The 110,947-nt window shown below is 63.2% G+C and carries 118 protein-coding genes and 1 pseudogene (1 of these 119 only partly in view); 80 read left to right on the forward strand and 39 right to left on the reverse strand.

Annotated elements, in window-relative coordinates; genetic code table 11:
* The 8 genes from GWG65_RS09525 to GWG65_RS09560 all read left to right on the forward strand — a co-directional run.
* Positions 1-872 carry the 3' portion of an ABC transporter substrate-binding protein gene (locus GWG65_RS09525; protein ID WP_275195233.1) on the forward strand. 196 nt of this gene lie to the left of the window's left edge, so the window shows 872 of its 1,068 coding nt (coding positions 197-1,068); its start codon lies beyond the left edge, outside the window; its stop codon occupies positions 870-872.
* Positions 873-889: 17 nt separating this feature from the next.
* A complete protein-coding gene (locus GWG65_RS09530) occupies positions 890-1,732 on the forward strand; it encodes an amidohydrolase family protein (protein WP_275195235.1) in 843 nt (280 codons plus the stop codon).
* Between the two features lie 44 nt (positions 1,733-1,776).
* Positions 1,777-2,838, forward strand: a complete 1,062-nt coding sequence (locus GWG65_RS09535; RefSeq protein WP_275195236.1) for an ABC transporter substrate-binding protein — start codon at positions 1,777-1,779, stop codon at positions 2,836-2,838.
* Positions 2,838-3,545 (forward strand): SDR family NAD(P)-dependent oxidoreductase, encoded by a 708-nt coding sequence (locus GWG65_RS09540; protein ID WP_275195238.1) that lies wholly within the window; start codon positions 2,838-2,840, stop codon positions 3,543-3,545. The genes GWG65_RS09535 and GWG65_RS09540 overlap by 1 nt, the downstream gene beginning before the upstream one ends.
* Positions 3,546-3,585: 40 nt before the next feature.
* Positions 3,586-4,383: an SDR family oxidoreductase gene (locus GWG65_RS09545; protein WP_275195240.1), complete on the forward strand. Its 798-nt coding sequence runs from the start codon at positions 3,586-3,588 to the stop codon at positions 4,381-4,383.
* A 560-nt stretch (positions 4,384-4,943) separates the two neighbouring features.
* Positions 4,944-6,056, forward strand: coding sequence for an extracellular solute-binding protein (locus tag GWG65_RS09550; protein WP_275195242.1), 1,113 nt, complete (start codon positions 4,944-4,946; stop codon positions 6,054-6,056).
* Between the two features lie 75 nt (positions 6,057-6,131).
* Positions 6,132-7,778, forward strand: a complete 1,647-nt coding sequence (locus GWG65_RS09555) for an iron ABC transporter permease (protein WP_275195243.1) — start codon at positions 6,132-6,134, stop codon at positions 7,776-7,778.
* A gap of 5 nt (positions 7,779-7,783) precedes the next feature.
* The gene (locus tag GWG65_RS09560) at positions 7,784-8,959 is read left to right on the forward strand and encodes an ABC transporter ATP-binding protein (protein ID WP_275195244.1); all 1,176 of its coding nucleotides are present in this window, start codon (positions 7,784-7,786) and stop codon (positions 8,957-8,959) included.
* Positions 8,960-9,219: 260 nt separating this feature from the next.
* On the opposite strand, the gene GWG65_RS09565 is transcribed toward GWG65_RS09560, so the two are convergent.
* On the reverse strand, positions 9,220-9,987 hold the full coding sequence (locus GWG65_RS09565; RefSeq protein ID WP_275195245.1) for a FadR/GntR family transcriptional regulator: 768 nt from the start codon (positions 9,985-9,987) through the stop codon (positions 9,220-9,222).
* Positions 9,988-10,171: 184 nt separating this feature from the next.
* On the opposite strand from GWG65_RS09565, the gene GWG65_RS09570 reads away from it, so the two are divergent.
* From GWG65_RS09570 to GWG65_RS09580, 3 genes are read left to right on the forward strand one after another with little or no spacing between them, the layout of a single operon-like run.
* Positions 10,172-11,722 carry an altronate dehydratase family protein gene (locus tag GWG65_RS09570; protein WP_275195248.1) on the forward strand — a complete coding sequence of 517 codons (1,551 nt, stop codon included), beginning with the start codon at positions 10,172-10,174 and terminating at the stop codon, positions 11,720-11,722.
* A gap of 43 nt (positions 11,723-11,765) precedes the next feature.
* Positions 11,766-12,731, forward strand: a complete 966-nt coding sequence (locus tag GWG65_RS09575; protein ID WP_275195249.1) for a tripartite tricarboxylate transporter substrate binding protein — start codon at positions 11,766-11,768, stop codon at positions 12,729-12,731.
* 42 nt (positions 12,732-12,773) lie between these two features.
* The gene (locus GWG65_RS09580; protein WP_275195250.1) at positions 12,774-13,391 is read left to right on the forward strand and encodes a glutathione S-transferase family protein; all 618 of its coding nucleotides are present in this window, start codon (positions 12,774-12,776) and stop codon (positions 13,389-13,391) included.
* Here the strand turns inward: GWG65_RS09580 and GWG65_RS09585 are convergent.
* A complete protein-coding gene (locus GWG65_RS09585; protein ID WP_275195251.1) occupies positions 13,320-13,595 on the reverse strand; it encodes a TetR family transcriptional regulator in 276 nt (91 codons plus the stop codon). The genes GWG65_RS09580 and GWG65_RS09585 overlap by 72 nt on opposite strands.
* A gap of 1,259 nt (positions 13,596-14,854) precedes the next feature.
* Here GWG65_RS09585 and GWG65_RS09590 point away from each other — a divergent pair.
* The 4 genes from GWG65_RS09590 to GWG65_RS09605 all read left to right on the forward strand — a co-directional run bounded on the left by GWG65_RS09590 (position 14,855) and on the right by GWG65_RS09605 (position 18,241).
* The gene (locus GWG65_RS09590) at positions 14,855-16,045 is read left to right on the forward strand and encodes an NADH-quinone oxidoreductase subunit D (protein ID WP_275195252.1); all 1,191 of its coding nucleotides are present in this window, start codon (positions 14,855-14,857) and stop codon (positions 16,043-16,045) included.
* Positions 16,046-16,066: 21 nt separating this feature from the next.
* Positions 16,067-16,204 (forward strand): hypothetical protein, encoded by a 138-nt coding sequence (locus GWG65_RS09595; protein WP_275195253.1) that lies wholly within the window; start codon positions 16,067-16,069, stop codon positions 16,202-16,204.
* Positions 16,205-16,348: 144 nt separating this feature from the next.
* Positions 16,349-17,560, forward strand: a complete 1,212-nt coding sequence (locus GWG65_RS09600; protein ID WP_275195255.1) for a trypsin-like peptidase domain-containing protein — start codon at positions 16,349-16,351, stop codon at positions 17,558-17,560.
* A 54-nt stretch (positions 17,561-17,614) separates the two neighbouring features.
* Positions 17,615-18,241: a YbhB/YbcL family Raf kinase inhibitor-like protein gene (locus tag GWG65_RS09605; protein ID WP_342760635.1), complete on the forward strand. Its 627-nt coding sequence runs from the start codon at positions 17,615-17,617 to the stop codon at positions 18,239-18,241.
* 98 nt (positions 18,242-18,339) lie between these two features.
* Here GWG65_RS09605 and GWG65_RS09610 read toward each other — a convergent pair whose 3' ends face one another.
* Positions 18,340-18,654 carry a DUF4167 domain-containing protein gene (locus tag GWG65_RS09610; protein ID WP_275195256.1) on the reverse strand — a complete coding sequence of 105 codons (315 nt, stop codon included), beginning with the start codon at positions 18,652-18,654 and terminating at the stop codon, positions 18,340-18,342.
* Positions 18,655-18,961: 307 nt separating this feature from the next.
* Between GWG65_RS09610 and GWG65_RS09615 the strand changes: the two genes are divergently transcribed.
* The 3 genes from GWG65_RS09615 (at position 18,962) to GWG65_RS09625 (ending at position 21,205) form a co-directional block, all read left to right on the forward strand.
* Positions 18,962-19,753 (forward strand): nucleotidyltransferase family protein, encoded by a 792-nt coding sequence (locus GWG65_RS09615; protein WP_275195521.1) that lies wholly within the window; start codon positions 18,962-18,964, stop codon positions 19,751-19,753.
* A gap of 4 nt (positions 19,754-19,757) precedes the next feature.
* Positions 19,758-20,480 (forward strand): metallophosphoesterase, encoded by a 723-nt coding sequence (locus GWG65_RS09620; RefSeq protein WP_275195257.1) that lies wholly within the window; start codon positions 19,758-19,760, stop codon positions 20,478-20,480.
* Positions 20,481-20,644: 164 nt separating this feature from the next.
* On the forward strand, positions 20,645-21,205 hold the full coding sequence (locus GWG65_RS09625) for an NADH-quinone oxidoreductase subunit B (RefSeq protein ID WP_275195523.1): 561 nt from the start codon (positions 20,645-20,647) through the stop codon (positions 21,203-21,205).
* A 41-nt stretch (positions 21,206-21,246) separates the two neighbouring features.
* Here the strand turns inward: GWG65_RS09625 and GWG65_RS09630 are convergent, their stop codons facing one another.
* On the reverse strand, positions 21,247-21,720 hold the full coding sequence (locus GWG65_RS09630) for a hypothetical protein (RefSeq protein WP_275195258.1): 474 nt from the start codon (positions 21,718-21,720) through the stop codon (positions 21,247-21,249).
* A gap of 240 nt (positions 21,721-21,960) precedes the next feature.
* On the opposite strand from GWG65_RS09630, the gene GWG65_RS09635 reads away from it, so the two are divergent.
* On the forward strand, positions 21,961-22,413 hold the full coding sequence (locus GWG65_RS09635) for a DUF2267 domain-containing protein (RefSeq protein ID WP_275195259.1): 453 nt from the start codon (positions 21,961-21,963) through the stop codon (positions 22,411-22,413).
* A 247-nt stretch (positions 22,414-22,660) separates the two neighbouring features.
* Here the strand turns inward: GWG65_RS09635 and GWG65_RS09640 are convergent, their stop codons facing one another.
* A complete protein-coding gene (locus tag GWG65_RS09640) occupies positions 22,661-22,957 on the reverse strand; it encodes a hypothetical protein (protein WP_275195260.1) in 297 nt (98 codons plus the stop codon).
* Positions 22,958-23,172: 215 nt separating this feature from the next.
* Here GWG65_RS09640 and GWG65_RS09645 point away from each other — a divergent pair, with 215 nt between their 5' ends.
* Positions 23,173-23,373, forward strand: coding sequence for a hypothetical protein (locus GWG65_RS09645; RefSeq protein WP_275195261.1), 201 nt, complete (start codon positions 23,173-23,175; stop codon positions 23,371-23,373).
* Entirely contained in the window at positions 23,373-24,326 is a 954-nt protein-coding gene (gene prs, locus GWG65_RS09650; protein ID WP_275195263.1) for a ribose-phosphate diphosphokinase, read from the forward strand. Before GWG65_RS09645 ends, prs begins: the two co-directional genes overlap by 1 nt.
* Before the next feature lie 38 nt (positions 24,327-24,364).
* On the opposite strand, the gene GWG65_RS09655 is transcribed toward prs, so the two are convergent.
* The 3 genes from GWG65_RS09655 to GWG65_RS40430 all read right to left on the reverse strand — a co-directional run bounded on the left by GWG65_RS09655 (position 24,365) and on the right by GWG65_RS40430 (position 26,602).
* Complete coding sequence (locus GWG65_RS09655) at positions 24,365-24,532, reverse strand: hypothetical protein (protein ID WP_275195264.1); 168 nt, start codon at positions 24,530-24,532, stop codon at positions 24,365-24,367.
* Positions 24,533-24,658: 126 nt separating this feature from the next.
* The gene (locus GWG65_RS09660; RefSeq protein ID WP_275195265.1) at positions 24,659-25,099 is read right to left on the reverse strand and encodes a CBS domain-containing protein; all 441 of its coding nucleotides are present in this window, start codon (positions 25,097-25,099) and stop codon (positions 24,659-24,661) included.
* Positions 25,100-25,273: 174 nt separating this feature from the next.
* Entirely contained in the window at positions 25,274-26,602 is a 1,329-nt protein-coding gene (locus GWG65_RS40430; RefSeq protein WP_342760636.1) for a phosphoribosyltransferase family protein, read from the reverse strand.
* A 68-nt stretch (positions 26,603-26,670) separates the two neighbouring features.
* Here GWG65_RS40430 and GWG65_RS09675 point away from each other — a divergent pair, with 68 nt between their 5' ends.
* The 3 genes from GWG65_RS09675 (at position 26,671) to GWG65_RS09685 (ending at position 27,997) form a co-directional block, all read left to right on the forward strand.
* Entirely contained in the window at positions 26,671-26,832 is a 162-nt protein-coding gene (locus GWG65_RS09675; protein ID WP_275195267.1) for a hypothetical protein, read from the forward strand.
* 390 nt (positions 26,833-27,222) lie between these two features.
* Positions 27,223-27,558, forward strand: coding sequence for a hypothetical protein (locus GWG65_RS09680; RefSeq protein WP_275195268.1), 336 nt, complete (start codon positions 27,223-27,225; stop codon positions 27,556-27,558).
* 205 nt (positions 27,559-27,763) lie between these two features.
* Positions 27,764-27,997: a hypothetical protein gene (locus GWG65_RS09685; protein WP_148737979.1), complete on the forward strand. Its 234-nt coding sequence runs from the start codon at positions 27,764-27,766 to the stop codon at positions 27,995-27,997.
* A gap of 291 nt (positions 27,998-28,288) precedes the next feature.
* Here the strand turns inward: GWG65_RS09685 and GWG65_RS09690 are convergent, their stop codons facing one another.
* Genes GWG65_RS09690 through dctP form a run of 5 tightly spaced genes read right to left on the reverse strand, consistent with a single transcriptional unit; the run spans position 28,289 to position 34,161 of the window.
* Complete coding sequence (locus GWG65_RS09690) at positions 28,289-29,812, reverse strand: malonyl-CoA synthase (RefSeq protein ID WP_275195270.1); 1,524 nt, start codon at positions 29,810-29,812, stop codon at positions 28,289-28,291.
* On the reverse strand, positions 29,809-31,218 hold the full coding sequence (locus GWG65_RS09695) for a malonyl-CoA decarboxylase (RefSeq protein WP_275195271.1): 1,410 nt from the start codon (positions 31,216-31,218) through the stop codon (positions 29,809-29,811). The genes GWG65_RS09690 and GWG65_RS09695 overlap by 4 nt, the downstream gene beginning before the upstream one ends.
* 17 nt (positions 31,219-31,235) lie before the next feature.
* A complete protein-coding gene (locus tag GWG65_RS09700; RefSeq protein WP_275195273.1) occupies positions 31,236-32,591 on the reverse strand; it encodes a TRAP transporter large permease in 1,356 nt (451 codons plus the stop codon).
* Positions 32,588-33,145, reverse strand: coding sequence for a TRAP transporter small permease (locus tag GWG65_RS09705; protein WP_275195275.1), 558 nt, complete (start codon positions 33,143-33,145; stop codon positions 32,588-32,590). Before GWG65_RS09705 ends, GWG65_RS09700 begins: the two co-directional genes overlap by 4 nt.
* A complete protein-coding gene (gene dctP, locus GWG65_RS09710) occupies positions 33,142-34,161 on the reverse strand; it encodes a TRAP transporter substrate-binding protein DctP (RefSeq protein ID WP_275195277.1) in 1,020 nt (339 codons plus the stop codon). The genes GWG65_RS09705 and dctP overlap by 4 nt, the downstream gene beginning before the upstream one ends.
* 122 nt (positions 34,162-34,283) lie before the next feature.
* Here dctP and GWG65_RS09715 point away from each other — a divergent pair, with 122 nt between their 5' ends.
* A complete protein-coding gene (locus GWG65_RS09715; RefSeq protein WP_148737647.1) occupies positions 34,284-34,967 on the forward strand; it encodes a GntR family transcriptional regulator in 684 nt (227 codons plus the stop codon).
* A 323-nt stretch (positions 34,968-35,290) separates the two neighbouring features.
* On the opposite strand, the gene GWG65_RS09720 is transcribed toward GWG65_RS09715, so the two are convergent.
* Entirely contained in the window at positions 35,291-35,548 is a 258-nt protein-coding gene (locus GWG65_RS09720; RefSeq protein ID WP_275195279.1) for a hypothetical protein, read from the reverse strand.
* A 293-nt stretch (positions 35,549-35,841) separates the two neighbouring features.
* Here GWG65_RS09720 and GWG65_RS09725 point away from each other — a divergent pair, with 293 nt between their 5' ends.
* The gene (locus tag GWG65_RS09725; protein ID WP_148737641.1) at positions 35,842-36,216 is read left to right on the forward strand and encodes a hypothetical protein; all 375 of its coding nucleotides are present in this window, start codon (positions 35,842-35,844) and stop codon (positions 36,214-36,216) included.
* Here the strand turns inward: GWG65_RS09725 and GWG65_RS09730 are convergent.
* Positions 36,203-37,468 (reverse strand): polysaccharide deacetylase family protein, encoded by a 1,266-nt coding sequence (locus tag GWG65_RS09730; RefSeq protein ID WP_275195281.1) that lies wholly within the window; start codon positions 37,466-37,468, stop codon positions 36,203-36,205. The genes GWG65_RS09725 and GWG65_RS09730 overlap by 14 nt on opposite strands.
* Before the next feature lie 178 nt (positions 37,469-37,646).
* Positions 37,647-38,420 (reverse strand): polysaccharide deacetylase family protein, encoded by a 774-nt coding sequence (locus GWG65_RS09735; RefSeq protein ID WP_275195525.1) that lies wholly within the window; start codon positions 38,418-38,420, stop codon positions 37,647-37,649.
* A 116-nt stretch (positions 38,421-38,536) separates the two neighbouring features.
* Between GWG65_RS09735 and mgtE the strand changes: the two genes are divergently transcribed.
* From mgtE to GWG65_RS09755, 4 genes are all read left to right on the forward strand, one after another.
* Positions 38,537-39,958, forward strand: coding sequence for a magnesium transporter (gene mgtE / locus GWG65_RS09740; RefSeq protein WP_275195283.1), 1,422 nt, complete (start codon positions 38,537-38,539; stop codon positions 39,956-39,958).
* 172 nt (positions 39,959-40,130) lie between these two features.
* A complete protein-coding gene (locus GWG65_RS09745; RefSeq protein WP_275195284.1) occupies positions 40,131-40,433 on the forward strand; it encodes a helix-turn-helix domain-containing protein in 303 nt (100 codons plus the stop codon).
* Positions 40,434-40,554: 121 nt separating this feature from the next.
* Entirely contained in the window at positions 40,555-41,373 is an 819-nt protein-coding gene (locus tag GWG65_RS09750; protein ID WP_275195285.1) for an aldo/keto reductase, read from the forward strand.
* 49 nt (positions 41,374-41,422) lie between these two features.
* On the forward strand, positions 41,423-42,343 hold the full coding sequence (locus tag GWG65_RS09755; RefSeq protein WP_275195286.1) for a hypothetical protein: 921 nt from the start codon (positions 41,423-41,425) through the stop codon (positions 42,341-42,343).
* Positions 42,344-42,428: 85 nt separating this feature from the next.
* Here the strand turns inward: GWG65_RS09755 and GWG65_RS09760 are convergent, their stop codons facing one another.
* The 3 genes from GWG65_RS09760 to GWG65_RS09770 all read right to left on the reverse strand — a co-directional run bounded on the left by GWG65_RS09760 (position 42,429) and on the right by GWG65_RS09770 (position 46,648).
* Positions 42,429-43,013 carry a hypothetical protein gene (locus GWG65_RS09760; RefSeq protein WP_275195287.1) on the reverse strand — a complete coding sequence of 195 codons (585 nt, stop codon included), beginning with the start codon at positions 43,011-43,013 and terminating at the stop codon, positions 42,429-42,431.
* Between the two features lie 90 nt (positions 43,014-43,103).
* A complete protein-coding gene (locus GWG65_RS09765) occupies positions 43,104-45,926 on the reverse strand; it encodes an RHS repeat-associated core domain-containing protein (RefSeq protein ID WP_275195288.1) in 2,823 nt (940 codons plus the stop codon).
* Complete coding sequence (locus tag GWG65_RS09770) at positions 45,923-46,648, reverse strand: DUF599 domain-containing protein (RefSeq protein WP_275195290.1); 726 nt, start codon at positions 46,646-46,648, stop codon at positions 45,923-45,925. Before GWG65_RS09770 ends, GWG65_RS09765 begins: the two co-directional genes overlap by 4 nt.
* A 123-nt stretch (positions 46,649-46,771) precedes the next feature.
* On the opposite strand from GWG65_RS09770, the gene GWG65_RS09775 reads away from it, so the two are divergent.
* The 4 genes from GWG65_RS09775 (at position 46,772) to GWG65_RS09790 (ending at position 49,450) form a co-directional block, all read left to right on the forward strand.
* On the forward strand, positions 46,772-47,434 hold the full coding sequence (locus tag GWG65_RS09775) for a glutathione S-transferase family protein (protein ID WP_275195292.1): 663 nt from the start codon (positions 46,772-46,774) through the stop codon (positions 47,432-47,434).
* Between the two features lie 285 nt (positions 47,435-47,719).
* Positions 47,720-47,923: a hypothetical protein gene (locus tag GWG65_RS09780; protein WP_275195293.1), complete on the forward strand. Its 204-nt coding sequence runs from the start codon at positions 47,720-47,722 to the stop codon at positions 47,921-47,923.
* Between the two features lie 57 nt (positions 47,924-47,980).
* Positions 47,981-48,967 (forward strand): hypothetical protein, encoded by a 987-nt coding sequence (locus tag GWG65_RS09785; RefSeq protein ID WP_275195294.1) that lies wholly within the window; start codon positions 47,981-47,983, stop codon positions 48,965-48,967.
* A gap of 42 nt (positions 48,968-49,009) precedes the next feature.
* Positions 49,010-49,450, forward strand: coding sequence for a DUF1489 domain-containing protein (locus GWG65_RS09790; RefSeq protein ID WP_275195296.1), 441 nt, complete (start codon positions 49,010-49,012; stop codon positions 49,448-49,450).
* On the opposite strand, the gene panC is transcribed toward GWG65_RS09790, so the two are convergent.
* The gene (gene panC, locus GWG65_RS09795; protein WP_275195297.1) at positions 49,447-50,298 is read right to left on the reverse strand and encodes a pantoate--beta-alanine ligase; all 852 of its coding nucleotides are present in this window, start codon (positions 50,296-50,298) and stop codon (positions 49,447-49,449) included. The genes GWG65_RS09790 and panC overlap by 4 nt on opposite strands.
* A gap of 285 nt (positions 50,299-50,583) precedes the next feature.
* Between panC and GWG65_RS09800 the strand changes: the two genes are divergently transcribed.
* The 4 genes from GWG65_RS09800 to GWG65_RS09815 all read left to right on the forward strand — a co-directional run bounded on the left by GWG65_RS09800 (position 50,584) and on the right by GWG65_RS09815 (position 54,374).
* On the forward strand, positions 50,584-51,507 hold the full coding sequence (locus GWG65_RS09800) for a division plane positioning ATPase MipZ (protein ID WP_275195298.1): 924 nt from the start codon (positions 50,584-50,586) through the stop codon (positions 51,505-51,507).
* A gap of 344 nt (positions 51,508-51,851) precedes the next feature.
* Positions 51,852-52,712, forward strand: a complete 861-nt coding sequence (locus GWG65_RS09805; protein ID WP_275195299.1) for an alpha/beta fold hydrolase — start codon at positions 51,852-51,854, stop codon at positions 52,710-52,712.
* Positions 52,713-52,837: 125 nt separating this feature from the next.
* Positions 52,838-53,587, forward strand: a complete 750-nt coding sequence (locus GWG65_RS09810) for a VWA domain-containing protein (protein ID WP_275195300.1) — start codon at positions 52,838-52,840, stop codon at positions 53,585-53,587.
* 64 nt (positions 53,588-53,651) lie between these two features.
* Complete coding sequence (locus GWG65_RS09815; protein ID WP_275195302.1) at positions 53,652-54,374, forward strand: DnaJ domain-containing protein; 723 nt, start codon at positions 53,652-53,654, stop codon at positions 54,372-54,374.
* A gap of 225 nt (positions 54,375-54,599) precedes the next feature.
* On the opposite strand, the gene GWG65_RS09820 is transcribed toward GWG65_RS09815, so the two are convergent.
* Positions 54,600-56,447, reverse strand: a complete 1,848-nt coding sequence (locus GWG65_RS09820; RefSeq protein WP_275195303.1) for a serine hydrolase — start codon at positions 56,445-56,447, stop codon at positions 54,600-54,602.
* Positions 56,448-56,834: 387 nt separating this feature from the next.
* Between GWG65_RS09820 and GWG65_RS09825 the strand changes: the two genes are divergently transcribed.
* From GWG65_RS09825 to clpA, 3 genes are all read left to right on the forward strand, one after another.
* A complete protein-coding gene (locus GWG65_RS09825) occupies positions 56,835-57,173 on the forward strand; it encodes a phasin family protein (protein ID WP_275195305.1) in 339 nt (112 codons plus the stop codon).
* 665 nt (positions 57,174-57,838) lie between these two features.
* Positions 57,839-58,171 carry an ATP-dependent Clp protease adapter ClpS gene (gene clpS / locus GWG65_RS09830; RefSeq protein WP_187435651.1) on the forward strand — a complete coding sequence of 111 codons (333 nt, stop codon included), beginning with the start codon at positions 57,839-57,841 and terminating at the stop codon, positions 58,169-58,171.
* Positions 58,172-58,446: 275 nt separating this feature from the next.
* The gene (gene clpA, locus GWG65_RS09835; RefSeq protein WP_275195308.1) at positions 58,447-60,852 is read left to right on the forward strand and encodes an ATP-dependent Clp protease ATP-binding subunit ClpA; all 2,406 of its coding nucleotides are present in this window, start codon (positions 58,447-58,449) and stop codon (positions 60,850-60,852) included.
* Positions 60,853-61,021: 169 nt separating this feature from the next.
* Here clpA and GWG65_RS09840 read toward each other — a convergent pair whose 3' ends face one another.
* The 3 genes from GWG65_RS09840 to GWG65_RS09850 all read right to left on the reverse strand — a co-directional run bounded on the left by GWG65_RS09840 (position 61,022) and on the right by GWG65_RS09850 (position 64,693).
* On the reverse strand, positions 61,022-62,443 hold the full coding sequence (locus tag GWG65_RS09840; protein WP_275195527.1) for an MFS transporter: 1,422 nt from the start codon (positions 62,441-62,443) through the stop codon (positions 61,022-61,024).
* A 197-nt stretch (positions 62,444-62,640) separates the two neighbouring features.
* Positions 62,641-63,666 (reverse strand): aldo/keto reductase, encoded by a 1,026-nt coding sequence (locus GWG65_RS09845; protein WP_275195309.1) that lies wholly within the window; start codon positions 63,664-63,666, stop codon positions 62,641-62,643.
* Positions 63,667-63,787: 121 nt separating this feature from the next.
* On the reverse strand, positions 63,788-64,693 hold the full coding sequence (locus tag GWG65_RS09850; protein WP_275195310.1) for a LysR substrate-binding domain-containing protein: 906 nt from the start codon (positions 64,691-64,693) through the stop codon (positions 63,788-63,790).
* 232 nt (positions 64,694-64,925) lie between these two features.
* Between GWG65_RS09850 and GWG65_RS09855 the strand changes: the two genes are divergently transcribed.
* Both GWG65_RS09855 and GWG65_RS09860 read left to right on the forward strand, forming a co-directional pair.
* Entirely contained in the window at positions 64,926-66,248 is a 1,323-nt protein-coding gene (locus GWG65_RS09855) for an aspartate aminotransferase family protein (RefSeq protein ID WP_275195312.1), read from the forward strand.
* Positions 66,249-66,267: 19 nt separating this feature from the next.
* Positions 66,268-67,170: an amino acid ABC transporter substrate-binding protein gene (locus GWG65_RS09860; RefSeq protein ID WP_275195314.1), complete on the forward strand. Its 903-nt coding sequence runs from the start codon at positions 66,268-66,270 to the stop codon at positions 67,168-67,170.
* Here GWG65_RS09860 and GWG65_RS09865 read toward each other — a convergent pair.
* Positions 67,167-67,400 (reverse strand): hypothetical protein, encoded by a 234-nt coding sequence (locus GWG65_RS09865; RefSeq protein WP_275195315.1) that lies wholly within the window; start codon positions 67,398-67,400, stop codon positions 67,167-67,169. The two genes, GWG65_RS09860 and GWG65_RS09865, sit on opposite strands and share 4 nt — an antisense overlap.
* A gap of 119 nt (positions 67,401-67,519) precedes the next feature.
* On the reverse strand, positions 67,520-68,476 hold the full coding sequence (locus GWG65_RS09870; RefSeq protein WP_275195317.1) for a helix-turn-helix domain-containing protein: 957 nt from the start codon (positions 68,474-68,476) through the stop codon (positions 67,520-67,522).
* A gap of 209 nt (positions 68,477-68,685) precedes the next feature.
* On the opposite strand from GWG65_RS09870, the gene GWG65_RS09875 reads away from it, so the two are divergent.
* Together GWG65_RS09875 and GWG65_RS09880 are read left to right on the forward strand one after the other, a co-directional pair.
* Complete coding sequence (locus tag GWG65_RS09875) at positions 68,686-69,702, forward strand: carbon-nitrogen hydrolase family protein (protein ID WP_275195318.1); 1,017 nt, start codon at positions 68,686-68,688, stop codon at positions 69,700-69,702.
* A gap of 20 nt (positions 69,703-69,722) precedes the next feature.
* Entirely contained in the window at positions 69,723-70,763 is a 1,041-nt protein-coding gene (locus GWG65_RS09880) for a phenylacetaldoxime dehydratase family protein (protein ID WP_275195320.1), read from the forward strand.
* A 3-nt stretch (positions 70,764-70,766) separates the two neighbouring features.
* Here the strand turns inward: GWG65_RS09880 and GWG65_RS09885 are convergent, their stop codons facing one another.
* Positions 70,767-71,405, reverse strand: a complete 639-nt coding sequence (locus GWG65_RS09885; protein WP_275195321.1) for an HAD family hydrolase — start codon at positions 71,403-71,405, stop codon at positions 70,767-70,769.
* A gap of 323 nt (positions 71,406-71,728) precedes the next feature.
* Between GWG65_RS09885 and GWG65_RS09890 the strand changes: the two genes are divergently transcribed.
* From GWG65_RS09890 to GWG65_RS09905, 4 genes are all read left to right on the forward strand, one after another.
* Entirely contained in the window at positions 71,729-71,926 is a 198-nt protein-coding gene (locus GWG65_RS09890) for a hypothetical protein (protein ID WP_275195323.1), read from the forward strand.
* A gap of 107 nt (positions 71,927-72,033) precedes the next feature.
* A complete protein-coding gene (locus GWG65_RS09895) occupies positions 72,034-72,312 on the forward strand; it encodes a hypothetical protein (RefSeq protein ID WP_275195324.1) in 279 nt (92 codons plus the stop codon).
* A 127-nt stretch (positions 72,313-72,439) separates the two neighbouring features.
* Positions 72,440-72,682, forward strand: coding sequence for a hypothetical protein (locus GWG65_RS09900; protein ID WP_275195326.1), 243 nt, complete (start codon positions 72,440-72,442; stop codon positions 72,680-72,682).
* A 36-nt stretch (positions 72,683-72,718) separates the two neighbouring features.
* On the forward strand, positions 72,719-72,919 hold the full coding sequence (locus GWG65_RS09905; protein ID WP_342760637.1) for a hypothetical protein: 201 nt from the start codon (positions 72,719-72,721) through the stop codon (positions 72,917-72,919).
* Between the two features lie 22 nt (positions 72,920-72,941).
* Here GWG65_RS09905 and GWG65_RS09910 read toward each other — a convergent pair whose 3' ends face one another.
* Entirely contained in the window at positions 72,942-73,976 is a 1,035-nt protein-coding gene (locus GWG65_RS09910; protein WP_275195329.1) for a TRAP transporter substrate-binding protein, read from the reverse strand.
* Positions 73,977-73,995: 19 nt separating this feature from the next.
* On the opposite strand from GWG65_RS09910, the gene GWG65_RS09915 reads away from it, so the two are divergent.
* The 4 genes and pseudogenes from GWG65_RS09915 (at position 73,996) to tsaA (ending at position 76,327) form a co-directional block, all read left to right on the forward strand.
* Positions 73,996-75,021, forward strand: coding sequence for a lytic transglycosylase domain-containing protein (locus GWG65_RS09915; protein WP_275195331.1), 1,026 nt, complete (start codon positions 73,996-73,998; stop codon positions 75,019-75,021).
* Between the two features lie 129 nt (positions 75,022-75,150).
* On the forward strand, positions 75,151-75,705 hold the full coding sequence (locus GWG65_RS09920; protein WP_275195333.1) for a hypothetical protein: 555 nt from the start codon (positions 75,151-75,153) through the stop codon (positions 75,703-75,705).
* Positions 75,706-75,738: 33 nt separating this feature from the next.
* A pseudogene (locus GWG65_RS09925) lies at positions 75,739-75,813 on the forward strand (AzlD domain-containing protein); the annotation flags it as partial.
* A gap of 31 nt (positions 75,814-75,844) precedes the next feature.
* Positions 75,845-76,327: a tRNA (N6-threonylcarbamoyladenosine(37)-N6)-methyltransferase TrmO gene (gene tsaA, locus GWG65_RS09930; protein ID WP_275195334.1), complete on the forward strand. Its 483-nt coding sequence runs from the start codon at positions 75,845-75,847 to the stop codon at positions 76,325-76,327.
* A gap of 155 nt (positions 76,328-76,482) precedes the next feature.
* On the opposite strand, the gene GWG65_RS09935 is transcribed toward tsaA, so the two are convergent.
* The 4 genes from GWG65_RS09935 to GWG65_RS09950 all read right to left on the reverse strand — a co-directional run bounded on the left by GWG65_RS09935 (position 76,483) and on the right by GWG65_RS09950 (position 79,639).
* Positions 76,483-76,911, reverse strand: a complete 429-nt coding sequence (locus GWG65_RS09935; protein ID WP_275195335.1) for an HIT domain-containing protein — start codon at positions 76,909-76,911, stop codon at positions 76,483-76,485.
* A gap of 52 nt (positions 76,912-76,963) precedes the next feature.
* Positions 76,964-78,220 (reverse strand): GNAT family N-acetyltransferase, encoded by a 1,257-nt coding sequence (locus tag GWG65_RS09940; protein ID WP_275195336.1) that lies wholly within the window; start codon positions 78,218-78,220, stop codon positions 76,964-76,966.
* A gap of 188 nt (positions 78,221-78,408) precedes the next feature.
* Positions 78,409-79,155 carry a glycerophosphodiester phosphodiesterase gene (locus GWG65_RS09945; RefSeq protein WP_275195338.1) on the reverse strand — a complete coding sequence of 249 codons (747 nt, stop codon included), beginning with the start codon at positions 79,153-79,155 and terminating at the stop codon, positions 78,409-78,411.
* A gap of 16 nt (positions 79,156-79,171) precedes the next feature.
* Positions 79,172-79,639: a RidA family protein gene (locus GWG65_RS09950; RefSeq protein WP_275195339.1), complete on the reverse strand. Its 468-nt coding sequence runs from the start codon at positions 79,637-79,639 to the stop codon at positions 79,172-79,174.
* A gap of 256 nt (positions 79,640-79,895) precedes the next feature.
* Between GWG65_RS09950 and GWG65_RS09955 the strand changes: the two genes are divergently transcribed.
* From GWG65_RS09955 to GWG65_RS10000, 10 genes are all read left to right on the forward strand, one after another.
* Positions 79,896-80,744 (forward strand): cell envelope integrity EipB family protein, encoded by an 849-nt coding sequence (locus GWG65_RS09955; protein WP_275195340.1) that lies wholly within the window; start codon positions 79,896-79,898, stop codon positions 80,742-80,744.
* A gap of 234 nt (positions 80,745-80,978) precedes the next feature.
* The gene (locus tag GWG65_RS09960; protein ID WP_275195341.1) at positions 80,979-82,643 is read left to right on the forward strand and encodes an acetolactate synthase large subunit; all 1,665 of its coding nucleotides are present in this window, start codon (positions 80,979-80,981) and stop codon (positions 82,641-82,643) included.
* A gap of 182 nt (positions 82,644-82,825) precedes the next feature.
* The gene (locus GWG65_RS09965; protein ID WP_275195343.1) at positions 82,826-83,173 is read left to right on the forward strand and encodes a Lin0512 family protein; all 348 of its coding nucleotides are present in this window, start codon (positions 82,826-82,828) and stop codon (positions 83,171-83,173) included.
* A 4-nt stretch (positions 83,174-83,177) separates the two neighbouring features.
* The gene (locus GWG65_RS09970) at positions 83,178-83,870 is read left to right on the forward strand and encodes a GNAT family N-acetyltransferase (RefSeq protein WP_275195344.1); all 693 of its coding nucleotides are present in this window, start codon (positions 83,178-83,180) and stop codon (positions 83,868-83,870) included.
* Between the two features lie 70 nt (positions 83,871-83,940).
* Positions 83,941-85,125, forward strand: coding sequence for a serine hydrolase domain-containing protein (locus GWG65_RS09975; RefSeq protein ID WP_275195345.1), 1,185 nt, complete (start codon positions 83,941-83,943; stop codon positions 85,123-85,125).
* A gap of 95 nt (positions 85,126-85,220) precedes the next feature.
* Entirely contained in the window at positions 85,221-85,430 is a 210-nt protein-coding gene (locus tag GWG65_RS09980) for a DUF2892 domain-containing protein (RefSeq protein ID WP_275195346.1), read from the forward strand.
* Complete coding sequence (locus GWG65_RS09985) at positions 85,427-85,948, forward strand: sigma-70 family RNA polymerase sigma factor (RefSeq protein WP_275195347.1); 522 nt, start codon at positions 85,427-85,429, stop codon at positions 85,946-85,948. The genes GWG65_RS09980 and GWG65_RS09985 overlap by 4 nt, the downstream gene beginning before the upstream one ends.
* Positions 85,949-85,950: 2 nt before the next feature.
* Positions 85,951-86,310, forward strand: coding sequence for a carboxymuconolactone decarboxylase family protein (locus GWG65_RS09990; protein ID WP_275195348.1), 360 nt, complete (start codon positions 85,951-85,953; stop codon positions 86,308-86,310).
* 18 nt (positions 86,311-86,328) lie between these two features.
* Positions 86,329-86,994 carry a DUF429 domain-containing protein gene (locus GWG65_RS09995; RefSeq protein ID WP_275195349.1) on the forward strand — a complete coding sequence of 222 codons (666 nt, stop codon included), beginning with the start codon at positions 86,329-86,331 and terminating at the stop codon, positions 86,992-86,994.
* Between the two features lie 359 nt (positions 86,995-87,353).
* Complete coding sequence (locus GWG65_RS10000) at positions 87,354-88,058, forward strand: glutathione S-transferase N-terminal domain-containing protein (protein WP_275195350.1); 705 nt, start codon at positions 87,354-87,356, stop codon at positions 88,056-88,058.
* Here GWG65_RS10000 and GWG65_RS10005 read toward each other — a convergent pair whose 3' ends face one another.
* The 3 genes from GWG65_RS10005 to GWG65_RS10015 all read right to left on the reverse strand — a co-directional run bounded on the left by GWG65_RS10005 (position 88,059) and on the right by GWG65_RS10015 (position 90,050).
* On the reverse strand, positions 88,059-88,841 hold the full coding sequence (locus GWG65_RS10005; RefSeq protein ID WP_275195351.1) for a sulfite exporter TauE/SafE family protein: 783 nt from the start codon (positions 88,839-88,841) through the stop codon (positions 88,059-88,061). It lies immediately after the preceding gene.
* Positions 88,842-88,844: 3 nt separating this feature from the next.
* Positions 88,845-89,477 (reverse strand): TetR/AcrR family transcriptional regulator, encoded by a 633-nt coding sequence (locus tag GWG65_RS10010; RefSeq protein ID WP_275195352.1) that lies wholly within the window; start codon positions 89,475-89,477, stop codon positions 88,845-88,847.
* A gap of 201 nt (positions 89,478-89,678) precedes the next feature.
* A complete protein-coding gene (locus GWG65_RS10015; protein ID WP_275195353.1) occupies positions 89,679-90,050 on the reverse strand; it encodes a tRNA-binding protein in 372 nt (123 codons plus the stop codon).
* 109 nt (positions 90,051-90,159) lie between these two features.
* Here GWG65_RS10015 and GWG65_RS10020 point away from each other — a divergent pair, with 109 nt between their 5' ends.
* Positions 90,160-90,513: an ArsC family reductase gene (locus GWG65_RS10020; protein WP_275195355.1), complete on the forward strand. Its 354-nt coding sequence runs from the start codon at positions 90,160-90,162 to the stop codon at positions 90,511-90,513.
* Between the two features lie 30 nt (positions 90,514-90,543).
* Here GWG65_RS10020 and GWG65_RS10025 read toward each other — a convergent pair whose 3' ends face one another.
* Positions 90,544-91,224, reverse strand: coding sequence for a hypothetical protein (locus GWG65_RS10025; protein ID WP_275195356.1), 681 nt, complete (start codon positions 91,222-91,224; stop codon positions 90,544-90,546).
* A 318-nt stretch (positions 91,225-91,542) separates the two neighbouring features.
* Here GWG65_RS10025 and GWG65_RS10030 point away from each other — a divergent pair, with 318 nt between their 5' ends.
* The 7 genes from GWG65_RS10030 to GWG65_RS10060 all read left to right on the forward strand — a co-directional run bounded on the left by GWG65_RS10030 (position 91,543) and on the right by GWG65_RS10060 (position 98,119).
* On the forward strand, positions 91,543-92,298 hold the full coding sequence (locus GWG65_RS10030) for an ABC transporter ATP-binding protein (protein WP_275195528.1): 756 nt from the start codon (positions 91,543-91,545) through the stop codon (positions 92,296-92,298).
* On the forward strand, positions 92,291-93,037 hold the full coding sequence (locus GWG65_RS10035) for an ABC transporter ATP-binding protein (RefSeq protein WP_275195357.1): 747 nt from the start codon (positions 92,291-92,293) through the stop codon (positions 93,035-93,037). The genes GWG65_RS10030 and GWG65_RS10035 overlap by 8 nt, the downstream gene beginning before the upstream one ends.
* Before the next feature lie 51 nt (positions 93,038-93,088).
* Positions 93,089-94,312: an ABC transporter substrate-binding protein gene (locus GWG65_RS10040; protein ID WP_275195359.1), complete on the forward strand. Its 1,224-nt coding sequence runs from the start codon at positions 93,089-93,091 to the stop codon at positions 94,310-94,312.
* Between the two features lie 60 nt (positions 94,313-94,372).
* Positions 94,373-95,242: a branched-chain amino acid ABC transporter permease gene (locus GWG65_RS10045; protein ID WP_148745061.1), complete on the forward strand. Its 870-nt coding sequence runs from the start codon at positions 94,373-94,375 to the stop codon at positions 95,240-95,242.
* Position 95,243: 1 nt separating this feature from the next.
* Positions 95,244-96,212, forward strand: a complete 969-nt coding sequence (locus tag GWG65_RS10050) for a branched-chain amino acid ABC transporter permease (RefSeq protein WP_275195361.1) — start codon at positions 95,244-95,246, stop codon at positions 96,210-96,212.
* A gap of 156 nt (positions 96,213-96,368) precedes the next feature.
* Positions 96,369-97,013: a DUF47 domain-containing protein gene (locus tag GWG65_RS10055; RefSeq protein ID WP_148745066.1), complete on the forward strand. Its 645-nt coding sequence runs from the start codon at positions 96,369-96,371 to the stop codon at positions 97,011-97,013.
* A gap of 98 nt (positions 97,014-97,111) precedes the next feature.
* Positions 97,112-98,119, forward strand: coding sequence for an inorganic phosphate transporter (locus GWG65_RS10060; RefSeq protein ID WP_275195362.1), 1,008 nt, complete (start codon positions 97,112-97,114; stop codon positions 98,117-98,119).
* Here GWG65_RS10060 and sugE read toward each other — a convergent pair.
* Complete coding sequence (sugE, locus tag GWG65_RS10065) at positions 98,112-98,420, reverse strand: quaternary ammonium compound efflux SMR transporter SugE (protein WP_275195364.1); 309 nt, start codon at positions 98,418-98,420, stop codon at positions 98,112-98,114. The genes GWG65_RS10060 and sugE overlap by 8 nt on opposite strands.
* 156 nt (positions 98,421-98,576) lie before the next feature.
* On the opposite strand from sugE, the gene GWG65_RS10070 reads away from it, so the two are divergent.
* The 9 genes from GWG65_RS10070 (at position 98,577) to GWG65_RS10110 (ending at position 108,537) form a co-directional block, all read left to right on the forward strand.
* Positions 98,577-100,196, forward strand: coding sequence for a peptide chain release factor 3 (locus GWG65_RS10070; RefSeq protein WP_275195365.1), 1,620 nt, complete (start codon positions 98,577-98,579; stop codon positions 100,194-100,196).
* A 57-nt stretch (positions 100,197-100,253) separates the two neighbouring features.
* The gene (locus GWG65_RS10075; RefSeq protein ID WP_275195367.1) at positions 100,254-101,231 is read left to right on the forward strand and encodes an ABC transporter substrate-binding protein; all 978 of its coding nucleotides are present in this window, start codon (positions 100,254-100,256) and stop codon (positions 101,229-101,231) included.
* Between the two features lie 165 nt (positions 101,232-101,396).
* The gene (locus tag GWG65_RS10080) at positions 101,397-101,975 is read left to right on the forward strand and encodes a hypothetical protein (protein WP_275195529.1); all 579 of its coding nucleotides are present in this window, start codon (positions 101,397-101,399) and stop codon (positions 101,973-101,975) included.
* Positions 101,976-102,195: 220 nt separating this feature from the next.
* Positions 102,196-102,780 (forward strand): NnrU family protein, encoded by a 585-nt coding sequence (locus GWG65_RS10085; protein ID WP_275195368.1) that lies wholly within the window; start codon positions 102,196-102,198, stop codon positions 102,778-102,780.
* Positions 102,781-102,856: 76 nt separating this feature from the next.
* A complete protein-coding gene (locus tag GWG65_RS10090; RefSeq protein ID WP_275195369.1) occupies positions 102,857-104,452 on the forward strand; it encodes a class I adenylate-forming enzyme family protein in 1,596 nt (531 codons plus the stop codon).
* A 172-nt stretch (positions 104,453-104,624) separates the two neighbouring features.
* Entirely contained in the window at positions 104,625-105,278 is a 654-nt protein-coding gene (gene pilO2, locus GWG65_RS10095; RefSeq protein WP_275195371.1) for a type 4b pilus protein PilO2, read from the forward strand.
* A 30-nt stretch (positions 105,279-105,308) separates the two neighbouring features.
* Positions 105,309-105,851, forward strand: a complete 543-nt coding sequence (locus GWG65_RS10100) for a hypothetical protein (RefSeq protein WP_275195372.1) — start codon at positions 105,309-105,311, stop codon at positions 105,849-105,851.
* Between the two features lie 50 nt (positions 105,852-105,901).
* Positions 105,902-107,284, forward strand: a complete 1,383-nt coding sequence (gene der / locus GWG65_RS10105; RefSeq protein WP_148745083.1) for a ribosome biogenesis GTPase Der — start codon at positions 105,902-105,904, stop codon at positions 107,282-107,284.
* On the forward strand, positions 107,281-108,537 hold the full coding sequence (locus tag GWG65_RS10110; protein ID WP_275195374.1) for a TCR/Tet family MFS transporter: 1,257 nt from the start codon (positions 107,281-107,283) through the stop codon (positions 108,535-108,537). Before der ends, GWG65_RS10110 begins: the two co-directional genes overlap by 4 nt.
* Positions 108,538-108,678: 141 nt before the next feature.
* Here GWG65_RS10110 and GWG65_RS10115 read toward each other — a convergent pair whose 3' ends face one another.
* Complete coding sequence (locus GWG65_RS10115; RefSeq protein ID WP_275195375.1) at positions 108,679-109,902, reverse strand: ABC transporter substrate-binding protein; 1,224 nt, start codon at positions 109,900-109,902, stop codon at positions 108,679-108,681.
* A 213-nt stretch (positions 109,903-110,115) separates the two neighbouring features.
* Positions 110,116-110,856: an SDR family NAD(P)-dependent oxidoreductase gene (locus GWG65_RS10120; RefSeq protein WP_275195376.1), complete on the reverse strand. Its 741-nt coding sequence runs from the start codon at positions 110,854-110,856 to the stop codon at positions 110,116-110,118.
* Positions 110,857-110,947: the final 91 nt, after the last annotated feature.

The raw sequence follows: 110,947 nt of genomic DNA on the forward strand, positions 1-110,947 counted from the left end.
AGTTCCTGATGGTGGGCGGCGTCTCGAACGCGCAAGTCGCCGTCGAGAAAGGCGATGTCGACATCGCGACCGGCGTGCCGTCCTTCGCCCTACCCATCCTGGCGCGCGGCGATTGGGGGAAGGCTACCCACTTCTACCAGTATACCTATTCCTACAAGTGGGACGTGGCGGTGAAACCGGATTCGACCCTCAAGAGCTATGAGGAGCTCAAGGGCAAGAATATTGGCGTCTCGGACTTCGCCGGCACCGAATTCCCAGTAACGAAGAACGTCCTGCGCAATCTCGGCATCGACCCCGAGCGCGACGTGAAATGGACTGCGGTCGGTAGCGGCGTTGCGGCTGGCGTTGCGCTCCAGCGCGGCGCCATCGACGCACTTGCCTATTACGACACCGGCTTTGGACAGATCGAGGGAGCCGGCATCGACTTCAGGCTGCTGCCGCTGCCCAAGGATCTGCCGATGGTCGGTGGACAGTTCCTGATGGCGTTGCGCGATCGCTTCGCCAAGGATCGCGAACTGCTGATCGGCTATGGCAGATCGGTGGCGAAGGCATCCGTTTTTCTCGCAGCCAGCCCCCGTGCCGGTGCGCGTGCCTTTCTGAAGATGTATCCGGAAGCGGCCCCGCGCGGCTCCAGCGAGGAGGATGCGGTCAAGTCCGTGCTGGTCGCGACCGCGCGGCGCATCAAGCTCTACGAGCCGCCCTATCAGGGTGCCAAGCTAGGCAGCATCAATCCGGAGGAGTTCCGGATCGAGGCGCAGATGAACGCCATGAAGATTGCCTCTTTTGACGGCTTTTACTCAAACGAGCTGATCGATGAGATCAATCGCTTCGATCGCGACGAGATCAAACGGCAGGCGCGGTCCTACGCATGAGCATAGGAGCGACAAAGATGGATATGGCGACAGCGCGGCGTATCGATGCGCAGGCAGCCGCCGGCATTTGCGACACGCATTTCCACGTCTTCGGTCCCTATGATCGCTTCCCACTGCCGCGCGACGCTTCCTATCGGCCGAAGGAGGCGACTGTGGCGGCATATCGCGACGTCACCAGTCGGCTCGGTATCGACCGCATGGTGGTCGTCCAGGGCGGCTGCTATGGCGTCGACAACCAAGCGATGCTCGCCGCCGTGCAGAGCCTCGGCCCGGATCGCGCCTCCGGAATTGCCGTCATCGACGAGGCCACGAGCGTCGCAGATCTCCGCCGGCTTGATGAAGGCGGCGTGCGCGGCATTCGGATCAACGCCATATCGGACAAGGGTATCGACGCCGATGCTATCCGGGCCCGTGCGAACATGATTGCAGAGTTGGGCTGGCACATCCAGTTCCACGCGCGCGCCGACCAGATCGTGCAGCATGCGGCTCTGCTTCGCGATCTGCCTGTCGATGTGGTGATCGACCATTGCGGCCGGATCGATCCGCGCGAAGGTGAGGACCAAGAGGCCATGCGTGCGATGTTGGATCTGCTCGAGACGGGGCGAGGCTGGATCAAGCTCATCAGCTACCGATCGCTGCCGCCTGGCGGCAGGGGCGACGAGATGGTGCCGTTCTTGCGGCGCTTTGCTGCGGCCGCGCCGGAACGCTGCCTCTGGGGTACGGACTGGCCTCATCCCCTGCTGGACAGTGAGCCGGATACCGGCGCGCTGCTCGATGAGTTCGCTGGCGTTTTCGATAGCGAGCCCCTTCGCGGGGCAATTCTCAGCAAGAATGCTGGGCAACTTTATGGATTCCAATAACGGCCCGTAGTCCAGAGCATAATTAGAACGAAGGGAGAGAAACGATGGCTACACGCAGAGAATGGCTTCTGGCGAGCGGCGCCTTCGCCGCGGCGCTGACGATCGGCTCGCGCTCGGGTTTCGCGCAGGGAGCCAAGACCCTCAAGGTCGGTTTCGGGCAGAAGGCGATCAGTCCCAATCTCATCAACCTGCTGATCGGCGAGACGCTCGGCTATAACGCCGCCGAAGGCTTCAAGGTCCAGGGCATGGCACTGGGCGGCAACAACAACGTCCAGGTCGCAACCGACAAGGGCGACGTCGATGTCGGCGTTGGCGTCCCATCGACCGCGCTGCCGATCCTGTCAAAGGGCGAATGGGGCAGCGCCGTCAATTTCTACGAATACACTTATCCCTACAAATGGGATATCGCCATCAAGAAGGGCGCAGGCACGAAAAGCTATGCCGAGCTCAGAGGCAAGAATATCGGCGTTTCGGACTTTGCCGGAACAGAATACCCGGTCACTCGCAACGTTCTGCGCAGCCTCGGTCTCGATCCCGACCGGGACGTGAAATGGACCGCGGTGGGCAATGGCATCCCCGCCGGCGTAGCGCTGGATCGTGGCGCCATCGACGCGCTTGCCTATTACGACACCGGGTTCGGGCAGATCGAGGCGGCCGGCATGGCGATCGAGATGCTGCCCCGCCCGGAGAAGCTGCCGATGATCGGTGGCCAGTTCCTGATGGCGCAGCGCGCGCGCATCGAGGCCGATCGTGCCCTCTTCGTCGGCTATGGCCGCTCGGTCGCGAAGGCATCCGTTTTTCTGCTCGCCAACCCCTCGGCCGGCGCCCAGGCCTTCCTCAAAATGTATCCCGAGACGGCCCCGCGCGGCTCCACTGCGGAACAGGCGGTCAAATCGGTGCTCGAGGCGATCAGCCGGCGCATCAAGCTCTACGAGCCGCCCTATCAGGGCGCAAAGATGGGAAGCATCCGGGAAGAGGAGTTCGCCACAGAAGCGCAGATGAACGGCTGGGACATCAAGGACTTCACGAAAATATACACCAACGACCTGATCGACGAGATTAATAAGTTCGACGTCGAGCAGATCCGGGCGCAGGCTCGTTCCTGATGAGCACCGTCATCACATCGCAGGACGGGCGCGCCAGACGTGCGCTCGTGACCGGTGTGAGTTCCGGCATTGGCGAGGCGATCGCGAAGCGGTTGCTCGCCGAGGGCTGGAACGTGGTTGGCTTCAGCCGCAGCAAGCCCGCCTTCGCAGCGGAAGGGCTGATCCACAAGGAGGTCGATCTCTCCGATCGAGAGGCGCTCGCCGCAGCGTTGAAGAAGCTTGAGTCGCTCGACGCCATCGTCCATGCAGCCGGCATCCTGCGCGTGGGGCACCTTGGAGAGCTCGATCCGGAAAACGCGCACGAGATGTGGCGGCTGCATGTCGACGCGGCCGAGCAGATCGTCGAAGCGCTGGTACCCTCGCTTCCCGACGGCGCCCGCATCGTGCTGCTCGGCAGCCGGACGGCTGGCGGCTCTCCCGGGCGCGCGCAATATGCGGCGACTAAGGCTGCTGTGGTCGGAATGGCGCGTTCCTTCGCGATCGAGCTTGCACCACGCCAGATCACAGTGAACGTCGTGGCGCCCGGTGCGACCGACACGCCGATGCTGAGAGACCCGCGTCGCGCATCGGTCGCGCCGAAGATGCCGCCGATCGGCCGTCTGGTAAGGCCGGAGGAAATCGCTGCGACTACGTCTTTTCTGCTTTCCGAAGGCGCTGGTAGCATCACAGGCCAGCAGATCATCGTCTGCGGCGGTGCCTCGCTTTGAGCTCGCTGCCCATTTGTAGACCGGTCCCGTTGGTATCCGCATGACTGAGCCGAAATTCCGCAACAAATCCGTCTGCGTCACCGGAGGAGCCCGGGGCCTGGGCGCCGTCATCGCGCGGCGCTTTGCGATCGCGGGTGCTCACGTACATGTCGCCGACCTGCTTGACGAGGAGATTCAAGCGCTGGGCCGCAGCCTGCGCGACGAAGGTCTCTTGGCGACGGCGCATCGGCTCGACGTCGCCGACGAAGCCGATTGGGAGAGGCTCGTGGCCGCCATCGACGCGGCCGGCACCGGGCTCGACGTGCTGGTCAACAACGCGGGGATCATCATCCGCAAGCCGCTGATGCAAACGTCGAAATCCGAATGGGACAAGGTGATGAACGTCAATGTCGCCGGCATCTTTTTGGGGATGAAACATTGCCGCTCGCTGCTGGCTGAAGCAGCGCCTTCTGCGATCGTCAACGTCTCGTCGACCGCTGGTATCATAGCTCATGGCGACCCTTCCTATACTGCCAGCAAATGGGCCGTTCGCGGCCTGACAAAATCGGCGGCGCTCGAGTTCAGCGCCGACCGGATCAGGGTCAATTCCGTCCACCCGGCGATAATCGCTACGCCGCTCACGTTCGCTGCGCCGGAAGGCCACATGGACGCTAATCGCGCGATGATCCCGATGGGTCGGGAAGCCCGTCCCGACGAGATCGCCAATATCGTCCTGTTCTTGGCGTCGGACCATGCGTCGTTCATGACCGGCAGCGAGGTGACGGCAGATGGCGGACTAACAACGGGGGGTGTCGCGCATGCCCGGAAAAGATTGCAGACGGAAATCCAACAGCGTTGATCCTACTCGCGTGCCTGCAAGAAGACCTCATAGCATCGCCTTGATGGCGCCGGTACGGCGGCTACAGGATGAGAGTCGCACCGCAGGATTCGATGGCGGTGCGAATAGCAGCACCCTTATGGGCCGGCAGATTGTCCATCACCACGATGTCGCCAAGCCGGGCTGCGCATCACGCGCAGGACGTAGAGGGCAGCTTGCTGTTGACCGGAAGTACCCCGCGGTGATCATCTTGTAGATCTGTGCGGAGAGCTGCTCGGCCAGCCGCGGTGGCTGCCGCCGCAGAGCACGCGCAGCGACGAGGAGGAGGGCGGAGCCATTCGAGCGTCTTCTATGGAAGCTGGCCTCAGGCTCGAGTCTAACTTAATAACTTGACTGACAACTTTACGTCTAAGTATGATCAATCGTCATTGAAGGAGCGGTATGCAATGCAGCCTGCTGAAAGCGCTTGTTCGATGCGCGACGCAGATGATTGCGGGCTGCAGTAGGCAATCGACTGGGACGAACGCGCTTTTCTTCTTCCACTTGCGCCACTCTCGATACGCACTCCTGGAGGATTACCGATGTCCGATTCCAAAACGACCAAACCGATCACGCGGCGCGCCTCGCTGCAGGCGGGACTGGCGGTAGCGGCGCTCCCCTTCTCAGGCATCTTCGCCAGCTACGCTGCGGCGCAGGCAAAACCCGCGACGAAAGTGCTCGATTTCACGACGACTGCCGACGTCACGAAGGCGGAGCAGGAAGGCGAGTTCCTCTTCTACACCCACGATAGCGAGCCGGCGGGCGCCAGCGTCGTCGAAGCTTTCGCGAAGGACTTTCCGAAGATCAAGGGCAAGTACCTTCGCGCGCAGAACGGTGCGCTGTTCACCAAGGTGCTGGCCGAGCGCTCCGCGGGACGTTACGTCGTCGATGTAATCCAGTTCTCGGAGCCCGCAACCGCGCTCGATTTCCAGAAGCGCGGCGGGTACATGCGGCACGTGTCGCCGCAATCCGAGTTCTATGCGGCGGAGTATCTATCCAATCCGGTCGGCGATTTCTTCTGCCCCGGCGTGACGTTCGCCGGCATCTGCTACAACACTGACAAGGTGAAGCCTGAGGAAGTGCCGAAGAACTGGAAGGATCTGCTCGACCCTCGCTGGCAGAACGCGATGAGCGTCAAGCAGTCAACATCGGGGCTGCAATTCGTTCAGTGGTTTGAGCTGAAGAAGCTGTACGGCGACGGCTATTGGAAGGAGTTCGCGAAGCTGAAGCCGCGCGGCTTCGATTCGCGCGCGCAGTTGTTCGACCGGCTGGCCAAAGGCGATGACAAGATCTGTGGCCTCGCTGAGCTCGCGGGCTACCTGCTGCAGAAGGAAAAGGGCGCGCACATCGCATTTATCACGCCGCCCGACGGCCTGCCGGCCAGCACGCTGTGGAACGGCGTCGTCGACAAGGCGCCGCATCCGGAAGCCGCGAAGCTGTTCGTCGACTGGCTGATGTCGCCGCGCGGCCAGAATCACTACCAGACGAACCCGTTCTTCTACTATGGCTCGGTGCGCAAGGACGCGCCGCCGATGCCCGGCGGCACGCGCCTTCGCGATTTCAAGCTGCTCGCGCCGACCGCGGCGGAGATGCCGGCCTACATGGCGGCGCAGGAATCTTTCACCAAGGAATGGAACGCGATGCTCGGGCTGTAGGCCGTGCCCTTGTCCACTGCGATTGCAGCACTGGCTTCGCGGCCGCACCGGGCTATCTCGACGCAGATGGTCGCCATGACGATGGTGATCGTCGTGGTGGCCATTTTTGTTCTCTACCCGGTGTTCTATCTGCTGCAGGCGGCATTCGACGTCGGTCCGGCGGAAGTCCGCCCGCCGGCCGCGTATGGGTTCGACAACTTCTCAGCGCTCGGGAAGTACTGGGAGATCATGCTCAACACGCTGGTCGTTACCTTTGCGGCGACGATCATGGCCCTGACTTTCGGCTTCCTGACGGCATGGATTCTGACCCGGACCAACGTGCCATTTCAGCGCACCCTCGAGCAGCTGATGGCCGTGCCGTACTACGTTACGCCGCTGCTCGGCGCGCTCGCGTGGAACTTCCTCGGTGCACCCGAGAGCGGCTTCATCAACCAGGTCTGGCGCGCAGGCGGAGGACAGGGGGCGCTGATTGACATCACGTCGGCCGTTGGCATCGCTTGGGTGATGGCGCTGTTCGAAGGCTCGGTCGCGTTCGTGATGATCGGTGCGGTGATGAAGTCGATGGACCCGGCACTCGAGGAAGCGTCCCAGATGTCGGGCGCGGGCCGTTGGCGCGCGATGCTGCGGATCACGCTGCCGCTGGTCGCGCCGGGCGTTCTCGGCGCGGCGATCTTCGTTTTCGCCGAGATGCTCGGTTCGTTCTCGGCGGCGCTCGTGCTCGGCACGCCGGCCCGTTTCTATGTCATCACCACTGCGATCTACCAGTTTGTCTCGCAGTATCCGCCGCGCCTGCCCCTGGCTGCCGCGCTCGGCGTATCGCTGTTCGCCGTGATGTTCGGGATGCTGTACCTATACCGCCGCATCACCGCCAATCGCAGCTTCGTGACGATCAGCGGCAAGGCCTTCCGCCCGCGCGCGATCGACATGGGGTGGCTGCGCTGGGTGCTGTTCGCTGTCTGCGCCGGGTATGTCTTCCTCTCTGTCCTGCTGCCGATCGCGACACTGGTCTTCGCGTCGTTTCAGAAGTTGGCCGTGGCCTGGCCTGCTGCCGATAACTTCACGCTCGACAATTACCGGACGGCGCTGTCGCTCAACGCTGTTCGCTCCGCGCTGTCGAACAGCCTCTTCCTAGGCTTGCTGACGGCAACGATCGGCGTCGTGCTGACCGGCCTGCTGGCATGGATCATTCAGCGCAGCCGGCTGCCCGGACGTGGCGTGCTCGAATACATCGTGATGTTTCCGCAAGCGGTACCGCGATTGGTGTTCGCGTTCGGCATGATGTGGGCGTGGCTGGCGTTTCCGATCCCGATCTACGGCACGTTCTGGATCCTGCTCATCGCGTACCTGACAGTGTTCCTGCCGCTCGGCGTCCGCACGATCTCGGGCGTCATCATGCAGCTTGACAAGAGTCTGGAGGAATGCGGACAGGTATGCGGCGCGTCATGGAGCTTCCGGGTGCGCACCATCGTCGCGCCGCTGCTGTGGCCCGGGATCCTGGCGGCATGGCTGCTGATCTTCGTGGCGAGCGTGCGCGAGTTGGGCGCGTCGATCCTTCTGATGGGGCCGGATTCCAAAGTCATGACGCCGGCCATCGCCGAAGCATTCTTCTCAACCAGCTCGGAGCTGACCGCCGCAATGGCGCTGATCCAGACCGTTGTCGTTGCCGCCGCGATGGTGGTTTTCACCTTGATGACGCGCCGCGCCGCGGTGCATGGAGCGTGACCTCGATGGCCGATAGCGACCGCGCGCCAGAAATCGAAGTCGAGGACCTCGTGATCCGCTATGGCGCGGTGGCGGCTGTCGGACCAGTCAACTTCAGCGTCACCCAGGGCGAGCAGTTGACGCTGCTCGGACCCTCGGGCTGCGGGAAAACGACGACATTGCGCGCGATCGCCGGGCTCGAGCGGCCGACTGCCGGCGCGATCCGCATCCGCGGCGACACCGTGTTCGACGCTTCACGCCGCATCAATATGCCGGCCGAGCGTCGCGGCCTGTCGATGGTGTTCCAGTCGTACGCGATCTGGCCGCACATGACGGTGTTCGAGAACGTCGCCTACGGACTTCGCGTTCGCAATGCGAGCGCTGCCGAGATCGACGAGAAGGTGCGGCACGCGCTCGATCTCGTGAAGATGGGTGCCTATGCGAGCCGCAACGCATCGCAGCTTTCCGGCGGCCAACAGCAGCGCGTCGCCGTCGCTCGTGCGTGCGCGTTCTCGCCGAAGGTGCTGCTGTTTGACGAGCCGCTGTCGAACCTCGACGCGAAGCTACGCGCGCAGATGCGCATCGAGCTGCGTGAACTGCAGCATCGGCTCGGGGTGACGTCGGTGTATGTGACGCACGATCTCGAAGAGGCGCTTGCGATGTCGGATCGGATCATCGTCATGCGCGGCGGCCACATCGAGCAAGCGGGACCGGCAGCCGATATCTACAACTACCCGCGTACCGCGTTTGTCGCCGATTTCGTCGGCTCGGCGAACCTGATCTCTGGCCGGCTGCGAGCCGACCTGGCCCGTGACGGACTGATCGCGCTCGAAGCCGACGCCGGTCGCATCCTGTACGGCGAGGCGCGCGGCCGCGAGGCCGGGCCGACGCCGACGATGTCGGTGCGCACGGTGCATCTGCAATTGAATGCGACGCAGCCGGCTGCCTCGATCAATGTCTGGCCGGTGCGGGTGCGACGCACCGTGTTTCTAGGCGACCTGACGCAGGTGCACGTCGAGTGGGGCGGCCGTGAGCTCGTCGTCCGGCAGACCGCCTCGACAGCACCGGCCGAAGGATCGACCGCGTATCTATCGATCGATCCTGCCCGCTGCGTTCTGCTGGAAGCCGACGCTGCAACCGAGGCGGAACAGGCGCCGCCGCCACCGACACCCCCGATAGTGGCCGACCTGCCGATCGAGTAGCGTGCGCGGCGATGGCGCTGCCCGAGCTCCCGGCACGCGTTTGCGCTGCTGATCGGCAGACCAAAAAAAGCGTGTCGATCAGCCGCGTTTTTTAGGCGACGACGCCTTGCGTGACGATGCCCTTGTGCTGGAGTGCGATCGACTACTAAACAAAGCCCACGCGCTCTCTAGGCGGGCTCCAGTCAGGCGGTCGTGCCACTCCAATGTGCTGCGGGTCCCATCGCCGGCACCGCTTCACGTCCAAACGGGATGGTTTGATTTCAAGTAGCGACTGTGTCGGCCAGGGTGCGGCTCTTGGAATTGGCGATGTGCTGGCGCATCGCCTGCCGGGCGCGGTCGGGGTCTTCTTCTAAGATGGCGCGGTAGATCTGCACGTGCTCGTCCTGCACCATGCGTAGCCGCGCATGGGTGCTGCTCAAAGCCAAGCTGCGCATCACGCGCATGAAGTCGAAGATCTGCGTCGACAGGGCCTGCAGGCAGTTGGCGAAAAGATCGTTGCGGCAGGCGACAGCCACGGCTTGGTGGAACCGCAAGTCGGCCGCGTGGCCGATCTGGCGCGTCTCGATGGCTTGAGCCAGTTCGTCCAGCGCGGACCGCATTTCTTCCAGGTCTTCATCGGTTCGTCTGCTGGCCGCGAGGTAGGCTGCGTCGCCTTCGATGGCGCTGCGCAGCTCCATGCAGCGCAGCAGTTCGGGCAGCCCGCCGATGGGCGCCAGTTTGAACAACTCCGCGTCGCGGCGCAGCCGCACAAACGAGCCTGCACCGCGCTGGGTTTCGACCACGCCATCCGCGTGCAGCCGCGACATCGCTTCGCGCACGACCGGACGCGACACGCCGAAGGCCTCGCACAGCTCCGCCTCCGAAGGCAGCTTGCTGTTGACCGGGAAGTGCCCCGCGGTGATCAGCTTGTAGATCTGCGTGTAGAGCTGCTCGGCCAGCCGCGGCGCTCGCGTCGCCTTGGCTCCCAGCAACTGGCTGCCACCACGCAGCAAGCGCAGCGATGAGGAGGAGGAGGGGGGCAGAGCCATTCGAGCGTCTTCTATGGGAAGCACCCAGTTGTCAACTTAATAACTTGACTGACAACTTTACATCTAAGTAAGATCCGTCGACAAGTGATGCAGCAGCGCCGCCGCGGGATCCTCGCTGGCCGCTTCGGCACACCACAAGAGTTCGGCACCTTCTGACCCTGGCCGCATCTCCCCAGGAGAAATCATGAGTCAAGACAGCCCCAAGGCCGTCCTCGTCTACAACCCCGTGATCCGCATGCACCCGGCGGACAACCTCGTCGTAGCGCGCGTCGACCTTCCGCCCGGCGTGCCGATCGACGACGGCGGCCTGGTCTTGCTGCACGCGGTCAACGCGGGCAACAAGATCGCCTCGCGAGCCATCGCCAAGGGCGAGCCCATCCTCAAGTACGGCACCACCATCGGCTTTGCCATCACCGACATCGCGCCTGGCGAGCCTATCGGTGCCGACCGCATCGAGTACCGTGAGTTCGACCGCGACTACGCGTTCTGCAAGGCCTACCAGCCGTCCGCGCTGTTGGCCGAACCCGAGCGCGCCACCTTCATGGGCTTCGTGCGCGAGGACGGCCGCGTGGCCACGCGCAACTACGTGGGGCTGGTCGCCACCGTCAACTGTTCAGCCACCGTCATCCGCAAGATCGCCGAGTGGTTCACGCCCGAGCGGCTGGCCGACTATCCCAACGTCGATGGCGTCGTGGCATTCGCGCACAGTACCGGCTGCGGCATGGAACAGACCGGCGAGCCGATCGAACTTCTGCGCCGCACGATCGGCGGCTACATCAAGCACCCCAACATCGGCGCTGCGCTGGTGGTTGGCCTGGGCTGCGAGCGCAACCAGGCCACGCAGCTGCTGGCCTCGCAGGGGCTGCAGGAGAGTGACAGCCTGCGCGTGCTGACCATGCAGCAGGTCGGTGGCACGCGTGCGACCATCGAAGCTGGCATCGAGGCCGTGCGGCAGATGCTGCCTATTTGCAACCGAGCCACGCGCCAGCGCGTGCCGGCCAGCCACCTCAAGGTGGGCCTGCAGTGCGGCGGCTCTGACACCTTCTCGTCGATCACCGCCAACCCGGCGCTGGGCCGCGCGGTGGAGACACTGACGCGCCACGGCGGCACCGCCATCCTGTCGGAGACGCCCGAGATATACGGCGTGGAGCACACGCTGACGCGCCGTGCGGCAACGCCCGATGTGGCGCAGAAACTGGTCGATCGCATTCAGTGGTGGAAGCGCTACTCCGAAGGCCGAGACGTGCAGATCAACGGCAAGGTCGCTCCGGGCAACGAGGCTGGCGGCCTGGCCAACATCTTCGAGAAGTCGCTGGGCTCGGCCATGAAGGGCGGCACCGGACCGCTGATGGAGGTCTACAAATACGCCGAGCCAGTCACGGCCAGCGGCCTCGTGTTCATGGACACACCGGGCTACGACCCGGTCTCCGCCACCGGGCAGATCGCCGGCGGCGCCAACCTGATCTGCTTCACTACCGGCCGCGGCTCGATGTTCGGCGCCAAACCGGCCCCATCGATCAAGCTGGCCACCAACTCGCCGATGTACGCGCGCCTGTCCGAGGACATGGACATTAATTGCGGCGAGATACTGGACGGCACGGCAGACATCGAGACCATGGGCCAGCGCATTTTCGAACTGATGCTGGCCATTGCTTCCGGCGAGGAGAGCAAGAGCGAAAGCCTGGGCCTGGGCGACAACGAGTTTGTGCCCTGGCAAATCGGCATCACCGGCTGACGGCCCGACTACCACCACCCATTCTCGCGACGGAGACAAGGCCATGATCAAGACCACATCCGTATTGGGCCTTGCCATGTTGCTGTTCGCCAGCGCGTTCGCCGCCTCGGCGCAGAGCGCGCGACCGCTCGTCCGCCTGGTCGTGCCGTTCAATCCCGGTGGCGGATCCGACCTGTTCGCGCGCGTGATCGCGCCCGGCCTGTCCGAGGCCCTCAACCAGACCGTGATCGTGGACAACCGCGCCGGCGCCGGCGGCGTGATCGGCGCCGACTATGTGGCCAAATCGGCACCGGACGGGCGCACGTTCCTGGTGTCCGACTCTGCTGCCTACACAGTGAGCCCGTCGCTCTACCCCGCCTTGCCTTACGCGGCCAAGGACCTGATCCCGGTAGTGGACCTTGCGCGCTTTGCCAACGTGCTGATCGTGCCGGCCAATTCGCGCTTCAACTCGCTGGACGACGTGCTCAAGGCTGCGCGCAAGGATCCCGGCAAGCTGACCATCGCGTCGGCCGGCCACGGCAGCAGCCCCCATCTAACGGCCGAGAAGTTCCAGGCCGAGGCGAAGATCAAGCTCATCCACGTACCGTACAAGGGCAGCGGGCCGGCCATCGCCGACACCATCAGCGGCCAAGTCGATATGGTGTTCAGCGGCCTGCCCAGCATCTCCGAGTATCTGAGGTCCGGCACGGTGAAGGCGCTGGCGATCGCCTCGCTGCAGCGTTCGCCGTTCGCGCCGGAGGTGCCGACCATGTCGGAGGCCGGCGTGCCGGGCTTTGAATCGATCATCTCACAGGGCCTGTTTGCGCCGGCCGGCACCCCGGACGACATCGTGGTCAAGGTCAATGCCACGGTGAACCAGATCATGGGCGGCAAGGAGATGGCGGCCCGCGCAGAGCAGCTCAAGGTCGAGCCGCGCGCCTACACCTCCGCCGAGTACAATGCCTGGCTGTCGGATCAGGCAGTAGCTTGGGCAAAGCTGATCAAAGATGCGGGCATCAAGGTCGAGTGATGGCCGCAGGCGAAGTACACATCCAGAGGAACTGGCGGCAGCATGATTGATGTGTACGCATGGGGGACCACGAACGGTCTCCGCGCGACGCTCGCGATGGCCGAGTGCGGGCTCGCGCACCGGGTGCTCCCGGTCGACCTAAGCCGGAAGGCACACAAGACGCCGGAGTATTTGGCGATCAACCCTGCCGGCCAGATCCCGACCATCATCGACCATGGCGCGCCGGGAGGCCCGCGAGTGCTGGCGCAATCGGGCGCAATCGTGCTGTACGCATGCAACAAGGCCGGCCGCCACATTCCGAAGGACGAGGCGACCCTCTACACGGCGATGCAATGGTACATGCAGGCCGCCACCGACATCGGCGGCGCCAGCGCCGGCCTGCAGCAGGTGGCGGTGGTCGCGCCCGAGAAGGTGCAGAGCACGGTCGACTTGTTCGAGCAGCGCTTCATTCGCTACTTCGGCTACGTGGACCAGCAGCTGCAGGGCCACGATTTCCTTGCCGGCGACTTCTCGTTCGCCGACATCATGCTGTATCCCAACTACGTGCTGCGCCGCACGCTGATCGAGCGATTGGCCGATCTGCCCCGCCTACGCGCCTGGGCCAAGCGCATCGCGCGGCGGCCCGGTGTGCAAGCGGGCATGCAGTTGCTGGAAGCGTGAGATGAACGGCGCCGAATTACTGGTGCGCACGCTGTCGCCCTGCGGCGTGTCGACCTGCTTGGCCACCAGCGCCGGTGCGGATTGGCCGAGACAGCCGAACTGCTCGTAGATCGTCCTTGGATTGCTGCCGGCCTTCTTGACGATGCGGGTGATGCGGCCGCCGGCGTAACCGTGAGTTGCGAACTCGGCCGTTGCTGCCCGCACTCCGAAATGGCTCCCGCGTCGTGGAGGACCGAAATAGCCCAACCGCGTAGCGTCCTGACCGCTAGCCGCCTTTCCTTAAACATCAGCATTATTCGCTCGACCGAGACGAATCCTCGTCTCCCGCCGTCGTTCCGGCCGGTTAACACAGAGCAGGGTTTCGAAATTGCCGGCGAGCGCGACGGTCGCTGATGAGCCTCTCATCAGGTCAGCACGCGCGGAGGTGGATTTTGGGATGATCTCAAAGCGCCATCCCTTCAAAGGCATTTTTGAGCTGGAAATGCACCTTATGCTTTGATGAACCTCGACAAGTCATTGAAATTACAACAAATGCGACCGCCCTCCGAGCGCACCAATGGTATAGGTCGTTGACGCGAAAGAAGATTTCGCGATCCTTCAACGTTGTCACTCCGGGTTCGATCAAGACCGACGCCTGCGAGCGGCTTTGCGTAGATCGGCAACCGCCTGGCGCCAAACGTCGCCGTTGCGTCCACCGAAGCGGCGGACGTAGGCCGGGTGGAAGGTGATGCGGAGCGGGTAGCCTTCAAATTGGAGCTTTGCCTTGCGCGTTAAGCGGATCGATTGCGATTCGCCAAACAGGCGAGACGCGGTGCTGCCAAGAGCAACGATCACGCCTGGCCTAGAACGCCGGATGTCACTTAGCACTGCTGCTCCATAATGATCGACTTCCTCAATTGTTGGGCTGCGGTTACGTGGCCTCCGGTCTTTGGAATACGCGATCGGTCGGAAAGGGATGGCGTTTGCCAAACGCACCTGTTGGGGCGCGATCCCGGCCTCCTTTAGCATCTCGCGCAATGCCCTACCGGCCGGCCCGACAAAGGGCCTACCCTGCGCGACTTCCTCGGCGCCAGGTGCTTCGCCAACCACGTATAGCCGCGGTCGTCGGAACGGGCCCTCAGGTGCGACGCGACGATGATCGAGATGTGTCCTGGCGACGCTTGCCTTAGCCATCGGTTCCTGCGTCTGGTTTAGCCTGACTATGCAAAGTTCAGGCTCTATCAACCGCCATCCCGTCACTGATTTCCAAAAAGCGCGCGGCATATCACGTCTCGCCTGGCGGTCGCCGGGGGCGTTAGGAACAACCAATGCCTGGAGATGTTTGGCGCTTCGCGGGTCGGATAGTGCGGGCCCGTCGGCCCGGGCCTGTTGTGCCGACAGCCTTTGCGCCCGCCAAGGGTCCGGACAGCCGCATGAGTTCGGCGATCGGCTGAGCTGCCGGCGCACAAACCTTGAGTTCGCCCATGGAACAAGGCGGCCTTCGCAATTTCACCATTAATTTCGGACCGCAGCATCCAGCGGCCCATGGTGTGCTTCGGCTGGTATTGGAACTTGACGGTGAGGTGGTCCGGCGGGTCGATCCTCATATTGGGCTGCTTCACCGTGGAACCGAAAAGTTGATTGAAAACAAGACCTATCTGCAGGCGATCGGGTATTTCGACCGCCTCGACTATGTCGCACCGATGAACCAGGAGCATGCGTTCTGCCTCGCAGCGGAGCGATTGCTTGGCCTCGAAGTGCCGCGTCGCGGCCAACTGATCCGCGTGCTGTTCTGCGAAATCGGACGCCTGCTTTCGCATCTTCTCAACATCACGACCCAAGCTATGGATGTCGGTGCCCTCACGCCGCCGCTGTGGGGATTTGAAGAGCGTGAGAAACTCATGGTGTTTTACGAACGAGCGTCCGGCGCGCGCATGCACGCAAATTACTTCCGGATCGGCGGCGTGCATCAGGATCTTCACCCGAAGCTGATTGACGACATTGAAGCCTTTTGTGATCCGTTCCTTCGCGTAGTGGACGACCTGGATCGGCTGTTGACGCCAAACCGCATCTTCAAGCAGCGCAATGTGGACGTCGGGAAAGTGACGCTGAAGGAAGCTTGGGAGTGGGGCTTTTCCGGCGTCATGGTGCGTGGTTCCGGCGCTGCTTGGGACCTGCGCAAGGCGCAGCCCTATGAGTGCTACCCGGAAATGGAATTCGACATTCCGATCGGCAAAAATGGTGACTGCTACGACCGTTATCTGATCCGCATGGAAGAAATGCGCCAGTCGGTGCGCATCATGCGACAGTGCATCACAAAGCTGCGCGCTTCCGACGGACAGGGGCCGGTTGCGGTGCAGGACAATAAGGTCTTTCCCCCGCGGCGCGGCGAGATGAAGCGCTCGATGGAGGCGCTGATCCATCACTTCAAGCTTTATACAGAAGGGTTTCGCGTGCCGGCCGGCGAGGTCTATGTGGCAGTGGAAGCCCCCAAGGGCGAGTTCGGCGTCTACCTGGTCTCCGATGGCACGAACCAACCCTATAAGTGCAAGATCCGCGCCCCCTCGTTCGCGCACCTGCAGGCGATGGATTTGCTCAGCCGCGGCCATTTGTTGGCGGACGTCTCGGCAATCATCGGTTCGCTGGACATCGTGTTTGGTGAAATCGATCGATGAAATTGCGAATGGGAGGCCGCCATGCAGCAGATCCGGATCGACGTCCCGCCAATTATCTTTCCAATTGCAATCGTCGAGCCCGAACCCGAAAAGCGGCCCGAGAATGGAGTGGAACTAGCCTTCAGACAGATCGTTGCGTTCACGATTGCCGAGGGATGATTGCAGGGAGCGCCGAACGCTCCATAAAAGCGCCGACGCCCATAAACGATCGATATCCACGCACGCGTAAGCTTGTACGCAACAATACTGCGGTTCGAGCAGAAGCCGCAATCAAAGCCGGCAAGCAGTGGAAGGAAAGCGGAAATGACTCATACAAAACGACCTTTCAGCTGCCGTCGGGCGTCCATGATTGGCGGCGCGATCGCGTCCACGATCTTGTCGGTTGCGACTAGCGAGCGGGCACTGGCCATCAATCCCGCACAACAGGCCCTATCAGGTGGCGTGTCTGTGAACTTCATACGCCGGATTGCGGACCGTGGGAGCAATGTTGGACCGGGTAACTTCGCAGATCTCGCCGAAAAAGTCGTACCGGCCGTGGTAGCGGTCAGCTCCAAAGCTCCGACGTCCAATTTCTTGCCCGATCAATCGTTCGAATTCGGTCAGCCCGACGAGGAATCGCCGCCGGGTGCCCGTGATCACGGTACCGCTCCAAAAGCGACACGCACGGTCGCGATTGGATCTGGCTTTTTCATCTCTCCTGACGGTTATGCCGTAACCAACAGTCACATCGTGGAAGCCAGTGATACGGCGGAGATCCGTACCAATGACAAGAAGACCTATTCCGCGAAAGTGGTGGGAATGGATTCTTTGAGCGACATCGCTTTGATCAAGGTCGACGGTCGCAACGACTTCAGCTACGTGCAACTCGCCGATCAACCGCCGCGCGCCGGCGACTGGGTTCTGACCGCCGGCAATACGTTCGGGCTCGGAGGCTCGGTCACGGCCGGCATTGTTTCGGCGCGCGAACGCAACATCGAGACTGGTTCTGCGCAGGAATTCATCCAGATCGATGCGCCGATCAACCAGGGCGATTCTGGCGGCCCGACCTTTGACACAAGCGGCAAAGTCATCGGCGTCAACAGCATGATCATTTCGCCTTCCGGCGGCTCAGTAGGCGTTGCGTTTGCGATTCCCGCCGAGACCGTTAAGACGGTGATACCGCAACTGAAAGACAAGGGCACGGTAACGCGCGGGTGGATGGGCGTTGAGGTTCAATCGGTCACTGCGGAGCTTGCTGACAGCCTGGGCGGAAGCGATCTCCACGGCGCGATCGTGACAGGCGTTCAAGAGAATGGTCCCGCGGCGAAGGCAGGATTAAGGACCGGGGACGTGATTACGTCGGTGAATGGTGAGCAAATCAGGAACGCGAGTGAATTGACCAGGAAGGTCCATGCGACGGCGCCGGGCTCTCGGATTCAGATTGCTAGGCTTAGACAAGGACAAGTGAACTCATTGAGCGTGACCGTGGGTCAGCTGTCCAATGAACCCAACGTCTTCCCGAGCATCCCAAGATAGCGGGATTGCAGTCCGCAGCCACTCACATGGTCCGCGCGGTCCAATAGCGAAGGAATGCCCGCCGCGAGCCGAGGTGGCAAGCAGGGGAAGTGCTTCGCCGCGCAAGTGATCGACGGCGCAAATATCAAGCGGTGCAAATATCAAGCGGTGCAAATATCAGGCGGTGCAAGTATCAGGAGAACGCAGATGACGTTCAGCTTGAAAAGCCCGGCATTCGGCGATGGCGGCCGAATTCCCGCGAAATACACGCCGGATGAAGACGACCTGTCACCTCCGCTGGAGTGGTCGGATCCGCCGGTGGGAACCAAAAGCTTTGCCCTCGTTGTTGAGGATCCGGACGCGCCATCCGGCACTTTTCATCATTGGGGTCTTTACAACATCATGGGCGAACGCACGTTGCTGCCGGAGGGAATCGGCCACGGCGCCAAGACCAATGCCAAGACCGACGCCAAGACCAAAACGGAGAGGCTCGGAAAAGGCATCAATGATTTCGGCGAGCCGCGATACCACGGGCCCGCCCCGCCGAAGGGACACGGAACCCATCACTACCACTTCAAGCTGGCGGCGCTGGATGTCGAGGCGCTTTCGCGGGCTCCCGAGATGTCCGTTGCCGATATCTGGAAGTCGGCTGAAAAGCACATGCTCGGGCAGGCCGAACTCATCGGCATCTATAGTCGGTGACGCAAACAGCGGCGGTTCACGAGAGCGCCTACGACAGCGATCCAGCATAGCTGTGACCCGCAGCAGCTCGCGCGGTTGCTCGTGGCAAACGCCAACCACTACGAGCGGCCACCAGAAGATGCGGCCGCGCCATCCTCGCGCATTAATCGCAGATAGTGATCGGCGTGTTGAAAGTAATTCTCTGCAGCAATCCGGTCACCCTTCAAGGCTTCGGCGCGGGCTAGCGCCAGATAGCGTTCGTAGTGTCTTTGTGCATTTCGGGACGAACTGGTCTCGACGCTGTTGCGTGCGTGCTTGGCTTTCCGCATTTGGGGTTTGCGAGGCATTTTGATGTTGAGGCGCGGCTCAGCCGCCACCCCCCTGCGTTCAGAAGCTATCATATCCATCCATAAGTCGCCCAGCGCAAGCCGCACGACGCTCTTCTAAAGGTGATTGGGTGCAGTCGTGGATTTTGGGGCGATCGAACATCACGATCGCTAAAGCGTGCCCTAGCGAGGGCCGAAGCGATCCAAATCAACTGCTAAAGCCGATATAGGAAACTGGGCCGACGAATTCAAGCTGCGTCCAGCTCGAGGGACCGCTCCATTACGCGCCGCATCCCGGCGACCAAAGTGACGAGGGCAATGGCGACCTCGGCGACCGCGGAACTTTGCATGGTCTATTTGATTGTCCAACGGGGTAGCCTCATGGCCGAAGCCGATGAGCTTCGAGTGAACCTTGATGGTGAAGGAAATCAGGCCAGTCACCGGATCTATTGAGACGGTCGACGCAGCCGCCGAGCCGATTGTCCCGTCGGCCAGCGCCGAGGTATTTTACGCTCGGGCCTTGCGCGAGCTCGCGAAGCTCGATCTTCCGTTTCTGTTGGCGGGCACGTATGCGCTCAGCGCCTATACCGGCGTGGCGCGCGCGACCAAAGATCTCGATATCGTGTGCAAGCCGGCCGACTATCCCCGTGTGCTCAACCACTTTCGGGACCTCGGATACACTGTCGCAGTCGAGGACGAACGCTGGCTCGGCAAAGTCTTCCAGGACGAGCACTTCTTCGATGTGATCTTCGCGTTTTGGCATGGCATGGCTCCCGTCGCCGATCAGTGGTTCGAATCCGCGCCGCACATCGAGGTGTTCGGCACGCGGATGCGCATCATCGCGCCGACCGAGTTGATCTGGTCCAAGGCCTTCGTCCAGCTGCGGCACCGTTACGACGGCGCGGATATCGCGCATCTCATTCTCAAGCAGCACGATCGGATCGACTGGCGGCGTCTGCTTGCCTACATGGAGTTGCATTGGGAGGTGCTTCTGGCACATCTGCTCAACTTCCGCTGGGCCTATCCGAGCGAGCGCGACTGCGTGCCGCGCTGGCTCATGGAGGAACTGGTCGCCCGCTTGAAGGCACAATTCGAGCTTCCTCCTCCGCGCGTGAGGATATGTCGGGGGCGCCTGTTTTCGCAGGTCGACTATGAGCCGGCCGTCCAGGAGTGGGGGTTTGTCGACGCAGACGAGGATAGTGAGTAGCGCGATGTCCGAAAGTCACGACAATCTCACTTTCGCCGCCATCGGCGATCTCCATGTGAAGGAGGATCGAACGTTGTCTTTCCGGGAGCTCTTTGCCGAGCTATCGACCAAGGCCAAGGTACTCGTCCTTTGCGGCGACCTCACTGACCTCGGTAAGCCGACGGAAGCGGAATTGCTGGCGGAGGATTTGCGCGCCTGCTCCATTCCCGTTGTCGGCGTGCTCGGAAATCACGACTACGAGTCCGGACAGACTGAAGACATAAGGCGCATTTTGAAGGGTGCCGGGATGCACCTGCTAGATGGCCAGTCGTACGAAATCGACGGCGTCGCCTTTGTCGGGGTAAAGGGCTTCATCGGTGGATTTGGCCGCCGCATGCTTGCTTCGTTCGGCGAGGCCGTCGTCAAGAGCGTGGTCGCCGAAGCCGTCAGTGAAGCGACGCGCCTTGAAAATGCCATGCGCACCGTGGCGAGCAAGCAGGCTGTCGTCGTTCTTCACTATGCGCCCATTCTCGATACGGTTGAGGGTGAGCCCCTGGAAATTCTTCCGTTCCTCGGCTCGTCACGTCTCGGCGAGACAATCGATCGATTTAAGGTGAGTGCGGTGGTGCACGGCCATGCTCACCAGGGCCGTTATGAAGGCCGCACGCCCGGAGGCGCGCGGGTCTACAACGTGGCCCGATCGATCGAGAAGCCCTCGGGCCGACCTTATGCCTTGCTTGAAGTCTGAACGGGGCGCTTGGAGTCATAACTGAGGTCCAAACTGAGGTCCAAGTATTGCGGCAATGCGGGAGACGGAGGCAGGGCCCTCGTGTTCGCGTGAAATATCGCGCACGAAACGAACGGTGTTACTTGCCCGCGCGTTGGGTGAACGGAGCCATACAGGAGAGGGGCATGGACCGTCCGTTGATCGTGCCCGCCGGCAGAGGGTTCCTGGACCCGGGAACCGGCAAACCAATAAGCGATGAGTTTTTCGGCGCTGTCAGGGGTGATCTCGCCGACAAGGGCTTCTTCGTCACCGCGGCCGATGACCTCATCACCTGGGCGCGAAGCGGCTCATTGATGTGGATGACGTTTGGGCTCGCCTGCTGCGCGATCGAAATGATGCAAATGGCGATGCCGCACTATGACGCAGAGCGCTTCGGATTTGCGCCGCGTGCCAGCCCAAGGCAGTCGGATGTCATGATCGTGGCCGGCACGTTGTGCAACAAAATGGCGCCTGCGCTGCGCAAGATCTATGACCAGATGCCGGAACCTCGATATGTGATCTCGATGGGATCATGCGCCAATGGAGGAGGGTACTATCACTATTCCTATTCGGTGACCCGCGGATGCGACCGCATTGTTCCCGTAGATATCTACGTCCCCGGTTGTCCTCCGACTGCAGAGGCGCTCCTTTACGGCGTGATGCTCCTGCAAAAGAAGATCCGCCGGACCGGAACAATCGAGCGTTGAGCTCGAGCTGTTAGATGCGAGCGGAAACCAGATGGCTGCGCTCAGCTCAAATCAAATACGATACCCAGCGCAATGAGGCCGAGCGCCACCGCCGCGAGGGGCAACAACATGTCGATTGCAGCGTCACTGTTCTTGAGCCTGCTTTGCCAGACTTGGGTCGACCCCTTCATCCATTTCCGAAAGCCCCTGTTGGTCCTCAGCGTCGGTGGTCGGGCCTGAGCTGCGCGCCATGTCCTCCAAAGAAGGTAGGGAAGGAACACCGCAACGAGCAGCAGCACGCTCACCATAGCGAGGGGAAGTTCGATATCGCTTCGCCGATCGAAGGCCACCCAGGCTGCTATGACGAAAAGAGCCACAAATCCGATTGCAGCTTTGTAGACTAACGGATGGAATTCCGAGCGGGTTTCCAGCGAGTGTTCGCGGCGCTGCGCGAGATGCTCATTCATTTCCGTTCCCCAGTTCAATCGTGAGAACAGATGCCCGCCGGCGCAATGGCGCATGGGCATGTATGTCAATGGAATGCATCGTGCAGAGGTTTCATGAAAGATGGCTGGCCTCGTTAAAGATGAGTAATGAACCCTCGCACTGATGGAACTGACCGGGCGGCAATTGTGTCGGACTCACTCGGGTCCGCGCGAGGACGTGAAGAACTCCACCAGCGTTACCGCACGCGGTATCATTCGCCCAACAATCGAGAACCGATGATCGCGGACGACGTTGTCCGTCTAGCTGCCGTTAAGCCAAAGGAATCTATCATGAGTGCGACAGGTCTCGATGTATTCGACAGAACGATCCACCTCACAAACAGTTGGCTGGATGAGATGATGACGACGTTGCCGCATGACAAGCAGCTTGCATGGCATGCTTTGGGAACGGTGCTTCGAACCATTCGTGATCGGATCCCGGTCAATCTTGCCGCACACCTGGGTGCCCAACTTCCGTTGCTGGTCCGTGGGCTCTACTACGATCAGTGGCGGCCGAGCGAAGTCCCGAAAGACTGGCGTTCCGCTGCCGAGTTTCTCGGGATCATTTCGGCAGAATTGAGTTCGTTGCGGCCAATCGGCGCAGGCGATGCCGCGCAAGCAACGTTCCGGGTCTTGAATCATCATCTTGACCCTAATCAGGTCGAGAAGGTCCGCCATGCGTTGCCTGAAGAGGTGCGGGCTCTCTGGGTAGTCGGTCATCAGCAAGGACGATCTGCTGCCTGATCGGAACGATATTATTCGGTGAATGTGCTTTGACCGACTGCTGCAGCGCCACCTTACGAAAGGTGACAGCGCTGCCGGCGGCGATGCGCTCTGATCCGAGCGGCATTGTTTTTGGCTGCTCAGCGCTCCGGCATCCGAGGCATCCGAGCGGATTGATCTCCGGCGAGAAGTTCCCGCAGGTAGCGGCCCGCCGAGTTCTCAAGTCTGGCTCGGCGGCGCCGGTCCGTTGAATGGCCGCATCAGGCCACTACCAGTCTGGGCCGATTCCAAAGCTGAAGCCCGGCCCATGAACACCGATACCTGGTCGGTGATAGTAGCCGCGATCGTAGTAATCATATCTCCGCGGTCCGTAATAGTAGTCGTCTCCAATAATCACGCGGCGATCGCCTCTGGTGTGCCAGCATCGGCCGGTGTCATCACAAACGAGCCGTGCCTGATGAAGCAGAGGCGAACCGTCTCCGAGTTGAACTTCATCAGCAGCATAGGCGCTCGATGTGATGAGCGCACCCGCGCCGGCGAGCAGTATCAGGATCAGCTTTCTCATGTCTGTCTCCTCTGACTGCAAGCCCCAACCGACGAACGCCTCAGCCAAATCCCCGTTCCAATGAATTGACGCTTGGCTTGGCCAACTCTTCGCAAGGATTGCCTCGTCCAGGGATCGGATCTTGCCATGGATGGTTATCCTTCGCGTCTTACGGCAGACGCCAAGACGCGAGCCACGGGTCGAAGAAGTGCTTTGAGGTTCCGTGGTGGAACATCTTGCAACGGTTGGTGCAGATGCTTGAAACGCAGAATACGACGCATTCGCGTGCAAATGAGGGTACCCGAAGCTATCCAGCCGAGAAGGCGCGGCAGGGCGAGATCATCCTGCGCAAGCCGTGGATGCGTCTGGTTTTCATTGCCGGACTTGTGGGATGCGTACTTCTGGTACTGGGGATTCGCATCGCAGCGGGGCTCTGATGCATGCGCCGGTGATCTTCGCTTGGGAGGACAGCCGTCCCGAAGCGGAAGGAATCGCCGGATGCCTGGGCACCAGCCTGGCGGAACATGAAGAAAGGGCATTTGAGGACGGCGAGCGCAAGATGAGGCCGCTGGCAGACACACGCGGGCGGGATGCACTCATTATCCAGTCGTTATATGACGGGCCATCGCGCGGCGTGCACGACAAGCTCTGCGATGTCTTACTCTTCGCGGGCACTCTGAAGGATTCCGGGGCGGCGCGCGTGATCTTGATCGCGCCCTATCTTTGCTACGCGCGGCAGGACCGGCGCACGAAACCTGGAGAGGCGCTGTCCTTGCGGTATATTGCTCAACTCATCGAAGCCGCCGGGGTGGACGCTATCGTGACGCTGGACGTGCACAATCCCGCCGCGTTCGAGAACGCATTTCGGATACCGGCGGTGAACGTAGAATGTGCCGAGCTCTTCGCCACGCATTTCGGCAAAGCTCTCGCCGACCAGGATATCGAAGTCATTTCGCCCGATATTGGTGGGGTGAAACGCGCCGAACAGTTCCGCGATGCCCTCAGCACGACCATGAATGAAGATGTCGAATTGGGCGCGCTGGGCAAACGGCGACTGGATCACATCGTCAGCGCCGAAGAGATTCCAAGCGGCGTCCGCGAACGGACCGTGGTCATCTTTGACGATATGATCGCCAGCGGCTCGACCATGCTGCGCGCCGTGAAAGCCTGCCGCCGGGGCGGCGCGGCCTATGTCATCCTGGCGGCCACACATGGCCTGTTCCTTCCCGGCGCGCAGAAGCTGGTTGCGAGCGGCTTGGTCGATCGGATCATTATCTCGGATACGATACCACCCTTCCGTCTCGACGCCGGCTTGGTAGCGGAGAAGGTCACGATCCTCTCCGCGAGCCAATCGATCGCAGACGGTATTCGCAGCATAGTCGCCGCGTAGGCGTCCTGGCCTGAGTCCGATGGTTGGTGCTTGCAGTGCTATTGCGCATTGCCGTGGCTAGGCCGCGATCGTTCGAGCGAGTCCAACGCGGCGTCGATCTGTTCAAGCAGGCGCTGAATTTCGTCCCGCTCGTTCGGGCCGGGATTGTCCTGCAGCCGCTCCAATAGCTGTTGCTTTCGGGCAAGCAGGGTCGCAACCGTCGTCATCGGATGATATCCTCCACGTTTGCCTTGTGGCGCGTTCGATCGATGTTGCGACTTGACGTTCGCCAGGAGCGCTCTCCTCGGCTGTGCCGCGAACGCTCCCAACAAATCTCTAGCTTAGCTCGTGCTTTAGCCGGTGACCGCGCCCGCATGTTGTCCGCCAGGCTGGGAGATTCCGTTCAGGGCGATCGCCGCGCAGTCATCCGGCGCTGAAAGCGCGATGTCGCTGAGCGCAATGATTCCGACGAGGCGCTTGTCGCGATTGATCACTGGTAGCCGCCGCACCTGAATGTCGGCCATGTTACGCGTGACCTCCGCGATATCCTGGTCCTCAAAGCAGTATTTGACATCGATTGTCATGATATCGCGGACCAGCGTGTCCGGGCCTCGGCCCATGGCGACGCCGCGCGTGGTGATGTCGCGATCGGAGATCATTCCCACCAGTCGATCGTTGTCGGCCACCGGCAGGAGCCCGACATTGAGTGCGGTCATCGCTTCGGCTGCATCTCTGGTGCTATCTTGCGGAGCACAAAGCTGCACGTTGGGGGTCATTGCATCGCGAACTTTCATTGAGCCCTCCTTTGGTTCCGCTTGCTGGAGCTACATGTCGGTTTGCGCTCCCGCCAAACGGCGGGACGCGCCTCATCGTCCACTGCGCTTGGGCGACATCCTTGAGACGGGAATAGAGTCCATCGGTCAGATATCCGAACTTTGAGTCCCGGCCGTGCGAAATTCCGGGAGACATCATGGGCCCTCGCGCAAATGGCTGCGCACCTTCGAACGGTGCAACAGTTCGACCACCTCCTGATCTGAAGTCTGGCCGAAATCCCGGTAATTCAAGCCGACGGCATAGAATGGATCAGGGGTGACCAGGCAAATGATTTCGTCCGCATCAGAATTGAGATCGGCAAGGGACTCTTTTGGTGCGACCGGCACAGCAAGCACCAGGCGGCTTGGCTTTGCTTTGGCGAGCGCCTTCAGGACCGCTTTTACAGTTCCGCCGGTCGCGATCCCGTCATCGATCACGATGGCCGTCCGTCCGGCAACATCGAGCGGCGGCTCGCCATTCCGGTAGAGGTGGCGGCGGCGCTCGATCTCAGCCAATTGACGGGATGTCTCCGCCTCCAGATAGGCTCTGCCCGGCTGGAGCGTGCGAACGATCTCGTCATTCAAGACGACTTGCGCGTGGGCGCCGTCGACCACAGCGCCAAGTCCAAGCTCCTTGTGGCCGGGCGCACCGATCTTGCGCACGAGCGCGACGTCGAGCGGCGCGTTCAGGGCCTGCGCCACCTCGAAAGCGACGGGTACGCCGCCGCGCGGCAGCGCGAGTATCACCGGGTGTTGGTCCTTGTATTTCATGAGAAGCGGCGCGAGCCGTTGCCCAGCCTCGCGCCGGTCCGCGAACACCATATCGTCCGGCGCGCTCTGCAATGGCGAAGACAAGAATCGGCCGAACCATCGCTTGGCGTGTTGCATGACCTGCTCCAGAGTGCCGGGTTCTTCGAAAAGGTGGCTCGCCGCCGGCACAATGACGAGGTCTTTCTCGCACGAAAGTCGCTCGAGGGCGGCCTGGTTGAGCGGAATTACCCGCCGATCGGCACTGCCGACGATCAGCAGTGTCGGCGCGCTCACGGCCTGCAATGCCTCACCGGCAAGATCCGGGCGGCCGCCGCGTGAAACAATTGCCGCGACGTTCTGCCCTTCGGCGGCCGCCACCAGGGCCGCCGCCGCACCCGTGCTTGCCCCGAAATAGCCGAGGGGCAGTGAACCCAATTCGGGCTGATTGCGGCTCCACTCGGCAGCTTCGGCCAGTCGGAATGCCAGCAGCCTGATGTTGAAAACATTGCGACGGTCCCGCTCTTCCTCGACCGTGAGAAGGTCCAGCAAGAGGGTGGCCAGACCGGCCTGGCGAAGTCCCGCCGCCACCTGATTGTTGCGCGGGCTCATCCGGCCGCTGCCGCTACCATGGGCGAAGATCACGATGCCGGTTGCGTTGTTGGGCACACCAAGAATGCCCGCAAGGCGGTGCTGCCCGATTGAGGCTTCGCTGAGTTGGTCTTTTTCGGCCATCATGATCAGAACCCGAACGGATACGTTTCTGCGGCGCCTTTGGCGCGCGCCCGGTAAAATTGCGATGTGCCATGCGTCGATTCACCGAGCAGAACGACCTTTGCGCGAGCAAACCGGTCGAAATAGGGGCCGAAATCGTCGTGTTCTGGTGCAGGGAGATGCTCACCCGCTCGATGCAGGAGCTCGATCAATTCGCGCTCGGTCCGCTCGCGAATGCGCTCGGCTGCTGGTGAGAGGGCCATGCGGAATTCCTTCCGTAATGGTGGTTCGGCGGTACATCAGCGTTACCCGCACCCAGAGCGGATCGATCGGCAAAGCCGACGATCGCCGTCCTTCATGTGCGCAACTCACCCCGCTCTTGGACGTTCCTTCGCATCAGCCGGAGGAAGCCGATGCTCGCAAGCTCCCACACTTTGGCGTACTTCATCTGGAACCGAGCACCCCCCCGAATATTGGACTCAATGGAGTTTCCAGCCGACCCGAGTTTGGGTGGGTTCAGATGAGGTTTTGTGCCATGCGTTTTCGGCTGGAATGCTTGTGCGCGGTTTTCCTGCTATGCGCGTCGGTTGCGCCAATAGCAGCGACGGAAGCTCGGCCCGGGCAATTCCGTGCGAGGCAATTGATTGCTGGAGACGGCCATCACATCGACCCCGGCGGTTTGTTATTCCATGGAAATTACTGTGGCCCGGGCAACCGACCCGGAACTCGGCCCGTTGACGCTCTGGATGCTGCTTGTATGCGCCACGATGCCTGCGGCCGTTTCAATGGCGTTCCGAGCTGCGCTTGCAACGCAAGACTTCAATATGAAGCAGCGTCAATCGCGCGCGATCCCGCACAACCGCCGGATATTCAGTTCTTGGCCTCCTTTACAGCAGCCGGAGCGAGCTTATTGCTGTGCCAGCCGCCTTCACAAGTTTACCGAGATCCGTTCGGCCGATCGGCGCAAGGCAATCGGTTGACAAACGGGTTCTGGACGACCGATCCATTTCGGGTAGGTGGTGATGACCCGAAAGATCATTATTCGACACGCTGAATGGGCGGGTACGCGCGGGCCACGATCTTGCTGCGGTGTTCGTGGGACGCCTAGCCGCATCACCCTGCTGGAACCAAGTGCCATTTGGCGACTTCAGGACACATCTGCGACGTCGGTGAAGGCGAGACATCATGGCGACATGTGAAACCTGCGGCAATGACTATGACAAGACCTTTCAGGTCTCGATGAACGGCAAAGCGCATACGTTCGATAGCTTCGAATGCGCTATTCACGCGCTCGCGCCGACCTGCGATCATTGTGGAATCCGTATCGTCGGACACGGCCTGGAGAAGGCGGGTACCTTTTTCTGTTGCGAGCATTGCGCCCAAGGCGAGGGTGTCAAAGGCCTGCGTGATCGAATCTAGCCCGCGCCAGTGGTTGTATCGGGATCTCTGATTTTCCGGGACCGATCTGTGGGCACCAGTGGTCGAACAAATTCGCGCCGTACCGGGAACGGTAACCAGCGCGCTCCGTTGGTTAGCTAGTGAGCGGTCAATGGAATGACAAGCCAAACCCGAGAGGAATGGTAAGTCAAACCAAAGATCGGTTCACAAGCCCCGTCAGCTTACTTCGGTAACTGGCGGGGTCGTTTGTTTTTGCGAAACTTCCAATCACGCTCATTTTTCCCCACACACATGAATCCCGGGGGATGGCCTTCACTCGACTTTGGCTGAATAGAGATCGGCAAAACGCTCGCGCAGCAGGTTCTTCTGGATCTTGCCCATGGCGTTCCGGGGTAGCGCATCCACGAAGATGATGCGTTTGGGCTGCTTGAATTTTGCCAGTCGTCCGGAAAGCGCCGCCAGGATGGCGCGTTCGTCCACCGATGAGCCGGCCTTCCGGACGACGGCAGCGGTGACGCCTTCGCCAAAGTCGGCGTGCGGCACGCCGACGACCGCGCTTTCAAACACGCCTTGGATGGCGTCGATTTCCGTCTCGATCTCCTTCGGGTAGACATTGAAGCCGCCGGTGATGATGAGATCCTTGCCCCGCCCAACGATGTACAGATAGCCGTTCGCATCGAGCTTGCCGAGGTCGCCGGTGATGAAGAAGCCGTCAGCGCGGAATTCGGCAGCGGTCTTGTCCGGCATGTTCCAGTAGCCGGCAAAGACGTTTGGTCCTCTAACCTCGATCATGCCGACCTCGTTCGTCGGCAGCACGGCACCGCTCTCGGGATCCGTGATGCGGACGTCGATGGCGGGCAGCGGGCGACCGACCGAACCCGGAATGCGCGGACCGTCATAGGGATTGGAGGCGATCATGCCCGTTTCGGTCATGCCGTAGCGTTCGAGGATCTCGTGACCGGTCCTGTCGTTCCAGGCGCGGTGGGTCTCCGCCAATAGCGGCGCGGAGCCAGCAACAAACAGCCTCATATATGCGGTCGTGTGCTCGCTCAAATTCTGGCTCTGGAGCAAGCGAACATAGAAAGTCGGCACGCCCATCAGAACGGTCGATCGCGCCATCGCCGCGACAATCCGCTCTGCGTCGAACTTCTGCATGAAGATCATTCGCGCACGCGCGGCGAATGTCACGTTGCCGGCCACGAACAGCCCGTGAATATGATAGATCGGCAGAGCGTGGATCAGCACGTCGCGTTGCGTATAGCGCCATTGCTCGACCAGCGTCAGCGCGTTCGAGACCAGATTGCCATGCGTCAGCATCGCGCCCTTTGATCGGCCGGTCGTGCCCGAGGTGTAGAGAATCGCCGCCAAATCGTCCTTCGCGCGCGGCACCGTGTCGAAAGCCGCCGGAAAGCCAGCTGCGGCATCGACCAGGGACCCGTGCCCGTCCTGATCGAGCGTCTCGACACGTCCGCTTGTCTTCGCGGCAATGGCGCGCAGGTCGGCTGCTTCCTTGGGGTCGCATACGATCAGGCTCGGCTGCGCATCGCGGATGAAGTATTCAGTTTCGGCCGGCGTATAGGCGGTATTGAGCGGCAGATAGACGGCACCGGAGCGGAGCGTCGCAAGATAAAGTGCGACAGCCTCGACGGATTTCTCCACCTTGGCCGCGACACGGTGGTTCGGACCGATGCCGTGGCTGGCGAGCAAATTCGCGAACCTGCCGGTAAGCGCGGCGAGCTCCGCGTAGGTCAGGGTGGCGCCGTCGTCCTTCTCGATGCAGATGGACTGATCCGAGTGCGCGGAGCCAAGCAGGCGGTCGTACAAATTCCAGGTCATGACGAGATCTTCCGCTGAGAGTTGGTCTGTGAGCTCGGCACAAGGTCGCGGGACGACAGCTTGGCGCGGAGCGCCTTCTTCACCTTGTCGGAGGCCACGACAGCGCCGTGCTCCGCGAACGCTTCATGGTTCGCTTCGATATGGTCGAGTGCGTAGAGATAATTGACCATCAGGCCGTAGGATTGCTTGATGCCCTTGGGCGAAGCATCGCCGAGGAAATTCAGCCGCTCCAGGCGCGCGCCGTTGCCGAGATGAAAGCGGGCGACCGGATCGACCGGCTTGCCTGACGGCAGTTTCGCCTTCAGGAAGTAATAGGCGGCGAGGGCGGTGATGGCCTCTTTTGCCTGCGCGATGTCGCCGCCGTCATCGAGCGCAGTCAGTGCACGCCTCGTGTCCTCGTCGATGGCGCTGGAGGCCTCGGTCTTGAGCTCGCGCCGGACCCAGCCGGCAAAGCCGGGAACGGGCGACAGGGTGACGAAGGTCTTCAAGTTCGGAAGCTCGCGGGCGAGGTCCTGGACCACTTGCTTGATCAGAAAATTGCCGAAGGAGACGCCGGCGAGGCCCTTTTGCGTATTCGAGATCGAGTAGAATACGGCGGTCGTGGCGTCACGTGCCGCGATCGCCTGGCGCGATTTGTCGAGCAGCGGATTGATCGCGCCGGGAATCTCCTTCGTGAGTGCGACCTCCACGAAGATCAGCGGCTCGTCGACCAGCTGGGGATGAAAGAACGCGTAGCAGCGGCGATCGGGCGGCTCGAGCCGGCTGCGCAGATCGTCCCAGTCCTGGATGGCATGGACGGCTTCATACTTGATGATCTTTTCGAGGATGTTGGCCGACGTCGTCCAGTCGATCGGCCGCAGCACGAGGAACCCCCTGTTGAACCAGGACGAAAATAGATGCACGAAATCGTCGTCGACCGGCTGGAGTTCGGGATGCTCGCGCAGGAGCGCAAGCAGGACCTCTCGCATGCGCACGAGCGAGGCCGTCCCGCCGGGTGCCAGATTGAGGCGGCGGATGAGCTCCTGCCGGCGCGGCTCCGCCGCGGCGTGAAGCGCCTCGAGCTTGCCGCCGTCGCCGTCCTCCTTGCGCTGGTAGGCGGCGATCGCGAGCTCGATCGCGCGGCGGTCCGGCCCGAACCGGTCGGCGAGCGAGGAGAGAAATTTCAGCCGCTGCGGCTCGCCCGCCTGCTCGAAAGCCGCAAGCAGCGATTGCGCGATCGCGACGCCGGAGGCTTCGCCGCGTCGAGACAGCAGCGCCTCGCCCAGGATCTCGAGATCACGATCCTCGCCGACATTGCGTTCGGGCTTGATACCCAGGACCGCGCGACCACGTTGCGTCAAGGTGTCGATGAGCCCTTGCAGGAATTCAGGCGCCGTGATGCGGCCGGACCTCGTATCGTTCAGCATGGTTCATGCCTCCTCGGTTAACGCGTTGGTGCGCCCATCACCAGGTTGGGCAACGAGGTTGAGATCGAGGGCACCAGGCAAAGCAGCACCACGGCGAACGCCATCAGGAGCACGAACGGCAGCGTTCCCCAGATCACGTCCCGCAAGGGGATGTCGGGCGCGATGTTCCTGATGACGAAGATGTTGAGGCCGACGGGCGGATGGATGAGACCCATCTCCATCACGATCGTCATCACCACCCCGAACCAGATCAGGTCGAAGCCTGCGTCCTTGAGCGGCGGTAGGATGATCGGCGCGGTCATCAGGATGATCGAGACCGGCGGCAGGAAGAAGCCGAGCACGACCACCAGCACCAGGATCGCTGCCAGCAGCACCCATCGGGAGAGCTGCATGGCGACGATGGCTTGAGCCGCCCCCTGGCTGATATGGAGATAGCTCATCACGTAGGAGTAGAGCAGCGACATGCCGATGATCAGCATCAGCATGGTCGATTCCTTTAGCGTCGATTCCAGGATTGGGCCGAGATCCCGCGGGCGCCACACGCCGTAGATGGAGGCGATCAGGACCAGCGCCAGGATGCCGCCGAGGCCTGCTGTCTCCGAAGGCGTGGCATAGCCGCCATAAAGCGCAACCATCACGCCGCTGAGCAGCACCACGAAGGGCAGGACCCGCGGCAGCGCACCGAACCGCATCGCCATGGTGAAGCGCTCGTTCGAAAGGATCGGATGCTGCGCGGGGTCTGCCGCATAGGCCCGCTGCGCCGCCTTGTATTCGGCTTTGAACCTCAGCACCGCGTAGGTTGCAAACAGCACCACCAGGAGAAGGCCGGGCCCGATGCCCGCGAGGAACAGACGCCCGAGCGACTGCTCCGCCGCGACCGCATACAGGATCATCGTGATCGAGGGCGGCAGCAGGATCCCGAGCGTGCCGCCGGCTGCGATCACGCCTGCGGCAAAGCCGCCGGAATATCCGCGCTTGCGCATCTCGGGAATCCCTGCCGAGCCGATCGCCGAGCAGGTCGCCGGAGAAGACCCGGCCATTGCCGCGAACAGCGCGCAGGCAAAGACGTTGGCAATGCCAAGCCCACCCGGGATGCGGCCCATCCAGAGATGCAGCGCGCTGTAGAGATCCTGTCCCGCCTTCGACTTGCCGATCGCAGCGCCCTTGAGAATGAAGAGCGGGATGGCCAGCAGCGTGATCGAAGCCAGCTCCTCGTAGACGTTTTGCGTCACCGTATCGAGCGATGCGGAGGGCATGAAGAAGTACATGAAGATGACGGCTACGGCACCGAGCGCCAGCGCGATTGGCATGCCCGATGCCATGACGGCAAGCGTGGCGCCGCCATACATCAGTCCAACGGCAAGCGTGCTCATTTGCTTCTCCATCCATCGATCGCTGCAGCCAGTTGAAGCGCGATCTGCAGCGTCAGTAGCGTCATGCCGAGCGCCATCATGCTGTAGGGAATCCACAGAGGCGGGGCCCAGGTCGATCCCGACACCTGTCCGTCGACCCACGCCTCGTGGAACAGCGTCCAGGATTTCCAGGAGAAGAAGCAGCAGAACAGCAAGCTTGTCGCGTCGACCACGAGGATGCGGATCGCGTTGCCGCGCTTGGACAGGTAGCCGGTGAGGGCTTCGATGCCGATATGACCGCGGCCGGCCTGCACGAAGGCGGTGGACAGGAACGTTGCGGCGACCAGCAGGAAGACGGCCGCTTCGTCCTGCCAATAGGTTGCGGCGTTGAAGAAGTAACGCGCGGCCACGCTGTAGCTCAGAATCACGCTCGCGACGATGAGGGCAATCGAGCAGACGACGACGATGGTCTTGTTGAGCAGGGCCATGGCACGGTTGATCCGGGCCATGGCGGAACCGGGGCGCGCTGCCGTCACCACGACAGGATGGCCGAGATCGACGCCGTGCGCGCTCATGAGCCGGCCTCCATGGCCAGCTTGATCAAGCGGGCGCAGTTCTCGTTCTTGTTGGCATAATCCTTCCAGGCCGTATCGCGCGCGAGGTCCCGCCATGCCGTGACGAGCTTGGCGTCGAGATCATGGACGGTCGCGCCGGCGGCCTGGTAGACCTTCGCTACGCGGACATCGTCCTCCACCGCCGCAGCGCGGCCGAACTCTTCGAGCTCGGCGCCAACCGACACGATGATCTCGCGCTCCTCGTTCGAAAGCCGGTCGAACACCGCCTTCGACATGACGAGGGGCTCGAGCATGAACCAATAGCTCTTCTCCCGTCCGGTCGTCAGATGCTTGGCGAGCTCTTCCAGCCGGAACGAGGTCAGACTGGTGGACGAGGTGAGGGCGGCATCGCAAGCGCCGGTCTGCATGGCAGCGTAAAGTTCATTGGACGGCAGCGAGAGGACCGAGGCGCCGGCAGCCTGAAGCACGAGATCCATCTCGCGCGAGCCGCCGCGGATCTTCATGCCCTTGGCATCGGCGACCTCGACCAATGGACGCGCGCGGCTGGCGGCACCACCAGCCTGCCAGATCCAGGTGATGATGACGACGCCTTTGGCCGCAAGTAATTTGCTGAACTCCTGGCCGATCGGCTTGTTCTTCCAGCCGAGTCCCTCGTCGTAGCCGGTGACGAGGCCGGGCATCAGGCCGATGTTGAGTTCGGGAAGATCGCCGCCGGCGTAGGAGATCGGGATGAGGCTCATGTCGAGCGCTCCTTTGCGCATCGCCGAGAACTGCGCGTTGGTCTTCATGAGCGAGGAGCCCGGATAGATCTCGGCGCTCATCGCTCCCTTGCTGCGTTCCTGGATCAGGGCCGCAAAGCGCCGGCACAGCCGGTCGCGGAAATCGCCTTCGGTTGGCGTGCCGCCTGGAAACTGGTGCGAGATCTTCAGCGCTGTGGCCGCGCGCGCGGGTCCGAGCCGGAATAGCGCCGGTGCGGCGATCCCGAGGGCGAGGGCTTGGCGTCTTGAAACCTTCATTCCATACCTCCCGTGTCGTATTGCATTTTTTAATCTTGGTATTGCATACAATCGCTATTTGAACCGGATGTTGTATGGTTTGTCAAGCATGTGGTATGGAATTAGAGGATCAGGTGTATACAATGAGCCAAGCCTTCAGATTGAAACAGTCGATCGAAGACGCTGTGATGGCTGGGGAATTTCGACCGGGCGATCGCCTGGACGAGGCTTCCCTGGCCGAGCGATTCGGGGTGTCGCGGACGCCCATCCGGGAGGCGCTGCTTCAGCTCGGCGCCGAAGGTTTCATCGATGTCCGCCCGCGGCGCGGGGCGATCGTCAGCGTTCCCTCACCCACCCGGCTTTTCGAAATGTTCGAGACCATGGCCGAGATCGAAAGCGCCTGCGGCCGCTTGGCCGCGCGCCGGCTCACACCGGAGAACGACGCTGCAATGGAGGCGGCGCACCGCGCGTGCGAGTTGGACGTGCGGCAAGGCGACAGCGAGCAGTACTACGCGGACAACCGCAATTTTCACGAAGCGATCTACCGCGCGAGCCGCAACAGCTTCCTGGCCGATCAAGCCTTCGCCCTGCATAAGCGCTTGAGCGCCTATCGACGCATCCAGCTTCGCGCGCGTAACCGTCTGCTGCAATCGCTACAAGAGCACGCCGGGATTCTCGAAGCGATCCGCGCCGGCGACGAGCAGCTCGCTGCGAGCCGTCTTCACAGCCACGTGCTGGTACAGGGTGAGCGCTTCTCGGACATGGTGCTGGGGCTGACGCAAGACCGATCTGCGCCGGCTGGCACCAGGAGTGGAGCAGGCAGGTAGAGGGGTGGCCGCTGGGAGCTAGCGCATGATCCGGCTTTCAATCCTCAAGCGACACATGGCAAGGAAGACATTCGCTGCGACACCGTGACAGCGTCGCGACCGGATTGCTCTATGATCAATCGCGTGTCGGCCTGGTCGCTTTCGCGGTGCTCGCCCAGCTGCTGTCCTTGCCGCTGTTCGTGCTCGCCAAACGACAAGAATCGTCGGCGCGCTGACGGCGCGGTGCATGACCACCCCGCTCACGTCTAAACCTACTGCTGCACGCAGCGCTTCGTGCGGGCGTCGTTTGGACACCCCCAGCCCAGCCGATAGATCGCCGCGCCTCAGCCATATTCCTCGCCGATCCCGTACTCCCGGTAGATCTCCAGCGGATCAATGTCTGGGAACAGGCGGCATTTGGCCTGGGCGAGGTGCAGGCTCACGGCCGCCGGCTCCTTGCCGTTCGACAGCATTTTCCGGATGTCGTCCATGTGCGCGCGGGGTTGGTGCTTTGCCTCGAGCTGCTCCAGCGCGACCAGCGCGGTGGCGAGGGCCTCGGTGAGGACCCATTCGTCGTGGCCCGTGATTCCCTTCTTCGGCATCGGCAGACCCCCATGCGAGTGGCGACGACAGTCTATCGCGGCTTGCGCCGAATCTCCATTGAGCCGTTGCGCGCGCGGCTGGAACAGTTGGCTCGCCGTGGTTGTTTGCATTGTGGCCGAGCATGGCTAAAAGGCGGCCGGCGGCCGGCGGGCGGCGATCTTATCTTAGTTGCAACAAAGTTGGCGTAGAGGGGCCTGCGCGGCATTCGGGCCAGCCTTGCGGCCTGCACGCCGGCGCCGGCGAAATTCGCAATATTTGTCCCGTTGCGCGCCTTCTCTCGGGTGGAGCCAGCATGGTCTTTCTAAGCATCGCCTACCGCTTCCTGACCAATTTCGCGTTCCTGGCGATGGTATATTTCAGCCTGAACTTCATGGAGAAATATCCGAACCGGGCGATGCTCGCGATCCTGGTGCTGATCTACAGCGCCATGCGCGCAGCCTCGACGCTGCGCTCGTTCTATTTCTTCCAGAAGATCGAGAAGCTCGAGACCGAGACGCGGCGGTTGCAGGGCCCCATCAATGACGGCAGCGGCGGAACGAGTGCGCGCAAGCAGGTCGTGATGGACGTTGCCCGGCTGCGCCGCGACGGCGAGCTGAAGTCCTATATGGACCTGCTCTTCCTGGCGCTGATCGTGCTGCTCTGCGTCGCCAACATCATGCGGCAGTAGGGTAGCGCTTACTGAGCCGGGTCGGACGCGGCGTGCCGCTGTTGGGCTGGGCTACGTGCTTCGGCGTGGCCGGCGTCGCATGCGAGGTGTGCCGGGCTTGCGGCTTGGCGGTCTTGCCCTTGGGAGCGCGGGTGGTTTCGGCGGCCATGGCGAGCCGCGTCGCGGCGCGCCGTGACAATGTCGTGGACAGCAGCACGTCGAGCGAGCCCTCGGGAATCGCGAAGAGATCGCGGCCCGGCGTGGGCAGGATGGCGGCGACATTCGCCTGCGCCATGGTCCGGCGCGGCAACAGCGGCTGATGCGCCGGCTGCGCGTTGAGATCGGCCAGGTTAGGCGCCGGAAGCGTCTCGGTCTGCGCGTAGACAAAATTGGGCACGGCCGGCCAGCGCGCGATCGGCGTGGTCTCCGACGGCGGATGCAGCAGCCATTCCACCGGCGCGGTCGGCGTCGCCGGCCGGTCCGCGGTCGCCGGCACCACATGGACGATGCGATAGCCGCGCGCCTTGAGGTCGCGGATGATCTTGGGCAGCGCCGCGACGGTGCGGGGCTGGATGTCGTGCAGCAGCAAGATGCCCTTGCCCTTGGCCTCCAGGCGCTGGATCGCGAGCTGGTAGACGCGATCAGGCGACACGTGGCGCCAGTCGTCGGCCGGGAAGTCCGCGCTCCAGACCTGGATGCCGCGCGAGATCAGAAGATTCTCGACGCCTTCGGCCCGCATCAGGCCGGGGATCCGGAAGAACGGCGCCAGTGCGGACGGATCGGTCATCGCGGCCGATGTCCACTCGATGCCGCCATTGATCTCGGCCTCGGCCTTCTCGATCGGCATCCTGTCGAATGTCAGGGGATGGGTCATGCTGTGGGTGCCGACAGTGTGGCCCGCCGTCACCAGCTTGCGCACGCCTTCCGGGTTGGCCTTGGCCTGGCCGCCGATGATGAAGAAGGTCGCCTTGATGCATTCATCGGCCAGGATCTGCAGCACCTGGTTGGAGTATTTCGGCAGCGGGCCGTCGTCGAAGGTCAGGACCACTTCGTGATCTTTCAACGGCAGCGTCTCGCGGTACTGCATGGTGCCGATCCGCGGATGCTCGTGCGGGTCGACGACGAGGGTGCGCGAGGTGCCGAGCGCGTCCGGATGGCCGGGGCAATCGGCCGCAAGCGCCGCCGGCGAGCCGAGGGTCAGAAATCCAAGGAAACCACCGAGACCGAGGACGATCCACGGTCGCGTCCGGAAAGCAACGCTACTGCCGATCATCAACCCGGTCTGCCCTCATGTGCGATTGCCGCCATAGTAGGTCGCAGGCGCCCGAAAACGGTTCAGGCGCGAGTCCCTTCCTATCAAACAGTCCCCGTCATGTTTGCATGGCGTAGCATGAACAGACTGTTAATAGACGCCAAATCCCCCCATTTTGCGCCGGCGTGACATTCCGGCATCAATGCGCGTCGGCATTCTTCTGCACCGCGCCCGCCGGCACCACGTGAACGACGCGGTAGCCGTTCTCCCGCAAATACCGCAGGAAGGCCGGCATGATCGCGGCCGTGCGCGCCTTGGGGTCGTGGAAGAGAATGATACCCTTGCCGGCTGCGGCGAGGCGCTCGGTGACGAGCTTCAATTCCTGCTCCGGCGTCATCTCGTCCCAGTCGCTGGCCCACAGATCGGCCCCGAACACGACGATGCCGCGCGACTGGAGCAGGTCGAGCTCGGCCGGCGTCGCCTCGAAATAGGGGAAGCGGAAGAACGGCGTCGATGGCGTCGTCGTCGAGGTGCCGTGCAGCGCCATTTCGTTGGCTGCGATGCCGCGGTCGATCTCGCTCCTCGCCTTGTCGAATGGGATCCGCGCCATGAACGCATGCGACCAGGTGTGATGGCCGATCGTATGGCCCTCGCGGGCGATGCGCTTGACCATGTCGGGATGCTCGGAGGCGGGCAGGCCGATCAGGAAGAAGGTCGCGCGCACGCATTCCTGCGCCAGCGCGGCCAGCACCTTCGAGGTGGTCGGCGGATGCGGGCCATCGTCGAAGGTCAGCACGACCTCGCGATCGGCGAGAGGCAGCGTCTGGGGAAAGCTCTTCAATCCGACCCGTGGCGTCGTCTTGGCATCGACGCTCAGCACCCGTGAGGTGCCGAGCGCATCCTTGCGCGGACAGTTGGCGGCATCAGCACAGGCGATGCCGATCAGGGCAGCGAGCAGCGCGCCCGCCGGCATCGAGGCCCACCTCGGTTGATGCATCTTTGCCATTGCGCTCGCTAATGCCTTGTGGGTATTGCCTGAACGATCAGCTGAGACCACCTGACCCGACCTGTCAAACGGAGAGGCGCGCCATGGACGAACATATGGACGTTGCCACCTCCGCCGAGGCCTCGGTACTCGACCACGTTCCGATGCGCAATGAAGACGGCGAAATTCGTCACGAATTCGTCGAGGAGATTGCGCACGCGATCGAAGGCGGCGACAGCGCGCTGTTGCGTGCCATCGTTGCCGAGCTGCACGAGGCCGATCTCGGCGATCTGATCGGGGCTCTCGAGCCCCACGACCGCGTCCGCCTGGTCGAGCTCACCGGGCGCGACTTCGACTTCTCGGCGCTGAACGAGCTCGACGAGGGCGTGCGCGAGGAGATCCTCGAGGAGCTGCCGCCGGAGACGGTGGCCGAGGGTGTCCGCGAGCTCGAATCCGACGATGCCGTCGAGCTGCTCGAAGCCCTCGACCAGGCCGAGCAGGAGGAGATCCTCGAGAAGCTGCCGCTGCAAGAGCGCGTTGCGCTCGAGCGCAGCCTGCTTTATCCGGAAAATTCCGCCGGCCGGCGCATGCAGACCGAGTTCATCGCGGTGCCGCAGGATTTCACCGTCGGCCAGGCGATCGACTACATGCGCGAGACGCCGGATCTGCCCGACCGCTTCTACGAGATCTACGTCGTCGACAAGGACCAGCACTGGCAGGGCGCGATCCCCCTCGACGTCCTGCTTCGCGCCCGCCGCCCGATCGCGCTCGCCGAATTGACCGACGAGGATCGCCGCCGCGTCTCCGTCCTGGAGGACCAGGAAGAGGTGGCGCGCATGTTCGGCAAGTACAATCTGGTCGCGGCGCCCGTGCTCGACACCCAGGACCGCCTCGTCGGGGTCATCACCGTCGACGACGTCGTCGACGTGATCGAGGAAGAGGCGGACGAGGACCTCAAGGCGCTGGGCGGCGTCTCCAGCGGCGAAGAATTGTCCGACACGGTGTTCACCATTGCGCGGGCGCGGTTCAACTGGCTGCTGGTCAACCTGGCCACCGCCTTCCTGGCGTCCTCAGTGCTCGGCCTGTTCGAGGGCCAGCTCGAGAAGATGGTGGCGCTTGCCGTGCTGGCGCCGATCGTCGCAAGCCAGGGCGGCAACGCCGCCACCCAGACCATGACGGTCGCGGTGCGTGCGCTGGCCACCCGCGAGCTCGGCTCTTTCAATGCCTTTCGCGTGGTGATGCGCGAGGGTCTGGTTGGCCTCGTCAACGGTCTTGCCTTCGCCGTGATCACAGGGATCGCGGCGGTCGTCTGGTTCAAGATCCCGGGCCTCGGTATCGTCATTGGGCTCGCGATCATCTGCAACCTGTTGGCAGGTGCGCTCGGCGGCATCCTGATCCCGATGGCACTGGACCGGGTGCGGGCCGACCCGGCCGTGGCCTCCGGCACCTTCGTCACGACCGTGACCGACGTCGTCGGCTTCTTCTCCTTTCTCGGCATCGCCACCCTGTGGTTCGGGCTGAAGTAGGGCATGGAGTTCGTAGCCCGGATGGAGCGAAGCGCAATCCGGGACCGCTGTGTCGGCGCGGGAGGCGCCCCGGATTACGCTTTCGCTCCATCCGGGCTACTGACCGAGTCGAAACCGCTATCTTTAATCCGAACTTAAGCGGCCTGCCGCATCATCGCCCGTGCTTGGGGGAATGAGCATGCGGTTGCGGCTGAAGGCGGACGGACGGATCGTCGAATTGCGGGACGGGCAGGAGTTTCCGGTCCAGCCCGCGATGCCAAGCCCGGCCGCCGAAGCCAGTCCGCTTGCGGTGCGCGATTTGCGCCGCCGCGCCTGCCTCACCCAGATGGAGTTTGCTGCCAAATTGGGGGTGCCCGTCGAGACCATCCGCAACTGGGAGCAGGGCAAGCGCGCCCCGCGGGGACCCGCCCGCGCGCTGCTCGCCGTGATCGCGCATGCGCCGGAGACGGTGTTCCAGGCGCTCGCCAAAGCCTGACGCCAATGTCCCGTTAGGGTTGCGCTGAATAACCGCGTCGCGTGCGGCGGCCTCCGTTGGCACTGTCGCCGGCGGGGTCCATAATGCGACCTGAGGGCGACTTCGACAGAGAGGATTCCTCATGCTGTTCGTCGAGGCCAACGGCGCCAAAATCCCGGCGATCGGGCTGGGGACCTGGGAGCTGAGCGGGCGGACCTGCGCGCGCGTGGTCGAGCAGGCGCTGCGGCTCGGCTACCGCCACATCGACACCGCGCAGGCCTATGACAATGAGCGCGAAGTCGGCGATGGAATGCGGTCCTCGGGCGTGCGGCGTGACGACGTCTTCCTGACCACCAAGGTCTGGACCAACCATTTCGCGCCCCACGATCTCGAGCGCTCGGTCAAGGAGAGCCTGGCGCGGCTGCGGCTTCCGTTCGTCGACCTGTTGCTGCTGCACTGGCCCAATCCGCATGTGCCGCTGGCGGAGACGCTGGGCGCGCTGGCGCATGCCAAGCGGATGGGCCTGACGCACCACATCGGCGTGTCCAATTTCACGGTGGCCCTGATCGAAGAGGCGGTCGCGCTGTGCCCGGAGCCGCTCGTCTGCAACCAGGTCGAATATCACCCCTATCTCGACCAGGCCAAGGTCAGGGCGGCCTGCGACCAGCATGGCCTGGCGCTGGTCGCCTACAGCCCGATCGCCAGGGGCCGCATCAAGTCCGACCAGACGCTTGCGGCAATCGGGCGCGCCCATCGCAAGACGCCGGCGCAGATCTGCCTGCGCTGGCTGGTGCAACAGAATGTTTCCGCGATCCCGCGCACCTCGCGGATCGAGCGGCTGTCCGAAAACATCGAGATCTTCGATTTCGCGCTGACGGATGACGAGATGGCGCAGGTCGCGGCGCTGGCCAATCCGAAGGGGCGCCTGACCGATTTCGGCTTCGCGCCGAAATGGGATTGAGGGGCCGATCCGGTATGCTAGGACCAGCGCGGCAACCCAAGACCAGTCGATGGAACCGCGGAAGATCATACGGACGGACATTGCAGCGTCGGCAATCGCGCATCTGACGCTGGTGGGGCTGATCATCTTGATCAGCGAGGTCCATCCGTTTCACCCCGCGGCGCCCGAGACGGTGTCGGTCGACATGGTTACACCAGAACAGGTGAAGCAGGAGGAGGCCAAAGCCGAGGAGAAGGCCAAGGAAGAGGTCAAGCAAGAGGTGAAGGAGAAACCGCCGGAGCCGCCGCCCGACCTGAAGCTGCCGAAGCTGGATTTCACCGACAAGGAGAAGGCGGACGCTGCGGCGAAGCCTGCGACAAAGCAGCAGGCCACGTCGCAACCGTCGCAGCAGCAGGCCTTGCCCGAGCAGCCATTGCTGCAGAAACAGCCGCAGCCATCGCAATTGCCGCCGCAACGGCCGTTGCCGAAGCTGCAGTCTCAGCCGGCACCGCAGCCACAGGCGATGCCGCAGCCGCAAGCCGCACCGCCGGCCTATCAGGCCCCCGAACCCGACGTCACCGTCAAGTACGGCGTCATGCTGGGCCTGCCGCTGGAATTGCCGCCCGAGCCGAAGGACGCGCCCAAGGACGACGGCGGCGATGCCAAGGATTCGATCGGTGCGAAGCTGCCGCCCGAAGTGATCGCCGAGCTCCGCCGGCACCTGAGGAGCTGCGCAAAACTGCCGGCCGGGGTCGAGCCGACCGACAATTTGCACATCAAGCTGCGCACGGTGCTCGCCACCGACGGCACGCTGGCGCGCGAGCCGATCCTGATCGAAGCCCCGCCATCCGCAAAGGGCGTCGCTCTCGTAAAGTCCGCGATGAGCGCGCTGCAAGCCTGCCAACCCTACAGGATGCTGCCGGCAGACAAGTACGGGGAATGGAAGGTGATGGACCTGCCGTTTTCGCCGCGGGATTTCGACGGGGGGTAGAGGGCCATTGCCAAGCGTGAGGTATGTTCCTCATTTGCGTGCCGTCTCGTCCGATCTACTATCGGCCTTGTTGAATAACAGCGCGTCATTCCAGATTTCGAGGGCAACCGAAATCGTCCAACAAGGTGTTCGCCGAAGACAGGCGCAATGCCTCGCTGGAGTAGAAGAAGATGTTTCCTTCCCAAAACTCGATACGATCGGTGCTTCCCTGCGCAACCAACCAGCCGTCCCAGCCCTCAATCATGATCATTGACATCAAGCCTATCAATATTCCTATGGTTCGAGCCTGTTCTGCCGAAATCACCGATTGATCGCGCTCGTGGTAGGGTTGAGAACCAAAATAGTGTCCCGGAGCATCGGATAGCGATCTGGTTTCGCCCAATCCGGCTCGTAGAGAGACGAACGTCGCGTGCATACTCGGGAAGTCATTGCTCCAATGGTCGACCCAGAGCAGGCGCGCCCCATTCGACGAGTGCCAGCGGTTCATGGCCTCCGCAAAATGCGGCAAGTGTCGAACGTTTGGCGGTGGCCTCCCGCCAACGCGGGTCTGACTGGAGGCGATTGTTGGATCAAGCACGAGCGCAGTTCGGCCCATTGGGGTATTGGATCGAACGCTGAAGCCTTCCCGACCAAGCAGGTCCGTGGCCTCTTGTGAGGTCAGACATCGCATGTTTGTCACCTCCACTTCCAGGAGCAACGCGGGATTGTAGCCGAGGATGCACAGCCGAGAAGCGGATGTCCAACTTAGGCTGCTAGCCCGTCATTCGGCAGGACCGGAGTACAGTAATGTTCCCAAGAACACTCCGACCGCGCCACCGTAGCGGAAAATAGGAGGGACAGGATTCTCCGGCAGTGGATTGGGATGGGCTTGTTCCGGCGAAATAGGTGCTCCGTTCCTGTTAAAGCGAGACCAATCCCCGGATCCTCCACCTTGAGCCTTCCAGTATCCTTCAGATCCAGGAGGGCCGCCCTCCCGTACCGGAGGTACCCACCGACAGATCGCCCTAGGACCATTTGGTTGGGGCGGGCCAAAAAATGTCCCCGGCGCCTGCCCTGGTCCGGCTGGCGTCCAAGGGCCACCTGGAATTCCGGGAGGGGGAGTTGATGGAATCTCCTGTAGGCCAAGCGGATCGACCAGACCCAGCGGATTACCCTGAACATAGGCATATAGGTTTGCCGCGGGATGGGTGCCTTCCCCCACAGGATCACGAGATAACCATTGACCTGCGACTGGATCATACACCCGATATTGCGTCAGATAAAGTCCGCTTTCGGAATTGTAGAACATGCCCGCATAGGCAAAGTCGGTGAGCGGCGGAGTGCTCTGCAAAGCCCGGCCGTAAGGATCATAGCCGTAGGCTGGCGCGCTTGTTGTGCTGGCGAAGATGCGCCGAGCCGAGCCGATCTGATCCGGTCCATAGTAAAAGGTCTGCGCAGGAGCACCAGGAACGAGCTCGCCCTCTGCATAGTACCCGCGCGTTGCCGCGTTGTTCGCATTTCGAGCTTGGCAGATGCTCGCCCCACACCACAAATAGTGAGCCGTCGTCGCACTGCCGCCCTCCGGCGTGCTGATGATCGCAGCGCGTCGACTCAGACCGTCATAAGCGAAGCCGGTCTGTTTGCCTGACTGACCGGGATAGGTAATGCCGATCAGGCGATTCTCAGCGTCCCAATTGTAGTTGCGTTGTCCGTCCGAGAGCAAATTACCGTTGACATCGAAGCTCAAAGCCTGCCCGGAGAGATTGGTGACTTGGTTGAGATTGTTATAGCTCGCCGATTGTGCCACCGCGTTCGGATAGACCGCTGCGCTGTCGCTCGTTTCACTGATGGCGCTAATCAAATTCTCAGGGGTTGTCGAATAGCCGTAGGTCGAGAATTGTCCCGACGACAGTCCAACGTTGGTAATACCCGAAAGCCGACGGTCCTCAGCGTTCGGCAAATAACTCAATTCGGTCGATAATGTAGTGCTGACCAGTTGGCGCTGCGTCATCTGGCTGGTCTGCCCGAGATAGCTCAACGCAAATGCTCCGAGATCGCTTGTGTGACTGCTCAACCGGCCAATCGGATCGTAATTGAATGTCTCGGCGCCGGCTCCCGATATAGTGCGAGATGCCAGCCGTCCCAGCGCATCATAAGCATAGGCGATCGTGCTGTTCGGAAGCGGCGCGCTTTCTTGCTGCAGTTGGAGAGCGCCGAGGCTTCCTACTGGAACGTAAGTGTACGTCGTGGCCCCAGTGCCATCGGTCATCGACGTGCGGCGTGTAAAATAGAGATCATAAGCAAAGGTGACGTTCGGAGTTGTGTTTACCGCGTTTAGATAGGTGATGCTCGTCAGTAGATTGTCCTGAGCGTAGCCGTATTGCTTGGTCTGCCCCAGTGCGTCCAACACCGACCTCAGGCGGCTTGTTGTGCTCTCGTAGGTGTAGGTGGCCGTACTGGTGTCGGGATATGTCTTCCGCGTGATCCGGCTTTCGACGTCGTAAGCCCAGGACGTGAGATTGCCCTTCGGATCTGTCAGGCCGGTCAATTCGTTGGTGGGGCCATATCCGAAAAGAGTTTGTTTGCTGGCGGGATCGGTGATCGATGTCAGCCGTCTGTTTGCATCATACGTGTATACCCACTTTCGGAACTGCCGGTCCTGGAAACTGGCGAGGTCCAGTCTGTCGTAGGTATAAATCCTGCTTGTAGCATCGGGGTAGGTTATCTTCGTGACGCGATCCGCTGTGTCATAGTCGTAGGTGGCGGTCCAACCTTCGGAATCCGTGTAGGTCCTTACTCGATCGTATGCATCGTAGGTTAGGGTTGCGGCAGTGGCGTTGTTGGCATTGATGACGGCGGTGAGATCACCGGTGGTGTTGTATTGATAGCTCGTCGTCTGACCGAGCGGATTTGTCACTGATGTAACCTGACCTGCCGTATTGTAGGTGAAGCTCGTCGTCTGGTCGGCTGCGTCGGTGAAGAAAATCGGGCGGTGCTTTGTGTTGTAGATGAATTGTGCAAGCGTTTGCTGAACACCAAAAGCCGTCGTCTGGCTGATCGCCGCGAGATCGATGTGATTGGAGTAGGCGAATGATGTCGTTCGCCCGACCGCATCGGTGCGCTGTGTCACCTTGGAATAGCCGGACGTATCATACGAAACGCTGCTGAGCTGCGTTGTGCCGTCGTCGAGAACGCGCGCCGTCACGCTCGGCTTGACGTAGTTTCCCGAGAAGCTCGAACTAGTCTGTCCGGGATAGTTGAACCAGATGCGGTTCTCTAGCGCGTACTTGATGCTCTCGACCACGTTCGACTTCTGATTGACGTTGCCGGCGACGTGGGCAAAGTGCGTGATGCGCGCCTTAGAGTAGTCGCATCCGCCGCTTGGGGTACAGCCGGCTGCCACGTAGGCGCTCTTGTCCCAGTGGAAGCTGTTCCGGTAGGTGAGGTACTGATTTGTCGGCGCGACTGGCATCCCTACGGGAACGGTGGCGGCGGGATCGCTATCCGGAATAGGCGCCGGCTCGAGCCATTCCTCGCGCTCGCTGTTGCCGAGTGGATCGGTGACCTGGAGAAAGCGCGGCGGTGCGACAGTCCATCGCTTCATCGTTTGAAACGACTCTTCCGCGTCTCCCCGCCATCCCCCACCACCTCTGGCGCCATCGCCTCCCACGCGCTCGACGCGAACTGCCGCCGCCAGGTCACGATCACCACGGCGGCCGTTGTCACGAACAGCAGCCACGGGCTGACGAACCAGCCGAGATAGCCGAGCGCGAAGAAGAAGGCGCGCTGGCCGCGGTTGAAGTGGCGGCCTGCGGATTCGAACAGGCGCGAGGTGCGGATCACGTGCGCCTCGGCCTCGGGCGTGTCGCGCTGCGAGGCCGGCGGCATGCCGCCGAACAGGATCGCGACGTAGTTGAACAGGCGATAGGCCCAGGCGAATTTGAAGAAGGCGTAGACGCAGATCAGCACCAGGCCGACGCATTTCAGCTCCCACAGCGCCGGCGAGGGGCTGAGGTCGATCGACAGCTTGCTCAGGATGGTGATGGCGTCGTTGGTGGCGTGCAGCAGGGCCAGCGCGCCGCCGAGTGCGAACAGGCTGGTGGAGGCGAAGAAGGCGGTGCCGTTCTGGAGCGAGGCCATGATCTGCATGTCGACCATGCGGGTGTCGCGGTCGAGCAGGCGGCGGACCCAGACCTCGCGATAGCGGTTCATCCGCGCCGACAGGCTGTCGCGGCCGTAGGCCGAGTGCTCCAGCGTCAGGGCATAGACCGTCCATTCGATGATGAAGAAGCCGACGGCGGTGATATCGACCCAATGCCTGCTCATGTCGCTCTCCTCGCGGGGATCGCCACGATTGCCACGCGCAGCGAGGAGCGGCAACGATTGATTGGTGGCAGGCGATGGCGCTAAAAGCAGCCGCATCCATAAGACTCGGGAAGGACTGATGACATGGCAGCGCTGAAGCTTGCGATCGGCAACAAGAACTACTCGTCATGGTCGATGCGGCCCTGGCTCGCGCTGCGCGCCAATGGCATTCCGTTCGAGGAGACCGTCATCCCGCTCTACACCGACAATCCCGCGGACAAGCAACAGATCCTGAGCTTCAGCCGCGCCGGCAAGGTGCCGGTGCTGGTCGACGGCGACGTCACGGTGTGGGATTCGCTTAGCATCATCGAATACATCGCCGAGCGCTATCCGGAAGCGAAGCTGTGGCCTGCTGACGTCGCTGCCCGCGCGCATGCCCGTTCGGTGTGCGCGGAAATGCATTCCGGCTTCATGGCCTTGCGCAACGAATGCGGCATGAACCTGCACCGTCCCGTGCGTCCCGTGGCATTGTCGGCGGATGCGCTCGCCAACATCGCGCGCGTCCAGGAGATCTGGCGCGACTGCCGGACGCGCTACGGTGCCAACGGACCGTTCCTGTTCGGCGGCTTCGGCGCGGCGGATGCGATGTACGCGCCGGTCGTGCACCGCTTCCGCACCTATGCGATCGACGTCGACCCCGCGGCCAAGGCCTACATGGACACGATGATGGCGCTGCCGGCGTTCCAGGAATGGAGCCGCGACGGGCTCGCCGAATCGCTCGTCATCGAAAGGTTCGAGACTGTCTGATCGCGAATGGGAATGGATCGCGTATTGAGGGCGAAGGTGGGCCGGAACCTTGCGCAAGGCTGCGGATCACCCGAGCCGAGTCGGCAGCCTGCCCGAGACCGCCTGACGGGCCGGTTCCGGCGGCCTCGGCGGCCGGGGGGCATCACTCTGATATAACTGCAAAATTGGCACGTTTGCCATGCTGGATACCGCTGGCCAAATCGGTGGGCTGCGTGCTATAGACTGCCCGGGTTTTCGGCCGGCCGTCGCAGTGGGACCCTGGGCACGGCAGGCGCTGTTTGAGTCATGGAGAGGGCGTTGAAGCATAAATTTCCGATCGGCACGCACGTATTGTTCACGGCCAGCAATGTCGCGCGTCCGGCTGCCACCGGCACGTATGAGGTCATCCGCCTGCTGCCGACCGATGGCGACGACTGTCAGTACCGCATCAAAAGCTCGACCGAAGCCTTCGAACGCGTCGCCAAGGAAAGCCAGCTCGCACTCTCCTGACGGATGCGGTGCTCGCTTTGACCATTCGCTCTTTGCTCGCGTGAGGGGACGTCGCGCATGAACTGGGCAGGGGCCACTTCGCTCGACCAAATCTGGCGCTCACCGGCCCTTCCGATGTGGATGACGCTGGCGGCCGCCGGCTTCTTCGGGCTGATTCTGTTGATCACGCTGCTACGCGCCGAAAGGTCGGTCGCCAATGGCGCGCTGACGGTGATCACGCTGCTCGCCATTGCCATCGCGGGGGCTGCCACCGTGCGGGTCTACGGACCGGTTGGGCAGGGAGCGCCGATTGACGCGCGCGCGCAAGCCACCGTGACCGCGAGCCTGCCGGCGCTGTCTTGCCTCGACGATCTCGCCGGTGACATGGTAGCCGCCGGCTGCGAGAAGGCGTTGTTCGGCTCGCCCGATGCGGCAGCTGCGGCCGTCTCCTACACCGCAGCGAGGATCGACCGGCTGACCGCGCTCGGCGATGCCGCGATCGCCGACATGAGCCTGACGCTGGACCTGAAGGTGCTGCGCAAGTCGCTGGAGCGCGATCGCTACGGTCTCGTCGCGCAGGTGCTGGTCGCGCGCGACGGATGCACGCGGTTCGATTGCGCCGCCTTCCGCTCGCTGACCGATCAGCAGCAGGTCGCGGCCAACATGGATGCCCATCTCTTCGATACGCTGGTCGCGCGCTACGCGCCGAGCTGGAACGCGCCCACCGCAGCGCCGGCGATGCCGGCCTCCGCAGCGCTTGCGGGGTTGCCGCCATCGATGCCGACCGGCAAGCCGACCAATGCGGAGTTCCCGAGCGCCTCGTCGACGCCGCCGGTGAGCATCATGAATCCGGAGCCGCCCACGGCGGCGACGCGTCAGGCCCCCATCGCCAACGCCGCGCCGGCTGCTCCGCGCGCGCCGGCTGCGGCCTCGGCACAGGCCGCCGCGCCGACGGCACCGGCCGCGAAGAAGCCGCCGGCTCCGAAGGCTGCACGCGCGCCGGCCGCACCGGTTCCGTTGGCGCCGCCGCCGGCCTCGGCTCCCGCGGCTGCGGATAACGAATAGTTCGGCTTTGAAAACCCCTGGCCGGCCCGCTAATGCTTGGGCATGCCACTACATCTGATCAAGCTTGCCGTCGGCTGCGACTCCGTCAAGGAATTGAAGGGGTGGATCGCCGAACGGATGCAGACGGCCAAGAAAAAAGGCCTGCCGCAACACCACATCCACGTCACCCGCATGGTGCCCAAGCGCGACGCCGAGATTCTCTCGGGCGGCTCGCTCTATTGGGTGATCAAGGGCGAGATCGCCGCGCGCGAAAAGATCATCGGCATCGAGCCGTTCCGCGACAAGGACGGTATCGGCCGCTGCCGGATCGTGATGCAGCCCAAGGTAATCTCGGTATCGCCGCGGCCGATGCGCCCGTTCCAGGGCTGGCGCTATCTCGCCGACGACGTGGTTCCGCCGGACCTCGGCAAGTCTGCCGCGGGCACGATCGCGGCAATGCCGGAGCCGATGCGGCGCGAGCTGCGCGACCTCGGACTGCTCTAAACCGCGATATTGTCGATCAGCCGCGTCGAGCCGAGCTTGGCTGCGACCAGGATCCGCAACGGTCCGTCCTTGAGCGAGGTGACCGGCGCAAGTGTCTGGGCGTGACGCACGTCGAAATAGTCGAGCGCAAAACCGGCAGCCTTGATCATATCGGTGCCGCGCGCCATCGCGGAGGCGATTGCCTCGCCGGCGCGGATCCGCCCGGCGCTGTCCTTCATGGCACGGTAGAGCGTGGTCGCGGTCTGCCGCTCTTCCGGCGACAGATGGACGTTGCGCGAGGACATCGCGAGGCCGTCGCGCTCGCGCACCGTGCGGGAGCCGATCACCTTGACGCCGAGGTCGAGATCCCCGGCCATCTGCGTCACCACGCGCAATTGCTGGAAGTCCTTCTCGCCGAAAATCGCGATATCCGGCCGGCACTGTGTAAACAGCTTGCCGACGACGGTGGCGACGCCGCCGAAGAAGTGTGGGCGAAAGCGGTCCTCGAGGCCCGCCAGCGCCGGCCCCTCCGGCACGATGCGGGTGGCAAAGCCCTCCGGATACATCGCCTCGACGCCGGGGTGCCAGACGATGTCGACATCCTCGGCCGCGAGCTTGGCGATGTCGGCCTTCCAGGTTCGCGGATAGGCGCCGAAATCCTCGGTCGGCGCGAACTGGGTCGGGTTCACGAAGATCGAGACCACGACCCGGCTGGCGCGCCGCTTGGCCAGGCGCACAAGCGACACATGTCCGTCATGGAGCGCCCCCATGGTCGGCACCAGCGCGATCATGGACTTTCGCTTGCGAAGATTGTCGACCGCGCGTCGCAAGCTTGGGACCGTGCGGGCGATCAAGGGGCTTGGTGGCATCAGGACTCAACGGGGTTGGGAGCGGAGGCGGGCGCGTGCCGGCGCCCGAGCGGCTAACCTTAACAAGCGGCGGTCGTGGACGCCATGCGTCCGGATGCGGCACAGCATCCCGCGCAAGTCCGCGCAGGATGTGCGTGACATTGTGGACTGGATCACAGACGACAGAAGGCGCGGCGATTCATGATGAAGAACGGCGCGATGCGATTTGCCTTGCCTGTCACGCATTTCACTTGACCGCAGACGCAGCCAACTTGAAGATATTCCGCAGGGGTGTTGAGGATCGCTATGCTTGTGCAGGCTAGCCAAGGCCAATCCGGCTCGGCGCATGTTGTCGTGCTTGGCAACGAGAAAGGCGGATCCGGCAAGTCGACCACCGCCCTGCACATCGCTGTTGCGCTTCTGAAGGCCGGCCAGCGCGTCGCCAGCATCGACCTCGACTGCCGTCAGCAGAGCTTCACCCACTACATCGCCAACCGTTCCGCCTGGGCGCGCCGCACTAGGCTCGACCTCGAGCTGCCGGTGCATCGCTGCATCAAGCTCGGCGAGACCATGCAGATCGCCGAGAACGAGAATTCCGAGTTCCAGCAATTCATGGAGGCGGTTTCGGCGGTCGAGAGCAGTTTCGACTTTATCGTCATCGATACGCCCGGCACCGACAGCTACCTGATGCGGCTCGCCCATTCGATGGCCGATACTCTGGTCACGCCGATCAACGACAGCTTTCTCGATTTCGACGTGCTCGGCACCGTCGACCCCGCCAACTATGCGGTGACGGGCGAAAGCCACTACGCCGAGATGGTGCGCGACGTCAGGCGCAAGCGCCGCCAGCTCGACGGTTCGACCACCGACTGGATCGTGGTGCGCAACCGCCTGTCCATGCTTGGCTCCCGCAACAAGCAGCTCGTGGCCGACAGCCTGAAGGATTTGTCGCTGCGGCTGGGCTTCCGCTACGTCGACGGCTTCGCCGAGCGCGTCGTCTACCGCGAATTCTTCCCGCGCGGCCTGACCGCCCTCGACGAGATCGACGAAGCCACGCTCGGCATGCGGCCCAATCTCGGCCATCTCACTGCGCGGGAAGAGGTGACGAGTTTGCTCCGCCAGCTCAAGCTTCCGCTCGACGAGCGCGGCCGCCGCCGTGCGGCCAATCGGGCCGAGTGGTTCACTCAGGTCGACAAGCCGCTCGAGGTCCACGACATCCTCGGCGCCTGACCCGCGGTATCTTGCTACTTCCGGTCGCTCGGTATTGTCGGTTCCGGCGGGAACTGAGTCGGCGCAAGTTCGTTTTCATTCCGCATTTGCTGCGAAATTGAACCCCATCGACACGGGTTGCGTCAGATAGTGACTTGCAGCCTGACGTAGTCGTAAGAGGAGGGATGCTTAAGAAGTGTGTGCGTCGCACAATGAAAGGGCTGCCAGTTCACAATATTTAGCCTTCCTGTCACGCGGCTGTGACATATATTAGGGAATAGGCGCGAGGGGGCCAAAGAGCTCCCCGAACAAACACGGTTTCGGCAGGGATTTCAGGTGACACAAGCCTGAGGCTGAGGACGAAAATGAAGCGTGGAATTGCCGTTCTGGTTTCGGTCACTGCCCTCTTTGGCATCGCCTACTTCACGGCGAGCAAGTGGGCCATCAGGCACGAGACCATCACCTTCTACGATGCCTCGCGCGACAACCGTCCGGTGCCTGTCGATATCGCGATCCGTCGCGACAAGGAAATGCAGGCCAATGCCGGCATGATCACGATGCCGGTCGCCGTGATCAATCACGGCAACACCGTCAAGAACACCGAGTACGGTTTCCTCGCCAACATCTTCGCGGCGCGCGGCTATCTCGTCGTCAGCCCGCAGCACGATCTGCCGACCGATCCTCCGATGGTGACCAAGCCCGGCGAGCTCTATGTCGGCCGGCTGCCGCAAATCCTGCGCGGCGTGGCCAACATCCACCTCGCGATGCAGGAGATGAAGAAGGTTCAGCCCAACGCCGATTACGCCAGGGTGACGATGGTCGGCCACTCCATGGGCGGCGACATCACGATGTACTTCGCCAAGCAGTATCCGGATGAGGTCAAGAAGGTCGTCACGCTCGACAATTTGCGTGTGCCCTTCGTCACCGCGGGCAAGTTCAAGATCCTGTCGTTCCGCTCCAAGGATCCGCAGTTCAAAACCGACCCGGGCGTGATCCCGACGGACGAGGAGTGCGAGCAGGCCGGGATCCAGGTCGTGAAGACCGAATACCAGCATAACGACATGCGCGACACCGGTCCGGATGACGCGAAGAACTCGATCCAGGGCATGCTGGACAAGTTCCTGAGCGCGACTGATAGCGAGGTGCGACCGGTCGACACCAGTTCGTCCCCGCCCAAGATCCTCGAGCCTGGTCCGGTCGCCTTGATGGCGCCTGCCAAGAGCTGACGTTCGCTCCTCGGCAGCAATTGGATTTTCAAAGCCTCCGCCGGCGCCCGCCTGCGGAGGCTTTGCACATTGACCGGGCAGTGCGCGCTAACCACATTAGCCGTTCACGCCAGGTGTGAGCTGGAATGTCGGGCGAACCTATCAAACCGCGCGGCGGCGATGCCGTCTCGACGCAAGCAGGCGGCGCGCTGCCGCGGGCCAAGACGTCGACCTCGGAGGATATTGCTGCCTTCGTCACCAAGGCGCGTGCGCTCTCGCCGCACGCACCCGGCGCGAAGGGGCGCCTGATCTTCGCGCTGGACGCGACGATGAGCCGGCAACCGACCTGGGATATGGCCTGCGCACTCCAGGCGGACATGTTCCGCGAAGCCGCGGCCATCGGCACCCTCGACATTCGGCTGGTCTATTATCGCGGGCTCAACGAGTGCCGCGCCACGGGCTGGATTTCCGACAGCGCCAAACTTGCGACGCTGATGAGCAAGATCGACTGCCGCGGCGGCGACACCCAGATCGGCAAGGTGCTGAGCGAGACACGGCGCGAGGCGGTTGCAGCTGGTGTGCGTGCGGTGGTCTTTGTTGGCGATGCCATGGAGGAGAAAGTTGACGAGCTCTGCGCCAAGGCCGGTGAGCTTGGCATGCTCAAAGTGCCCGTGTTCATGTTTCAGGAGGGCCATGACAACGTCGCCGAGCAGGCCTTTCGCGAGATCGCGCGCCTGACCGGCGGTGCCTGGTGCCGGTTCGATCCTGGCGCAGCGGCGCAGTTGCGTGACCTTTTGCGCGCCGCTGCGGCCTATGCGGCGGGTGGTCGCGAGGCACTGCTGAAATTGTCGAAGACGACGGATGGTGCGGCGAAGCTGATCGGCCAGATGAAGTGAGACAGATTTGCCTGGCACGCGGTGCCCGCATGCATTTTGTGTGCGAGGCGACTATATACGGGCCATGACTCTGATCGCCGGCGTTGTCGCCGTTATCACGCTCTATCTGCTGCTCCAGATGTTCCGCTCCGCCAATCCGGCGGTGCTGGCGCGCACCATCAAGTTCGGTGGGGGCCTGGTGGCGCTGGCGGTCGCGGCGTTCACGGGCTTGCGGGGCGAACTGGCGGTTGCGATCCCTCTCGGGATCTTCGGCGCCGGCCTGCTCGGCTGGGCGCCGCTGGCAAATTCGGGCTTCGGCAATATCGGCGGGCTGTTCGGCGGCGCGGCGCGCTCGTCCGGGCAGGCGTCGCGCGTGCGCTCGCAATTCCTCGACATGCGGCTCGACCACGATTCTGGTCAGCTTGCGGGCCAGATCGTCGCCGGGCCTCATGCCGGGCGCAATCTCGACGAGTTCGATCTCGCTGGCCTGCTGGCGATGGTCCCGGCCTTCGACGCCGAGAGCGTGGCCTTACTTGAAAGCTATCTGGACCGCCGGTTTCCCGCTTGGCGTCAGAACGCGCAGGGCGACGCGGCAGGGCGGCAGCGCCGCACGGTGGCGAGCGGCAAAATGACGGCGGAGGAAGCCTATCAGATCCTTGGCTTGCAGCCTGGGGCGGGGCGAGACGACATCAGCCGGGCCCACAAGTCCCTGATGAAGAAACTGCATCCCGACCAGGGGGGCTCGACGTACCTCGCTGCCCGTGTAAACGAGGCTAAGGATACTCTGCTTCGTACGCATAACGGCTAACTCCGGCACCACGCTACAAACGCCCGTACCGCGTGAGCTCCGCTTGCTCTGTTTGCCGTCGCCCCGATGCCCGCCATTGTCGGCGTGGTCGATCCCTAGAGCAAAGTCTTAACCGTAAAGTCTTGACGAGAGGTTGTCGTGGAACAGCCTTCGCACGATCTCATCCCCAAAACGAAAATGCCCGCGCCGAAAGGCGCGGGCATTTTGACGGAACGATGATGACGATCAGTTGCGGACGGTCATGCAGGAGATGTCGGCGCGCTTCAGGGCGCGGCAGACGGCTTCGGCCTGATCCCGCTCGAGCCCGGCGAAGCGGGCGCGGTAGAGCTTGCGATTGTCCTTGGCGAGGACCGGCTCGGTGAACGGATCGGCCTTGCTGAGTAGGCCGCGGGCCGAACTGCGCGCAGCGTCGATGCGCTGCTGGGCTTCGCTCTCGCTCTCGAGGGCGCCGACCTGGACGATCCAGCCGCTGTGGGTGAGCACCGGCCGAGCCGTGGTGCCCATCTGGACCGGCTGGGGCGCCGGATCGGCGGAGGCGAGCTTCGGAGCAGCCGGCGCGGGAGCGGCGGCGGTTGCGGCCGGCAGCACGCCGAGAATACCATTGCCCGTGCCGAAGCCCGCGGGCTGCCGCGGCAGCTCGGTACGGGCGATTTCGGCCTTCGGCGTCTCGGGCTGGCTCGCGATCTCGGGCTTGCTAGCGAGATCGGCCCGGGCGACGACGGCGCCGGAGGTCTCGGCAATTTCGGTTCGCGCCGGAATGGTGCTGGTGATCGGCGGCGCCGCTTGCGTCGGGGCGGCGGAAGCGAACTTCACGGCGCCCGCCTTGACCTGAACCGTCTTGACGCGGACCGGCTTCATCGGCTCGGACGACCCCGGAATGATGGAGAGTGGCTGGCTGGCGATGACGCCGTTGGTGAGCGGAGCGGGCTCGACCTTGGCCTCGGCGGACCTGGTGTCGGCCCTGGCGTCAGCCCTGGGCTGCGCCGGCGGCATCGCGGCGGTCGCCGCCGCAAGCGCCGACAGGCGCGAGGGACGCGGCGGGGCCGGTTCGGGAGCAGGAGCCGCCGCAGCCTGGACCTGCGGCACCGGGCGGGCCGGAGCATCCGAAGCATCGGCGACATCTGTGTTGGCGTCCGAGCCGTTGCGCTCGGCGATTGCAGCGACGGTGCGGCTCGACGCGCCCTTTTCGAGATTCTCCGCGAGCAAATTGCGCATGATGGCGTCGCGCGAACCGCCGCTGCGGCCGCCCAGCACCACGCCGACCAGATGCCGGTTGCCGCGGCGCATCGACGTCACGAGGTTGAAGCCGGAGGCACGGGTGTAGCCGGTCTTGATACCGTCGACGCCTTCGACGCTGCCAAGCAGGCGATTGTGGTTACGGATCGACTGCCCACGGAAATTGAACGAGGCGGTCGAGAAGTAGCGGTAATAACGCGGGAAGCGCTCCTGGATGGCGCGACCGAGCGTGGCCTGGTCGCGCGCCGTCGTCACCTGCTCGTCGTTCGGCAGACCCGATGCATTGCGATACACGGTCTTGGACATGCCGAGCGCGCGCGCCTTGCGCGTCATCATCTGGGCGAAATCGTCCTCCTCGCCGCCGATCGCTTCCGCGATCACCACGGCCGCGTCGTTGGCGGAACGGGTGACCAGACCCTTGATCGCGTCCTCGACGCGAATGGTCTGGCCCGGGCGCAAATTGAGCTTGGTCGGATCCTGTGCGGCGGCGTGCTGAGACACCGGCATTTCGGTGTCGAGCTTCATCTTGCCGGACTCGAGGCGCTCGAACAGCAGATAGAGCGTCATGATCTTGGTGAGCGAGGCGGGATGGCGCAGCCCGTCAGGACTCGTCGCCTGAAGCACCGCGCCGGAATTGCCGTCGACGATGATAGATGCGAATTGCGGGCTGTAGCTCTCGGAAACATCGCGCTGCACCCGGTGGTGCGCGTAGTGGCGATGCCGATGGCGCCGGGCCTCGGCCGCATCGGTCGTGAAGATGACCACGGCGGTGACCGCAAGAAGCCCGAAAACGCCAACCCGCGCCAAGCGCGAGGAAGCCAAGTTTTTACGAAGCATGGAACCCCGTCCCCGTTTCTGACTTGATCACCGGCTCGTGAGGCGAAATTGTGCCCTGCGGACCCGGGATCATTACCTGCTCAGGCTGTCCCTCCGCCGTTGCTGGCCGCGGGGGACGTTGGGCCTGAGCCGCTATTCTGGCTAAGGCAATGTTCTCAAACGGCTTTTGACCGCCTGCGTAGGTGAACACATCCAGGGAATCAGGGTAGGGGGCTGCGGTTTCCAAAAGCTTAAGGAACTCTTGCGGAAAATCCCGGGAATCTCCGTAACTTGCGTACTCCTTTTGTGCGTCGCACAAAATTGTTGACTTTTTTGTGCGTTGCACTAATTATGGGCAGCGTCAGGGAGCCGGGGCTTCCCGACAAAGTCAGGGAAAAGGATTCCAAGATGTTCAAGGTTGAAGACTTTCAGAACTACGGGAAAGAGCACTTCGAGCAGTACGTCACCTCCGCGACCACTGTGCAGCACGGCCTCCAGGCGATCGCCAGTGCCTATGGCGACTACACCAAGAAGTCGTTCGAAGACACCAAGTCCTTCGTCGAGAAGCTTTCTGGCGTGAAGTCGCTGGACAAGGCTCTGGAAGCGCAAACCGATTTCGCCCGTTCCGCTTACGAGACCTTCGTCGCGGAATCGCAGAAGATCGCCGGCCTCTATAACGACCTCGCCAAGCAGGCCTTCAAGCCGGTCGAGACCATCGTGTCGAAGTTCACCCCGGCCGCCCAGTAATCCTCCGGACTCCTGGAATCAAAAAGCCCGGCTGAATCAGCCGGGCTTTTTTTTGCTTGCGTGCGTGGGATTCGTCAGCGCGCCACGCGCAGCTTGTCGGTATTGCCAGCGCAATATTGCAGCACTGGAAGTCGCGTCGTCGCGGCAGGTATTCACCTGGGCTGTGAGCCGTTGCTGCTGTACCAGCGGTTCTGCGGAATGACACCGCCCAAGATTGCGCCACGCCATCGAACGGCCGGCAGTTCGCCCCGTAAAAACCGGAGCTGCGCCGCGCGAAACCGTCGCAGCCGCGTGAGCGCCGGGTTCCTGGTCAAACATGTTCTAAGCGGCCGGGCTGGAAGTTTTTGTCAAATCGATCCGGATTGATTAACCTTGCCGAGGATCGCCCGGACCGGGAATCGGGATTGCCGTGGGCGCGTCGGTCGAGCCCTTGCCTTGCGGCGAGCCGGGGGCAGGCCCATATTCCCGAAAACCGATCCGGCTTGGACCGGAACGGTTGGAAGCGGCGGTCCAACAAGGCGGCGCGCCTGCGCGAAGCTCCGAAGGGCGGAGCTGCGCAGTGGTCCGTCTCATACGCTTCCGTGGGGAATTTGAACGCCTGAGCCATGCCGCAACTGTCTTCAAGCCTTGACCTGCCTGCGGCCTCCGCCGCCTACGCTCCCCGGATGAGCAATGACGAGAACCGTTCCGGCGGTCCCTCCGCTCCGAACACGTCCGTCATCACCAAAGTCAAGCCGAAGACCAAGCGGCCAAACCTGTATCGCGTGCTGATCCTGAACGACGACTACACACCTATGGAATTCGTCGTTCACGTGCTGGAGAAGTTCTTTCAGAAGGACATCGAGGCTGCGACCAAGATCATGCTGCACGTCCACCACCACGGCATCGGAGAGTGCGGCGTGTTCACCTACGAGATCGCCGAGACCAAGGTGACGCAGGTGATGGATTTTGCCCGCAAGCACCAGCATCCGCTGCAATGCGTGATGGAAAAGAAGTAAACCTCGTCACGGCGCCTCCGGTTGTTGTGTAGGCCGCAGCGATTGTCGCGTGACGTCTGCGCGATCTGCGCGGCCGGGAAACCTGCGTAAATCTGCGTCGGCGCCGATCCTGCCCAAATCGGAACGGGTTTTGCATCGAGAATGCCGCAGGTGTGTCGCCGCCGAGTCGCGGAACCGGTCTTTCGCCGCGATTTTGTATAACTATATGTGACAAAGGTTGTTGTTGCCTGACCGGGCGATGGCGATCATGATGGTGGGGGCCATAGAGGACGCGAATGCCGACTTTTTCCCAAAGCCTTGAACAATCCCTGCATCGTGCGCTGGCGATCGCAAACGAGCGTCATCACCAATACGCGACGCTCGAGCATCTCTTGCTCTCTTTGATCGACGACTCCGATGCAGCTGCCGTCATGCGCGCCTGCAGCGTCGATCTCGACAAGCTCCGCACGAGCCTGGTCAATTATCTCGAAACTGAATTCGAGAATCTGGTGACGGATGGCGCCGACGATGCCAAGCCGACCGCCGGTTTCCAGCGCGTGATCCAGCGCGCGGTAATCCACGTACAATCCTCCGGTCGCGAAGAGGTGACCGGCGCTAACGTGTTGATTGCGATCTTCGCCGAACGCGAGAGCCATGCCGCGTATTTCCTGCAGGAGCAGGACATGACACGCTACGACGCGGTCAACTACATCAGCCACGGCATCGCCAAGCGGCCGGGCGTCTCCGAGGCGCGCCCTGTGCGCGGCGTCGACGAAGAGACCGAGGCCAAGGGCAGCGAAGACGCCAAAAAGAAGGGCGAGGCGCTCGAGACCTATTGCGTCAACCTCAACAAGAAGGCGCGTGACGGCAAGATCGATCCGGTGATCGGACGCAATTCCGAGATCAACCGCGCGATCCAGGTGCTGTGCCGCCGGCAGAAGAACAATCCGCTGTTCGTGGGCGAGGCCGGTGTCGGCAAGACCGCGATCGCGGAGGGGCTCGCCAAGCGCATCGTCGACAGCGAGGTGCCGGAAGTTCTGGCGGCGGCCACGGTATTCTCGCTCGACATGGGCACGCTGCTCGCGGGCACGCGCTATCGCGGTGACTTCGAGGAGCGCCTGAAGCAGGTGCTGAAGGAGCTCGAGGCGCATCCCAACGCCATCCTGTTCATCGACGAGATTCACACCGTGATCGGTGCGGGCGCGACCTCGGGCGGGGCGATGGATGCCTCGAATCTGCTCAAGCCCGCGCTCGCCTCGGGCACGATCCGCTGCATGGGCTCGACAACCTACAAGGAATACCGCCAGCACTTCGAGAAGGACCGTGCGCTGGTGCGGCGCTTCCAGAAGATCGACATCAACGAGCCGACCGTCGAGGACGCGATCGCGATCCTCAAGGGCCTCAAGCCGTATTTCGAGGACTACCACCGGCTGAAGTACACCAATGAGGCGATCGAGGCCGCGGTGCAGCTCTCCTCGCGCTACATTCACGACCGCAAGTTGCCGGACAAGGCGATCGACGTGATCGACGAGTCCGGTGCGGCGCAGATGCTGGTCGCCGAGAACAAGCGCAAGAAGACCATCGGCATCAAGGAGATCGAGACCACGATCGCCTCGATGGCGCGGATTCCACCGAAGAGCGTGTCGAAGGACGATGCCGAGGTGTTGAAGCATCTCGAACAGACCCTGAAACGCACGGTGTTCGGCCAGGACAAGGCAATCGAGTCACTTGCGGCATCGATCAAGCTGGCGCGTGCCGGCTTACGCGAGCCGGAGAAGCCGATCGGCTGCTACCTGTTCTCGGGTCCCACCGGCGTCGGTAAGACGGAAGTGGCGAAGCAGCTTGCGGCGAGCCTCGGCGTCGAGTTGTTGCGCTTCGACATGTCCGAGTACATGGAGCGGCACACCGTGTCGCGCCTGATCGGCGCCCCTCCCGGCTATGTCGGCTTCGACCAGGGCGGTCTGCTCACCGACGGCGTCGACCAGCATCCGCATTGCGTGGTGCTGCTCGACGAGATCGAGAAGGCGCATCCCGATCTCTACAACGTGCTGCTCCAGATCATGGATCACGGCCGGCTCACCGACCATAACGGCAAGCAGGTCAATTTCCGCAACGTGATCCTGATCATGACCACGAATGCGGGCGCGGCGGATCTCGCCAAGCAGGCGTTCGGCTTCACGCGGTCCAAGCGCGAAGGCGACGACCACGAGGCGATCAACCGGCAGTTCGCGCCGGAATTCCGCAATCGTCTCGATGCCGTCGTCTCGTTCGGTCATCTCAGCGTCGAGGTGATCGGTACGGTGGTGGAGAAGTTCGTGCTCCAGCTCGAGGCCCAGCTCGGCGACCGCGACGTCACCATCGAGCTGTCCGAGCCCGCCAAGGCGTGGCTGGTCCAGCACGGCTATGATGAGCAGATGGGCGCGCGGCCGATGGCCCGCGTGATCCAGGAGCACATCAAGAAGCCGCTCGCAGACGAGGTGCTGTTCGGCAAGCTCAAGGGTGGCGGCCACGTCCGCGTCGTCCTGGTCAAGGACGAGGCCGACGAGACCAAGGACAAGATCGGCTTCGAGTTCGTCGAGGGGCCGGTGACGCCGAAGCAGGAGAAACTGCCCGCCCGGAAGCGTCCGCCGGGCAAGTCGAAGCCGGGCGGCCCCGGCGGCTCGAAGGGGCCGACGTCAAAGGGTCCGCTGGTCAAGGTCTAATCGCATCGTCGCACGAATCGAAATGGCCGGCTGAGAAGCCGGCCTTTTCATTTTGGGACCGCCCGGGCTCTTACTGCTTCGGGCGCGCCGGCAGCCGTGGCTGGTTCGGAGCGGCAGGGTGCGCGCCAACCGTGGATCGATTGGGAACCTTGGCAGCACGCGCCGCTAATCAATCTCCGCGCAGACGCTGATCGTCCTGCACGCGGACGTGCTCGGCGCCGCGGGCGCCCGCAGGCGATAGCCGCAACACGCTCAGCATGGCGCCGCACAAGGCGAATCCGACGCCGGCGAGCAGGGCGATCCGGGTTCCCTCGATCGGATAGCGGCCCAGGAATAGCGCCACCAGCGCCGCGCCCGTGGTCTGGCCGAGCAGCCGCGCCGTGCCCAGCATGCCGCTGGCGCCGCCGGCGCGCTGGCGCGGGGCGGCCGCGATCATGGTGCGATTGTTTGGCGTCTGGAACAGACCGAAGCCGGCGCCGGCTAGCGCCATGCGCCAGACCACGTCGAGCGGCGTGGGGTCCGCAGGCAGCAAGGCGAGCGCGCCCAGGCCGCAGGCAAACAGCGTGAGCCCGATGCCGCCGAGCAGGCCGGCTGGATAGTGCTCGACCAGTCGGCCGGCAAGGGGGGCTGCAAAGGCCACCGTGATCGGCCATGGCGTGATCAGCAGACCCATATGCACGGCGGAATAGCCGAAACGGCTCTGGAGGTAGAAGGGGATCGCGACGAAGGCCAGCATCTGTCCGCAGAACGAGGCGATCGAGGTCGCAATCGACAGCGCGAAGACGGGGATGCGCAAGAGATCGACCGGCAACAGCGGCGATGCGATGTGGGTTTCCCGCCAGATCAGCAGCGCGCCGGCGACGACGGCGATTGCGAATTGAACGAGGCAGGTCACGAGCGCCCCGCCATGGCCGACGCTGTCGATCGCGGCGATGCCGACGCCGAAGGTGATCGCGGAGAGCGCGGCGCTCTGCCAGTCGAAGGAACGGCCCGCAGGCTTGGTGTGGGGCAGGCTGCGCAGGCCCAGCACCAGCGTGACGGCGCCGAGTGGCACGTTGATGGCGAACAGCCAGGGCCAGCTTCCCACCGCGAGGATGCCCGCGGCAAGCGTCGGTCCGATCGCGGCCGAGAACGCGACGACGAGCGCGTTGAGCCCGATGCCGCGGCCGAGCTGGCTGCGCGGATAGGTGAAGCGCACCAGCGCCGCGTTGACGCTCATGATGCCGGCTGCGCCGAACCCCTGCACGATGCGCGCGATCGTGAGCATCGGCAGCGTGTGCGCCACCGCGCAGAATGCGGATGCGAGCGTAAAGAGGACGAGCCCGGTCAGATACACGCGGCGATAACCGACGATCTCGCCGAGTGAAGCCAGCGGCAGCAGCGAGATGGTGATCGCGAGCTGATAGCCGTTGACGATCCAGATCGAGAAGGCCGGGCTCGCATCGAGGTCGGCCGCAATCGTGGGCAGTGCCACGTTGGCGATGGCACTGTCGACCACAGCCATGATGATGCCGAGCGCAATGGTCAGGACCGCCTGGTTGCGCTGAGGCTGCGGCAGGCCGTCGGCATGCTCGATCGGGGCGGTCGACATCATGGAGGCGAGCTTGATTCGAGCCGTGATTCATCTCCGGGTTAGGCAATTGCAGGATGGATCGCAACCCGGCAGGACACGGACGGTTCCCGTCCCGGAAGCAGGCCTTCCGGTGCGGCAAGCATGGGTCAGGGTGGCTTTCGCAAGCTCCAAATTGATGCAGCGCAAGGGGCAGGCTCGCCGAACTGATGAGATCCCTACACCGGCGGCGGATTGCGGTCGCTGAAGGTCGTGCGCTGATGCCAGTAGGGATAGGGCAGCGTCACCTTGCTTGCGGCGTCGAGCTTTTCGATTTGCTCTCTGGTCAACGACCAGCCGACCGCGCCGAGATTCTCTCGCAACTGCGTCTCGTTGCGCGCGCCGATGATCAGCGTCGAGACCGTCGGACGCTGCAGCAACCAGTTCAACGCAATCTGCGAGACGCTCTTCCCATTTTCCTTGGCTATCTCATCGATCGCATCGACGACACGATAGACGTGCTCATCGGGCACCGGCGGGCCGAAATCGGCGGTCTTGGGCAGGCGGCTGACCTCGGGCTTGGGTTGGCCGCGGCGGATCTTTCCGGTCAGGCGTCCCCATCCGAGCGGCGACCACACCACCGCGCCGAGCCCCTGGTCGAGGCCAAGCGGCATCAGCTCCCATTCGTAGTCGCGCCCGATCAACGAATAGTAGGTCTGATTGGCAACATAGCGCGGAAAGCCGTGCTTGTCGGCGACGGCGAGCGACTTCATCAGGTGCCAGCCCGAAAAATTCGAAACACCGACGTAGCGGATCTTGCCGGCGCGCACGAGCACGTCGAGGGTCGCAAGCACCTCTTCGGGCGGGGTGAATGCGTCGAAACCGTGGAGCTGGAACAGGTCGATGTAATCGGTCCCGAGGCGGCTCAGTGAAGCGTCGATGGCTGCGAGCAGATGTTGCCGCGACGAGCCGATGTCGTTCGGACCCTCGCCGAAGCGAAAGGTTGCCTTGGTCGAGACCAGAACCTTGTCGCGGCGGCCCTTGATGGCCTCGCCGAGAACGCGCTCGGATTCGCCGAGCGAATAGACGTCGGCGGTGTCGAACATCGATACGCCGGCTTCGAGGCAGATATCCAGAAGGCGCCGCGCTTCGCTCGCGTTAGTCGTACCCCATGCAGCGAGGCGGCCGACGCCGCCGAAGGTGCCCGTTCCAAGGCTCAAAGCGGGCACCATGAGGCCTGACCGGCCCAAGCGTCGGTATTCCATTGATATGCTCCTCGGTTGGCCGCTGGTTGATCGGTGCGACCTTGGTGCGGAAGCTAGCGCAAGCAAGAGCTGCGCACCATTGCGCGCACATGGCGGCTCTGCTTTGCGAGGTTCGTATTTGCTAGGCCACGCTCGTCGTCTGCAAGTTCGCGGCCGAGATCTTCGCGCGCAGCCAGGCTTCGAATGCGCCGACATGGCTGCGACCTTTGGTTTCCGAAGAGCGCACGAGATAATAGGAGACCGTCTCGACCTCGAATTCAGGCTGGCGGAACGGCGCGACAAGCGTCCCCTTATCCAACTCCTCGGCGGCGAGGATCTCGCTCTCCAGGACGACGCCGAGACCTTCGACAGCCGCGTCGATCGCCATGGTGGATCGGTCGAACCACAATTCGTGGCGCGCCTTGATGTTCGTGCCGATGACTTTGCGCAGATAGTCGGTCCAGGTCAGTGCGTTCGAGGAATGGATCAGGGTTGCGCGGGCGAGATCGCCGGGCTCGCGCAGCCCGAGCTGCTCGATCAACCGCGGGCTACAGAGCGGACGCAAACGCTCGGCCAGCAGCGGCTCGATCTGCCTGTTGTTCACGACCGGCGGACGACCATAGGCAATGGCGAGATCGAAGCGGATGGTTTCGAGATCGCGTAAGTCGGCGATGGTCGACAGCCTGATCCCGATCCCCGGATGCTGGCCGATGAAATTGCCGATCCGAGGCTGGAGCCATTTGCCGGCAAAACTCGGTCCGCTTGCGATGAACAGATGATCGCGCTGCGATTGCGGCGCCACCAGCCGCGTCGCGCCCATGATCGTACCGAACGCGCGCTCGATCTCGCCGGCATAGAGGCGGCCGGCATTGGTGAGCATCGCGCGGCCGGCATGCCGCGAGAACACGCGCACGCCGAGGAAGTCTTCGAGTTTCTGGATGTGATGGCTGATCGCCGAGGGCGTGACCCCAAGCTCCTCGGCAGCTCGGCTGAAGCTGCCATGTCGGGAGGCTGCTTCGAACGCCGACAGCGCCCTGAGCGGCGGCATTCGCGGCCGCTCCGTTGAATCCACTTCATCGGCTGCTGAGTTTTTTGAACTGGCGCCCATCATGCCTGCCCGGTACGAATTTCCCCGTTGCACGGGCAAGTTTCGTACCGCTAGCGCCCCGACGCAACTGCTTCGTGCCCCAAACCTGCCCCGAGACCGAGACCGGTGAGCGGACTCCGCATCGCCGCGCCGCACGCCTGCGCGGCGGATGCCGCTTACCCGAGGAGACTAAATGACTTCAGCGTTGAAACAGGCCGCCGACGAATTCCTGGTCCGGTATGGCGGAGACGTGTTCCCGAACCTCTTCACCTCGGCGAAGGGGACCATCGTCACCGACAGCGACGGGCGCGACTATCTCGATTTCACGTCGGGGCAGATGTGCGCGACGATCGGCCACAACCATCCCGCGATCGTCGCGGCGGTGGAGCGGGCGGGCAAGAAGGCCTTCCATCTCTTCAGCGGGATGATCCCCGAAGTGGTGGCCGAACTCGCCCAGGTGCTGGCGAAGGATTGGCTGCCCGGCGATCTCAAGCGCTCGATCTTCATCAACACCGGTTCGGAAGCGACCGAAGTCGCGCTCCGGATGGCCAAGATGTACACCGGCGGCTACGAGGTGCTCGTCCTCGGCGGGTCCTGGCACGGCATCACCGGGGGGGCTGCCTCGGTTTCGATGGCGAGCGACCGCAAGGGCTATGGCGTGCCGCCGCCCGGCGTGTTCGTCATCCCGGAGCCGAACGCCTACAGGCCCTACATCGCAAAAGGCAGCGAGGACGAGTCCGCGCTCGCCAATCTCGAACTTGCCCTGAAGATGTTCGACATGCAGTCGACCGGGCGAGGCGCCGCGATCATCGCCGAGCCCGTGATCAGCGCCGGCGGTGTGCTGGTGCCGCCGAAGGCTTTTATGGAAGCATTGCGCAAAGCCGCCGACGCGCGCGGCATGCTGCTGATCTTCGACGAGGCCCAGACCGCGTTCGGGCGCATCGGCAAAAAGACCGGAGCCGAATATTTCGGCGTCGTCCCTGACATCATGACCATGTCCAAGACGCTCGGAGGCGGCCTTCCGCTTGCGGCCGTGTCGACCACGGAGGTGATCGAGAGCAAGCTCCACGAGGATCATTTCACCTACTACACCAGCCACGTCTCTGATCCCCTCCTGGCCGAGGTCGGGCTCGCGGTGCTGCGCGTGATCGCCGAGGAGAAGCTCGTCGAACGCGCCAATGTCATGGGCGCCTATCTGCGCGGCCACTTCGAGGGCCTTCAGCAGAAATACGAGCAGATCGGCGACATCAGGGGAATGGGACTTCTGCTCGGCGTCGAGCTGGTCACCGACCGCCACAGCCGGCGCGCGGCCCATCAGCTCGGTGGGCTGACGACGAAGAAGTGCTTCGAGTATGGGCTGAGCATGAACATCCGGCGCCGCCCCGAGCGCGGATCGGTGTGGCGCATCGCACCGCCACTGACCGTCTCGACCGAGGAGATCGATCGCGCTGTCGAGATCCTGGATCGGTCCTTGAGGGAAAGCCTCGATGAGCTGACGCGAAATCCCGCCGCCTAGCAACAGTCCGGAGGCTGACATGATCCGCAAACACGCGCCGACGCTTGCCATTGCCGCCCTCTCGCTTGTGCTACTGGATGTTCCCGCAGCGCAAGCGGCCAGCCAGACCCTCGACAAGATCAAGGAGGTCGGAAAGGTCACGTTTGGCTACCGCGAGGCCTCGATTCCGTTTGCTTATCTCGGGGCTGATCAGAAGCCGACCGGGCTCTCGCTCGATCTCTGTTCCGCGGTGGCGGATAAGATCAAGTCCGTGTTGAAGCGCTCGGTGCTGCAAATTGATTACGTGCCGGTGAACGCGTCCAACCGCATTCCATTGCTTCAGAACGGCACCATCGACGTCGAGTGCGGCAGCACGACCAACACCGCGGAACGGCAGAAGCAGGTCTCGTTCTCCATTGCGACCTATGTCGCATCGCCGCGCTGGCTGGTGTCCGCCTCGTCTCGGGTGACGGAGCCGACAGGACTCGACGGGCAGACGGTCGTCATCACGCAGGGCTCGCTGAATTTCGGGCTCGCCAAGAAGATACTGGATGACGAGAAGCTGAGTGTGACGATCGTCCAGGCCAAGGACCATGCCGAGTCGCTCCTCATGCTTGGAACAGGCCGCGCCGCGGCGTGGTTCGAGGACGATATCCTGGTTGCTGGGCTTGTCGCAAACGCATCCGATCCCGAGGCGTTCCGGATGTTGGCGGCTAGCTATGCGCCATCCTACTACGGGCTGATGACACGCAGGGAGGACCCGGAATTCAAAGCACTCGTCGACGCCGCCATCAAAGAAAAGATGGTGTCCGGTGGGTTCGATCGGCTCTACGTCAAATGGTTCGAGTCGCCGATTCCGCCAAAGGGACAGAACCTCCAGCTTCCCATGAGCGAAGCGATGAAGGCCCGCGTCACATCTCCAAGCGACGCGCTTGCGCCTTAGTCGTGCAGACGCATGTCGTCGAAGCTGGGATCGCTGACGTGCGAGCGGATCATCTTCGGTGGAGCTGGGGCCTCGATGCTTGCTGCCTGCGGACCGCAGCCGACGTTGCCGTCACGAGCCTGCCGAGGCAGCAGAGCCAGGCTCCAGCCTGCCAGCACCAGCACCGCGAGCCGGATCGCGATCACACCCAGCAACAGCTCCGATCCGCCTGTCGTTGAATGGGTTCTCATGCGCGCCAGCCTGATGCACGCCGGTGGACGAGACAATCTGGAATTCCCGAGTGCTGCCTTCGTCCAAATCGAAGGCTGGGGCTGAAGGCGGCCGGCGCGGTTATTCCGTCCGGCCGATCTTAATGCCGCAGCTGGCTCTGCCGGAACTCGCGCGGCGACATCCCGAAATGCTCGCGGAAGACGCGGCCGAAATGCGAGAGGTCGTTGAAGCCCCAGGCGAAGGCGATCTCGCTGACGTGGCGGTGGGCGAGCACGGGCGTGGCGAGGTCGCGCCGGCATTGGGCGAGACGTTCGGCCAAGACGTAGCGCTGGAACGAGGTATCCTCGTCGGCGAGAAGATCGTTCACGTAGCGCGGCGAGATGCCGAGCGCAGCCGCGGTCTCCGATAGCGAGAGGTCGGGATCGGCGAGGTGCGCACGGATATGCGCCTTCAGCCGGTAGAGCAGGGCGGAGCGATGGGTAGAAGACGGCAGCGCCGTCTTGCCGAGCCGCTCGCTCAGCGCCATCGCCAGGAGGTCGACGGCCTGTTCCGACAGCGCGGCGGCGTTATCCGCCGCGAGTTGATCCGCGCTCTGGCAGAGTTTCACGATGAAATCGTAGGCAAGCCGTTCGAGCGGCGCGCCGGCGCCGAACGACAACGCAGTGAGAGCTTCGGTGCGGCCGAGCCGCCGCTGCAGCATCTCGCGCGGCACCTTGAAGATGGTCTGCGTGAAAGCGTCGTTGAACTTCAGCTCGTAGGGCCGCGTGGTGTCGTAGAGTGCGAACTCACCCGGATGGATCACGGTCTCGCGGCCGTCCTGCACGACACCGCCGTCGCCGCGATTGCCAAGCGCGACGAGGACGAAATCCTGGTCCGAGCGCGCGATGCGCGAGGGCGTACGGAAGACGTGCTGGCGGTCGGAGCAAACCTCGGAGCACACCGCCTTGCCGAGCGTGGCCTGCGTCACCGAACCGCGAAAGGCGCTGCCGAGGTCCGATTTGCAGTCCAGACCGACGAAGACGTCGCAAACGATATCCTGCCAGAGGGCCAGACGCCTGTGCCCGGGGCTGTCGTCGGTGGTGAACTGGATGGACATGGGCTGGCCTCCCTTTCACGTCGCGAAATTCGCATGCAATCGCTGGCCTGGCAGAGCTCGAGGCAAATTCCGTACCGCCATTCCAGTCGAATTTTCGTGCCGTGGCGGTCGAGCGAACCTCATCCGGCTCTGGCCCAATAGACTGCATCGGGGGCGGGCCGCGATCAACCGGAAAGCCACCTGTCCCAGCGGAGCACGAGGAGGCGGCAATGGGCATCCAACATCCGAAATACAAGGTGGCGGTGGTGCAGGCGGCGCCCGCCTGGCTCGATCTCGACGCCTCGATCGACAAGTCGATCGCCCTCATCAGGGAGGCGGCAGAAAAGGGCGCCAGGCTGATCGCCTTTCCGGAGGCTTTCATCCCCGGTTACCCCTGGCACATCTGGCTGGACTCGCCGGCCTGGGCGATCAGCCGCGGCTTCGTGCAGCGCTATTTCGACAATTCGCTGTCCTATGACAGCCCGCAGGCCGGGAAGCTGCGCGACGCCGTACGGAAGGCAAAGCTCACCACCGTGATCGGCCTGTCCGAGCGCGACGGCGGCAGCCTCTACCTCGCGCAATGGCTGATCGGTCCCGATGGCGAGACGATTGCAACGCGCCGCAAGCTGCGGCCGACCCATGCCGAGCGCACCGTCTATGGCGAGGGCGACGGCAGCGACCTCGCCGTCCACGCCAGGTCCGACATCGGCCGCATCGGCGCGCTGTGCTGCTGGGAGCATCTCCAGCCGTTGTCGAAATACGCGATGTATGCCCAGAACGAGCAGGTCCATGTCGCGGCCTGGCCGAGCTTTTCGCTCTACGATCCCTTCGCGCCGGCGCTGGGCGCCGAGGTGAACAACGCCGCCTCGCGCGTCTATGCGGTCGAAGGTTCCTGCTTCGTGCTCGCGCCCTGCGCAACGGTGTCGCAGGCCATGATCGACGAGCTCTGCGACCGGCCCGACAAGAACGCGCTGCTCCACGTCGGTGGCGGGTTCGCCGCGATTTACGGCCCGGACGGCAGCCAGATCGGCGACAAGCTCGCGCCGGACCAGGAGGGGTTGTTGATCGCCGAGATCGATCTCGGCGCCATCGGCGTCGCCAAGAACGCGGCCGATCCGGCCGGGCACTATTCGCGCCCAGACGTCACGCGGCTCCTCCTCAACAAGAAGCGGTACCAGCGCGTCGAGCAGTTTGCGCTGCCGGTTGATACCGTCGAGCCAACGGACATCGCCGCGGCGGCAAGCTGAGCTTGCAGGGAGGCCCGATCATGGAATCTGCTATTCCTCAGAACCTGGAAATGAAGCGCTCGCGCCACAAGCGAGTGCCCGACGATTACCAGCCGCCATATCCGTCGTTCGTCGCGCGCTACAAGCCCACGGTCAGCCGTGTCGCGATGGCCTATTTCGGCGTGCAGTATCGCGGCACGGCGCCAACAGTCGCGACGGCTGCGCTCGCAGAAATCGCCGGACGCTTTGCGAAGGAAAGCGGCCCATCGCATTGGGACCGCGCGCGCTACATCGATCAGGTCGGCCATGAGAACGTGGTCTCCGTCGCCTATTGGGACGACATCGCGCGCTTCGACGCCTGGTTTGCGCCGGCGCGCGAGGCGTGGACGGGGAAGGCACGTGATGGGATCGGGACTTTCATCGAGGTGCTACGTCCCTTAGTTGCGCGGCACGAGACGTTGTTCTCCTCGATCGACCGCCCCGAGGGCGTGGCCGCCATTGCCGAGGGCATGAGCGGCGAGGTGCAGGAGCATGCCTATTGGGGCGGCATGCGCGACCGCATTCCGCTGTCGCAGACCGACGCAATGGCGCCCGCCGGCAATCCCGAATTGATCCGCGACGGCGCGCGGCTGCGTGTGCAAGCGCATGACAATCTCTGCCTGATCCGTTCCGGACAGGACTGGAGCGACACGGAGGCGTCGGAGCGCAAGCTCTATCTCGACGACGTCGAGCCGGTGCTGCGCGAAGGCATGGATTTCCTGCGCGATCACGGCCTCGGCATCGGCTGCTACGGCAACCGCTACATGCACGTGCTCACGGCTGATGGCAGCGCCAGCGAAAAATCCTACGGCCAGAGCTGGTGGAACAGCCTTGCGGCGCTGGAGCGCTGGGCGGAGTCGCATCCGACTCACGTCAAGATCTTCGGCGCGGCGATGAAATTTCTCTCGACGCTGGGGCCGTCGGCAAAACTCCGGCTCTATCACGAGGTCACGGTGGCGGCTGGGGATGAGCAGTTCTTTGAATACCTGAACTGCCATCCGAAAACGGGCATGCTGGCCGCGGTCGAGACCGCCGGCGCGTGAGGGTTACACGACGCAATGGCCGAGCAGCTCGGGATGCGCGGCGCAGATGTGATGTGCGCCGGCCTCTTTGAGCTCCGCCTCGCTGCCATAGCCATAGAGTACGCCGATCGCGGTCATGCCGTTGGTCCGGGCACCGATCACGTCATGGCTGCGGTCGCCGATCATGATGGCGCTACGCGGATCGACCTTGGCCTCATCGAGCGCGTAGCGGAGCAGGTCGCGCTTGTCGACGCGCGTGCCGTCGAGCTCGGAGCCGAACACGCGCTCGAAATACGGTTTCAGGCCGAAATGATCGACGATGCGGGTGGCATAGATCACAGGCTTGCTGGTGGCGACGAACATTCGCTGGCCTGTTGCTGCCAGCGAGGACAATGTGTCCGTAATTCCGCTGTAGGCCTCGTTCTCGAACAGGCCGACATCGCTGAAGCGCTCGCGATAAAGCAGCAGCGCGCGGTCGGCGAGCTCGTCCGATCCGGCGAGCTTTTTCAGGCTGGCATGCAGCGGCGGGCCGATGCACCAGGTCAGCTCGTCCTCGCTCGGCACGGCAACGCCTAGCCGCTCAAGTGCGTACTGAATCGAGCGCGTGATTCCGGGTTTCGGGTTGGTCAGCGTGCCGTCGAGATCAAAATAGATAGTCACCATTGTCGCCGCGCCTGCGTTGATACTGCCGTCTATTGCCCGACCTAGACGAGGCTGCAGGCCGAGGCAACTCGCACAGTCGTCATACCGGACTCCCTTCGCTAATGTCGCGTACCGTTTTAAGGCTCGCTATTCGCAAAACGTGGGCGTAAAGTCGCGCCATCACCGCCCTTCCAACGGCTTCCATCGGTGACTGAGGGTCACGAGCACTCCCGCCGACAGAGGAGGAGGGTGCATGTCTCGATTTCATCTGGCCGATTGGATCGTGCCGCCAGTGATGGTCCCGCTATTTCTTCTGCTGCTGGTGGCCGCGGCGGCTTTCCTGCATGGATAAGACGCCGCAACTGCAATACCTCGTCAGCGGGGATCATGAAGGCGGCCGCGTCAGCCTTGGCCGGGCTACGACCGCTGCCGCCCTGAAGAAGGCGAGAGAGCTGGTGCAGGAAGGCTATCTCGACGTACGCATATGCACGCCGCAGGGCCGACTTCTGTTGCCTGACGAGTTCGATCAGTTCGAAGATTGATGAGACGCCAGCAGCTCTTCAAATGGCTGCTTCCGTATCCATCCGCAGTCGCACCTGGCTGGAGCAGCAACCGGCGGTGCATGGGCAGAAATCACAGGATCTTTGATATGATTGCGGCCTGGAAAAACGTCTGCATGAAACCGCTGCTTGCCGCATTGGTGCTCGGCACGTTTGCGCAAGGCGCGATCGCCGGCGAGTCCGATTGCCGCGCGATCGAAAGCACCAGCGGGCGGCTCGCCTGCTATGACGCCGCGTTTCCTCCGAAAGTCAAGAAACCCTCCGCTGTAGAGGGCGACGCATCCCGGGCTGCTCCATACAAAGACCCGTTCGTTGCGGAAGAGGCCATAACCGCGGCGAAGCTGAAGAATATCTGTCGCGGTTGTTGAGGTGTTTGACAAACCGGGTGCGGGAGCCTGAGGGCGGGCGGCCAATGGGGCGTCGCATGCGCAGCTGCCACTCGGAAGCGCATACTTTGCGGTTATGTGTTGTCGCGATGGATAACGAGGAACCGTCATGGCCCGCGAAACAACTTACGTGGTGCAGGCATTCAATGCCGGCAAGGGCGGAAATCTGAAGGCCGACTCTCCGATCGTCTGCAAGTCGGAAAGCGGTGCGCTGCGAACCGCGGAGCGATTGGCATTGAGCAAGCTCGGCGTCGTTGCGTTCTCGTCCAGCGGCGATCCCGAAATGGGGGACTATGACGATGAGCCTACGGTGTTCTTCCGGAAGGGCGAGCTTCCGGCGGGCTTCGACTGAGACCTTGATTGGGAAGATATATGCAGAGGAGCCTATATGAGCGAGCGACTTGAGACACTGAAGAAAGCCCGCGATCGCATGATCGAGGACCGAGACGCGCATGCGAAAGTTCTGGCGGCCCCCTTTGAGCGCGACACGGCCGAACGCGCGCGCAACAAATTCGTCGAATTTCAGGCGCTGATCGACGCGCTTGATCGCGCCATCAGCGGTGAAAGCCCGGTTCCGGTCAAAAACTAAGGCAGCGCCGCCGCTGCTGCCTTCATTGCTGCTTGGTCCATTCGACGATCGCAGCGGCATCCGTGCCGGCCTGCGTCTGCCACGCGGTGACTGTGGCCGTCGCCGCCTTCCGGAGTGCGGCGAGGAGCGACGGCGGCGCGGGCTCGGTAATGCGGACGCCGTTGTCGCGCATGCGCGCATAATTTTCGGAGGTGCGATGGGCGAGCAGTGCGAACTGGCTTTGCTCGGTCTCGGCCGCCGCCGCCAGGACCTCGCGTTGCACCGGCTCGGACAGCTCCGCAAACGCATCGTTGCGGACAAAGGCGATGGAGACCGGCATCGCGTAATTGATGGCCGTAAAATGCGGCAAAAAGTCCCAGAGCTTGCGTCCAGCGCCACCGTCGCCAGACGTGAGGACCGCATTCAACCGGTGCTCCCTGAGCCCGGCGAGCGCCGCGTCCATCGGCAGGAACTGCGCATTTGCGCCGGCCGCGCGCATGACGTCGCTGGAGTTGGCGTCATAAGCCCGCAAGTTCAGTTTCGGCAAGTCGCCGTCGCCTTCGAGCGGATGGTCGGACCAGAGGCCTGTGGCGGGCCAGATCGTCACATAAAGCAGTTTGAGGCCGCGCGCCGCGAGCGCCTTCTCGTAGAGCGGGCGTGCCCGCAGATTGGCATCGCGGGCGACGTCGACCGATTGCACCAGGAAGGGCAGGGTGGACAAACCGAGCACCGGGTCGAGGCCGGACAGTGCGCCTGCAAAGGCATCGCCACCGGCGATCCGGCCGTCCAGGGCGGCGCGGGGCATCTCGCCCGAGCTGATCTTGAGTTCGTTATCGAAGGCGCTGCTCACCGTCACGAACCCGTTGGTGCGCTCAGCCACGCGCTTGGCAAAGGTCGTGAGCCCGATTCCGGAAATGTTGTTCTGCGGGTACTCGGTCGTCATCCGCCAGGTGATCTGTGTGGCGACTTGCGCCATGGCCGGCGCGGCCATCACCGCGAGGGCGGCCCAGGCGAGGACAAGGATGGTGTGGATCCGTTTGGCGGGGTAGCGCATTGAGGGAAGCAGGTCAGGCAGCATATTGGCAACTCTTTGAACGATGGCACAATGCCACAACATGGCAGATCACCTTGTGGCACGCCGTGCCGGCGTGCGCCACAGACGCGGTCGCGCCGCGCCGGCCATCATCGCAACGCTGCTTCTGTCGGTCACGCGGGGGCTCGCATGGGACAGTTCTCCGGCACAGACCGACGTCGCGGTGCCGAACGTCGAGGAGCTTGCGACGAAGCCGCAAAAGCCTGCGGATGCGCGCGAGAACGACACACGCGAATCGATCTGCCTGATCATCGAGGCTGCGGCGCGCGATGCCAATTTGCCGCTGGAATTCTTCGCCCGTGTGATCTGGCAGGAGAGCCGCTTCCAGACCGATGCCGTCGGGCCGGTGACCCGCAGCGGCGACCGCGCGCAGGGGATCGCGCAGTTTATGCCGGGCACGGCGAGCGAGCGCGGGCTGCTCAATCCCTTCAATCCGGTGCAGGCGCTGCCGAAGTCGGCGGAGTTTTTGAACGAGCTGCGCAACCAGTTCGGCAATCTCGGCCTTGCGGCCGCCGCCTACAATGCCGGGCCGCGCCGGGTCCAGGAATGGCTTGCCGGTAGCGGCCCCATGCCGGAGCAGACTCGCAACTACGTCCTCGCCATCACCGGCGCGACGGTCGAGGCCTGGGCCAAGGCTGGTGCGACCGGCGAGGGGCCGCCAAGCGCGCCGCCCACGAGCTGCCGCGATTTGATGGCGCTCTTGAAGCGCGCGCCGAATCCCTTCGTCGCCGAACTCGAGCAGCATGTGGAGCTCGCCGCCGCAAAGACCTGGGGCGTGCAGCTCGCCGCCGGCTTCGACCGCAACAGGGCGCTGGCGATGTATTCCCGCGCGGTGACGCGGCTGAGCGCGGTGATCGGCGACCGCGATCCGAGCCTCCTCTCGTCGGTGATGCGTAGCCGCGGCACGCGCGCCTTCTATCAGGTGCGCATCGGCGCCGACACGCGTAGTGAGGCGGATGACCTGTGCAACCGCATCCGCAAGGCCGGCGGCGCCTGCTTCGTGCTGAAGAACAGGGGTGTAGCTGGGTAGGAGAGCCAGAGCTGCTCCTTTGTGAGGAGCGAGATCAAAGCATTGCTTTGATCTTGTGCGGCAGGTGCAACCGTGTGAAAGGACAATCGACGGGCGAGCGGCCTGCGGAGAGCGGAGCTACGGAATCTGGTGCAGGTGATCGGCGGCGCAACATCCGGAGATTCCGCCGGAACAGTCCAAAGAATTGCTCTGGCGTGCGCTTGCGTGGTGAGCCTGGTGCTCTGGCTCGCCTTGAATGCAGACTTCTCCAACGCTCTGTTGTGGGCCGCGAAACTGGAGGGGCATCCGATCAGCGGAACCGTTGGGGTGAGCAAGGTTGCCATCTGCCTCAGCTGGAGCTTGTTGGCATTCGGGCTTATCTGCCACCGCTACCAGATAAGGATGATCACAGTTTTGGCCCTGTTGGCGGCCACTCTCGTTGCGGGGATCGGCTCCAGCGTTGTCGACATCAAGTTTTTTGATCTGCCCGTCGCCAAACTGATCGTCCAGTCGGTGCCGCTTACATTGCTGTACACTTTCAAGCTGCCGTTGATCGCCATCGCTCTCGCATACTTCATCGTGACCAGGCGGGCGTCCGCTCATGGATATGAACGGCTATCCCTGGCAGCCACGCTGGGCCTGTGCGCGATCATGGCGTGGACCGGTTTGTTCGACGTGATCTACCCGAGCATCGCCTGGCGCTAGGCGGCAGTCCGCCACGCATGCCAGCCCCGCCGCACGCGCCGCTCGATCTTTGCCGGCGTCGTCGCCGGCGAGGTCTTCATGCTGGCCGGCAAGTGGTGGTTGGGCTAAAACCGCTTCCGAATAGCAAGGAACTGGAAATATGGTTCGCCAAAACGAGCTCCGCGAGGGCGAGGTCGCCATCGAGCTGCCGCCGGCGCAGGATGCCGGGCTGGTCTTCATTGGCCGCATCCGCACGCCCTGGACGTCTCGACTGGAGACGCCGCGGCAAGGACGTCACGACGGCCCTATCTGCCGGCTCGAGATCTTCGAGCCGTTCGTGCCGGCGATAAAGGGTGTCGATTTCTACAGCAATCTCGAAGTGCTCTACTGGCTCGACAAGTCGCGCCGCGACATCGTTTTGCAGAGCCCGAAGAACAACGAGAAGACCCGCGGCACCTTCTCGCTGCGCTCGCCGGTGCGGCCCAATCCGATCGGCACCTCGATCGTCAAGCTGGTCGGCATCGAGGCCAATGCGATCCTGGTGCGTGGCCTCGACTGCATCGACAACACGCCGCTGATCGACCTCAAGCCCGATCGCTGCGAGTTCACCCCGCTGGCGCAGCCGCAGGCCGGGGATTTTTAGACGGAGTGAGGGGCGCTCCGCTCCAACCCCGTCATTGCGAGGAGCTCGCGACAAAATTGCGTAGCAATTTTGCGCTGATGCGACGAAGCAATCCTACTGCCTCTGCGGAAGCAGTCTGGATTGCTTCGCTTCGTTCGCAATGACGGGGGAGGCGATCAGCCCGCCTTCAACGCCGCGATCAGCTTGTCGGCGTTCTCTTCCAACACCTTGACGTCTTCCTTGCGGCTTGCGGGCGGCAGCATTGCTACGCCGTCATGGCGGGGCATCACGTGCATGTGCAAATGAAACACCACCTGTCCACCGGCGGGCTCGTTGAACTGCTGCACGGTGATGCCGTCGGCCTTGAACGCCTTCATCGCGGCAGCCGCGATCTTGTGCGCGCCGCGGGCGACGTGGGCGTAGTCGTCAGCCGTGACGTCGAGGATGTTGCGGGCAGGGGTCTTCGGGATCACCAGCGTGTGGCCGGTCACGCGCGGCATGATGTCGAGGAAGGCGAAGACGTGCTCGTCCTCGTAGACCTTGTAGCAGGGAAATTCGCCACGCAGGATCTTTGCAAAGATGTTGTTGGGATCGTAGGCGGTCATGGCGGCGGCTCCTCGAAACTTTGCGCTTACTGTCACCAGACAAGTGGGGGCGTCAAGGCGCCTCGTCGGCGTCCTTTCGGAACGGTCCCATGTCGGCCAGCTCACGTCCGGCTTCCGCAACGTAGGCGCGTTCGCGCTTGAGGTAATCGTCGATGGCGCGGCGCAGGCCCGGGTCGGCGATGAAGTGGGCGGAGTAGGTGGTGCGCGGCAGGTAGCCGCGCGCGATCTTGTGCTCGCCCTGCGCGCCGGCCTCGACATGCCTCAGGCCGCGTTTGATCGCGAAATCGATCGCCTGATAATAGCAGACTTCGAAATGCAGGAACGGATGATGCTCGATCGCGCCCCAGTTGCGGCCGAACAGCGTGTCCGAGCCGATGAAGTTGATCGCGCCCGCGATCCAGCGGTCGTTGCGGCGGGCCATGACGAGCAGCACGTCCTGGCTCATGGTCTCGCCGATCAGCGAGAAGAATTCGCGCGTCAGATACGGCCGGCCCCATTTGCGCGAGCCTGTCTCCATGTAGAAGGCGAAGAAGGCGTCCCAGGCATCCTCGGTGATGTCGCTTCCCGTGAGCGAGTGGATGGTGACGTCGGCGGCCAGCGCCTCGCGCCGCTCGCGTTTGATCGATTTGCGATGGCGTGAGTTCAGGGTGGCGAGGAAGTCATCGAAGGTCGCAAAGCCCTCATTGTGCCAGTGGAACTGCTGGTCGGTGCGCTGGAGGAAGCCGTGCTTGGCGAGCAGTTTCCATTCGGCCTCAAGCGCGAACGTCACGTGGACGGAGGAGGCCTTGCTGACCCCGCACAGCGCCACCAGCCCGCTTGCCAGCGCCTCCGCGATGCGCTCACGATCGACGCCGTCGCGGATCAGGAGCCGCGGCCCGGTCGCCGGCGTGAAGGGAACCGAGACTTGCAGCTTTGGATAATAGCGCCCGCCGGCGCGCTCATAGGCATCCGCCCAGCCGCGGTCGAAGACGTATTCGCCTTGCGAATGCGATTTCAGATAGCAGGGCACGATGCCGGCGACGCGGCCGTCGATCTTGGCCACGAGGTGCCGCGGCCCCCAGCCGGTGCGGATGGTCGCCGAACCCGACTTCTCGACCGCAGAGAGAAATGCGTGCGAGACGAAGGGGTTATAGGCAATTTTTGAGAGACCGGCGGAATCGCCTGGGAGCCCGGATGAGGTTCCCTTGCCATGTCCGTTCTTGCCATGTCCGTTGCAGGCCTTGCCGGGATTTGCGCAGGCGTCCCAGTCGTCAGGTGACACTTCGCCGATGGACGGTACGGCTTCGAGGGTGATTTCGGATGATGCCATCGTGCCCAAGATCGTGCATTGCAGCAGCGACTTCAAGAGGCGGACCCCTCTCGTGCTCCGGACGCAGCGCAGCGCCCTTCAGCGGTGCGCTGCGTCCGGGGCCCAATGCCGAACCGAATTCGCGGAGAAGTCCCGGCTCTGCGCAGCAACCCTACGCGTTGCAGCGCGTCCGGGACACGGGCAACTCCCTACGGCACGAATCCCTCGAAGATCATTTGATCCGCATACTGCCCGACCCGCGTCCGCTGCTCCGGCGTGCGCACGGTCCAGCCGAGCAGGGCGCAGCCGAACACGTTACGGGCGATCCAGGGCGCGGGCGCCGGGAGGTGGTCGACCTTGAAGGCGACGAAATGCGGCTGGGTCTGCAGGCCGTGGCGGAGGGACAGCATGCTGTCGCGCTGCGCCTGCGTCAGCTTCGCCCAATATTCGTCCTCGTAGGTCCGCTGCGCGACGATGCCGCGGGGGCGCGAGGGCAGCAACTCGCGCAGGGCCAGCACCTGGTCGGGATCGAAGGACATGCCCACGGCGGGGCCATCGTAGGACGGCAGGACCTCGGCCATCCGCGTTACCAGCTTGCGGTCTCCGTCAAAACGGCTCTTCACCTCGATCACCAGCGGCACGCGGCCGGCAACCACGGAGCAGAGGTCGCCGAGCGACATCATCCGCTCGGTGGTGTCCTTGAACGTGAGGGCCTTCAGCTCAGCCGCAGTCCTCTCGACCAGCTCGCCAGTCGCCTCGGTGAGGCGGCCGAGCGCATGGTCATGGTGCACCATCGCCTCGCCGTCGGCGGAGAGCTGGATGTCGACCTCGATCGAAAAATTGCCCGCGATCGCAGCCTGCACCGCGCCCGGCATGTTCTCCACGATACCGCGTGAGATGTCATGCAGGCCGCGATGGGCAACCGGACGGGCCGTCAGCCAATCAGGAGCGCGCAAGGCCGTTCGCTCCGCGTCAGGCGACCTCGAACACGGCTTCGACCTCGACCGCTGCATCCGCGGGCAGCGAGGCGACGCCGACGGTGGTGCGGGCGTGGCGGCCCTTGTCGCCAAAGGCGGCGACCATCAGGTCGGAGGCGCCGTTCAGGACCTTCGGTCCGTCCAGGAAGTCGGGCGCCGAGTTGATGAAGCCGCCAAGGCGCACAACGCGCACGACCTTGTCGAGGTCGCCGAGCGCCGCCTTGACCTGGGCCAGCAGGTTGACGGCACAGCCGCGCGCGGCCGCCGCGCCCTGTTCGATCGGGACGTCAGCGCCCAGCTTGCCCTTGGCGATCAGCTTGCCGGCGGGATCGAAGCAGACCTGGCCGGAGACGAACAGCAAATTGCCGGTGCGCACGAACGGCACGTAGTTGGCCACGGGGGTGGGGGCCTCGTGCAGCTTGATGCCCTGTTCCGCCAGTTTCTGCTCGACCGTGCCCGCCATGTCTCGACCTCGATATCCCAAAATTCATTTCGCCCCGGTGCCACTTTTCGCGGCCGGGTGCGCCCTGTTTCGCCCATCATGCCGCCACATGCAAGCAAGCCCGGTGCCGGCGGTGGGAGGCTAGGCCCGGGCCGCATTTTCCTGAGGCGGGACAGGAGGTTCAACGACGCGCCGCAATTATACGTGAAACCGCCGCAGTTGCGACGCATTGGAACGGTCATTAAAGTGTCGAATCTGCGCTTCCCAAGGGACAGACATGGTGCACCTTTTCCGGACTTCGCTCGGTGTGATGGCGCTCGCGGCGGCCGCTTTCGGGGCCGGCGGCAGGGCTGACGCAGCCAGCGGTCCGTTCCTGGCGCACCAGGCGCTCTACGATCTGAGCCTCGTGAAATCGCGCTCGAATTCGATCAACAGCGCGCGCGGCCGCATCCTCTACAATTTCGGTGGAAGCTCTTGCGAGGGCTATACGTCCGAATTCCGCCAGGTCTCCGAGCTCGACAGCGGCGAGGGCAAGGTCACGCTGAGCGATCTGCGCTCCAATTCCTGGGAGGACGCTGCGGGCAAAAGCTATCGCTTCAAGATCGAGACGCGGATGAACGAGGCCGACGCCGGCCGGGTCGATGGCTCGGCGGAACGCGACGGCGACCATATCAACGTCAAGCTGAAGCTGCCGGCGCCGAAGAGTTTTACGCTCGACGGCAAGGTCGTATTCCCGACCGAGCAGATCCAGCGCATCATCGCCGCCGCCAAGGACGGCAAGTCGCTGCTGGAACTCTCCGTCTATGACGGCTCCGACGACGGGCAGAAGGTCTACAACACGCTGACCGTAATCGGCCAGCCGATCGCCGCCGACCGCGCAGCCTCCTCGCCCGATCCGTCAACCTCGGACGAGCACATGAAATCGCTGAAGCGCTGGCCCGTCACCGTCAGCTATTTCGACCGCGACGCCCAGCAGAAGGAGGGCGAGCAGACCCCGGTCTATGCGATGGCGTTCGAGCTCTACGAAAACGGCGTCTCCCGCCAACTCGTGCTCGATTACAATGATTTCGTCATCTCCGGCGCGATGGGCAAATTCGACGTCAAGGACAGCAAGCCCTGCAATTGAGGGGCGAGACGTCGCGGCTAGGCAGTTCACAATCTGTCACCGTCAGGTGCGCGATCGGCGGCGCAATTGCGCCGCGCGCGATGCGTTCGCACCGCAGGCTTCGCACCTCAGAATGACGGAACGAATCATGACGCGGATGCCGCCCCTCATTGTGAATTGTGCCCGCGCCGCAGACCGGTACCATGCACTCGCTGCCGTGGAACACGGGAGCCAGCATAGCGACCGGGAGGCGACATGAGCGGGCAGGAGCGCAAGGCGAAGGGGTCGGACCTGTTTGTCGCGGCACTGGAGAATGAAGGTGTCGATCGCATCTTCGGCGTTCCCGGCGAGGAAAATCTCGATTTCGTGGAATCGCTCCGCACCTCCAGGATCGAGCTGGTTCTGACACGGCACGAGCAGGCCGCCGCCTTCATGGCCGCGACGCATGGTCGGCTGACCGGCAAGCCCGGCGTCTGTCTGTCGACGCTCGGCCCGGGCGCGCTCAACCTGTCCACGGGAGCTGCCTATGCGCATCTCGGCGCGATGCCGATGATTCTGATCACCGGCCAGAAGCCGATCATGAGCAGCCGGCAGGCGCGCTTTCAGATCGTCGACGTGGTCGCGACCATGAAGCCGCTGACGAAGCTGTCGCGGCAGATCATCAGCGCCTCCAGCATCCCGACCGTGGTCCGCGACGCCTTTCGCGTGGCGATGGAGGAGCGGCCGGGTCCGGTGCATCTCGAATTGCCGGAGGACATCGCAGGCGATGAAGTGCCTTTCGTGCCTGTGATCCCGGTCCATCCGATCGAAATCCCGGTCGCCCATCGCGCCGCGCTCGACCGCGCCGCCGAGATGATCTTGGCCGCAAAACATCCGTTGGTGATGATGGGCGCTGCGACCAGCCGGCCGCGCGCGACCCACGGCATCGCAAGCTTCGTGCGGCGGACCGGCATTCCGTTCTTCACCACGCAGATGGGCAAGGGCACGGTGCCCGGCGGCACCAATCTCTACATGGGCACCGCGGCGCTGTCCGAGCGCGACTACGTTCACGAGGCCATCGATGCCGCCGACCTGATCGTGGCGATCGGTCACGATCCGATCGAGAAGCCGCCCTTCATCATGGGGCCGTCGGGGCCCAAGGTCATTCACGTCAGCTACACCTCGGCCAGCGTCGAGCAGGTTTATTTCCCGGATGCCGAGCTCGTCGGCGACGTCGGCCCGAGCCTGGAACTGCTCGCCGATCGCGTCGAAGGCAGGCTGCCGCAGGCGGCGGCGCTGTTGCCGCTGCGCGAAAAAATCCTCTCTCACATCGCCGACCGCGCCACCGAGGCGCGCTGGCCGCCGACGCCGCAGCGCATCGTGCACGACATCCGGCAGGTGATGCCGGAGAACGGCATCGTCGCGCTCGACAACGGCATGTACAAGATCTGGTTCGCGCGCAACTACCGCACCCGTGTCGCCAACACGCTGCTGCTCGATAACGCACTGGCGACGATGGGTGCTGGTCTGCCGTCGGCGATGATGGCCGCGATGCTCTATCCGGACCGCCGCGTGCTCGCGGTCGCCGGCGACGGCGGCTTCATGATGAACAGCCAGGAGATGGAAACCGCCGTCCGCCTCAAGCTTAACCTGGTCGTGCTGGTGCTCGAGGACAACGCCTACGGCATGATCCGCTGGAAGCAGGCCGTCGATCATTTCGCCGATTTCGGCATGACTTTTGGCAATCCCGATTTCGTCCTGTATGCAAAAGCCTATGGCGCCAAGGGGCATCGCATCGAGAGCGTCGACAGCTTTGCCCCGACACTCGATGCTGCCTTCAAGGAGGGCGGCGTGCACCTGGTCTCGATCCCGATCGACTATACGGAGAACGTGCGGGTGCTCGTCGACGAGTTGCGGGCGCGGGAGAAGTCGAAGGCGTGATTTTGTGCGATGCTCTGGCCATCCTCGTCATTGCGAGCGAAGCGAAGCAATCCAGGCTGTCTCCGCGAAGGCAGTCTGGATTGCTTCGTCGCTTTGCTCCTCGCAATGACGGAGTATGACGACCGGACCGAGTACGATAACAAGTTGCGTCGATATCATCCAACCAACAACAGGAATATGAGATGACGCGCGTTCGCTGTATCACCGAGATGGGCATGGGAGTCGACGTCCACGGCAAGGACGCCACCAAGGCAGCGAAGCGCGCGGTGTCGGATGCGATCAGGCATTCGAGCCTTGGCTTCTTCCGGATGATCGGCAAGACCGCGAACGACATGTTCGTCGACGTCACCATCGCGGTGCCCAACCCTGAGGCGGTCGACAAGGAAGCCGTCGCCAAGGAGCTTCCTTACGGCACGGTGACCGTCAACGCGGTCAAGGGCGGGCTGGAGATTCCCTCGGCCGCGGAACAGGCCAACGACCCCATCCTCATCGCCAATGCTGCCGTCATCGTCAGCTTCGACAAGGACTAGGCCGGTGTCCAACAGTGATGAGACGCTGCTGGATCGTCCGATCTGGAGTGCACTGACAACCAGCCAGAAGCATCTCGCGGAAGGCAGCACGCGCGCGTTGCGCTATCCCGTGGCGATGACGCCGTTCGCCGATATGGTCGACGTGTCGGCGGCAAGCTTCGCCGCGCTCGGTGAACTCCTGTCGGGCTCGCAGGTCGCCGTGCTGTTCACGCCCGAGCCCGTCGACGTTCCCGACGGGTTCAAGGTCGTGCTCGCCGAAAGCGGCGAGCAGATGATCGGCTCGCCGGCCGATAGTCCGCTTCGCGATGCCGAGATTGTCACGCTCGGCGCAGCCGATGTTCCCGCCATGATGGCGTTGACCGAACTGACCAAGCCCGGCCCGTTTGCCGCTCGCACGCACGAACTCGGCACGTTCCTCGGCATCCGTGCCGGCGGCGAACTGGTCGCGATGGCGGGCGAGCGGATGAAGCCGGGAAATTTCACCGAGATGACCGCGGTCTGCGTGCATCCTGCGCATCGCGGCCGGGGCTATGCGCAGGCCTTGCTCGCGGCCGTAGCGCGCCAGATCGAGGCGCGCGGCGAAATTCCGTTCCTGCACGTGTTCTCGAGCAACGCGTCGGCGATCGCGCTGTATCAGCGGCAGGGGATGACAATCCGCCGCCGCCTGTACGTGACCGCGCTGATGAAGCAGGAATGAGCGCTATTCGCCGAGCTTCATTCCCGGCGATTTCGCGCTATATCCATCTCAACACAATTTGGGGAAACACATGGACGCCAGGACGACCGATTTTTCCGCCGCACGGACGGCGATGCAGCGTTATGTTGATCAGGAGATCATCCCCGGCGTGTCCTGGGCGGTGCTGCGTGGCCGCGAAATCGTCGACCAGCAATGCGTCGGCTTTGCCGACCGCGAGGCCGACACCGCATTGCGGCCCGACCACATTTTCCGCGCGTTCTCCAACACCAAGATTTTCGTTACCTGCGCGGTCATGCTGTTGGTCGAGGAGGGGCGCATCGGGCTCAATGATGCGATCGAGAAATTCCTGCCGCAACTCGGCAATCGCAAGGTCCTGAAGCAGGGTGCGGCGAGCCTCGCCGACGCCGAGCCGGCCAGGAGCCCGATCACGATCCGGCAACTTCTGACCCACACCTCGGGTCTCAGCTATGGCATCTTCGATCCCGGCACGGTGCTGTTCAAGGGCTACAACGAGACGCGGGTGCTCAATCCGTTGACGCCGCTGACCGACCTGATCGACGGGCTCGCCGATCTGCCGCTGTCCTATCATCCCGGCACGGGCTGGGAATATTCGGTGGCCACCGACGTGCTCGGCCGCGTTGTGGAGGTCGTCTCGGGCAAGTCGCTGGATGCCTTCCTCAAGACGCGCATCTTCGATCCGCTCGGCATGGTCGATACCGGCTTCTACGTGCCGGAGGCGGAGCAGGGCAGGCTGGTCGCACTCTACACCGGCGCCGACGTGCTCGATCCAATGAAGCCCGGCCTCACGCGTGCCGACAATCTGCCCTTTCCGCAGGCCTATCGGCGTCAATTCCCGCGGCTGTCTGGCGGCGGCGGCCTGGTCTCGACCTTGCCCGACATGCTCGCGCTGGTGCGCGCGCTGTTGTCGGGCTCGGACGCGCTCCTCAAGCCGGAGACGCTGCGGCAGATGATGACGAACCAGTTGCCTGCAGGGCAGACCATTCGCTTCGCCAATCTCGGCCCCATCCCCGGCAAGGGTTTTGGCCTCGGCGGCGCCGTCACGTTCGCACCGACGCCCCTCGATCCCGCAAATTCGACCGGCGAATTCCAGTGGGGCGGGCTCGCCGGTACCCATTGGTGGATATGCCCGCAGGCCAATACCGCCGGGGTGCTGATGGCCCAGCGCTACATGGGCTTCTGGAATCCGTTCTTCTTCGAGTTCAAGCGGCTGGCCTACCAGGCGGCCGGGAGCTGATCGCGAAAGAATTGTTGGGCCCCGCGAATCCTTTCCGGCCTTCGCACCCTCTTGTCTGTCGAGGCATTTCGCCTCGGCTCATGCCGGAGGATGTGATGGGATTCTACAGGAAGAATATCGGCGGCCTGCATCAGGCGTTGCGGATTGCGCTCGGAGTTGCGGTTACGATCAGCGCATTGGTGTATCTCGCCGGGATCGCGGCGTGGCTGGTCGCACTCGGTGGCGCAGGCTTCGCTCTGACCGGCCTCGTCGGCTATTGCCCGATGTGTGCGATGGCCGGCATCGGAAGGGGAGGCGTATCGTGAGCGCGGTCGCTATCTCGCCAAACCTGTTCGAGGCGGCGCGGCTCGGCGATCCCCAGGCAATCGCGTCTCTGCTCGAGACGGCGCAGCCAGACATCCGCCGCTATGCGCGCGCCACCTGCCGCAGCTCTGCTGATGCCGAAGATGCGACGCAGGAAGCGATGTGGATACTGTTCCGCCATGTCGGCACGATCCGCTCCCTGCTGGCATTCTCCGCGTGGCTTTTCAGCGTGGTTCGCCGCGAATGTCTGCGTCTGGCCCGCAAGGCAGGCCTCGCGGCGGCGATCGACGACGGGAAGTCGGAGGCACTGCTGCTGTCGCGCCCGGAGGCCGATCTGCGGCTCGACGTGGCCGCTGCATTCGAGGCGCTGCCGGCGCACTATCGCGACGTTGCGCTGATGCGGGACGTCAAGGAAATGACTATCGACGAAATCGCCGTGGCACTCGACACGTCCAGGCAGGCCGTCAAGGCGCGGCTGCATCGGGCCCGCGCCCTGATGCGCGAATATCTGACGAGATGACAATGACAAATTATCAAACCCCGGATGACCTGAAAGCTATTCCCGCCTTCGCCGCGCTGGCGCCGGTCGAGGCCAACGCGTTCCTCGCCTTCAGCCATGCGGTCGAGCGCGAGGACGGGCTGATCCCGCCAAAATATCGCGAGCTGATCTCGCTTGCGGTCGCGCTCACCACGCAATGCGCCTATTGCCTCGACGTGCACACGGTGCAAGCAGCGAAAGCCGGTGCGACGCGCGAGGAGGTGGCCGAGGCTGCTCTGATCGCAGCTGCAGTGCGGGCCGGTGGCACGCTCGGCCATGCATTGCTGGCGCAGCGCCTGTTCGAGCAACATCGACTGAGAGCGCGGGATGAACGAGCATCGTAGGGTAGCAGAATCGTAGGCGTGAAAACCAATCTCGGCATCGATGGATTTCGCTTTGGCTGGGTCGCGGCCTGGATCGATGATCGCGGCGATCACGGCTTCGATTATTCACCAGGCCTCACGCGTCTCCTCGCAACGCCGCATGCGCGCGCGATGATCGACATGCCGATCGGATTGAACACCAGCGGCTATCGAACCTGCGACTTGCATGCACGCGAGCTGGTCGGCGCTGCCGTGTTTCTCGGCGCGCGCCGAGACCTGTGGACGTTTGCCGACATGGCTGCGGCCAATCGGCACTACTGGGAGCTCGAGGGCAAGGGCAGGGGTGTCTCGGCGCAGCTCTGGAACATCAGGGACAAGATCAGGGACGTCGACGAGGTCATGACGCCGGCACGGCAAGCGATCGTCGGCGAGGCGCATCCGGAATTGGTCTTCTGGAATCTCGCAGGCCGCGTGCGCCTCGACAGCAAGAATTCCGTGCGCGGGCGCGAGCAGCGCAGTGCGCTCCTGGAGCAGCGCGGCTTCACGCGCCTACCGAAATGGCTGACGCAACGTCATGGCACCGGCATCGGCCGCGACGATCTGATCGACGCCTGTGCCTGCGCAATCGCGGCACGCGACAGCACGCAGCGCGTCGGCGGAAACGAGATCGATCCGCGGGGACTGCGGATGGAGATCAATTATTGAGCCCGCTGGCCGTCGTGCGGCGCGGGAAAAAGCGGCAATTTGCTTCGAATATGCAGGAACTGTCGATGGTCGTCCGCGTTTTCCGTGCGAACGACTACAGAGAACTCTCGCGATGAATGATGCCAGTCAATTCGCGACCGCGGTGCTCGCGCTCGTATTCATCGGAGCACTCCTCGTCACGGGGCAGCTCTTCATCGAGCAACGCGCGCAACGCGATACTGCATACGCCACAAGTCAACTGCTGCGGCCGTTATGACTCGAATTTGGCGACGGAAGATCGTGTGAAGGCTGCTCGGCCTTGTGTCATTCGCAGGCCGGCCTAGATTAGGCCGCGTCTCACGAACCAGGCCGGGGTCTCAATGTCCGATCTTTCCACCTATCCCATAGCCGGGCGCTGGCCGGCCATGCACCCCGAATTGCTTCAGCTCTATTCGCTGCCAACCCCGAACGGCGTCAAGGTCTCGATCATGCTGGAGGAGATCGGGCTGCCTTACGAGGTGCATCTCGTCGATTTCGGCAAGGATGACCAGAAAACGCCGGAGTTCCTCTCGCTCAATCCGAACGGCAAGATCCCGGCGATCCTCGACCCCAACGGCCCGGGTGGCAGGCCGCTGCCGCTGTTCGAGTCCGGTGCGATCCTGCAATACCTTGCGGAGAAGACCGGCAAGCTTCTGCCGCAGGATGCCGCGCGCCGCTACCAGACCATCCAATGGGTGCATTTCCAGATGGGCGGCATCGGGCCGATGTTCGGCCAGGTCGGCTTCTTCCACAAATTTGCCGGCAAGGAGTTTGAGGACAAGCGGCCGCTGCAGCGCTATGTGGACGAGTCCAAGCGCCTGCTCGGCGTGATGGAGACGCATCTGTCCGGCCGGCAATGGTTCATGGACGACGACTACACCATCGCCGACATCTCCACGCTCGGCTGGGTGCGCAACCTAATCGGATTTTACGGTGCGGGTGACCTCGTCGAATTCAGCCAGTTCAAGTCGGTCGCTGCCTGGCTCGAACGCGGGCTGGCGCGTCCGGCCGTACAGCGCGGGCTCAACATTCCCAAGCGGCCGTAACTAGGTCAGAGCCTTGTAGGTCATGTAGAGGGCCATCAGTGAGATCAGCCCGATCATGATCCGGCGTAGTACCGATTTGCTGACAGCATTGGCCATGCGTGCGCCAAGATCGGTGCCGACCCAGAGGCCGGCAAGAATGCCGATGATGGCGGGCCAGCCGACTACGAGTCCCTTGCTCCAGTAGATCGAGGCCGCCGGAATATTGGTCGGGATGATCGAGAAGATGAGGCTGACGAGTTGTGCCTGATGCTGCGGCACGCGCAGGCCCGCCGCGAGGCCGACCGTGATCGCGAGTCCACCGCCGATGCCCATGAAGCCTGATGAAAAGCCGGCAAGTGTGCCGATGAGGAGCAAAGGGAGCCAGGGCAGTTCGGTTTGACCGCTGGCCTCGCTGCTCTGGCCTTTGCGTTCGCGGCGCGAAGCCAGCAGTGCGACCAGCGCGACGAGGTAGAAGGCGTAAGTCCATTGCAGGAACGAGTCGGAGACCGCCGCCGCGGCATAGCCGCCGATTCCGCCGCCAACCAGAAATCCGACGCCGATCCAGATGATCCATTGCAGCGGGCTACGATTGCCGCTCTGCCAATAGCGGCGCACGCCAACGAGGCCCGTCGGAGGCACCTGTGCGATCAGCGACGTGCCTTGGGCCACATGCTGCTCCGCGCCAAGCAGTAGCACGGAGAAGATCACGAGACCGCCACCTGGACTCGTGCCCGTCAAGCCGGATGCCAGCCCTCCAACCAGACCGACGCCGGCGCCGGCGAGCAGTTCGAGGATCACGGACATCGCTCACGCCCTGGTTCGTCGCCCGACGTCCGGCTTCGTCGTGCGAAATCCTTCGATTACGCTAGCGACGGCCGCCATGCAGGCCTCAACGTCAAAGTCCTCGTCCCAGCACTTTTGCAGCACAAAGCCCTGGAAGATCGCGACCAGCACGCGCGCGACCGCGTCGGCGCCGAGGTCGCGCTTGATGAGTCCATCGTGCTGGGCGCGCTCGACCAGCGCGACGATCAGCGCGCGCGGCATATCGATGCCTTCGACGACGCTGGCGCGAATGCGGCGGTTGCGCAGCGCTTCGGCCCAGCCGTGAATGCCGACGCGTCGCCGCGCTTCACCGGCGGGATCGGTGAGCCATTGTGCATAGACGCGGATCAGCGCGTGAAGGCCTTCAATAGGATCGCCCGATCCCCTTGCAACCGAGTTGAGCACAGCTTCGCGGCGGTGCCGGTCGTCGGCGAGGGCCTCGATCAAATCGTCCTTGCTCTGGAAGTACAGGTAAACCGCGCCCTGGCTCATCCCCGACCGCTTCACGATGTCGGCCATGCCAGTCTGGTGAAAGCCGTTTTCGGAGAAGCAGGCGAGGGCCGCCTCGAGGATCTGCTGCCGGCGGCTTTCGCGCTTCTTTTCGCTGATCTTGGGCATCGGGCCGTCCGCAAATAAACGACGATTCGATCGTTTTAGAGATTCTCAAGCAACCGGCTGGCACAGCCGCAAACAAATAAAAAACGATCGATCAGTCGATTTTATAGGCCGAAAATGTTTTTGTCAAGCCGGACGGCCTGAGCCGCGGAAGGGTTGGCAACTGGTGGGCCCGAGCGACGGCCCGGTCCCTGAACTCGCAAGCTAAAACAGCCGCCCGCCGTTCGGGACGGGCTTGACCGGCTGGACCAGCACGACCTTGCCGTCGGCGTCGGGGAAGCCGAGCGTCAACACCTCCGAGACGACCGGCCCGATCTGGCGCGGCGGGAAATTGACGACGGCGGCGACCTGTTGCCCCACCAGCGTCTCAAGCGGATGATTTTCCGTGATCTGCGCCGAGCTCTTGCGCACGCCGATGGCAGGACCGAAGTCGATCCACAGACGCCAGGCCGGCTTGCGCGCCTCCGGAAACGGCTTGGCGTCGACGATGGTGCCGACGCGGATATCGACCGCGAGGAAGGCGTTGAAGTCGATGATCGGTGACGTAGCCGCGCCGGGATCGTGGGTGACGTGCATGGTATGTCCGCTCAAGGGGTTCGAAAGCTTCGTTCGCAATATTGTGGCGCCAGGCGGAGTTTCGTACAACGCCACGACACCACGATACGACGCATGCGCGAGGAACGTCTTGCCCAACATCATCTACGGCATCAAGAACTGCGACACCATGAAGAAGGCGCGCGCCTGGCTCGATACGAATGGCGTCGCCTACGCGTTTCACGACTACAAGACCGCGGGCGTGGAGAAGGATAAGCTCAAGCAGTGGAGCGACAAGCTCGGCTGGGAGACGCTGCTCAATCGCGCCGGCACGACCTTCAAGAAGCTGCCCGACGCGGACAAGGAAGGCTTGACCGAAAAGAAGGCGCTGGCGTTGATGCTAGCGCAACCATCGATGATCAAGCGGCCGGTGCTCGAAATCGGAGGCAAGCTGCTGGTCGGCTTCAAGCCGGATATCTATGCGAAGGAAGTCCGCGCCAAGTAGCGCGAAGGCCTAACCAGTTAGGGCAAAGGTCTAGTTCAGCTCGATGATCTCCGTGGCGACGCCAGGACCGGACTGCTCCTCAAATTCCACCACATCGGCAGCCGCGATGCGTCCGGGCGTGCGGTGAAAGAGGTCGCGGTCGATCAGCGCGTGTACTTTCGGGCGCGGCAGCGCGTCATTTCCGCGCATCAGATTTTTGATCTCGAAGCCGCCGTCCTCGCAGAAGGTCTTGAGCGATGCGATGATGTGGCAGACCTTGCTGTCGGTCTGAAACGGCAGCAGCAGCCGTTCATACGCGACGATACGCCCATAGATGTCGTCGACGTCGGCTACGCTGTAGACCGGGAGCCCACGCGCCACGCATTCATAGTAGATGGGCATTACAAAGGGCACGAGTCGTGGCCCGATATAGTCGTCGAGCAGAACGCCCTTGCCGGTGTGTCCATAGGCGCGCGAGATGCGCGTGCCTTCGCTCTGGATAGTCAGGCGCGGCGTCGGCGTCGAATGGTCCACCGTATAGTAGATGAGGTCCGACAGCTCTTCCTCGAGCCGCGCAGGCTGATACTCCCAGATCGCCGGCGCGATCTGCTGGCGCGCATAAAGTCGCAGCCACGTGTTCAGCAGATCACGCTGCCTGATCGACTTCACGGCGGCGGGAGCGGCGCTTGCAAAATCCAAAACAATATTCCCGGCGATAAAAACCCCGGACATGATCCCAGTTGCGGGAAAATCTTCTATGAAGGCTGGCGCACGGAACGAAAGACCGTTAACGACGGCTTGATGACCGGTGCTTTGCGAACCGGGAGGCCGGGCAGGCGCGACGTCGAAACACCTCCGACTAAGGGAGCATTTGGATCCCGACCGGAGGCCAGATCTGCTCAGCTTTCCGCCTTGCCTAACCCCCGTCACCTCCGGCATATTCCGCGCCCGGAGGCGGCGTTCCGGGATGGCTCCAAGGCCCCCGGAACGTCGAAGCAACAAGGACAGCCACGCGCGGCCAGCGCGTCGTGCGGGCAGGGGGAAATCTGTTTGGCCGATGAGTTCATTCTCGAAACGGAAGGTTTGACCAAGGAGTTCGCGGGCTTCTTCGCCGTCCGCGACGTCGCGCTCAAGGTTCGCCGTGGAAGTATTCACGCGCTGATCGGCCCGAACGGGGCCGGCAAGACGACGTGCTTCAATCTTTTGACCAAGTTCTTGAAACCGTCCGCCGGGAAAATCCTGTACAAGGGACAAGACATCACGGCGATGGCGCCGGCCGACGTGGCCCGCATGGGACTTGTGCGCTCGTTCCAAATCTCGGCGGTGTTTCCGCATATGACCGCGCTGGAAAACGTCCGCGTCGCGCTGCAGCGCCAGCAGGGCAGCTCCTTTGATTTCTGGCGCTCCAAGTCCGTGCTCAACCGCTTCAACGAGCGCGCGCGTGACTTGTTGAACGATGTCGGCCTCAGCGAGTTTGCCAATACGCCGGCGGTCGAGATGCCCTATGGACGCAAGCGCGCACTTGAGATCGCAACCACGCTCGCGCTCGACCCCGAGATGATGCTGCTGGACGAGCCGATGGCGGGCATGGGCCACGAGGATATCGACAAGATCGCGGCGCTGATCAAGCGCATCTCGGCGAAGTACACCATTCTGATGGTCGAGCACAACTTAAGCGTCGTGGCCAATCTCTCCGACATCATCACCGTGCTGACGCGCGGGCAGGTGCTCGCACAGGGACATTACTCCGAGCTCACCAAGGACGAGCGCGTCAAGGAAGCCTATCTGGGAGCCGGTCATGGCTGAGACTGCGATTGCGGAAGCTCCGGCACTGGCTGCCACCGGCGGCAACATCCTTCAGGTTCGCAACCTGGAAGCCTGGTATGGCGAGTCCCACATCCTGCACGGGATCGATTTCGACGTGAACGCGGGCGAGGTCGTCACCCTGCTCGGGCGCAACGGCGCGGGCAAGACGACCACGCTGAAGTCGATCATGGGCATCATCGGCAAGCGCACGGGCTCTGTGAAGTTCAACAACGAGGACATCATCCGCACCACCTCGGACAAGATCGCGCGAATGGGTATCGCGTTCTGCCCGGAAGAGCGTGGAATTTTCTCCAGTCTCGACGTGCGGGAGAACCTGTTGCTCCCGCCGGTGGTGCGTGCAGGCGGACTGCCGCTCGAACAGATATTCGATCTGTTTCCGAATCTGAAGGAACGGCTCAACAGCCAGGGGACCAAGCTGTCGGGCGGTGAGCAGCAGATGCTCGCGATCGCGCGTATCCTGCGCACGGGGGCGAGCTTCCTGATGCTGGACGAGCCGACCGAGGGCCTCGCGCCCGTCATCATCCAGCAGATCGGCCACACCATTGCGCGGCTCAAGAAGGAAGGCTTCACGATCCTTCTGGTCGAGCAGAATTTCCGGTTCGCGTCCACCGTTGCCGACCGCTACTACGTGGTCGAGCACGGCAAGATCATCGATGGGTTTGCCAACGCTGATCTCGCCGCCAACATGGACAAACTCCACACCTATCTCGGCGTCTAGAACCGCCAAAAGAAGTTAGAACCATCGAGAATATTTAGAGAGGGAAGCTGCATGAACACCCGGCCAATCGCTTCATTTCTGCTCGGCACCGCGCTGGCGCTTGCCGCGACAAGCGGCGCGATGGCGCAGGACAAGACCATCAAGGTCGGCGTGCTCACCGACAACTCCGGGCTCTACGCCGACCTTGGAGGTCCCGGCTCGACGCTGGCCGCGCAGATGGCGATCGAGGATTCGGGGCTTGCAGCCAAGGGATGGAAGGTCGACCTCATCTCCGCCGACCATCAGAACAAGCCCGACATCGGCACCGCGATTGCGCGGCAGTGGATCGATGTCGAGAAGATCGACGTCTTCATGGACGTGCTGAACTCCGGCGTCGCGCTGGCGGTGAACAATGTCGTCAGGGAAAAGAATGCGATTCTGATCGACACGGGCGCGGCGACGTCCGATCTGACCAACGCGCAATGTTCGCCGAACACGATCCACTGGGTCTACGACACCTACATGCTGGCCAACAGCACAGGACAGGCGCTGGTGAAGGCCGGCGGCGACACCTGGTACTTTCTGACCGCCGACTACGCCTTTGGTCATGCGCTCGAGCGCGACACCGCTGCGGTGGTGGTCAAATCAGGCGGCAAGGTGATCGGGAGCGTCAAGCATCCGCTCAATACCGCGGACTTCTCCTCGTTCCTCCTGCAGGCGCAGGCGTCGAAAGCCAAGATCATCGGTATGGCGAACGCCGGTGGCGACACCACCAACACGATCAAGCAAGCGGCGGAATTTGGCATCGTCGCAGGCGGCCAGAAGCTCGCGGGGCTTCTGCTGTTCATCACCGACGTCCATGCGCTCGGATTGAAAGTGGCGCAGGGGCTGAACTTCACCGAAACCTTCTATTGGAATTTGAACGACGGCACCCGGGCCTTCTCCAAGCGTTTCTCCGAGCGCATGAAGAACAAGGCGATGCCATCGATGGTGCAGGCCGGCGTCTATTCGGGCCTGATCCATTATTTCAAGACGCTGGAAGCGTTGGGTGGCAATCCGCACGATGGTGCCAAGGTGGTCGCCAAGATGAAGGAAATGCCGACGGACGATCCACTGTTCGGCCAAGGCACGATCCGCGCGGACGGTCGCAAGCTCCATCCCGCCTATCTGTTCGAGGTCAAGAAGCCCGAGGAATCCAAGGGACCGTGGGACTACTACAAGCTGATCGGCACGACGGCGGCCGACCAGGCTTTCAGGCCGCTCTCGGAGAGCGCCTGTCCGCTGGTGAAGAAGTAATGCCGACAGCGCCCGCTGGCGGGCGCTGTCAACAACAAAATGGGACCGGGTGCGGGATCGATGCAGGCTCTTTACGCTCAGCTACTGGTGGGATTGATCAACGGCTCGTTCTACGCGCTGCTCAGTCTCGGGCTTGCCGTGATCTTCGGCATGCTCAACATCATCAATTTCGCCCATGGCGCGCTCTACATGATGGGCGCGTTCGTCGCCTATTTCCTGCTCAACAATGATTATCTCAGCATTGGCTATTGGCCGGCGTTGATCGTCGCGCCGATTGTCGTCGGCATTTTCGGCATGATCCTGGAGCGGACCATGCTGCAATGGTTGACCGGGCTCGATCATCTCTACGGCCTGCTGCTCACCTTCGGCATTGCGCTGATCGTGCAGGGCGTGTTCCAGAACTACTTCGGATCGTCGGGCCTGCCTTACGCCATTCCGGATCAGCTCAAGGGCGGCATGAATCTCGGCTTCATGTTCCTGCCGGTCTATCGTGGCTGGGTCGTGGTCTTCTCGCTGATTGTGTGCATCGCGACGTGGTTCCTGATCGAGAAGACGCGGCTCGGCGCTTATCTGCGCGCCGCGACCGAGAACCCGACGCTGGTGCGCGCCTTCGGCATCAACGTGCCGCGCATGATCACGCTGACCTACGGTCTCGGCGTCGGCCTTGCCGCGCTGGCCGGCGTGCTCTCGGCGCCGATCAATCAGGTGCGGCCGCTGATGGGCGCCGATCTCATCATCGTCGTGTTCGCGGTGGTCGTGATCGGCGGCATGGGCTCGATCATGGGGTCGATCATCACCGGATTTGCGCTCGGCGTGATCGAGGGCCTGACCAAGTATTTTTACCCCGAGGCCTCCAACACGGTCGTGTTCGTGCTGATGGTGCTGGTGCTGCTGGTGAAGCCAACGGGATTGACGGGAAGGGCGGCCTGACATGACAGTCTTGACGGACGATACGCTGCCGGTGACCCCGCGCGCGATGCGCGACGAGATGATCGTGTTCGTGGTGATGGCGCTGCTGCTGGCCGCGGTGCCATTCAGCGGCCTCTATCCGTTCTTCGTGATGCAGGCGCTATGCTTCGCGCTGCTCGCCTGTGCCTTCAATCTTCTGATCGGCTATGGTGGCCTTCTGTCGTTCGGTCACGCGATGTTCTTAGGCACGGCCGGCTATTGTAGCGCGCATGCGCTGAAGGTGTGGGCGCTGCCGCCGGAGCTCGGCATCCTCGTCGGCATCGCCGGCGCCTTCGTCCTCTCCATCGTGACCGGCTACATCTCGATCCGTCGCCAGGGCATCTATTTCTCGATGATCACCCTGGCGCTGTCGCAGTTGCTGTACTTCATCTACCTCCAGGCGCCGTTCACCCATGGTGAAGACGGCATCCAGGGCATTCCCCAGGGACGCATGTTCGGCGTCTTCGATCTCACGAAGCCGACCGTCCTCTATTATGTCGTGCTGGTCGGTTTCCTCGCCGGCTTCCTGCTGATCTACCGCATCATCAACTCGCCGTTCGGTGAGGTTCTGAAGTCGATCCGCGAGAACGAGCCGCGTGCGATCTCGCTGGGTTACCGGACCGACCAGTACAAGTTCCTGGCCTTCGTCCTGTCGGGCACGCTGGCCGGCTTTGCCGGTGCGCTGAAAGTCTTCGTGGCGCAGAACGCCTCGCTCACCGACGTGCACTGGTCAATGTCGGGCGAAGTGGTGCTGATGACGCTGGTCGGCGGTCTCGGCACCATCTTCGGACCCGTGGTCGGCGCCTTCGCCATCATCGCCATGCAGCAATATCTGGCGGGCTTCGGCCAGTGGGTGACGGTGATCCAGGGCTCGATCTTCGTGATCTGCGTGCTCACCTTCCGCCGCGGCGTGGTCGGTGAGATCGCGCATTACTTCCGGCGTTCGCTCTAAGTCACTGATATGGTGCTGGTTTTGTCGGCGTGTGAAAGCGGTGGATGATCCGGCGCTGCGGGCGTGAGATGGCACGCGCGCGGAACGAAAATGGTTTATGACAGTTTCGTGACGGCCCGGTCGGGCCGGGCCATTTCCAACCGGTAGCCTCTCCCCATGATGCGTTGGTTTCGCGCTTTCCTGCCCAAGGAAGAACGGTTCTTCGACCTCTTCGACCGCCATGCCAAGACCGTGATCCAGGGCTCCATCGCGCTCCAGGGGATGCTGAATGGGGGCGAGGAGACGCCGGTCTATTGCCAGCGCGTCAACCAGTTCGAGAACGATGCCGACAACATCACCCGCGAGGTGCTGACGGCGGTGCGCCGCACCTTCATCACGCCGTTCGACCGCGGCGACATCAAGAACCTGATCACCTCGATGGATGACGCCATCGACCAGATGCAACAGACGGCGAAAGCCGTGATGCTGTTCGAGGTCCGCACCTTCGAGCCGCCGATGCGGGAGATCGGAGGCCTCTTGATCGAATGTGCCAACCTGGTCGGACGCGCGCTGCCGCTGATGCAGGCGATCGGTCAGAACGTCGCCATGCTGACGGCGATCACGGAAGAACTGGGCAAGCTCGAAGGCCGCGTCGACGATCTCCACGACATCGGTCTGAAGGAGTTGTTCCTGAAGCACCGCGACGGCAGTGCAATGAATTTCATCGTCGGTGCCGAGATCTACGACCACCTCGAAAAGGTGGCCGATCGCTTCGACGACGTCGCGAACGAGATCAACAGCATCGTCATCGAGCAAGTCTAGAGCATGATCCGGAAAAGTGTGCAGCGGTTTTCCTTCGCGTCAAACGCAGCAGGCGCTTGCGCGGAGATCATGCTCAAACTTTAAGGCAGGGGCGCGCCGTGGATGCTGCGTTGGGTCTACCCGTCCTGGTCGGACTGATCGCCGTCGCGCTGCTGTTCGACTTCCTGAACGGCCTGCATGATGCCGCCAACTCGATCGCGACCATCGTCTCGACCCGCGTGCTGCGGCCGCAATTTGCGGTGTTCTGGGCCGCGTTCTTCAATTTCGTCGCCTTCATGGTGTTCGGGCTGCATGTCGCCCAGACCATCGGCACCGGCATTATCGATCCCGCGATCGTCGATGCGCAGGTGATCTTCGCAGCTCTCGTCGGCGCCATCGTCTGGAATGTGGTCACCTGGGCCCTCGGCATCCCGTCATCGTCGTCCCATGCCCTGATCGGCGGGCTCGTCGGCGGCGGCATGGCCAAGGCCGGGATTTCGGCGGCGGTGTGGAGTGGATTAAGCAAGACCGTGCTGGCCATCGTGCTGTCGCCGCTGGTCGGCTTCCTGCTTGCGATGATCCTGGTTGCGATCGTGTCCTGGGCCTCGGTGCGATCGACGCCGTTTGCGGTCGACCGCGCCTTCCGCATCCTGCAATTCGCCTCCGCCTCGCTTTATTCGCTCGGCCACGGCGGTAACGACGCGCAAAAGACCATGGGCATCATCGCGGTGCTGCTTTATTCGCAGGGCCATCTCGGCAGCGAGTTCTTCGTACCGTTCTGGGTGGTGCTGTCCTGCCAGGCGGCGATGGCGATGGGCACGCTGATGGGGGGCTGGCGCATCGTCCGCACCATGGGGTTGCGCATCACGAAACTGACGCCGATGCAGGGGTTTTGCGCCGAGACCGGCGGCGCGGCGACCCTGTTCATGGCGACCTATCTCGGGGTGCCCGTCTCGACCACCCATACCATCACCGGCGCCATCGTCGGCGTCGGCGCTGCCCGCCGCGTCTCGGCGGTGCGCTGGAACGTCGCAAGCTCGATCGTCTATGCCTGGGTCATCACGATCCCGGCCTCCGCCATCGTCGCGGCGTTGACCTGGTGGGCGGTCAGGATTTTCGTCAAGTAACCAGCTTCAGCCGAACAATGCCGGCGACGATCAGTCCGATGCTGGCGAGGCGAAATGCGGTCGCTGGCTCGCCGAACAGGATGATGCCGAGCGTCGCGGTGCCGACTGCACCGATCCCGGTCCAGATCGCATAGGCGGTTCCAATCGGAAGCGTCTTCAGCGCGAGCCCAAGCAGGATGATGCAGCCGGCCATCGCCGCAAGCGTGAGGACGGACGGAACAAGCCTGGTAAAACCCTCGGTGTATTTGAGGCCGATGGCCCAGTCCAGCAGGCCGGCGACGAACAGAATGCTCCAGGCCATGACGACCCTCCGCTCAGGCAGGGTCGTCCCCGCGTGTGATGCACTGATGGGCGGGAAGGGCGTCCTTCCCGCGGGCGATATGGGGCTGGCTGGAAGCCTCCGCAATCACCAAATGAGGCTTGCCCGGGCCCCTTTTCCCTGCCAAACGCTGCCGCCATGTCCGACATCGCCATATCAGCCGAATCGCCGGCCCGTTCCCCGCTTGCCGCTGAAGTGTCGCGGCGGCGAACCTTTGCGATCATCTCGCACCCCGACGCCGGCAAGACCACCCTGACCGAAAAGCTCCTGCTGTTCGGCGGCGCCATCAATCTCGCCGGCCAGGTCAAGGCCAAGGGCGAGCGGCGCAACACGCGCTCGGACTGGATGAAGATCGAGCGCGAACGCGGCATTTCGGTCGTGACCTCCGTGATGACCTTCGAGTTCGAGGGGCTGGTATTCAACCTGCTGGACACGCCGGGCCACGAGGACTTTTCGGAAGATACCTACCGCACGCTCACCGCGGTCGACTCCGCCGTGATGGTGATCGACGCCGCCAAGGGCATCGAGGCGCGCACGCGAAAGCTGTTCGAGGTCTGCCGCCTGCGCGACATCCCGATCATCACGTTCATCAACAAGATGGACCGTGACAGCCGCGACGTCTTCGAACTGCTCGACGAGATCGAGAAGACGCTGGCGCTCGACACCACGCCGATGACGTGGCCGGTCGGCCGCGGCCGCGACTTCCTCGGCACCTACGACGTGGTCAGTGGCGGCGTGCGTCTGCTCGAAGGCGGCGGCGCCAAGACCGGCGCGGCACAGCAGATCGAGATTGCCGAACTCGGCAAGCTCAACGCAAACCTCGACGTCTCCGCGGTGAAGGACGAGCTCGAGCTCGTCACCGAGGCCTCCAAACCGTTCGAGCTCGCCGCGTTTCGCGAGGGCCATCTGACGCCGGTCTATTTCGGCAGTGCACTGCGCAATTTCGGGGTCGGCGACCTCCTGGAAGGACTCGGCAAGTTCGCACCGGAGCCGCGCGCGCAGGAGAGCGACCAGCGCAGGGTCGAAGCAACCGATCCGCGCATGAGCGCCTTCGTGTTCAAGATCCAGGCCAACATGGACCCGAACCACCGCGACCGCATCGCCTTTGCCCGGTTGTGCTCGGGCAAGCTGAGCCGCGGCATGAAGGCCAAGCTGGTGCGCACCGGCAAGAGCATGCCGCTGTCGAGCCCGCAATTCTTCTTCGCTCAGGACCGCTCGGTGGCGGACGAAGCCTTTGCCGGAGACGTCGTCGGCATTCCCAATCACGGCACGCTGCGCATCGGCGATACCCTGACCGAGGGCGAGGATTTCAACTTCGTCGGCGTACCGAGCTTCGCGCCGGAAATCGTCCGCCGCGTGCGTCTCACCGATGCGATGAAGGCGAAGAAGCTGAAGGAAGCGCTTCAGCAGATGTCGGAAGAGGGCGTGGTGCAGGTGTTCCGCCCGCGCGACGGCGCACCGGCGCTGGTCGGCGTGGTCGGCGCGCTGCAGCTCGACGTGCTGAAGGCGCGGCTGGATGCGGAATACGCGCTCCCGGTCGAATTCGAGGTGAGCGAGTTCCAGCTTGCGCGCTGGGTCTCCTCGGACGACCGCAAGAAGCTCGACACCTTCATCGCCGCCAACACATCGAGCATAGCCGACGACGTCGACGGCGACCCCGTCTATCTGGCCAGGAACGAATTTTATCTCGGCTATACGCGGGAGCGCGCCGAAGGCATCGCGTTCACCAATGTCAAGGACGTCAAGAAGAAGAGCTAGTGTTTCCCAGATGTTGCCCGTGAAGCACGATGGCAACGTATAGCGAGGTCGGCGGTCATGAGGCGGCGCGATTTCATCATGCTCGTTGCAGGCGCGGCGGCCTACCCGCTTGGCACGTCCGCGCAAGGCAATATGCGGCGAATCGGTGTGATGGCGGGAGGCAAGCCCAGTGACCCGGAAAGCCAGGCCAGCTACCAGAAACTGAGACAGCGTCTAGGTGAACTTGGTTGGGAACAGGGACGCAACATCCAGATCGAATATCGTTGGTGGGCCGGCGATCCGGCTCTTGCGGATGCTCAGGCGGCTGAGCTGGCCGGATTGCGTCCGGACGTGCTCCTGGCAATCAGTACTCCGTCCGTGGAAGCCTTGAAGCGACACGCGCCGACGTTGCCGATTGTCTTCACGGTAGTTGCCGATCCCGTGGGTGCCGGTTTCGTTCAAAGCCTGGGCAAGCCGGGTGGAAACATTACGGGCTTCACAACTTTCGAACCTGAAATGGCTGGCAAGTGGCTGCAACTGCTCAAGCAGGCGGCACCAGAGATACGAAGGGTCGCCGCAGTCTTCAATCCGCGAACAGCTCCCATGATCTTGATGCCGTCCGTGGAAGCTGCCATTCCGGCAGTCCAGCTCCAGCTGGTTCCGGCACCGGCGGACAACGCCACCGAGCTCGAACAGACGATTTCCCGCTTTGCAGAGCAGCCACACGGCGGCTTGCTGATCTTTCCCGACGCGTTTCCACTCGTTCACCGGCAATTGATTCTAAACTTGGCGGCCACCCACCGTCTGCCGGCGATGTATCCGTTCCCTTTCTTCGTCACGGAAGGCGGGCTGATGTCGTACGGAATCTCGATTTCGCATCTTGTCGGTCGCTCGGCGGACTATGTTGACCGCGTCTTGAGAGGAGCGCGTCCGGCAGATTTACCAGTCCAGCAGCCGAATGAATTCCAATTCCTGCTCAATCTCAAGACAGCCAACGCGTTGGGACTGAGTGTACCGCCCACGCTGGTTGCACAAGCGGATCAAGTCGTTGAGTGAAGCAGGTTTGCTGTTCCGACTGAGCCTGCTCCGCCTCGGAGCGGCAACTTTGCATGGGATTGTTTTCCAAATTCTGGCGGCAAGCCCGTCGTCGCATCGCGGCGAGCCTTGACCCCTTCACAACCGTCGCCACCTGTTGTGCAAATGCAATACGGTCTCAGCATCATGTGGCGCGGCATCCTTGTTCTTGTCCTGTTAGGGATATCGACGGCCGCCGCCGACGCGCGGCCCCGTCAGATCAATCCGATTCCATTCTCACATGAGCCGTGTAGTGTTCTCGACAACCGCCCCTGCACGCCGTCCTATTGCAGCGTGCTCGAGGACGGCCCCTGTATTCCCGAGATCGACTATCCCTATGGCCAGAATCTCCAGCTCACCATCGAGAGCGTGCCGTCCGAGGCGGATCGCGCCAAGTATGAAAAGCCGGATCACGACCTCGACACGATCGGCGATCTCTTCGCCGAGTTGCGCACCTGCTGGTCGCCGCCATCAGACAATGCGCGGGCGGGCATGCAGATGTCGGTGCGCTTCAGTTTCAACAAGGCGGGCGGCCTGATCGGTCCGCCGCGCCTGACCTTTGCAACCGCCGGCGTTCCGGCCGCGACCCGAACGACCTATCTCGACGCCATCAACACATCGCTGAAAGCCTGCCTGCCACTGAAATTCACCACCGGTCTTGGCAGCGCACTGGCCGGTCGGCCGATCGCGATCCGCTATGTCGATAATAGGGAGCTCAACAAGTAGTCTCCCACAAGTGGAAGTACCCCCTCATCCTGAGGAGCGCGCTCTTTCGCGCGCGTCTCGAAGGATGCAGGCCCCCGCTGCTGCAGCGCGGCGTCGATGTCTATGGTTCGAGACGGCGCTGACGCGCCTCCTCACCATGAGGAGCTAAAATCCAGCATCGGTTGCGACAAGCTGCCAATCGATGATAGGCCATGTGTGGGCTGGTTAAGGGGAGGATGTCGTGGGTCTGCTGGTTATGATCCTGGGGCTTGCGCTGTTTTTTGCGGCGCATGTGTTCACCACCAAGCGCGAGGCGCGCGCGCAGGCAATCGCGAGACTGGGCGAGGGGACCTACAAGATCCTCTATGCGCTGGTATCGCTCGCGGGTCTCGCGCTCATCATCTGGGGCTTTGCGCATTATCGGGCGACCGGCTGGATCGACGTCTGGTACCCGCCGAAGGCAATGAAGCACGTCACGATCGCGCTGATGCTGCCCGCCGTCATCCTGGTGGTCGCCTCATATCTGCGCGGCCGCATCTATGCGACGTTGAAGCATCCAATGCTCGCCGGTATCAAGCTGTGGGCGGTGGCGCATCTCCTGGCCAACGGCGATCTCGGCTCCATCGTCCTGTTCGGCTCGTTCCTGGGTTGGGCGGTGTATGACCGCATCTCGCTGAAATATCGCACCGACGCCGGCGCCCCGCCGATTCCGGTGGGCGGTGTCACCAATGATTTGATCGCGATTGCAGTCGGCGTCGTGGCCTATCTGGCGCTGGCTTTTGCGTTCCATCCCGTCGTGATCGGTGTTCCCGTTATAGGAGTTTAGCTCCAGCCGATCAGCGCAAGACAGGACCGCGCACCCATGCGCGGAAGGTGACAAGCAACGAGCTCATGGCATTCCAATGGACTGGTCGCAATCTCAGATCCCGCCGATGCGGCTCGAGGCGCGCTTTGGCGATCGGGTGGTGCCGGCATTCGCTGAGCGGCCGGCCAGCATCTGGGCGATGATTGCGGAGGCTTGCGCCGGCAATGCCGATGGCGAAGCGCTGATCTGCGGCGATGTCCGATTGAGCTGGCGGCAGGCGGTGGAGCACGCGGCGCGGATCGCGGCGGGCCTGCGAAAGCTCGGCCTGCAACGTGGCGACCGCGTTGCAATCCTGCTTGGCAACCGCATCGAATTTCCGCTGATCCTGTTTGCCGCCGCGCATGAGGGCCTCGTTACGGTCCTGCTCAGCACGCGCCAGCAGAAGCCGGAGATCGCCTACGTGCTCGCCGACTGCGGCGCCAAAATCCTGATCCACGAAGCGGCGCTTGCCGAGCGGCTGCCCGATGCGCGCGATGTTCCCGAGGTGATCCATCGCATCGCCATCGACAACGCTCCGCAGCTCTCGGGTTTCGCGGTGCTCGCAGACAATGCACCGGCGCCGGCGCCGGTCGATGTCAGCGAGGAAGACACCGCGATGATCCTCTACACCTCGGGCACGACGGGAAAGCCGAAGGGGGCGATGCTTGCCCATTGCAACATCGTCCATTCCTCGATGGTGTTCGCGTCCTGCCTGCAATTGACGGCGGCGGATCGTTCGATCGCGGCGGTGCCGCTTGGCCATGTCACCGGTGTCGTCGCCAACATCACGACCATGATCCGCTGCGGCGGCGCGCTGATCATCATGCCGGAGTTCAAGGCCGCGGAATATCTCAAGCTCGCCGCGCGCGAGCGTGTCACCTACACGGTGATGGTGCCGGCGATGTACAATCTCTGCCTGCTCCAGCCGGAATTCGATGCTTATGATCTGTCGAGCTGGCGCATCGGCGGTTTTGGCGGTGCGCCGATGCCGGTCACAACCATCGAGAAACTCGAGACAAAAATTCCCGGTCTCAAGCTGATGAACTGCTACGGCGCGACCGAGACCACGTCGCCGTCCACGATCATGCCGGGCGAGCTGACGGCAAGCCACATTGATAGCGTCGGCCTGGCCTGTCCCGGTGCGCGCATCGTGACGATGGGGACGGACGGGCGCGAGCTGCCGTACGGCGAGATCGGCGAGCTCTGGATCCAGAGCGCCTCCGTCATCAAGGGCTATTGGAACAACCCGAAGGCCACCGCGGAAAGCTTCACTAGCGGCTTCTGGCATTCCGGCGATCTCGGCTCGGTCGATGCTGACGGCTTTGTCCGCGTGTTCGACCGCCAGAAGGACATGATCAACCGCGGCGGCCTGAAGATCTATTCGGCCGAAGTCGAGTCGGTGCTGGCCGGCCACCCCGCCGTGGTCGAGAGCGCGATCATCGCCAAACCATGCCCCGTGCTGGGCGAACGCGTCCACGCCCTGGTTGTGACGCGCGCCGCCGTCGCGGGCGACGAGCTGAGGGCCTGGTGCGCAGAACGGCTGTCCGACTACAAGGTCCCCGAAACGATCACTGTCACCGCCGAGCCTCTGCCGCGCAACGCCAATGGCAAGGTGCTGAAACGGCAGCTGCGGGAGCTTCTGGCCGAAATTTGAACCGGCAAGGCGGGGCTCCGGAATTTCCCGGGCCGTGGGTTAACGCCTTGATCGGGCTTGCTTTGCCTTGCCACCGCCATATCGATAGGCTATCGCCGCCGCGACGTGGGGAACGGGTTTTTGACGCGAACGATCTGGCGCGCGCTCCCGGTCGGGCATGGGATTGGCTTAAGTGGCTGAATTATTTGACGAAGTCGACGAGGAAGTACGTCGCGACCAGCTCAAGAAGCTGTGGGACAAGTATTCGATCTACTTCATCGCGCTGATGGTGCTGATCGTCGCCGCCGTGGGTGGCTGGCGCGGTTACCAGTACCTGGAGACCAAGAAGGCTGCCGAGGCCGGCGCCGCCTTCGAGAAGGCTGTCGAGCTGTCCGAACAGGACAAGCATGCCGAGGCCGAGGCGGCTTTCACCGATCTCGCCGCCAAGGCTCCGTGGGGCTACCGCACGCTGGCGCGGCTGCGCGCCGCGGCTGAGGCGTCAGCCCGCGATCCGAAGGCTGCCGCGAAGATGTACGATGATATTTCCGCCGACCGCGGTGTCGGCGCCGAGTGGCAGGATCTGGCGAAGGTCCGCGCGGCGGGCTTGCTGCTCGACAGCGCGAGCTATGCCGACATCCAGCAGCGGCTGGAGGCCTCCGCCGCGCCCAAGTCGACATTCCGCCACAGCGCCCGCGAGATGCTGGCGCTATCGGCTTGGCGCAACAACGACATGACCGCAGCCCGCAAATGGCTCGACGCGATCGCCGAGGATGGCGAAACGCCGCCGGGCCTGCGTTCGCGCGCCGAGGCGCTCCAGGCCCTGCTGCCGCCCGTCGCCAAAAGCTGACGGCCCCGAGAGCTGAGACGAGACAACGATATGCGCCGCACGCCACGCTTGATCGCAGCCGCCGTCCTGATCGCCTTCACGGGCCTCCTGGGCGGCTGCTCCAGCTTCGACCCAAGCGACATGCTCGACTTCCTCGACACCAAGAAGAAGCTTCCGGGCGACCGCAAGCCGGTATTCCCCGAGGGGGTGCCGGGCCTCGAGCAGGGCGTGCCGCGGGATATGTACAAGGGCGCGCAGCAACAGCCGGATCCGAACGCCGCCGTTGCGGCTGCGCCTGTGGCGCCGCCGCCCGAGCCGGCCCCATCGTCCAAAGCCACCAAGGGGAAGAAGTCGAAGCAGTCGGCCACCGTCGCGCCCGCTGAGGCGCCGGCCGGCGAAGTCGACGGCGAGGCTCAGCCCGAGGCAGCGCCGCCCACGGCCGCTCCCCCGCCCAGGCAGAAGATCGTCCGCAAGCGCACCACCGCGCCGCCGCCGGATCAACCCGTTCAGCAGGCGCAACCAACCCAGACCACACAGCAGCAATCGCAAGGCGGCTTCCCGGCGCCGCTGCCGAGCGGCAGTTTCTCGCGCTGATATTTTTCACTGCATTGACAGACGCGGCTCCGGCAGCGCACGAATGACCGATGCCCTTCACAATTGCCATCATCGGCCGGCCCAATGTCGGCAAGTCGACGCTGTTCAACCGTCTGGTCGGACAGAAGCTCGCGCTCGTCGATGATTTGCCGGGCGTCACCCGCGATCGCCGCGAAGGCGGGGCCAGGCTCGGTGACCTCGAATTCACCATCATCGATACCGCCGGCCTCGACGAGGGCGCCAAAGGTTCGCTGACTGCGCGCATGCAGGAGCAGACCGAGACCGCGATCGCGCAGGCCGACGCCCTGTTCTTCGTGGTCGACGCGCGCGCCGGCCTGACGCCGAACGACCGCGCCTTTGCCGATTTCGCCCGCCGCGCCAACAAGCCGGTGCTGCTGGTCGCCAACAAGAGCGAGGGCAAGCATGGCGATGCCGGCGCCATGGAGGCCTTTGCGCTCGGCCTCGGCGATCCCATCCAGATCTCGGCCGAGCACGGCGAGGGCATGGGCGAGCTCTACGACGCCCTGGCCCGGCTGATGCCGGAGCCCGTCGACGAGGATGAGGCCGAGGACGACGAGCCGTTGACGGAGGAAGAGGCCGCGACGCGCCCGATCCGGGTTGCCATCGTCGGCCGGCCCAACGCCGGCAAGTCGACGCTGATCAATCATCTGCTCGGCGAGGAGCGCCTGCTGACGAGCCCGGAGGCCGGCACCACGCGCGATTCCATCGCGGTCGAGATCACCTGGAAGGGCCGTGAATTTCGGGTGTTCGATACCGCAGGCCTGCGCCGGCGCTCGCGCATCGAGGAGAAGCTGGAAAAGCTCTCGGTCGCCGACGCATTGCGCGCGGTGCGATTTGCCGAAGTGGTCGTGATGACGATGGATGCGCAGAACCGCTTCGAGGAGCAGGATTTGCGCATCGCCGACCTGATCGAGCGCGAAGGCCGCGCGATCGTGCTCGCCGCCAACAAATGGGACCTGATGGAAAGCAAGGGCGGCGGCGCCATCTCCGGCTTGCGCCGGGATGCCGACCATTTGCTGCCGCAGGTCAAGGGCGTGCCGATCGTCGCCGTCTCCGGCCTGATGGGCGAGGGCATCGATCGCCTGATGCAGGCGATCCAGGACGCCTACGCGCTCTGGAACAGGCGCATCTCGACCGCGGCCTTGAACCGCTGGTTCGAGGAGGCGGTCCAGGCCAATCCGCCGCCGGCCGTGTCCGGCCGCCGCTTGAAGCTGAACTACATCACCCAGACCAAGGCGCGCCCGCCGAGCTTCGTGCTGTTCTGCTCGCGCGCGGACGCCGTACCGCAGTCATATCTGCGCTACCTCACCAATTCGCTGCGTGAGGCCTTCGATCTGCCGGGCACGCCGGTGCGCATCACCTTGCGCGAGAAGGCCAATCCCTTCGCGCACAAGCGCAAGCGGCCGTCGTGAGCGAACCGGCTGGCGAGGCGATAGCGCCAGGCGCTGCGCCGATCCGGCGCGGTGCCGTCGCCTTCATCTTCGTCACCATCCTGCTCGACATGCTCGCGCTCGGCGTGATCATGCCGATCCTGCCGAAACTGATCGAGAGTTTTGTCGGCAACGACACCGCGCATGCGGCCGAGATTTTTGGACTGTTCGGCACCGCCTGGGCGCTGATGCAGTTCGTGTTCTCGCCGCTGCTGGGTGCGCTATCGGACCGCCTCGGACGGCGTCCGGTGGTGCTGCTGTCGAACTTCGGGCTTGCCGCAGACTATGTGCTGATGGCGCTCGCGCCGTCGCTGGTCTGGCTGTTCGTCGGCCGTGTCATCTCCGGCATCACCTCCGCCAGCATCTCGACCGCGTTCGCCTATATCGCCGACATCACGCCGCCGGAGCGGCGTGCGGCGGTGTTCGGCAGGATTGGAGCTGCCTTCGGCGCCGGTTTCATCCTCGGTCCGGCGCTGGGCGGCCTGCTCGGCGACATCGATCCGCGGCTGCCGTTCTGGGCATCGGCTGGCTTGAGCTTCGCCAATGCGCTGTACGGGCTGTTGATCCTGCCGGAATCGCTGGCGCCGGAGAAGCGCGCGGCGTTCCGCTGGAGGAGCGCCAATCCGATCGGGGCGTTGAACCTGTTGCGTTCCAACACGGTGCTGGCCGCGTTGTCGGTGGTCAATTTCATCGCTCAGGTCGCGCATGTGGTGCTGCCGTCGACCTTCGTGCTCTATGCGACTTATCGCTACGGTTGGGATTCGAAGACGGTGGGACTGACGCTGGCGATGGTCGGCATCTGCGCCATGGTGGTGCAGGGGCTGGCGATCGGCCCGATCGTGCGCGTGCTTGGTGAGCGGAATGCGCTGCTGCTCGGCCTGTGCTGTGGTGCGACCGGCTTCATGATCTTCGGCGGTGCGTCGACCGGACCGCTATTTTGGCTGGGCATTCCCGTGATGTCGCTGTGGGGCATCTCGGGCGCCGCCATGCAATCGCTGATGACGCGGCTGGTTGCGCCCGATCAACAGGGCCAGTTGCAGGGCGCGACCGCGAGCGTGCAGAGCGTGTCGCAGCTCGTCGGCCCGTTCCTGTTCACGCTCACGTTCGCTTATTTCATCGGCAATGGCGCGCCGCTACATCTGCCCGGCGCGCCGTTCTTGCTTGCGGGTGTGCTGATGCTGGTATGCGTGGCGATCGCGATGCGGACGCCGGCTGCGGCAAAATCAGAACGGTAGGGTGGGTTAGCCCCGCGCTGCGCGAAGCGCAGTCGCTCGGCGTAACCCACCATTTCTATCGTTGCACGAGAAGAGGTGGGTTACGCCAGCGGACTGCGCTTCGCGCAGCCGCGGGGCTAAACCCACCCTACGATTTCCCGGTTACTTCTTCACCAGCGGGCACTCGCTGTCCTTGAGCGGCTTGGCGGCGTCTTCAGGCGCGATGGTGGCCACCAGCTTGTAGTAATCCCACGGCCCCTTCGACTCTTCCGGCTTCTTCACCTCGAACAGATAGGCCGGGATGAGGCGGCGGCCGTCGGCGCGCAGCGGGCCCTTGCCGAACAGCGGATCGTCGGTCGGGATCTCCTTCATCTTGGCGACGACCTTGGCGCCGTCATGCGGATTGCCGCCGAGCGCATCCATCGCCTTCAGGTAATGCAGGACGCCGGCATAGAGGCCCGCAACCGTCATGGACGGCATCGAGCCCTTGGGCGAGACCTTCTGGAAGCGCTTCGACCATTCGCGGGTCTGATCGTTGAGATCCCAATAGAACGACTCGGTGAAGGTGAGGCCCTGCGCGGTCTTCAAGCCGAGCGAATGCACGTCGTTGATGAACAGCAGGAGCGCTGCAAGCTTCTGGCCGCCCTGAACGATGCCGAATTCGGAGGCCTGCTTGATCGCGTTGGTGGTATCGCCACCGGCATTGGCGAGACCGACGATCTTGGACTTCGATGACTGAGCCTGGAGCAGGAAGGAGGAGAAATCAGCCGTGTTGAGCGGGTGCTTGACGCCGCCGAGCACCTTGCCGCCATTGGCGGTCACGACCGCGCTGGTGTCGCGCTCCAGCGCATGGCCGAACGCATAATCGGCGGTCAGGAAGAACCAGCTGTCGCCGCCGGCCTTGGTCAGCGCCTTGCCGGTGCCGTTGGCCAACATGTAGGTGTCGTAGGTGTAGGAGACGGTGTTGGGCGTGCAGGCCTTGCCGGTGAGGTCGGCGGTGGCCGCGCCCGAATTGAGCAGCACCGAGTTCTTTTCCTTGACGAGGTTGTTGACCGCGAGCGCCACGCCCGAGCTCGGCGTGTCCGAGATGACGTCAACCTTGTCGTTGTCGATCCATTGCCGGGCGATGTTGACGCCGATGTCGGGCTTGTTCTGGTGATCGCCCGAGAGGACCTCGATGGTCCAGCCCTTGGCCTTCAGGCCGGAATCTTCGACCGCCATTTTCACCGCGGCCACCGAATTTGGTCCGCCGATATCGGCATAGAGGCTCGACATGTCATTCAACACGCCGATCTTGACGGTCTTGTCCTGGGCGTAGGCGGATGTTGCAAAACCGAAGGTGGCACAAGCCAGAAGCGCCGCAGTGCGGCGCGCGAGCGTCGTCATAAAAGGTTTCCTCCATTGTCAAATATGCGGACGGCTCTCTTGGACGGAGCCCTGTTCCAGCTGATGGCTCTAGCGTGTCCCGCGGTCCGCGGCAATGCGCCTTAAGCCGGATGGCGCTGCGTCGTCGCGGCCACCCGCGATTAACCTTTAGGCAAGGCGCGGCGCCGTCTATTTGAGCGCGTCGAATTCAAGATCGGGTGGCGCCCAGTTCAATCAGGCCGGCGAGCGGAAGCTCATCAGCTTGCGGGTCTTGTAGTCGTAGAACTTGCCGGTCTCGGTCCAGTCGGGCGCGCACATCGGCACGATGAATTCGGCGACCTGCTCGGGCGTGTCCAGTGTTGCCGGATCCTCGCCCGGCATCAAGGTTGCGCGCATGCGGGTGCGGATCGGCCCCGGATTGAACAGGTTGATGCGCAGTTTTGTGTTCGCGGTCTCCTGCGCCCAGGCGCGCGCCAGCGTTTCCAGCGCGGCCTTGGAAGCGGCGTAGGGGCTGACATAGGCCGTCGCCTTGCTGGCGGCGCCCGAGGTGATGAACACGGCGCGGCCGGCATCCGATTGCTTGAGCAACGGCTCCATGCAGCGGATGAGCTGGAAGTTCGCGGAGACGTTCACGGCCATCACGTCGTTGAAGGTCTTCAGCTCGATATGGCCGATCGGCGAGGAGGGGCCGAGCACGCCGGCATTGCCCACCAGGATATCCAGCTTGCCGTAGCGTTCATGCAGTCCTGCGCCGAGCCGCGCGATGCCATCGGAATCGGTGAGGTTGAGCGGCACCAGCGTGGCGCTGCCGCCGTCTTTGCGGATCTCGTCATCGAGCTCCTCGAGCCCGCCCTGCGTGCGCGCGACCGCCACGATATGCGCGCCGGCCTTAGCGAGTGCCCTGGCGGTGGCAAAGCCGATGCCGCGCGAGGCGCCGGTGACGAGAGCGATGCGATTGGCGAGGGAGATTGTCATCGAGAGCTTGTATCCAGCGTCGTCCTGGCGAACGCCAGGACCCATACGCCGTGACGTTTATGGTTTGTGAAGATGGTTGTCACACCTTCTT

The organism is Bradyrhizobium sp. CSA207 (assembly GCF_029051685.1).
GTDB lineage: Bacteria > Pseudomonadota > Alphaproteobacteria > Rhizobiales > Xanthobacteraceae > Bradyrhizobium.

Bases quoted from the DNA above. Each gene is read 5' to 3' on its own strand.
- GWG65_RS09530 (WP_275195235.1), top strand. From the start codon at position 890: ATGGATATGGCGACAGCGCGGCGTATCGATGCGCAGGCAGCCGCCGGC.
- GWG65_RS09535 (WP_275195236.1), top strand. From the start codon at position 1,777: ATGGCTACACGCAGAGAATGGCTTCTGGCGAGCGGCGCCTTCGCCGCG.
- GWG65_RS09540 (WP_275195238.1), top strand. From the start codon at position 2,838: ATGAGCACCGTCATCACATCGCAGGACGGGCGCGCCAGACGTGCGCTC.
- GWG65_RS09545 (WP_275195240.1), top strand. From the start codon at position 3,586: ATGACTGAGCCGAAATTCCGCAACAAATCCGTCTGCGTCACCGGAGGA.
- GWG65_RS09550 (WP_275195242.1), top strand. From the start codon at position 4,944: ATGTCCGATTCCAAAACGACCAAACCGATCACGCGGCGCGCCTCGCTG.
- GWG65_RS09555 (WP_275195243.1), top strand. From the start codon at position 6,132: ATGACGATGGTGATCGTCGTGGTGGCCATTTTTGTTCTCTACCCGGTG.
- GWG65_RS09560 (WP_275195244.1), top strand. From the start codon at position 7,784: ATGGCCGATAGCGACCGCGCGCCAGAAATCGAAGTCGAGGACCTCGTG.
- GWG65_RS09565 (WP_275195245.1), bottom strand. From the start codon at position 9,987: ATGGCTCTGCCCCCCTCCTCCTCCTCATCGCTGCGCTTGCTGCGTGGT.
- GWG65_RS09570 (WP_275195248.1), top strand. From the start codon at position 10,172: ATGAGTCAAGACAGCCCCAAGGCCGTCCTCGTCTACAACCCCGTGATC.
- GWG65_RS09575 (WP_275195249.1), top strand. From the start codon at position 11,766: ATGATCAAGACCACATCCGTATTGGGCCTTGCCATGTTGCTGTTCGCC.
- GWG65_RS09580 (WP_275195250.1), top strand. From the start codon at position 12,774: ATGATTGATGTGTACGCATGGGGGACCACGAACGGTCTCCGCGCGACG.
- GWG65_RS09590 (WP_275195252.1), top strand. From the start codon at position 14,855: ATGGAACAAGGCGGCCTTCGCAATTTCACCATTAATTTCGGACCGCAG.
- GWG65_RS09595 (WP_275195253.1), top strand. From the start codon at position 16,067: ATGCAGCAGATCCGGATCGACGTCCCGCCAATTATCTTTCCAATTGCA.
- GWG65_RS09600 (WP_275195255.1), top strand. From the start codon at position 16,349: ATGACTCATACAAAACGACCTTTCAGCTGCCGTCGGGCGTCCATGATT.
- GWG65_RS09605 (WP_342760635.1), top strand. From the start codon at position 17,615: ATGCCCGCCGCGAGCCGAGGTGGCAAGCAGGGGAAGTGCTTCGCCGCG.
- GWG65_RS09615 (WP_275195521.1), top strand. From the start codon at position 18,962: ATGGTGAAGGAAATCAGGCCAGTCACCGGATCTATTGAGACGGTCGAC.
- GWG65_RS09620 (WP_275195257.1), top strand. From the start codon at position 19,758: ATGTCCGAAAGTCACGACAATCTCACTTTCGCCGCCATCGGCGATCTC.
- GWG65_RS09625 (WP_275195523.1), top strand. From the start codon at position 20,645: ATGGACCGTCCGTTGATCGTGCCCGCCGGCAGAGGGTTCCTGGACCCG.
- GWG65_RS09635 (WP_275195259.1), top strand. From the start codon at position 21,961: ATGAGTGCGACAGGTCTCGATGTATTCGACAGAACGATCCACCTCACA.
- GWG65_RS09640 (WP_275195260.1), bottom strand. From the start codon at position 22,957: ATGAGAAAGCTGATCCTGATACTGCTCGCCGGCGCGGGTGCGCTCATC.
- prs (WP_275195263.1), top strand. From the start codon at position 23,373: ATGCATGCGCCGGTGATCTTCGCTTGGGAGGACAGCCGTCCCGAAGCG.
- GWG65_RS09655 (WP_275195264.1), bottom strand. From the start codon at position 24,532: ATGACGACGGTTGCGACCCTGCTTGCCCGAAAGCAACAGCTATTGGAG.
- GWG65_RS09660 (WP_275195265.1), bottom strand. From the start codon at position 25,099: ATGAAAGTTCGCGATGCAATGACCCCCAACGTGCAGCTTTGTGCTCCG.
- GWG65_RS40430 (WP_342760636.1), bottom strand. From the start codon at position 26,602: ATGATGGCCGAAAAAGACCAACTCAGCGAAGCCTCAATCGGGCAGCAC.
- GWG65_RS09675 (WP_275195267.1), top strand. From the start codon at position 26,671: ATGCGTCGATTCACCGAGCAGAACGACCTTTGCGCGAGCAAACCGGTC.
- GWG65_RS09685 (WP_148737979.1), top strand. From the start codon at position 27,764: ATGGCGACATGTGAAACCTGCGGCAATGACTATGACAAGACCTTTCAG.
- GWG65_RS09690 (WP_275195270.1), bottom strand. From the start codon at position 29,812: ATGACCTGGAATTTGTACGACCGCCTGCTTGGCTCCGCGCACTCGGAT.
- GWG65_RS09695 (WP_275195271.1), bottom strand. From the start codon at position 31,218: ATGCTGAACGATACGAGGTCCGGCCGCATCACGGCGCCTGAATTCCTG.
- GWG65_RS09700 (WP_275195273.1), bottom strand. From the start codon at position 32,591: ATGAGCACGCTTGCCGTTGGACTGATGTATGGCGGCGCCACGCTTGCC.
- GWG65_RS09705 (WP_275195275.1), bottom strand. From the start codon at position 33,145: ATGAGCGCGCACGGCGTCGATCTCGGCCATCCTGTCGTGGTGACGGCA.
- dctP (WP_275195277.1), bottom strand. From the start codon at position 34,161: ATGAAGGTTTCAAGACGCCAAGCCCTCGCCCTCGGGATCGCCGCACCG.
- GWG65_RS09715 (WP_148737647.1), top strand. From the start codon at position 34,284: ATGAGCCAAGCCTTCAGATTGAAACAGTCGATCGAAGACGCTGTGATG.
- GWG65_RS09720 (WP_275195279.1), bottom strand. From the start codon at position 35,548: ATGCCGAAGAAGGGAATCACGGGCCACGACGAATGGGTCCTCACCGAG.
- GWG65_RS09725 (WP_148737641.1), top strand. From the start codon at position 35,842: ATGGTCTTTCTAAGCATCGCCTACCGCTTCCTGACCAATTTCGCGTTC.
- GWG65_RS09730 (WP_275195281.1), bottom strand. From the start codon at position 37,468: ATGATCGGCAGTAGCGTTGCTTTCCGGACGCGACCGTGGATCGTCCTC.
- GWG65_RS09735 (WP_275195525.1), bottom strand. From the start codon at position 38,420: ATGCCGGCGGGCGCGCTGCTCGCTGCCCTGATCGGCATCGCCTGTGCT.
- mgtE (WP_275195283.1), top strand. From the start codon at position 38,537: ATGGACGAACATATGGACGTTGCCACCTCCGCCGAGGCCTCGGTACTC.
- GWG65_RS09745 (WP_275195284.1), top strand. From the start codon at position 40,131: ATGAGCATGCGGTTGCGGCTGAAGGCGGACGGACGGATCGTCGAATTG.
- GWG65_RS09750 (WP_275195285.1), top strand. From the start codon at position 40,555: ATGCTGTTCGTCGAGGCCAACGGCGCCAAAATCCCGGCGATCGGGCTG.
- GWG65_RS09755 (WP_275195286.1), top strand. From the start codon at position 41,423: ATGGAACCGCGGAAGATCATACGGACGGACATTGCAGCGTCGGCAATC.
- GWG65_RS09760 (WP_275195287.1), bottom strand. From the start codon at position 43,013: ATGCGATGTCTGACCTCACAAGAGGCCACGGACCTGCTTGGTCGGGAA.
- GWG65_RS09765 (WP_275195288.1), bottom strand. From the start codon at position 45,926: ATGAAGCGATGGACTGTCGCACCGCCGCGCTTTCTCCAGGTCACCGAT.
- GWG65_RS09770 (WP_275195290.1), bottom strand. From the start codon at position 46,648: ATGAGCAGGCATTGGGTCGATATCACCGCCGTCGGCTTCTTCATCATC.
- GWG65_RS09775 (WP_275195292.1), top strand. From the start codon at position 46,772: ATGGCAGCGCTGAAGCTTGCGATCGGCAACAAGAACTACTCGTCATGG.
- GWG65_RS09780 (WP_275195293.1), top strand. From the start codon at position 47,720: ATGGAGAGGGCGTTGAAGCATAAATTTCCGATCGGCACGCACGTATTG.
- GWG65_RS09785 (WP_275195294.1), top strand. From the start codon at position 47,981: ATGAACTGGGCAGGGGCCACTTCGCTCGACCAAATCTGGCGCTCACCG.
- GWG65_RS09790 (WP_275195296.1), top strand. From the start codon at position 49,010: ATGCCACTACATCTGATCAAGCTTGCCGTCGGCTGCGACTCCGTCAAG.
- panC (WP_275195297.1), bottom strand. From the start codon at position 50,298: ATGCCACCAAGCCCCTTGATCGCCCGCACGGTCCCAAGCTTGCGACGC.
- GWG65_RS09800 (WP_275195298.1), top strand. From the start codon at position 50,584: ATGCTTGTGCAGGCTAGCCAAGGCCAATCCGGCTCGGCGCATGTTGTC.
- GWG65_RS09805 (WP_275195299.1), top strand. From the start codon at position 51,852: ATGAAGCGTGGAATTGCCGTTCTGGTTTCGGTCACTGCCCTCTTTGGC.
- GWG65_RS09810 (WP_275195300.1), top strand. From the start codon at position 52,838: ATGTCGGGCGAACCTATCAAACCGCGCGGCGGCGATGCCGTCTCGACG.
- GWG65_RS09815 (WP_275195302.1), top strand. From the start codon at position 53,652: ATGACTCTGATCGCCGGCGTTGTCGCCGTTATCACGCTCTATCTGCTG.
- GWG65_RS09820 (WP_275195303.1), bottom strand. From the start codon at position 56,447: ATGCTTCGTAAAAACTTGGCTTCCTCGCGCTTGGCGCGGGTTGGCGTT.
- GWG65_RS09825 (WP_275195305.1), top strand. From the start codon at position 56,835: ATGTTCAAGGTTGAAGACTTTCAGAACTACGGGAAAGAGCACTTCGAG.
- clpS (WP_187435651.1), top strand. From the start codon at position 57,839: ATGAGCAATGACGAGAACCGTTCCGGCGGTCCCTCCGCTCCGAACACG.
- clpA (WP_275195308.1), top strand. From the start codon at position 58,447: ATGCCGACTTTTTCCCAAAGCCTTGAACAATCCCTGCATCGTGCGCTG.
- GWG65_RS09840 (WP_275195527.1), bottom strand. From the start codon at position 62,443: ATGTCGACCGCCCCGATCGAGCATGCCGACGGCCTGCCGCAGCCTCAG.
- GWG65_RS09845 (WP_275195309.1), bottom strand. From the start codon at position 63,666: ATGGAATACCGACGCTTGGGCCGGTCAGGCCTCATGGTGCCCGCTTTG.
- GWG65_RS09850 (WP_275195310.1), bottom strand. From the start codon at position 64,693: ATGCCGCCGCTCAGGGCGCTGTCGGCGTTCGAAGCAGCCTCCCGACAT.
- GWG65_RS09855 (WP_275195312.1), top strand. From the start codon at position 64,926: ATGACTTCAGCGTTGAAACAGGCCGCCGACGAATTCCTGGTCCGGTAT.
- GWG65_RS09860 (WP_275195314.1), top strand. From the start codon at position 66,268: ATGATCCGCAAACACGCGCCGACGCTTGCCATTGCCGCCCTCTCGCTT.
- GWG65_RS09865 (WP_275195315.1), bottom strand. From the start codon at position 67,400: ATGAGAACCCATTCAACGACAGGCGGATCGGAGCTGTTGCTGGGTGTG.
- GWG65_RS09870 (WP_275195317.1), bottom strand. From the start codon at position 68,476: ATGTCCATCCAGTTCACCACCGACGACAGCCCCGGGCACAGGCGTCTG.
- GWG65_RS09875 (WP_275195318.1), top strand. From the start codon at position 68,686: ATGGGCATCCAACATCCGAAATACAAGGTGGCGGTGGTGCAGGCGGCG.
- GWG65_RS09880 (WP_275195320.1), top strand. From the start codon at position 69,723: ATGGAATCTGCTATTCCTCAGAACCTGGAAATGAAGCGCTCGCGCCAC.
- GWG65_RS09885 (WP_275195321.1), bottom strand. From the start codon at position 71,405: ATGGTGACTATCTATTTTGATCTCGACGGCACGCTGACCAACCCGAAA.
- GWG65_RS09890 (WP_275195323.1), top strand. From the start codon at position 71,729: ATGGATAAGACGCCGCAACTGCAATACCTCGTCAGCGGGGATCATGAA.
- GWG65_RS09895 (WP_275195324.1), top strand. From the start codon at position 72,034: ATGATTGCGGCCTGGAAAAACGTCTGCATGAAACCGCTGCTTGCCGCA.
- GWG65_RS09900 (WP_275195326.1), top strand. From the start codon at position 72,440: ATGGCCCGCGAAACAACTTACGTGGTGCAGGCATTCAATGCCGGCAAG.
- GWG65_RS09905 (WP_342760637.1), top strand. From the start codon at position 72,719: ATGAGCGAGCGACTTGAGACACTGAAGAAAGCCCGCGATCGCATGATC.
- GWG65_RS09910 (WP_275195329.1), bottom strand. From the start codon at position 73,976: ATGCTGCCTGACCTGCTTCCCTCAATGCGCTACCCCGCCAAACGGATC.
- GWG65_RS09915 (WP_275195331.1), top strand. From the start codon at position 73,996: ATGGCACAATGCCACAACATGGCAGATCACCTTGTGGCACGCCGTGCC.
- tsaA (WP_275195334.1), top strand. From the start codon at position 75,845: ATGGTTCGCCAAAACGAGCTCCGCGAGGGCGAGGTCGCCATCGAGCTG.
- GWG65_RS09935 (WP_275195335.1), bottom strand. From the start codon at position 76,911: ATGACCGCCTACGATCCCAACAACATCTTTGCAAAGATCCTGCGTGGC.
- GWG65_RS09940 (WP_275195336.1), bottom strand. From the start codon at position 78,220: ATGGCATCATCCGAAATCACCCTCGAAGCCGTACCGTCCATCGGCGAA.
- GWG65_RS09950 (WP_275195339.1), bottom strand. From the start codon at position 79,639: ATGGCGGGCACGGTCGAGCAGAAACTGGCGGAACAGGGCATCAAGCTG.
- GWG65_RS09955 (WP_275195340.1), top strand. From the start codon at position 79,896: ATGGTGCACCTTTTCCGGACTTCGCTCGGTGTGATGGCGCTCGCGGCG.
- GWG65_RS09960 (WP_275195341.1), top strand. From the start codon at position 80,979: ATGAGCGGGCAGGAGCGCAAGGCGAAGGGGTCGGACCTGTTTGTCGCG.
- GWG65_RS09965 (WP_275195343.1), top strand. From the start codon at position 82,826: ATGACGCGCGTTCGCTGTATCACCGAGATGGGCATGGGAGTCGACGTC.
- GWG65_RS09975 (WP_275195345.1), top strand. From the start codon at position 83,941: ATGGACGCCAGGACGACCGATTTTTCCGCCGCACGGACGGCGATGCAG.
- GWG65_RS09980 (WP_275195346.1), top strand. From the start codon at position 85,221: ATGGGATTCTACAGGAAGAATATCGGCGGCCTGCATCAGGCGTTGCGG.
- GWG65_RS09990 (WP_275195348.1), top strand. From the start codon at position 85,951: ATGACAAATTATCAAACCCCGGATGACCTGAAAGCTATTCCCGCCTTC.
- GWG65_RS10000 (WP_275195350.1), top strand. From the start codon at position 87,354: ATGTCCGATCTTTCCACCTATCCCATAGCCGGGCGCTGGCCGGCCATG.
- GWG65_RS10005 (WP_275195351.1), bottom strand. From the start codon at position 88,841: ATGTCCGTGATCCTCGAACTGCTCGCCGGCGCCGGCGTCGGTCTGGTT.
- GWG65_RS10010 (WP_275195352.1), bottom strand. From the start codon at position 89,477: ATGCCCAAGATCAGCGAAAAGAAGCGCGAAAGCCGCCGGCAGCAGATC.
- GWG65_RS10015 (WP_275195353.1), bottom strand. From the start codon at position 90,050: ATGCACGTCACCCACGATCCCGGCGCGGCTACGTCACCGATCATCGAC.
- GWG65_RS10025 (WP_275195356.1), bottom strand. From the start codon at position 91,224: ATGTCCGGGGTTTTTATCGCCGGGAATATTGTTTTGGATTTTGCAAGC.
- GWG65_RS10035 (WP_275195357.1), top strand. From the start codon at position 92,291: ATGGCTGAGACTGCGATTGCGGAAGCTCCGGCACTGGCTGCCACCGGC.
- GWG65_RS10040 (WP_275195359.1), top strand. From the start codon at position 93,089: ATGAACACCCGGCCAATCGCTTCATTTCTGCTCGGCACCGCGCTGGCG.
- GWG65_RS10045 (WP_148745061.1), top strand. From the start codon at position 94,373: ATGCAGGCTCTTTACGCTCAGCTACTGGTGGGATTGATCAACGGCTCG.
- GWG65_RS10050 (WP_275195361.1), top strand. From the start codon at position 95,244: ATGACAGTCTTGACGGACGATACGCTGCCGGTGACCCCGCGCGCGATG.
- GWG65_RS10055 (WP_148745066.1), top strand. From the start codon at position 96,369: ATGATGCGTTGGTTTCGCGCTTTCCTGCCCAAGGAAGAACGGTTCTTC.
- sugE (WP_275195364.1), bottom strand. From the start codon at position 98,420: ATGGCCTGGAGCATTCTGTTCGTCGCCGGCCTGCTGGACTGGGCCATC.
- GWG65_RS10070 (WP_275195365.1), top strand. From the start codon at position 98,577: ATGTCCGACATCGCCATATCAGCCGAATCGCCGGCCCGTTCCCCGCTT.
- GWG65_RS10075 (WP_275195367.1), top strand. From the start codon at position 100,254: ATGAGGCGGCGCGATTTCATCATGCTCGTTGCAGGCGCGGCGGCCTAC.
- GWG65_RS10080 (WP_275195529.1), top strand. From the start codon at position 101,397: ATGTGGCGCGGCATCCTTGTTCTTGTCCTGTTAGGGATATCGACGGCC.
- GWG65_RS10090 (WP_275195369.1), top strand. From the start codon at position 102,857: ATGGACTGGTCGCAATCTCAGATCCCGCCGATGCGGCTCGAGGCGCGC.
- GWG65_RS10100 (WP_275195372.1), top strand. From the start codon at position 105,309: ATGCGCCGCACGCCACGCTTGATCGCAGCCGCCGTCCTGATCGCCTTC.
- der (WP_148745083.1), top strand. From the start codon at position 105,902: ATGCCCTTCACAATTGCCATCATCGGCCGGCCCAATGTCGGCAAGTCG.
- GWG65_RS10115 (WP_275195375.1), bottom strand. From the start codon at position 109,902: ATGACGACGCTCGCGCGCCGCACTGCGGCGCTTCTGGCTTGTGCCACC.
- GWG65_RS10120 (WP_275195376.1), bottom strand. From the start codon at position 110,856: ATGACAATCTCCCTCGCCAATCGCATCGCTCTCGTCACCGGCGCCTCG.